The organism is Methanosphaera sp. BMS (assembly GCF_003268005.1).
Lineage (GTDB): Archaea > Methanobacteriota > Methanobacteria > Methanobacteriales > Methanobacteriaceae > Methanosphaera.
Window position 1 is genome coordinate 1,787,809 of record NZ_CP014213.1, and the last position, 115,343, is coordinate 1,903,151.

A 115,343-nucleotide genomic window follows, 5' to 3' on the forward strand; every position below is an offset into this window, starting at 1 on the left:
TATTCCGATTACTGCTACTGTTGATCCTAATTTTATGTTTGCATTTTCTGATCCCATCATTCCTGTTGAAAACATATCTGATAGCATTACTGCTGTTTCCGGTTTTACATTTTCAGGTAATTTTGCTAGGTTTGCATCTGCCAAGTTTACGTGGAATACTTCTCCAAATACTCCGTCTTTGAAGTTTGAAAATTTCCATCCACCCAATGCTCCTGTTGTTTGTGAAGGGAATCCTCTTTGTGCTGCTTCATCTTCCCAATCAGGTGTGATTGCTGGTACGATTACTTCATCCCCAACTTTAAAATCTTTTACATCTTCACCTACTTCTTCTACAATTCCTACTGCTTCATGCCCAAGAATCATATCTTTTCTATCTCCTATTGCTCCTTCCCATACTGTGTGTATGTCAGAAGTACATGGAGATAATGCTAATGGTTTGATTATTGCATCACGTCTACCACATTCTGGTTTTTCTTTTTCTACCCATCCAACTTCATTAAGTTTTTTCATTGCAAATCCTGTAAATTTTGCCATAATTTTCATCTCGATTATTTTTAAAACTAAATATGTACAATATTTAATTAATATGATGATAATTGTATTATATTTAGTCTAATATATATTATAATTAGGATAGTATATAAATGTATCGCTAATTTATAATGATTAATCATTAGTATTTTATCAAAAGATAATAATAAATTAACAACAACCCCCGCCATTATGAACATGCAAATCAGAAACAAGCATTCTGGGAACACCCAACTGCTTCAACTTATCAAACAACAAAGCAAGACAAATTTCAACATTAAAATAGTTAAAAAATACATTAGAACCATAATACTTATCATAATAATTTTCATCATCAAAAGAATCATCATCAGTTAAAAACCATTCAACATCACCCTCAACAAGACGAATTAAATCCTCTTTATAATGTAACAAACTATGTTCCATTTCATGAGCCCTATCCCTAATTCCAATAAAATTATCCTTATCTTCATCAGTTAACTCATACAATTCCTCATAGGTAATTAAATCATTATATTTTAAAAGAGAACGATACATTCCTTCACATTCAACAAGTAAATTATTAATCTTATTTTGAACATTATCCAATTCATATTCTTTCTGTTTATTAGCTTCATCAAACAACATAATATCATTCCTTACTAAATAATGTTTTGTATATTCATCATATAAATAATATAACAGGTATTGAAACAAGATTTATCTCCAAAAAAATCAATATTTTATAAATAATTAAAATATAACTTAAAAATACAATAATAAAAAAAATGATTAGAAAAATAGAGAAACCACATATTGTTAACAAAACGATATAAGCAAAAAAATTAAATAGGATAAAGGATTATAATATATATTATTGGAAATTTTATAAAAATTAAAGAGGTGAAATATATGGAACCCGGCATAGTAGCAGCTATTATTTCATTTGTTTTCCCAGGTATAGGACAAGCAATTACAACTCCTGAAGCAAGAATGAAATGGATCGCAGTATTTGTAATTTATTCAATAATCTTTTTTGTCCTTTACATGATTACAGGAAGAAATTTCATTGTATCAATATTAAGTTTAATTGTAAAACTTGCCGCAGCATACGATGCATATGATAATAAAATAGACATCAATTCCGTATTTTAATGGAATTTATCATATAATACAAGAATAATTATTCATATTTAGTTCGTTAAATTTGGAATTGACTATTTTTAATGAACTGAATATTAATATTAAAATGTGCAACAATCCATTTATGGTCATTTAGCATGTTTTTATTAATAATATCCCCCCAATATCATAATTTATGTCATTATTTTTTTAGAAGATACAGTTAAAACAGGCACAATTCACATAGAAATTATCACAGCTCCAATAAACTAAAAAAAAGAGAAAAATATAGATTAAAAAAAATTCACAAAAAAATAAGCAATAATCAAAGTCTTAGTATCCACAAACTTATCATAACCACTAACTATATAATATATGATATATAAGTATGCAGATATAACAACTAGCAATAAACACAGCAGTTAAATTATAACTACCAACCTTGTATGATTCAGGAAGTGTGAGTTTTAAAGTATTTATAATTTCTATGATTACATTCAATAGATATAAATAATGTATTAATTATAAAATTTATAGAAAGTATATTTTCTGTTTTAATATAAGTTAGTTCAAGAGGAGGTATTTGAAAATAGGATACACATATTAATGAATATATTTTTATATTATGATTATTAATAATATATAATAGAAGTAGTTACACTTGCAATGTACCTCTGAAAATCAAATTATTTAATTGTTAGTGTATATGTCATTGGTGATAAATGAATCTAAAAGACCCCTGATTTTAATGAAATTTTTGATCCATAGAAAAATTTGAAATTTTACTTCGTTATATCTATGTATAACGAAATAAACAAGATAAAAAGTAATACTTTTTTAGTGATTTTACTTAAAAAAGTAATACAAAAAAATGCTAACCGCCAGAAAGACAAAAAGGAATAAACTCTTTTTTTATAAAATATCGAAAAAAATCAAAAACTGACAAAAATAGTAAAAATCAACCACTACATATATATGAACTAACATCAAAATGACAAAGTAATGAAAAAATCAAAAACAAGGAGAAATAATAGAATAAGTATACCAAGTATAAATAATAGAAAAAATAAAGTTAAAAAGTATAAACTGTAAATAATAATAAAAAGGAGAAAGGATATATTGAAAACAATAAAAGTAACACAAGAAGTACATGACATGTTATCAGAAATAGGGAGCAAAAAAGACACTTACAATGATATTATTTTCAAATTAATAAAGGAACATAATGAACCATATTCTGAAGAATTTGAAGATGATCAAGCAGATTACTACAATAGATGCATTGAAAAAATAGAAAACGAAGATTATAGTGACATAATAGAAGTAGATTTTGATAATATTGATGAAGAATTAGAAAGATTAGAATCTGAAGGCATAATATGAAATATTCTAAAAAACCAACAAAATTATTCTTAAAAAAACTATCAAAATACTCAAAAACAGATAAAAAACTTATAAAGAGATTATTGATAGTTTAGATATAATAACAAAAAATCCATTCGATTCAACAAATAAACAATTAAAAAGCAAAAAATGCCCTAAATGCAAAAGATATCGAGTTGGAAACTACAGAATAGTTTACTACCTAAATACTGAAAAAAGATTTGTAGAATTTATAGATATAGATGATAGACAAGTACATACAGAAAATATTAAAAAAGTAAGATATAATTAAATATCCTCCTTTTTAATCTTATTTGATTTAAATAAAGACAAAATCCTATCAATATATTCATCATCCACTTCTTTATCATTATCTTCAAAGTCAGGATCATAACCATATTCATCTATAATTTCTTTATATTTCTGTATGTTTACTTGAAATTCAATAACCGCCCCACCTGCATCATGATTAACTGATGATACTTCATTACCCACACCAATAATACAAATATCATCCGAATAATTATTATTAAAAGATATTAAATCTTTAAGAGCATATACCTGACCTAATTTAGTTATCATAGTGATTGTAGCTTTTTTAGAATCATAAGTAACATAGTCCATTTCATTGAGAAAATCAGTTAACGGTGCCAATATTTCAGAAAACTCTTTTTCAGGCTCATAATGTAAATATCTTCCCGTAGAGTTATTCTCTTTAAAATAATTAAACATATTTATTAAGAATATTTCAGATTCGTTAGACATTTTTTAGCCCCCATAATACCTGATAATTATCTAAACAAACTCCATGTCATTCTTTTTTAAATTTATCATCAAATTTTTCCAAGAAATAATCAAAATCGGATTTATACATTTTATCCTGTATAGGATTATATTTTTCATATTCTTGAACAGCCTTTTGTTTAGCTAAATCCATCCTAATTTTACCTTTATGCGTTAAAACATCATATTCGTTAAATTCTAAAAACAAATCTAAACGTTCTGCCCAATCTTCCATGGACATCAACCTATGTTTAGCTGCTTGATTTTCTGCATAATCCAAATACATAGAAACTATTCTATTTAATTCAGACAATTCTTCTTGAGTTAAATAATTCTTTGCAATTGTTACATCAGATTTTCTTATTTTACCTTTTGGACCATCCTTCCAAGAGGTTAATCCCATGAATTCTTTTTCATGATTTACACGTTTATCAATTAATTCAGCGGCTGTATCACAGTTATGGCAAAATGCAGTTTATTTTGTACCTTTGAATAAAAATTTTTAGTTATTTCTGAATTTGGAGCATAATCATAACTACATTCAGCAAATATATCTGTTATTTTCTGATAGAATCTTCTTTCACTAGTACGAATATCCCTAATCTTTTCAAGTAACTCATCAAAGTAATCCTTACCGAATCTTGTACCATTTTTAAGTAGCTCATCATCCAATACAAAACCTTTAACAATATACTCTTTTAAGGTTTTAGTTGCCCATATCCTAAATTGTGTAGCATTTTTAGAATTAATCCTGTATCCTACAGAAATTATTACATCCAGATTATAAAATTTTGTAGTATATTTTTTATTATCTGGGGCAGTTGTCAAAATTTCTTTGACAACTGAATTTTCATCAAGTTCACCCATCAGAAAAATATCTTTCAAATGGTACGAAATATTCTGTTTTGACACTTTAAACAGGCCAGCAATCGTTTTTTGTGTTGCCCACATAGTTTCGTTTTTTTTATCGATTATTACTTCAATAGAGACCGTACCTTCGTCCCCACAATATAATAATGTATTTGTAGTATTATTTTCACCATATAATTTTTCTAATCTATTTTGATTTAACCAATCAATAAATTCATCCTTATTTTTAGATTTGATTTATTTAATAAAGAAATTAAATTATTAGTAGAAGCAACATCAGTTAAACGTGATTTACCATCAATAGAATGCATTTTTAACTTTACGATATTTTCGTAAGGTTGATAAGAATCTTCAGTTAAACTACGTTTTAAATCACTCCACTATCTATTCGGATTTTTACTTTCAGTCAAGACTGCTATAACATCTATTATAGAATACCAATAGTCTTCTAATTCTTCATCCCATTTTGTTCTTATTTTTTTATCATTGAATATTTTTATGGAGTTTTCTTTTTCCATTTTCTTCAAAACCTTTTTTTAAGTATGTTATTATTAAGTAATGTTAAAAGTATTACTATTTATTAGTATATTTGTACAATATATATAATATTTATCCTAGCGTCTGATAAGTAATAATTATATAGTTTTGGACATAGAAAATGATCATTAGTTCGTCAAATATGGACTTGACTAAAATTAAAAAACTTAAATGTTGGTTCGTCAAATTTGGACTTGGATATTTTTAACGAACTTAAAATATGGTTCGTTAATTTTATAAAAGTTAGTATTATTTATTCAACTCCAAAATTAAAAAACTTATTAATAGTCAAATTTAGAAATTATAAATAGAAAGGAGAGAATAATATGACAGCACTTCCAGTATTTATTCCAAAAGATTTTGACAGATATTTTTTTTAATAGAAAAAAAGATATGGAACAGATAAATGCTAACTTATCATTACTAGAAAAAGATGTTGCAAATCAAATATTAATAACAGGATATAGAGATGTAGGCAAAACATTTTTACTCAAAAAACTTCTAAAAGAACAACCGGATAAATATTTAACATGTTATATTGATTTATCTAAGACTTATGGAGGCCAACAAGGAAGATTAACTGAAGAAGAAGTTATGAAAGAGTTTTTAAATAAAATTAACGAAAGTATTAGCAAACAGAATAACAATTACTCTAAAGTTGAAAGAAGAATATCCAATTTTCTAAAACAACTTAAATTAAAAGAATATGATTTTAGTAACATAAACATATTAGACATTCAATTACTCGACATTAAAAATAATTATCTTAAATTCAGTAAGTTTGTAATGGAATTACCTCAAGTAATTGTTGATACATACGAAGATATTAAAGGATTTATCATTGTAGTTGATGAATTTCAATTATTAAGATCCTTAAAAAAACCTGAAGCATTCTTCTGGTTAATACGTAGTTATACTCAAGAACAATATAATGTAAGCTACATATTTACTGGTTCTGTTTCTCAAACAAGTGAAATAATAAATCATTTAACCTTTAAAAAAATAGATAGAGATGGATAATTAAATCCATCCAATTAATTTTACTTTTTTTGATATTGAATTTTTATTATTTTAGTAAATTTTAATAATCTATTGTGTAATCTTTAATTATTTAATTGTATTATTATTTTTTATTAGTTTATTTAGATAGTTATTTGCATATATTATTGTTATTAATCCCCCTATAGTGTATCCCATGAGTATTCCAAACCATACACTGTTTATTCTCATCCAAGTATTATTCCGAAGAGTACTGCAGATACTGTGAATATAACTCTTACTATTACTGATACCATTAATGATAATATGACCGAATGTACTGCAGATTTATCAGCCATTTTATTATCCTTTTGTCCAATACATCTTGATTAATGATGTAATACCTGCACCCATTGAAGTTCCTATACTGATAATTAAAAATTCAAGTGATATTACAAATCCCACTGATGCCCCTTCATCCGCACCTAATCCTGCAATATAAAAATTAAATCAATGATATTATACAAGAATATTAGCATCATAGACCGCGTTAGAGGTAATGCTAATATTAGTACAGCTTCTTTTGGATTTCCTCTTAATAAATTTACAAAATTATATTCTAATTAAAGAAGCAAATACCGCTACTGATATACACATATTTCTCAATTTCCCAAACTTATTATATTACTGTTTATAAAATAACATATATACCTTATAACAAGTAAGGAGAATAATAAAATGGACAGATATCCTAAAAAAGAGTTAGATATTAAAGTAGATGAACTTCCATTCCAGGATTTTCTCACATCCCGATATTCCATGACTGTTAGAGTCAATGCTCAAAATACATATGACTACTCCAAAGAAAATAATATACCCTTCTTTAACATGACCGCAGCATGTATATTAACGGCAATAAATGAGATACCTGAGTTTAAAAGAAGAATAATCGATGACAAGGTCTATGAATATGAAAAAATAAATGCTGTAAGTCCAATAATGCAGGATGATTACTCTATAAGAGAAATAGAAATACCACCCTTATCAGAACATGAATCATTAGAAGAATATAATAGTTATATAGAAAATAAAAAGGAAAATATTGGGGATAATCAGTTTCTTGTAGAACCATCCTTAAGGGATATGTTACCAATCTGTAACCTATCATGCATTCCCTGGATTAACTTTGATTCCATGACAAATATCATAGCAAGCTCCGATCAATTGATGCCCGTTATTAGTTGGGGAAAACTAGTTGACGGAAAAATACCCATTTCATTAACAGCAAGCCATGTATTTATCTTCGGATATCATTTCAAATTATTCTATGAGAATTTAGAAAAATACCTGGATAATCCTGAATTAATAATTAACAGATAAATTTTCATAGACAATTACATAAAAAATTATCGCATGACCCCCTATTTTACATTTATTGAACTTATATTACTAATTTTAGTTTATGCCCCATGAAAGACCGAAAATAATTATTGTTATCAGGTTAGCCATTGAAAGAAAGTATATATCTATAACTATAAATATATTATATAACAATAGGTTATGTGATTATATGGAAAAAGAAGTTGTTCTGATTTCAAATTTTTTAAGAAATGAAGGCATGCAAGTCAGTATAAGAAGTACTGAACTAGCATATACTGTTCTTATGAATTTGAAAGATTCCTTAAGTGAAGATGAGCTCTATACTTGTCTTAAAGCAATATATGTGAAGGATATTGCGGATAATGATAAGTTTAAAAGGGCATTCAACAAGGTATTTAAAAAATTAGACCTTAAAAAAGAAAACAAAAAACAAGGACAACAACCCCAACAAGATATGGTTGAAGGTGGAGAAGACTTATCACAGCCAAAATTCAATCCAAATGATAACCTGGAACAGCTTCAGGAATTATATGACCAAATGATTGAAGATAAGAAAAACAACAGGGAAAAGGATGGCAAACTTGTAGACGTAAGTATGGTCCTGCTGGACACATATGACCCGAGAGTATTCGAGTTATGTAAAAAGCTTGGTAAAAAAATAGCCAATCAACGTTCACAAAGGCTTAAAATGAAAAAGTCACACCATATCGATATGCCAAAAACCATCAGAAGCAACCTTAAAAATGGTGGACACTGCATCAAGTTAATTCACTCCAAGCCACCGATGAAAAAGAACAAACACATATTCCTATGTGACGTTAGCGGTTCATGTGAATGGATTACATCATGGTTTTTCCTATTGTTATATGGATGTAAACAAACCTTCAACAAAGTTAAAATATATGACTTTGACAATAAGTTAACCGATGTGACTGATGTATTGGGCACTGAATCATTCAGCAATATAGGTCAAGTAAATATTGCTCAAAGAGAAAAAGGAATACACTGTTATGGACAATCAGATATGGCCAAAGCATTTAAGGAATTTTTAAAGACTGCTGAAATCAATCATAGAACAGATATAATAATATTAACCGATTGCAGGGATTGGAAGGGTGAACGTAAAAATGGTGTTCTTGAAAGTGCATCTCTCATTAAAGAAATGCTTAAAAGAGCACATCGGGTGATAATTTTAAATCCTGAAAAGAAAATTAGATGGACTATGGCTACAAGCTGTGTTAAGGATTATGAGGATGCCGGTGCAGAGGTATTTGAAACATCTGATTTAAATATGTTTGAAAAGGTTATCAGTGAATTATAAATTAAAGAATATAACCCCCCACTTCATCCTATTTTTTAAAAATCAACTTTTAATAGCCACCCCATAAAAAAAATAATCTTTGTTAATTAATATTTAACACTGTTTTGAATAGATTATCTATATATTCCTTGGTTTCTTCATCATAAAACTTGTTGTCCAAATCATTTACTAAAGTAAAACTAGCCAGTTCATATATTACTTTGTTTAATGATAATCCTTTATCCGTTAGTATATATTCGATATTAGTAGACTCGTCATCAATCATCTTTTTTATATAATATATGGTAATCCATTTTTAATTAGCCAAGAAAATTGTCTTCATTGCGGTATTTGTTTTGAAAGTTGTCCCGTTGATGCTGTTGAAAAATTACCGTGAATTAATGCTTTTTAAAATTAGTTAAAAAGAATAAAAATATAGTTTCTTACCTAAAGTTTATACCATAAAATACTCTGAAAGCCAGTTTTCATAGAATGTCGTATTATCCACTATTTCATAAAATAACCTTTTAAATATGTCAATCAATTCATCCAATGTTTTATAATTGGAATTATATATTTTTCTTTTTATTGTTCTCCATACATCTTCTATAGGATTTAAATCAGGACAATAGGGTTCTAAAAAGATTAATTTGAGGTTTAATATGTCACATACCTTTTCTATAATTTTTGCATGATGTATTTTTGCATTGTCAAGTATTAGGTAAATAGGTTTTTCTTTAGACAATAAATCCTTTATTTCAGTGTTTTGTAAGTTATTTACTATTATTTCTCGTTGTAAATTAGCAATTTTTCGGGTGTTGTGTATATCCTCTTTTTTACAGATCTTTTGTATTTTTTCTATTGATTTTTGTTTTGAATTTTCATTATATAATTCATCATTTATTTTATTTATTAAATCCTTAGTTGATAACTGGTTTTGATGTAAAATTGATTGTATATTTTCTATTTTTAAATTAGGGTTTGTTATTGCTTGTTTAATTTGTTTTATAACTTGTTTGTTGTTTGTATTCAGTGCTCTAAAGTTACAAAGTGTTTTTAAAAATGTATATGCATTATTTTTTGTATTTTCTTCCATGTATGAATTACAATTAATTCCTTGAAAGCCTACAATGTTTATTCCAAATTTTACAGGAGGTTTAATTATAATATTTTTTGTTCCTGGTTTATATAATACTCTTGATGTATTTGGTACATTTTGTGATCTTGTTTCGTCTAATATTGCGATTTTGTCTGTTTTTGCATTAATGAACTTTGTTTTTTTTAAGTTTTTCTTCTGCATTTTTTGGTCTTGTTGAATATTTTAACATTGGTTTTCCATAATTAAGGTTTAATTTTTCTCTTGTTATGACCCAAACTTGTTTATCACTGTATTCTATATCAAATTCATCTTTAATTAATTTTTTTACTCTTTTTAAGTCATAATTTTCTTCATTTCCTGTAATTTTATCATATAAAAATTGTTTTTGTTCATTAGACAATAATGATTTTCTTCCACAATTAGAATATTTTGAAGTTAATCCATCAAAACCTGATTCATTATAGTCTTTTATCCATCTTTCACCGGTTTTACGAGATATATTTAAATTATCAGAAGCTTTAGATATGGTTTCGCCTTTGTAAACCATTCTAATTAATAATAAATGTCTGTATATTTCATAGGAGTCTCTATACTCTTTTAATAAGTCATTCATTTCATTTAATGATAAATGATTTTTGACTTTTTTATTTTCAGTTTTCATAGAAATATATATGTTCATAAAATGGTATATACTTTTGGTAAAAAACTATATAATAAAGAAAATACAATAAAACTCATATTATGAGTTTATTATTAGGGAGTTTTATTTTCTTTTTATAGTTTTTACAAGTTATATTATGTTTTTAATAAGGAGTGGTGAGTTTATATTAGACAATTGTAGAATTTCTTTTTTATAATAGGTGATTTAATAATTTAACTATCTTATTGTAGGAGTAATAGTTTTTTAGATTTTCTTTTTTGTCTATGATTTAACTCAAATAACTGATATAGATTTAGGTATTCCTAAACTTATCAGTTAATAATATGTTGTACTCTATAGTATATAAAGGTTTTGGTATACCTAAAAATTTGAAAAGAATTATAAAGTGTCTAATTTATCAAATAATAACTCTTCACCAATAATTATTAAATTAGAATTTTTTTCAATTAGTTTTTTAGCTTCAAATATTTTTTCACCCATTTTCCCTTTTTCCCAGGAAGGATTTCCGATATTTCCTACAAATAAATAATTCACATCATATGATAATGAATTTTTTCTAACCAGACCGTAGCCATCCAACACATATTCGATATCGTCCTTTGTTCCATGCTCAAACTCCCCCGTTAAGCAATAGGTTTTATTTTCAAAGTCAAAATCCCCATCTCTATTTGAATTGATAATTAGAAAATTGTCAAATAACTCAAATAATTCGTTTTGAGGATTATAGTCAACGGCATCCCCATCCAATGATGATTTGATTATTTGCAGAATATTATCATAAATGTAATTTCCTTTTAGAATATTGCTTTCAAGCAACCAGTCATACAATATGTTTAAAGTATATTCATCCACATAATTATCAGACATGATGACTTCAACCATACCACGTAAAATCTGTAGATGTAACGTTTTTGCAGAATAGATGGTTGAAGTAAGTACAGGTGGGGTTCTGGTAAGTAAAAACTTGATATCCATAGGAGTGATACTTTTTTTATGGAATATATCCTCAAACATCTTATTTAAATTATTAAAGACTGTCGTGTCATCATAACTTTTATTTTCCTCATGCCACTTTTTTAGTAATTCAATCTGAGATGGACTGATACTTTTATAATATCTTAAAAGATAGAGCATACCATATAACTCATTTAGATTTGTTGCCAAGTATTCGTCATAAGTTTTTTCAAATTTTAATCTATAATGATAATGTCGACAGTCATTTGAATCTATTTCATTTTCCTTATTGATATATTCCAATATTTCATAAGAAGCCTTGGCATCTTCAATAGCTATGTGGGGATTATAATCGAATTTGATGTGTTTGGAAACATTTGTCAGCTTATATGAATTTAAGTTAAAATGTTTTCTTGATAAAAATAAGGTACAGCAATAGTCAAATTCTGGAATTTCCATATCATAATGATTCAATACCCTTGAAACGGTACGCAGATCAAATTGTACATTATGCCCTACAACCATATTGGACGTTAGATAATCGCTGATTTTTGGCCAATATTCTTCAAATGTAGGGGCATTTTCCACATCTTCTGGAGTGATACCCGTTAGATTAATATTAAACTGTTCAAAATAGCTCTCCGGATTTATAAGTTGAGAAATACTTTTTACGACTTTGTTGTTTTTAACTATCAATAATGCAACAGAACTTATGGAATTGTTTGTCCTGTTGGGAGTTTCTAAATCAAATACCACGTAATTTTTCATCAAGAGACCTCGTTAGATATTTAATAATCGTTTTAAAAATTAGTGTTAAAAAGGAGGGAGTTTAAATAAAAAAATTAAAAACCGATTATATGTCCAAGTTATGTAAAGATGATTTAGACATATTCTTTGACAATTGATATAACTCTTCTGCTTCTTCTTCTTTAGAATAGTAAATTTTGTCGTTTTGTGGATTATAGTATGGGTATTTTTCACGTACATATACTGTTATACCCTTATATGTTTCTTCAATATAATCTCCGGCTTCATCGGCCTGATAAACCTTATGTGTTTTACCTGAATTTTCATCAGAAGCCATGTTATGAACTGAAGAAGTGTTATTTAATGTATTATTGAAGTTTTGAATAATATCATTAAGTATTGTTTTCATTTGTATTACTCTCCGAATATGTTTTGTAATTTTTGAGCAGATACTTAAAGTGAGTATACTTAATTATTTGTCATGAATAATATATAAATAATTGTATTGTTAATAAAAATAATAAAAAAATTAATATGGATTCAATCTTCTAAAAACCGGACAATCGGCAGAGAAGAATCGCTTTGCTTATCATTAGATGAATCAGATTTATTGAGCTCATCCTCATATAAGTACTGTGCAATATATTCACTGTTACTGAAATTATAATTAAAACTATCACGATTATGAACATCCTCCATCATACCTACCTCAAAAACTATTCTATATTTTTCGGCAGTCCTGAAATATGAATACACAAGATATAATATATTTACCAATCCAAATGACCACCAAATAGTAAATATGAACAATAAGAGATGATTTTTGAAAGAGCCATAATCATTTTTTTTAAGATAGACCGATTTTTCATCATAAGAGACTAAAGCAAATCCCTTAGCCAAATAATCATGAATAATATCATTATAATCTGTAAAATTATCCACGATAACACTAATATATTCCATAATAACACATAACTTAATTATTAAAAGCAGATATATCAATCATACTATAAATATTTTTCACAAAAAAATTAAATGGTTAAATATTAAATTAAACAAATCATAATATAGGTAAATGAGGAATTAATATGATAGAAACTTACGATTATATACTTAGCGATATTAATAACGACAACAACAGTATCCAATGTAAAATAGAATATGATACTGAAAATACCTATAACAAAACATTTTACTTTTATGACGGAAAAAACTGGCAAAAAGACTTTATAGACTTAAACAAATTATCTCCAGAAAACAAAGAAGACAAAAACGAATTCGATGACTTCGTAACAAAAGTACATGACTTTATGGTTCATGGTAATCTATGGGAACAATTAGAAGCAATGGATGATGGAGAAACTATCACGAAAAAACAATATGAATTAGAAATTACCGCAAACAAAATATAAGGGAGAATACTGTTAAATATGAAAACAATCATAGATGCAATTATTTTAGATGGAAAATATGAAACTGATGATTATAAGCTTAACGTAAAACTAGTCATTGACAAACTCAATCAATTGAAAATGTATGTATGGGATGGCTTGGAATGGAGTGACAAAAAGGGCCTTAATCGAGTTTATACTGATGAGACAAGCCAAATACAATATGATGACTTCGTTGATCGTTTAGTTGAGATTGAAAAAAACAGATTGTTATATGAAATTGCAAAAAGTATAGATGTGGATCAAAGTTATTATTTTGAAAAAGAAAGATTATATTTGTACATTGAAAATAAGACTACTGAATAAATAACCCCCATTTTCTTTTTAAAATCTTTAAGAATACTTATTTAAAAAAATAGTAAAAAAGAGTTAACTCTATCTAAGGAGTTAATCGTCTTCTGTCTCTAGGGAATAAAACCGTTTCCCTGATATTTTTAGCACCAGTGATGACCATTGTAAGTCTATCTACTCCTACTCCCCAACCGGAGTGTGGTGGCATACCATACTGGAATGCCTGTAGATATTTTGTAAATGAATCCGGATTTAAATCCTTTTTCTCAAATTGTTCTAACAGTAAATCATAACTGTGTATACGTTGTGATCCACTGGATAATTCCAAGTCACGATACATTAAATCGAATGCCGTACTTTTTTCTGGATTGTCACATAATGGCATTACATAGAACGGCTTGATTGCGGTAGGCCATTCGGTAATGAAGTAGTAACTACCCATGGTATCTCCCAATACTTTTTCAGCAGCTCTGTTTAAGTCTTCACCATATTCCATTTCAACATCATGACTGTTTACTATATCAACTACTTCATCATATGTTACTTTAGGGAATGCTTCTTTTGGAATGTCAAGTTCATGATTTAAGTCTTCCAATTCACTTTGGCAATTGGCCTGTACATTAGCCAAGATGTTTTGAATCAAATCCTCGAGTAAATCCATCATGTCGTCATGACTTCTGAAGGACATTTCAGCATCCATGGATAATGCTTCATTTAAGTGTCTTAGTGTATCATGTTCTTCTGCCCTGAATATTTGACCTATTTCAAATACGCTGTCAAGACCTGTTGCCATCATCATTTGTTTGTATAGTTGAGGGCTTTGTCCCAGGAATGCTTCTTTTTCAAAGTAGGTTATTGGGAATAATTCTGTTCCACCTTCGGTAGCTGATGCTACTAATTTAGGGGTGTTTATTTCTGTGAAATCATGGTCGTAGAAGTAATTACGTGCTGTGTGTAATATTTCATTTTTGATTTTGAAAATTGCACTTACATCATGTTTTCTTATATCCATGAAACGAGCATCCAGTCTTGTATCCATTTCCGCATCCACTTTTTCTGTAGGATCTAACGGTAATGGTAACTTGGATACGTTTATAACATCAATGTTTGATGGTATGATTTCAACACCGTTTGGTGCTTTTGCTGATTCCTGTACTGTACCTGTTAGTGTGATTATGGTTTCTTTTCTAGCTGCACGTACGTCAGCCATCATTTCTTCGGATAATTTTTTACTTGGTGCTGTTAGTTGGGTAATTCCGTTTTTGTCTCTTATTAATACAAATACTATTCCACCAAGGTCACGAATTTCATGTACCCATCCGGTTATTTTAACTGTTTGACCTGCTAATTCGGGACCAATTTCATTGGAATAATGTGTTCTTTTTGATTTTTCAAATATGTCTGTCAAGTTTTCACCTATGTTATTTTTAAATTGAATGATTAAAATAAATTAATAATATATTAATATATATTTATGTTTCTTCTAATTGTTATATTTAATTAAAAAACAATTAAAAAATAAAAAAAGAATAAGATGGTTAATTCAAGTATACTGATTATATATCCTCTAATCTTTTTTTAACTGAAAATGCATGGGCACATAAACCCTCAGCTTCTGCTAAGTTAATAACCATGTCTTTTATATTCATTAAACCTTCTTTGTTTAATTCCTGTATTGTTGGCTTTTTAATAAATGATTCTGTTGATAGGCCGGAGTACATTCTTGCACCGCCACTTGTTGGTAAAACATGGTTTGTTCCGGATCCATAATCTCCGCCAGCTACTGGGGTAAGATTGCCCAAGAATATTGAACCTGCATTATTTATTGATTCAAGTGTTTTATAATAATCTTTAGTTACAATCACCAGGTGTTCCGGTGCATATGCATTGGTAAATTCAATAGCCTCATCAATATTATCTGCTACAAGTATATGACAATACTTACTTAATGACTCTTCAATAATCTCTTTTCTTTCCTGCATTTTGAGGTAATTTAAAACGTGGTCGACACATTCCTGTGCAATTTTTTTGGATGTTGACACAAGAATAGTAGCGGCATTCGGATCATGTTCTGCCTGTGATAAAATTTCAGTAGCTATGTATTTGGGATTAGCACTTTCATCGATTAATGCCAACATTTCTGAAGGACCTGCCGGAAACTCAATATCCACATCACCATATACCAGCTTTTTAGCGGTAGCCACGAATATATTTCCCGGACCCACAATTTTATCAACGGATGGTATTGATTCTGTTGAATATGCCATGGCAGCTATAGCCTGTGCTCCACCGACCTTATAAATATCGGTCGCACCTGCAATGTATGCTGCAGCCAATATTTCATCACGGATATTGCCTTCCTTATCCGGAGGAGTACAGCAGATAATCTTTTTAACACCCGCAATCTTAGCAGGTATAACTGTCATCAAAATAGATGATGGATATGCTGCACGACCACCCGGGATATAACAGCCGACCTTTTCCAGCGGACGTATAATTTGACCTGCCTTAACTCCATCTTTAACTGTCATTGTCCAATCGGATGGAATTTGAGCCTTGTGAAATGCGGCAATGTTTTCTGAAGCGTCAATTAAGGCCTGTTTTAATTTGGAATCAATATTGTTAATACTGTTTTCTATTTCTTCCTGTGAAACTTTAAACTCCTTAATGTCTGCCTTATCAAATTTCAAGGTGTAATCATGTAATGCCTTATCTTTATTTGTTCTTACATTATTTATGATATCCTGAACAGGTACCAATACATCACTTGAATTCATCTCTATTCTTTTAGTGTATTTTGAAAATTCTTCTTTCTTTAAAGTTTTTACTTCGAGCAAACTAATCCCTCAGATATAATAATATATTATAATTAGATATTTATTGTTTTTCAATAATAAATTTTGCTTTAATTAACGAGATAATTCTAAAAAATATGTTAAAAATAGATAATCAAAGAAGATTAAAATAAATAAGATAAATGAATTATCTTATTTATAGGTAAGGATTTGGAGTTCCAGGCATATCTCCACCGACAGGAGTTTCTGGTTTGGATGCTAGAACTTCATCAATACGGAGTATTTCAAGTGCGATTTCTGTAGCAGAATCCACTATTAATGCTTTGTTAGCTTCTGAATCAAGGATATTTTCCTCTTTCATATCAGAAACTTCTCCTGTGAGTACATTAATACCCATATTTGTTGATTTTTCCTGTGCTGCTAATAAATCAGTTAATACATCAATTGTATCCAATCCTGCATTTTTAGCTAATGCTATTGGTAATTCCTCTAATGCATCAGCATATGCCAGGATAGCTAACTGTCTTTTATCTGTGAATTTGTTAGCATATGATCTTAAAGCTTTTGAAGCTGCAACATCAGATGCTCCACCACCAGGAAGTGCTTTGGAATTTTTTCTAGTAGCGATAACTGCACCGATTGCATCATTTACTGCTTGTTCTAATTCATCAGTAATGTGTTTAGTACTTCCTCTGACGATTATGTTTAATACTCCAGGATTTTTACATTCTTCTACGAAGATGTATTCCCTGTCTTCATAAACTTCACGTTCATATACGTGACCAGCTTCACCTAAGTCATCACTGGTTAATTCACGTATATTGTTTACTATATTTGCACCGGTTGCTTTAGCTAATCTTTCTAAATCCCCAGCTTTAACTCTTTTTGCAGCCATTATTCCGGCTTTTGTTAGATAGTGTTGACCTAGGTCGCTGATTTTTTTATTGTTGAATAAAACATTAGCTCCAGCATCAACAAGAGTTTGAACTTCTTCTTCTAACATTTGAGCTTCTTTATCAAGATAGTATTGATATTCACCAGGAGTAGTTAATTTGATTTTTGCTTCATTCTGTAATTCTCTTGCATCTATAGGATATTGTAATAATGCTATTTTAGCATTTTTGATATCGCGAGGCATTTCAGATTCTAAAACATTTTTATCTACTGTTACTCCTTGTGTAATTTCAGTATCTTCTGTAGCTTCACCGTGGATTTTTCTGATTTTTATCATATCCATGTCAATTTCGCCTTCTTCTTCGATGTCTAGTAATGCATCTACGATTTTGGTTGCCATTGAACGGATATTACCAAATGATCCTTTTCCGGACATTGATGTTTCTGCAACATCAATTAATTCTTCCCTATCAGCGGTTATTGCAATTTCATCCAATACTTCAAGTGTTTTCTTTTTAGCTTCTTCAAAACCTCTTGCTATTAGAATAGGTGCAACACCCTGATCAAATAATTTTTCAGCTTGTTTTAATAATTCTCCAACCAATACTACTGCTGTTGTTGTACCGTCTACATTTTCTTCTTCCTGAACTTTTGCTAAATCTACTATCATTTTAGCTCCTGGGTGATCAGGTTCGGTTTCTTTTAAGACGGTGTAACCATCATTGGTTATTTTAACATCACCAATAGTGTTTATCAACATTTTGTCCATTCCACGTGGACCTAATGTTGTTTTTAATATGTTGGATAATATTTTTGCTGCCATTATATTGTTTCTTGTTGCCTGTGAACCAACGGTTCTTGTTGATCCGTCACCAAGAATTATTAATGGTTGTTGGTTATTCTGTACCATATTAATTATCCTCCAATTTTTAGATTATTTTTTAATTTTCTTGTTTAGACTGATTTGATTTAATATTAAAGAATAATAATCTAAAACCGTGTTTCATAGACTGATATAAATTGATAATTAATAAAAGTTTAATAAATATAATAATTTTTTTAAAATTATTTTTTCCAACTATATTATAATATATCAATAGTATATTATATACTTATGCTTTGAAGGGGTGCAAGAAGTTATATAAATACTTTGTGGTTTAATATAAAAAAAATAAAAAAAAGGTTTAAGAGTTAAAATCCTCCACAGCCTCATGAACCAAATCCATTATAGCTTTATCCAAGTCATAATCATCATTTACAGCTATAGGTATATTGTCACAGTATACAACTTCCAAGTTTTTATCCAATGCATCCTTGGTTGCCACGTCAATGGCTGCTGCCTTGATTTCAGTCAGCATGACATCAACATTGTCGATATTTCTCTCAATATCCTCCTGCAATAGTGGCCTATTGGATAAATGGGATGATATATCCACGACGGTACACTTGAAGTTTTCCTCCAGATAATCCTTAAGCAAGTGCTGCACATTCTCAGGTGCCGTAGTTGCAAACAATACACGTTTACCCTCGATTGATTCAACAGGATATGGGCGGAAGATTGTTGGAATTATCTGAGCATCAGGATTTATTTGATGTATCTGTTTAATCAACATGTCAAGCTTTTCTTTAGGACAAATCTGTTCATCACACATTGTAATGATAATCAAATCTGCCAGTTTAATTCTGAATGGACCAAAATACTCAGTTAATGTTTCAATAGGTTGATTTGCACCAACCAGTACTATCTGTTTATTCGTTTTGATTGGTGGGATTGCAGATCCACTGCCTTCTATTGCAATTAGATTTGTATCGAGTTCATTAGTTTTTTTAGCTCCTTCAATCATGTTCGTAATGTATACCTGACCTGCCATTCCACCGGCACATCTTCTGCAGCCGACTGTCAAAACCCTGCTTAAAAGAGCGTCTTCCCAGTGATCGGAAGCGGCATGTTTTCCAAGATTTGATTGTTCCATCAGATATTGCGGCGTTAACTTTATCTTATCTCCACGGACAACCTCAGGTATTTCAGGTCCTCCCCTTCCCATGGCAACTATACATGGATCGTATTTGTCCTCTTTGTTAATAAGACGAGCTGTATAAGCAGATACAGCGGTTTTTCCTATTCTTTTACCTGTACCGAGTATTTTATATGACGGATTTTCCAGGACATCATATTCTTTTAAGGCCTTGAATTCAAAGTCAGGTCCACGATAGTTGACGCCCTGCTGAAGTACAACTGTTGCAATTTTAAATCTTTTCTCATAATTAACTACCGGCTCATCGGATAAATCCATAACAACATCCACATCATATTCATTAATGAACTTTTCTATCAAGTCATAGGGGATTTTTGAATGATCCTCTCCGAATATGACCTTTTTATTAAAGAATTCTTCTATTTCATCGAGGTTCGTATTTCTTAATTTCTCTGTTCCACCTATAAATAGCAATAACCTTACGTCATATCCCTTACTTTCAACCTTGTCAATGGCCGACTTAGTCACCGGGAAATAATGTTCTCCATCAACTAAACATAGCACCTTATTAGATTTTTCATTACTCATATTTTAACCTTAAATTTTTTTATTGGTTAATTATATCTTTTTTAGTATAATTTAAAAAACTTATCTAAATATGTTGTTTATATCACATGAAGCATCGTGTAAAATCACATTTTCTGGATATATTCAGATAAAGTATGTGAACTTCAACATAATAATAAAATATATATTATTGTTTTTAGATATATTTATATATAATATTTCATGGATAGCTTAATTAGTTAAGTTTAGGATTTATATATTTTTTTAGCATAAAAAGATAAAAAGCTAAAAAGGATTATTACAATAGTATAGGAGGGAAATTACATGGCAAAAGTCAAAGGAACAAACAGAAGAACCAGACCTAAATCTGGATACAAAAAACAAGGAAATAAAAAAGGAAGAGGAGTAAGAGAAAAAAGATACAGAGGATAATCTCTTTAAACTCTTTAACCCTTTTTTATTATTTACCAAAAAACTATTTTTACATTACTGCCTTTTTAAGATTACACTATATAATCACCAATTTATTATCCGCATAAAATATAATGCTTCAAAAACTATTTATTATAGCTGTATTAAATTATCCAGTCCATCCCAATGCCATTTTCCATCACGGGACCATCCGGTAGCCACATTCTGTATTTTAATATTGTCCTGGAAGTCACCCTTATATCCATCTTTCATACTGCTTAAGCCAACGAGAATCAATAGCCTTTTTGCACGCGTATAACTGACGAAGTAACGCCTTATCATGTCATTGAACGCTTCATCCCTGCCGGAAAGCTTGCTTGTGTAGGATAAGTCCATTGTATTGTTGATGTATTTTTCAAGATTATATGCCATTCCACCATCCTTTGGAAATCTTTTAAATGCAGAGCTTGATTGGTTGTTGTATATGTCGGAACCGACATCAACTATAACCACGTCAAATTCGAGTCCCTTGGATTGATGTATGGACATGATATTGACGTTGTCCTCCAGACTAAAATCAAAGAGGTCATCGTCGACTTGTATTGCACCGGTAGCTATTGGAACCAGTATATGCCAGAATATCTGGTCAGTTGTAATATATCCATCAGTGTTTATGGCGGCATTGGTTTGTATAATCGTATCCCTTATTATGTCATGATAAATCATGTTTTCATTGGATTGTTCCGTTAAAAATGATACTTCCTCACTTACCATGTTTAATAACTCAACAAGGTTTATTTTATCATCATTTGTAGTTATTACTTCCGATTGGCTTTCCTCCATATATTCCATTGTATGTTTACGCCATGATCTTAATATTTTCTTGGTGTGGGGAGGGATGTTGTCTAATGATTCTTCTATCAAAGAGTTTGAATCTATATTTACAAGTAATAACCCACAAAACAATGACACTATCTCCGTGGATTCAATGTTTTGTCCTCTTGGATTGAATACAACCAAATTTTCATCCTTATATTGAAGACTTTCACGTATATAAAAGGGTAGTCTTTTTTTGTTGAATGAATTTATTTCCTTCGGTGAATTAGCAAGTAGAGCTAATGAGGGATTTTGACCTAAATTGATTACATATTCATTTCCATTTCTTTGCAGATATATTGTTTTATCCGTTTTGAGTTCATAAATCAGGTTAGACAAGTCAGTTGATAGCTCTTCGATGTTATTTCTAAACATGCCGAATACGGGCAATTTCTCAGAGCTTTCTATATTTACCGTTATCGGTGGCTTATCTGCAGTACGTGATTTTTGATATATGTTATCCAAGGATATGAATTCATTTACAAAATCAATTATATTGGATGTGGACCTATAATTCTTTTGTAGGAAGATGGTTTTCGGTACAATGCTTAATGACTTTTCAATTCTATCTGCATATGAAGTGAATAAATCTATATTTGCACCACGAAATCTATATAAAGCCTGATCATCATCGCCAACTACGGTGATATTTCCTCCGTTACGTGTAGCACGACCTGCCAATTTAAAATAAATCTGCTCCTGTAAGTAATTAGTATCCTGATATTCATCTATTAAAACCACTTCTACATCATTCAATAATTCAGTTTGACTATTAGTTAACAAATCATAGAAGGTTCTTTCCAATAATGAGTAGTCAAGCATGTTTCTATCAGACAACTGACTATAATAATCCGAGATGATTTCATAGATAATGGCTTCTTTAGTAGCATGTTTTTGAAATTCAGTATAATCAATCATGTCATACATCAGTCTTTCCTTAAGATTCTGTATCTGACTGTTTAACTCGGATGTTGAAATTCCACCCTGATGATTTTTCATCATTTTAAAGAACTGCTTTAGTTTTCTGTCATTATTACGCTGATTTGTAAGCAATGTCTGCATCATAATGGCACTGGACGTGAATTTATCAATTACTTCAACATCCATATGCCTTGATACATACTCCTCGGCAATACTATCCAAAGTCCCTATGATAAGATCATTTAAATTAAACTTATAATCCAAATTCAAATAACCTATAATGGATTCTGCCCATTTAACCGTCCTGTTTCTTAATTCGTTGGCGGCCTTGTTGGTAAAGGTAGTGACTACTATTTTTGAGGGTTCAACTTCATCAACAAAGATATATTTCAATACCTTCAAAACTATTACGGTTGTCTTTCCACTTCCGGGTCCGGCAACCAAATACTGACTTTCATCAACGGGTGCCAATATAGCTTCCTTCTGATTCAAGTTATCCTCAATATTTCGATTCAATACATCAACAATCAAATTGCCAAACTCTTTCTTATCAATCATAAAACAACTACCTAAACCATATAAACATTACTATGCTTCATTCAAAAGCCTTAATTCATCGTCGAATTCCTTAAATTGACTAGCCAATCCTCTGAAGTATGGGATAAATACTCCATGAATAAGTAATCTATCAGGATTGATTCCATCTTCTTTTAAATGTCTTTTCATTACCAGAACATTCTCCCTTATCTCATTATGTCTTGCATTATCAGGATATTCACCTAAAAATACTCCATCGGCCCCATGAGTCAATGCATATTTTACATGACGATATTTGACCCTATTGATAAATGGAACGTTTATTATTCTCACACTGGATGGGCATTCCACACGATTTATTCCCATGTTATTGGCTGAAACATTACCTATATCATCCAGGAATGCTATGATTATCTGTTCACCCGGATTCTTATTTTTAAGCATTCCTTTAATGCTAGCCTCCAACTTCTCATCACTTTGACCCAGTATACTTATGGCTTCCTGCGGACATGTTACAATACAATCACCACAGCCCGTACATGCTATTGGACCAACACGGATTGATTGGTTATGCATACTAAGAGCCTGATACCTACAGTTATCAATACATTTACCACATAACACACATTTTTTAACATTAACCGATGCAATAAATGGTTCAACCTCAAGACCACCATTTACAAGCTCCGATATTTTTGTTGAAGCCGTATTTGCCTGAATTATACTTTCAGTAATATCCTTTGGTCCCTGAGCGGTTCCACATACAAATATACCTTCGATATCTGTTGATACCGGCTGCATCTTAGGATGTTTTTCCTTGATAAACTTATCCTCCGTAAGTGGAATGCCAAGTACCTTCGCTGCCTCCATAGTACCCTCTGATGCCTCCAACGCTGCAGATAAAACTACCAAATCCGTGTGAATTTCCTTTTTGGTCTTTGTTAACGTATCTTCAAGGCGTACAACCATGTGATCATCTACCCTGGCAACCTCACCGGGTCTGCCCCTTATATATTTGACACCGTTTTCCTGGACATACTTGTAGTATTTCTCGTATTCACCGGGAGTTCTGATATCCGTATAACATATTATTACCTCAGTATCCGGGTAATGTGAATGAATCAAGTTAGCATTCTTTGTAGCAATCATACAACATACCTTTGAACAGTACTTATGTCCGTCGGGCATTTGATCTCTTGAACCGACACATTGAATCATTACAACCCGTCTTGGAACCTTACCAGTTGATGGAACCACTAGATGACCGTTGGTAGGACCATTTACCCCCATCAGTCTGGCAAGCTGCATCTGACTCAATACATCCTCATAGAATGGGTGTCCATATTCAGGTCTTTTTGCGGTGTCATATCTTTGATGACCTGTTGCCACGACAACCGATCCTACGGTTAATGATATGATTTCATCGATGGCATCTAAGTTAATTGCCTTTGTAGGACAGACATCTATACATTTGCCACATCTTATGCAGGACTCATCATCAAGGGTATATTGACTTGGCACTGCCTGTGGAAATGGTTTATAGATTGCTTTTCTATCAGTTAATCCTTCATTCCATTCATCAGGAGCATAAGTTGGACATACCTCAGTACACTTACCACAGCTGGTACATTTCTCAGGATTGATATAATCCGGTTTTTTACGTAATATTACGTCAAAGTTTCCGGAGTTTCTGGTTGAACTTTCAAGTACTGTATTGGTAAGGAGCGTTATCTTTTCATTACGAACCATTTCATCTATAACCGGATTAAGCAGACATGCCGCACAGTCTTCTGATAACTTACCGGGAGTGAATACTTTTCCCACCTGAATCATAGCCCCACCGACAGCGGGCCTTTTTTCGATTAACGTAACTTCCATACCCTGTTTTGCAAGGGAATTGGCCACTGTTATACCACTTATTCCTGCTCCGACTACAAGAACACTATTTTTGACCTTCGTTGGAATCTTTTTTAATGGCTCATTGTGTTTGACTGATTCGACACTGGAATTAATCAGGGATAATGCCTTGACTGTTGATTCATCCCTGTTTTCTGTTACCCATGAGCATTGCTCACGTATGTTTGGCATTTCAAACAGGTATGGATTTAATGGTTGTATATAATTTTGAAATGTATTTCCATGAGTTATCTTAGAACATGCTGCGATAACCACCTTATCCAATTTTTCACGAAGAATTTGGTCTTTGATGATGTTTTTTCCCTCTAGTGAACATAGGTTTTCATGATGTCTTACTACACATACATCATCCCCCTTTAACAGTTCACTTTCAACATAGTCCAAGTCAACGTTATCGGATATATTTCCGCCACAGTGACATAAGAATACTCCTATTTTCTCATCAGACATGTAATTTATCCCCCTTATCATCATATTCAATGTTTAACTTATCAAGCAGAGGCTCTACGCGTACAGTATGTGTTTGAATACCTAAAACATTGTAAACATCAGCACCCATATATAACGCCAGTAACTGTGCAATGTTCATAACGGCAAAATAATGTTTACTTCCCGTTTTATCTTCCAGTACCTGTTCATATCTGTCAAACTGCAGTTGACAATTCGGACACATTACAAGCAGCACATCCACATTTTCCTTATGCAGGCTTTCAAATTTATCTACTGTCGCATCCAATGACAATTCCCTGTTTGCATATCTTTGTCTGAATCCACCACCACAGTGTCGTGGCTTCTGATCATACCATTTGAGAGCTTTTGTTCCCATCGCTTCACATATCTTGTCTATTATCTCGGGATTTCTATAACCACAGAGCGTATCGTTATAGTGTACCTTGCAGTAGTGACATCCGTGATGAGTCGCTATGGTTATGCCGGACAGGTCCCTTTTTTTATGTTTTGGAATTTCATCCTTCAGGTAGTACAACACGTCAACTACGTGGGTTATGTCATCACGCGGATTGATATCATCCTTGGTATACTGCAAATCATCCAGCCCGTTTTCCCTGAAGGATTTGTTGATTTTCTCTCTTACCTCATCGTTTTCATTCAATAGCTTTGCAGAAGTTTTAAGTATGGCATAACATGTAGCACACATTGGAACGTATTGTTTATGCTTGTTTTTTATAGCCAAACTAAAGTTTCTAGCCGCCAGTGCCGCCGTTGATAATTCATCGAAGATATCATAGTAATGACCCAAACCGGTACAGCATGACTGATTTCTATCTATCACATATTCTATACCCAGCTTATCGAAGACATATTTTGTGGAAGATTCAACTCCAGGGTATTCTGTTGTAACCAGACAACTTCTAAATAAGGTAATGTTACTTGTGGGAATAAACTTATCAATATCTGCCATCTTATCACCTGTTTCTTACATCCTTTATTTCTTGAACTCTTTTTTTAAATCCTATTGCATCCAATGTCTTGTCAATGGATTTTTTTGCCTCGGGCAGTAGATACATGCTATCCAAACCCAACTGTTCTCGGACTTCCTCCAGATTTTCCTGAAGATTTTCCCAGTGCTGACCGTAATCAATTTTTAACTGACCGTGATATTCCCTTGGAATGCTTCCCAATCCTTCCTTAATATAATTATCTGCAAAGCTAATGAAAGATTCTATTTTTTGTTTTCCAACATCTTCATCTATAGCCATCTGTCTTAATATTTGAGTTACCTGACATACACTATTGCCTACCGGACAAACGCTTTGACAGGTATAGCAATAGAAACAATTCCATATGATTTCATCCTGGATTATTGATTCATCACCATCAAGAACTCTTTTAATGATTTCTCTTGCATCATAATCGGAATGTTTGCTGGCAGGACACATGGAGGTACATAATCCACATTGAACACACCTTAACAATCCCAAATCTGATGAAGCTTTAATATCATTTAAAACTCTATGAGCCAAATCATCTCCCTGATTATCACTCATTTCCTGTTTTTTACTGGATTTCAAAACAAACACGTCCCTATTAAATTTAGATTATAACTCTAATTATTATATGTTTTTAATATATATATAACTTGTATTACCTAGTAGATAACTATAGTTATATTTAATCTTATTATTATATTAAGTCTATGGACAAAAGAGTAATTGAAAAATTAAATTAAGACTAAAAATAGAAAAAAAGAAAATTATTGAAGATAAACCTATTTATCTTCCAGTGAAATATCCAATTGTGATAAGTCATCACGTATTTTATCTGCTAAGTCCCAATCTTTTTTGGCACGTAGCTTTTCTCTTACATCAGTCAATATGCTTAATATATCATTTGACAAGTCAGAGCCCACTGAATCTTCAACAAGAATGTCAATTCCCAATATATTTTCAATGGTTTTTAATGTGTCTATTATTTCAAGGGTTGTATCTTTGGATATTATACATGAAGCTATGGACTTATTTAATTTATGAGTATAATCAAATAAGCTGCTTAATGCTATAGGAGTATTAAAGTCATTGTCCATAGCACTGAAGAATTCATCTTTGAAATTATTTAAATCTTCAACAACCGTTTCTTCATTGGAATCCGCTATATCTTCAGAATTATAATAATCAAGCAATAATTTACCGGTGTTTCTTATTCTGTTTAAACTGTTTTCTGCTTGTTTCAATATTTCATCACTAAAGTCGATAGGACTTCTGTAATGTGTTGACAATACAAAGAATCTGTATGTTTCTGGAGAGTAATCTTTTAACAGTTCCTTGATTGTAATGAAGTTACCTAATGATTTACTCATTTTTTCTCCGCGAACATTTAAAAATCCTGTATGCATCCAGTACTCCACTAACGGTTCTTTACCACTTGCAGCTTCCATTTGTGCTATTTCTGCATCATGATGAGGGAATATTAAGTCCAATCCACCGCCATGTATGTTGTATTGTGGTCCGAAGTATGTTTCTGTAATTGCAGTATCTTCAATATGCCATCCAGGTCTTCCTTTACCCCATGGTGAATCCCAGTAAGGTTCTTCATCCTGTTTTTTCCATAATGCAAAATCTTTAGGATCTTTTTTGGTTGAATCAACAGATATTCTTACATTTTGTAAATCATCAAGTTTTCTGTTGGAAAGCTTTGCAAAGCCTTCAAATTTAGATACGTCAAAGTATACTCCAGTTGGTGTATCATATGCATAGCCTTTATCCATTAAAGTCTGTATTTGATTAATTATTGCCTGCATATGTTCGGTTGCCCTTGCATAGAAGTTTACATTTGTAACATTAAGTAGTTGCATGTCCTTCAGGTATTCTTCTTCAAATTTATGAGATAATTCCAGTGGATCCACGTTTCTTTCTTTGGCCCTGTTGATAATCTTATCATCGATGTCGGTTATATTTTGTAGATAAAATACAGAATATCCCTTATGTTTTAAGTATCTTACAATCACATCAAAGGAAATGTAAGTTCTTGCATGACCTATATGAGAGTAGTCATATACTGTTGGTCCACAAACAAATAGTTTAATTACATTATTATCAATGACTAATTCTTCCTTTTCTCTAGACATTGTATTATAAACATTAATCATATAATTTTTACTCCTAATTATTAAAAAATACTGATTACTATTATATTCTTTAAGTTATTTATTATTTGTTAAAACAAAATTACTAATTTTATTAAAATAAATGATATAAATAGTTATTATTATTAAAAATAAGCCAAGAAAGGGATTTGAACCCCTGTGATATGGTCTGCAGCCACACACCTCGCCTCTCGGTCATCTTGGCAATTGAAAAATAGATTTTTACATTGAGTAATATTATATATCTCTTAGAAAATATATATACTTTATGGATTTGAGGTTCAATTAAAAAATAGTTTGATTAAAGAATAGTTAAAAACAGGAAGTTATGTATTTCATATTATATATTAACATATGTTTTTGGGTACATATGATTGACATAATTAATTCAAAGAGAAAAAAAGAATTCAGTGCATAAGTTAATCCATTTTTAAAATTTAATCAGGGAGTTTCATCCAAAAAAATAAAATTTAAAAAAATTAAAATTAAAAACCATTTTAATTTTTACGGGCTAATGCTATATCGGATGCTTTAACTGTTTTTCTACCAGCGTGTTTTGCTAATTTAACAGCATCTGCAGCGATGTCCATACCAATTTCTTCAAGAACATTTGCCAATTCCACTTTAGCATCATCACTTATTCTGGTAGCACCAGCATTTTTTAATAGTCTTCCTACAGTAGCAAGTGGTAACTCAGTCATATTTTCACCTCCATCAATAATATATAATGATTATAATATTATTTAAAGCTATTGTAAAAAATATGCCATTTTTATTGAAAAAATGATGCAACGTTAACGCTTTATCATTGAAAAATAATATGAAAATTAATTAAAAAACGATAACAATTAATAAGAAGATATGAATCAAAAAATTATTGTTGAAAAAATAAGTTAAAAAAAGGGAGTTTAAAAAATAGGATTTTTAACCCGGGCAATTCTAAATGAATTTAAAATTACCGCTAACGTTAATCCCATATCTCCTATACCTACAGACATCATTAAAGTGATTAAACCAAGTATTGCCAGTATTACAAAGAGTACTTTAACAACTATTGAAGTTATGATATTTTGTCGGATAATATCCATAGTCTTGGTACTTAATTTAAACAGATATGGTAATTTGGACAAGTCATCCTGCATCAATGCAATATCGGCTGTTTCAATAGCCACATCAGAACCAACCGCCCCCATTGCTATTCCAACATTTGCCCTTGCAAGTGCCGGTGCATCATTTATACCATCACCCACCATTGCGGTATCACCGAATTTGTTTCGGATGGTATCGAGAATGTTTAACTTATCTTCAGGCATTAAGTCAGAGAATACATATTGCACTCCCACTTTCTGTGCAACTGCATTTGCGGATACCTTATTATCCCCAGTCAACATTATAGTGGTTACTCCATGGTCATTTAAGCTTTTCATAACTCCTGCAGCTTCATCCCTTAACTTATCTACAACAGTTATTAATCCAATTACGCCATCTTTATTTCCCACGAATATTACTGTTTTTCCATTTTCAGAATAACGTTTTACATCAGCATAACTAATATTAGATGTATTTTCCCCAATTAGGGATTCATTTGCGGCGAAATACTCCATATCATCAATTACAGCAGTTATTCCTTTTCCGGGAACATTTTTGAAATTACTGACTTCAATCAGATCAATGCCTGATTCATTGGCCTTGTTTACTATTGCTTTGGCTATCGGATGGCTAGAGTTTGATTCCAAAGATGCTGCAATTCTTAAGACTTCATCCTGGGAATAATTATCGTCCAATACATTTAGATCTGCCATTTCCAATTTACCTTCGGTAAGGGTACCTGTTTTATCAAATATTACTGCTTTGATGTTACGCATCTCTTCGACATGGGTACTACCTTTGATAAGTACACCCTGTCTTGTAGCAGAGGTAATTGAGGACACCATACCTATAGGCGTTGATATAAGGAATGCACACGGACATGATATTACCATGATAGATAATGCCCTATATACCCATTCCACAAGGTTTTGTCCAAACAATGGTGGGATAAATGCCACACAAGCCGTGATTATTATTATCAGTGGAGTATAATATTTGGCTATTTTTTCCACGTATGTTTCAGTATGTGAACGGTTTAACTGTGAACTTTTTACCAATGTCACAATCTTTGAGATTACACTGTTTTTTGAATTTTGACTTACTTCTATTTCCAGATATCCGTCCTCATTTACAGTACCCGAAAATACCTTATCACCGATATTTTTCAGTACAGGAACACTTTCACCTGTAATAGATGCCTGATTTACTGATGAGGAACCTTTTATGACTTTTCCATCCAATGGGATTTTATCCCCCGGTTTAACTATTGCCACTTGTCCAACTTCAACATCATCAACATTGAATGTTTCTACATTATCCCCTACTTTTATTTGGGCAGTTTCTGGAGCTATTTCCACTAGTGATTTGATTGAACGTTTTGCTCTCTGTTCTGCGTAATCCTCCAAGAATTCTGCTATATAGTATAAGAATGTAACGGCCGCACCCTCTTCGGGATGTCCTATTAAAAATGATGATACACATGCAATACACATTAATAATGCGGGACTGATTGTGTGTCTTTTAAACAATGATTTATATGCCATTATCGCTATTTCATAACCTGCTATTACGGCACCTACCATGAATACTATTTCTGCTGCTAATCCGTTGTATACATTGAAGTGTTCAAGGATATGACCTAATACAAATAGGATTCCACTTGATACTATTATTTGAACTGATCTATTTGCCAGAAGTGGTTTTCCTTCTGCTATTACATCTTCTTCCCCTTCATCGTCATCTGTACAATCATCACAACTACATATTTTTATATCCACATCATCATGATTGTGACTTGAGCAGCTTTCATCATGACAACCACAGGAATCCTCTTCATGTGAATGATGATGTCCTTCATGTGAATGATGATGTCCTTCATGTGAATGATGATGTCCATGATGATGCTCCTCATGACACTCGCAGGAATCCTCACCATTATCCCCCTTATGTTCATGAGAATGACATTCACATGATTCATCTTCACATGATTCTTCTTTTTCATCTGTACAATCCGCACAGCTACATATTTTAATGTCTACATCCTTATCATAGTCAATTTCTTGTCTATGATCGAATTGTGAAAAATCTGCGTGTTCCTGATACTCCGTGAGTAATTGTTTATTGTAGTGTTTATGATTTTCACAATGCTTATCTTGACAAGATGGATCCAGACATATGAAATTATAATGATCCGGGTTGAAACATTTTTTCATGTCACACTCGGAATCATAACATTCATTTAAATTATTATTATCTTCTACCATTTTATCACTGATTATACTGTTTATCTTATTCTAAAACATGTTCAATCCCAATTTTAAGAATTTCTACAACATGTCTGTCAGATAATGAATATCTTGCTTGTTTTCCTTCTTTTTTGAATTTTACTAAGTTTTGTCCACGTAATGTTCTTAATTGATGGGATACCGCAGATTGACTCATTGAAAGTGCTTCTGAGATATCACATACACATAAATCCTCTACTGCCAATAATGACATTATTTTCAATCGAGTTGGATTTCCAAAGATTCTGAATGTATCAGATAAGTCAGTATAAACATCTTCCGTAAGCAATGCTTTTTTTGCATTTTTTACTGATTTTTCATGTACTAAATTTATACTGCAAACGTCTTCCCCAACATTGAAAATATCTTTTTGGTTATCCATTTTAATCACTTCGATATATGATAATTTGTTCATATGTACATATAAATGTTATGTATATTTTCCTAAAAAATTAATAAAAAATAAATATGAAAAATATCGTGCAAAAAATAAAAAAAGAAAAAAATAGTTTAATCCACTTCACTGACGTTACCATTACCAGGTATTGTTGGATTGGTTATGTTAGATTCGTTATTGACAGTTGAATCATTTGTAGATGATGAATTATTCGATACCGCATTTGATGATTGTGGATTGCTGTCGGAATTATCCTGAACATTGAATGCGAAATTATCGATAGCCGATATTATTTCATTAACCTCATTAGATACACCATTTGAGAAGAATTCATCAGTAACATACACAATTGAAGGAATATTGCTTTCAAGTATAGGCAGTGATACTGATTCAGTATAGGTAGCTGTCTCCGGCGTATATATACCAACACTTGTCGTATTGGCTATTTGATCGATTAAATTTTTAGAGGTGACTGTATTATCCGAAGCCACAAATACATATGAATTTGAATCATTTGTACTATGGATATCTACACAACAATCATACTTCTTGTTAATGATATCTGGGGTAGCAAATTCTTTAGCTAATAGCTGAGACTTATCATTTACTGACATATTACTTGAAGTATTCACATTGTTATTATTTACTTCATCATTTGAAGCATTGACCATGTATATGTCATATGAATATTTTAATTCATTTTGACTTTCCATACTTGGGATGATGGAATTGTTAGATAAATCCTTTTGATTGACACCTACAACAAATGCAATTTTAGTATCCGAGGAAGTGTTACCATAAGGCCCCATCTTAGTGACGGTACCCCAACTAGTGTTACCTAAAAGGGTAGAGTTTACAGTACTGACATTAGCCGTAGCCGTCTCGTTTTCAACAACATCCTCTGTAGTATTATTTTCAATCTCTGTAGAAGTTCCTCCATTTAGCAGAATAGTTCCTCCAATAACCAGAATCAGTGCAACCAACAAAATGATTAATAATCTCTTAGGATCAGAAGAACCTCCCGAATCGTTATACATTTTATCACCATCAAATATTTCATTATAATGTAACATTAAACATTATCCGAAATAGAAACATCCAGATAAATATTAAATATTATTTTTATTAATTAATAATATATTATTTGGAATATTTAACATATACTATAAATTTGCCATGGTAGAATATTTCAAGACATATATCCTACAAACTAACATATAGAAAAAAATTCGACTAAAAAAATCTGAAAAATAATAGCTAAATATATTAATTTGAATAGACTAAGAATTAAATAATATAGATTGTTTAAAAAAATAATCTTTAAAAAAAATAATTTAATTATTGATAACATGACAATATCTGTAAAAACAGATAAGAAAAATCATTTTTAAAACATAAGGGTGATAAAATGACAGGAATTGTTGGATATGGAGCTCATATTCCTTCTTACAGAATAAAAGTAGAAGAAATAGCTAAAGTTTGGGGAGATGATCCTAAAGCTATTTCAAAAGGATTAGTTATTAATGAAAAATCAGTGCCAGGTCCGGATGAAGATACTGTGACAATTTCAGTAGAAGCCGCGAGACGAGCACTTAAAAGAGCAGAAATTGACCCACAAAAAATTGGAGCAATTTATGTAGGTTCAGAATCACACCCATATGCAGTTAAACCAACAGCTACAATAGTAGCAGATGCAATCAGAGCATCACCTGATTTAACAGCAGCAGATTTAGAATTCGCATGTAAAGCAGGAACTGCAGGTATTCAAGCAGCATACGGTTTAGTAAAATCAGGAACCATAGAATACGGGTTAGCAATAGGAGCAGATACATCACAAGGAGCACCAGGAGATGCACTTGAATATACCGCATCAGCCGGAGGAGCAGCATACATAATCGGAGAAAAAAACACCATAGCAGATATTGAAGAAACATGCAGTTTCACAACAGATACACCTGATTTCTATAGAAGAGAAGGTCAAGCATACCCATCACACGGAGGAAGATTCACTGGAGAACCAGCATACTTCAAACATGTACTCGGTGCAGCACAAAGAATGCTCGATAAAACCGGTACTACAGCTGAAGACTATGATTACGCAGTATTCCACCAGCCAAATGGTAAATTTTACATCAGAGCTGCTAGAAAATTAGGTTTTACTGAAGAACAATACAAACAAGGATTATTAACACCATTTATAGGAAACACATACTCTGGAGCAACACCACTGGGACTATCATCAGTACTTGATATAGCAGAACCAGGAGACAAAATATTCGCAGTATCCTATGGTTCAGGTGCAGGTAGTGATGCATTTACAATCAAAGTAAATAAAAGAATCAAAGAAGTACAATCCAAAGCCAAAACTATCGAAGAACTTCAGAATAACCTTACATATGTGGATTACGCAACCTATGCAAAATTCAAAGGAAAAATTAAAATGGATTAAAATCTAGGAGGAGTAATAATGAGAGACGTTGCAATAGTAGGAGCATTCCAAACAAAATTTGGAGAACTATGGGACAAATCATTTAGAGATTTAGTAGTTGAAGCAGGAGTAGGTGCAATAAATGATGCTAACATGGCCGGAGAAGACATAGATGCAATGTACATCGGAAACATGTCCGGAGGATTATTCGTAGGACAGGAACATATTAGTGCACTGATTGCAGAACATTCAGGATTGGCACCAATACCATCCACAAGAGTTGAAGCTGCATGTGCATCAGGTGGATTAGCTCTAAGACAAGCGATAATGGCAGTAGCTTCAGGATACTATGATCGTGTTATGGCTGCCGGAGTAGAAAAAATGACTGATGTTGTAGACGCTACACCAGCAATTGCAGCAGCTTCAGACCAGGAATGGGAAGCCCAACAAGGAGTAACCTTCCCATCATTATATGCCATGATGGCAAGAAGACACATGTATGAATATGGTACCACACGTGAACAAATAGCAGGATTTGCAGTAGTAGGCCATAAAAATGGGGCATTAAATCCAAAAGCACAATTCCAAAGAGAAATATCTGTAGATGCTGTATTAAACTCTACAAAAGTAGCTTCCCCATTAAACATACTGGATTGTTCACCTGTATCAGATGGTGCATCAGCCGTTATAGTATGTCCGGCAGAAGATGCTAAAAAATACACGGATACTCCAGTATACGTTAAAGCATCAACTCAGGCATCAGATACTATAGCCTTACACAACAGAAAAAGTTTAACAACCCTTGAATCAACAGTACTTGCTTCACGTAAAGCATACGACATTGCAGGAATAACACCAAAAGATGTGCAAGTAGCAGAAGTTCATGACTGTTTTAGTATAAATGGATTGTTAGCTATTGAAGACTTAGGATTCTTTGAAAAAGGAAAAGGTGGACAAGCAATCGAAGATGGAGAAATAGATTTAAATTCAACAGTATCTGTAAACCCATCTGGTGGACTTAAAGCCAGAGGTCATCCTCTTGGAGCAACAGGTATAGCACAAGCAACCGAAGTTACATTACAACTACGTCAAGATGCGGATAAAAGACAAGTATCAGATGCTGAAATCGGTGTAACCCATAATGTAGGTGGTACCGGAGGAACAGTTGCAGTTCATGTATTATCAAGAGATTTATAGTTAATCTTTCTTGTCACCACCCTTAAATCCTTTTTTTCATTTAAAAAAAAATTTTTATAAATTACTCGTGTAATTTAATGAAGTAATCCTTATGTTCATCAAACTTAATGAAATACTTGTCTAATTCCTTATCGTATTCATCAAGTACATGTTGGGGAGCTTCTATTTCCAAATTACATCCGTCAAACAATAGCAACTTAACCTCCAACAATGTGAAAAAATCTGAAAACAATGTGATAGCGAAATTGAGATATTCATCCGAATCAAATATTGGATCAGTGAGTAGTATTTCAATCATTTCCTTTGTTTCGACAAAAATTGGAAATTCATGTGCAATTAATTTATTGGTGTATAAATTTTCAGATATCCTTTCCATGGAATCCAATATTATCTCCATTATATCCATAGTTACAATTGTTGAAAGCCCTTTTGGAGTGTCTTCGGTTATACTCCATAAAGTTGTAGCTGAAACTACTTTTAAAGATTCGAGAAGGCCTATTATTAACTTTTTATACTCTTCCAAATCACCAAAAAATAATTCATTAAAATCTAATATTTTATCCATAAATAATCCCTAAACTAATTAGTATAATATATTTCTATTGAAAATAAGATATAATTTTTACTCTTGAAAAATAATTAATGAATGAAGATTAAAAATAATAAAAAAAAGAAAATAATAATCCCCTTTGAGGGATTTCCTTATTTTTAAATAACTAAAATTTATTGTAAGTAATTTAAAATGTGTAAAAAAGATAATGAAGATGAGTTTAACTCATACTTACATTGGAGGCATTCCGCCCATATCTCCACCAGCTGCTGCAGCTGCTGCTACGTCACCTTGGCTGGATGAAGAAATAACATCGTCAATTCTTAAAATCATTTCAGCTGCTTCTGCTGCTGATTGAATAGCTTGTTTTTTAACTCTTTGTGGTTCGATTACTCCAGCTTCTTTCATGTCAGCTACTCCACCTTCAAATACGTTTAATCCCATGTATATTGAATCTTCGTGTGCAGCTCTGAGGTCTACTAATGAATCGATACTGTCAAGTCCAGCGTTTTCTGCGAGTGTTTTTGGAACAATTTCTAATGCTTGTGCAAATGCGGATACAGCTAATTGTTCTCTTCCACTTATGGTTTCAGCGTAGTCTTTTAATCCTTTTGCAATAGCTATTTCAGGTGCTCCTCCACCAACAACAACTTTTCCATCTTCTACGGTTGAAGCTACTACTCCTATTGCATCTTCTACTGCTCTTTCAATTTCATCTACTACGTGGCTGGTTGAACCTCTGAGTAATAATGTTACTGCTTTTGGATCTTTACATTCTTGTACAAAGATCATGTCGTCACCGGATACTTTTTCTTGTTTTACTGATCCAGCATCTCCAAGGTCTGCTTCAGTTAAGTCTTCGATGTTTGTGACGATTTTACCATCGGTTGCTTTTGCTAATTTTTCCATGTCTGATTTTTTAACCCTTCTTGCTGCGATTATGCCAGCTTTTGAGAGGTAGTGTTGTGCTAAGTCATCAATACCTTTTTGACAGAATAATACGTTTGCACCTGCATCTACAAGTTTGTCAATCATTTCTTTGATCATTTTTTCTTCTTGTTCAATGAATGCTTGCATTTGTGCTGGGTCGGTAATTCTTATTTCTGCATCTACTTCTGTTTCTTTAACTTCTATTGCACTGTTTACTAATGCGATTTTAGCATCTTCGATAGTGTTAGGCATACCTGGGTGTACTTTTTCTTTGTCGATGATTACACCTGATACTAATTTTGATTCTTCGATTGAAGCTCCGTCTTTAGATTCAATTTTTATTTGTTCGGTGTCTACTTTTCCATCTTCTACTACTTGTTGTACAGCTCCAACGATGAGTTCTGCTAATGGTTCTCTTGCTTTTTCTGAACCTTTACCTGTCATAGCAGTCATTGCTACTTTCATTAATGTATCTTTATCGGATATGTCTATGGATAATCCTTCTAAGATTTCTTGTGCTTTTTCTGCAGCTTGTCTATAACCTAATGCGATGATTGTTGGGTGGATGTCTTGATCTAATAATTCTTCTGATCTTTTGAGTAATTCACCAGCGATGATAACTGCTGTTGTTGTTCCGTCTCCAACTTCATCTTCTTGGGTTTTTGCTACTTCAACTAACATTTTAGCTGCTGGGTGTTCAATGTCCATTTCTTTTAATATGGTTACACCGTCGTTTGTAACTACTACATCTCCAAGTCCGTCTACAAGCATTTTATCCATACCTTTTGGACCTAGTGTGGTTCTAACGGTTTCTGCTAATACTTTTCCAGCTAATATGTTATTTCTTTGTGCATCTCTTCCTAAAGCTCTTGTTGTTCCTTCAGGTAAGATGATTAATGGTTGTTGTTGTTGTGCCATATATATTACCTCTATAATTTTATCGTATTTTAATAATAGAAAAGATTTTTTATCTTTTCATAAATATTTTTTAGTTTGAATTATTTTTCATTAATATCATTTTATAATCAGTCTATATTCATTAATGGGTTTAATCTTATATAAATACTTTGTGGTTATTTTAGTGTATTAAATACAGAAAAAGATGAAAGTAATTAAATTAAATTTAAGAATTAAAAATAAGAAGTTATTTAACAAAAATAAGAATATAAAAAAAGTTAAATTAAGAATAAAAGATTATTCTTTAATTTTTACCCAAATAATACGGTCTCCTTCTCTTGCACGTTGATAATATCCACGTTTTTCAAGAGCCTTGAGGGTCTTAGCGAAATTCTCTTTTTCAAGTTCCGTAAATCCTAACTCAATCAAGTAGTCATAAAGTTCACTTGCCGTCTTAGCATCAGGCAACAATTCAAATATCTGAGATTGGAAACTGGTTAATCCAGGTCTAGGTTTGTTAAGCATAGCCAAGAATAAATCCTTATATTTCAATGCATTTTCAACCTGAATATCCTTATCCTCTATTATCTCACCTAAATTCTCCATTTCCTTGTTTGTTTTTTCAAGATCTTCTTCGGCTTTTTGGATATCGGCTTTGAGAGAATTAATCTCTTTTTCATATTCAGTTTTTTGATCGGCTTTTTCTAATTCCAAGTCACGGATACGTGGCTGAAGATTCTTAAGTTGCTCCAATTGTTCATTCTTATCATCAAGCAACTTTTTATGATTATCAATATCCTGATTTTTACGTTCGAGAAGTTCTTTCAGTTCTTCTACACGAACCTTGCTTAAATTAGCAGCTTTTGACTTTTCTTCCAATTCTTTCTCTTTAGATTCCAATTCAACTGTTGTTTCATTAAGTAAAACATCCTGTTTACTTAATTTATTTTTATATTCATCCAAATCTTTAAGTTTTGAATTGGATTCATACAGTTCTGATTTTAATGACTCAATTGTATCATCTTTTTCAGCTATTGAATTATTCAATTCTTCAATATCATCATCTTTTAATCGGAGTTTGTTTTCAAATCTTTCTATTTGAGTATCCTTATCCTCGATCAATTCATCTTTCTTGATTATGGTATCCTCTTTGGATTGAGCAATTTCCTGTAATTCATCATATTGATCCATTTGATTTTTATAATCCGCCTTAAGATTATTCATTTCACTATTCAATGATTCAATATTTTCCGTCAATTCTTCAATCTTGTATTTTCTCTGGTTAAGCAGTGAAGTTAATCTTTCAATCTCCTGTTCATTAACCTTTTGGACATTGCTTGCATTTTCCTTAAGTTTGAATATTTCATCATCCTTGGATTTGAGTTTATCATCAACAAATGATGAATTTTCAGACAGATTATCCTCTAGTTGTTTGATTTTTTCTTGAGATACCTGTAAATTATTTCTTAAATCCTTAATTTCATCTGTTTTAGATAAGGATTCCTCTTCACGAGATTTCAACAGCTTATTTAATTGGGAAATTTCAATATCCTTTAATTCAAGTTTTTGTGGTAATGAGGACAGCTTATCAGCTTTTTCTTGAACATCTTTTTTAAGTGTATTGATTTTTTCAGCACTATCCTGTTTAATATCAAGACAGTCCTGTCTTAATTTTTCATAATCGGAATCCATCTCTTTGATTTCATTTTTAAGTGAATCGTTTTCTTGTTCTAATTTGCTTAATTTGGTATTTGTTTCACTTAATGTACTGTTGAGATAATCATTTTCCTTAGTTAACTTCTCGTTATTATTGGTAAATTCCAATAATCCCTCATTCAAGTCATCTATCTGAATTTTTGTAGATTTTTTAAGTTGATTATATTCGAGTTTTAATTTGTCAAACTCCGCATCCTTATCATATAATTGTTTTTTAGTATCTTTAAGTTCATTTTTCAAATCATCTGCATCAGCATCACTGTTTGATGATTCGAAGTTAACTGAATCCAATTGTACTTTTAAGTCAGCAATTTCTTCATCTTTTGAATCTATTACATTTTCTAATTCGGAAATCTTATCTTCAAATATGTTATTGTCAGAAGTTAATGAATTTAATGATACCTTCTGTTTGTTGTTTTCTTCTTTTTGTAATGACAATTCTTCTGAAATATCGTTGTTTTCTTTGAGAAGTTTATCATATTCTTCCTGTAATGAATCATAGTTTTCTGTGAGAGTATTTAATTCTTCCTGTAATGAATTATCTTCCTCATCATCACTACTTGTACTATTTTCCTGTAAGGATTCTAATTGATCTTTAACTTCTGCTAATTCTTCATCTTTAGCTATTAAATCTTGTTTTAGAGTTTCGTTTTCATTGATTAATTCTTCATTGTTATCTGAAGATCCTTCACCATCCACTAAAGAATCTTTTAATTTGGCGTTTTCATTTTCTAATTCTTTTAATTTATATTCATTGATTTTAGAAGAATCTAACAATAATTGATATTCAGATTTAATTTTTACTAACTCTTCAGATTTTTTACTAAAGTCCTCCAATAATGAATTAAATGTAACATCATCAGAAGTTGATACTACCTCTTTATTGGTTTTTAATTCACTATTTTCCTGTTCCATTTGTGAAATTTTCTCATTTAATTGCTCATTTTCTTCTTTTAAGTCTGCAACCTCTTTACTGAGTTCGTTAATTTCATCTTCAGTTCCAGTAGACAATAATTTTTGAGATAAAATATCCAATTCTTCCTTCAAATGAGTATTATTAGTGTTAAGTTCAGATACCTGACCTTTAGCTTCCTCCAATTGATTTTCAGCATCCTGAAGTTTTTCTTTATATTCATCTAAAGATTCCTGCTGTGTAATTTGTTCTTTTAGGGAATTGATTTCTTCATTACACTTCTTAATCTCTTGATCTTTTTCACCGATTTCCCTAGTCAACTGATTTTTTAGATCAGGGATTTGTTTTAATTCCTCAGTTTGTCTGTCAATTACAGCTTTTAATTGGGTAACCTGAGTATCTGAAGAACCTGCCTTAAATGCATTGTTTTCTTCTTTTAATCTTTCGATTTCCAATTTTAACTCTCTGTTTTCATCATCAATGCCTTCTTTTATAGAGGATTTGAACTCTTCATTTGCTGTTTTAAGTTCATTAAGCTCATTATCCTGAGTTTTAACCTTAGCTCTTAATTGAATGACTTCCTCTTTGTATTCATCGATTAATTTTTGAGTTTCTTCTGAGTTAACATTACTGGTATTTGCCAGTGTTTTAATTTCTTTAATTTCCAAATCTTTTTCTTTGATTTTTGTATCTTTTTCCTGTAATTGTAAATCTTTTTCTCTAAGTTTAGTCTCTTGTTTGTTTATTTTGTCATTTAGTTCATCAATTTTTGCATGTAAATTAGTATTTTGATTTTCATTTTGTATCAGAACATTTTTGACAGCTTTATCGGATCTAATGTCTTTGTTTTCTTCTTCAAGTTGTTCTTTAAGACTGTTTATTTCCTTAAAACAAGATTTTACTAGTTCTCTTAAATCTTCTGATTCAACATCCTTTAAAAACGCCATAGTGATCACTATTTATATATATAAAATTTAATCTTTTAAAGTTTTTCTAATTTTTTCAAATAATATTTTATCAAATATTTTTTCAGATAATATTACAATAAAAATTCCCAATATAAATCCACATATTATATCTGATGGATAATGTACTCCTATATAAATTCTAGATAATCCCACAAATAATGGAATTAACATGAAAATTTTCTTATTATATTCTTTCGTTAATGTATACGCCAATACAGTAGAATTTACCGTGTGACCTGATGGAAACGAAGGATCCAACTCCACGGCCAACAATATCGCATTATCTATTAATGTATAAGGTCTTGGTCTGAGTACCGTATACTTAAATAAAAAAGTTAGACAGACCGACAGTATTACTCCAATAATTAATAATGATGCTACTCTTTTTCCCTTCTTTTTATCAAAATAGGCTATTAAAATTGCTATTATAAGTATTGTAGTTATAACACCCAAATAACAAATCAGTAATGATAAATTATCTAAAAAAGGATTATGATAAGACAAATTTATGAATTGATAAATTTGACTATCCAATGACAATAAAAATGAATTCATCAAATCACTCTTTTAAAAAAGGAAAAAAAGAGGTTATAGATATAATTTTGAGATTAGTTGAGCATTCAGTATGGAAGCTCCTGCAGCCCCACGAATAGTATTATGTCCTACCAAAGTATATTTGAAACTGTTTTCAAATACGTCTTCACGGACACGTCCTACACTAACACTCATACCATGACCTGAGTCACGATCCATACGAGGTTGTGGTCTATCCTCTTCTTCACGAACAATAACCGGTTTTTCAGGTGCAAAAGATAATTTTTCCTTCTGAGGCAAACCAACAAAATCATTCATTGTGGACTTAATGTCATCTACTGTTATGTCATCTTCTTCAAATTCAATAGCTACACTTTCGGTGTGTCCATCTACTACTCCAACACGATTACATGAAGCACTTAATGGGAAATTTGCCTTATCTACAAGTCCACCATTTACCTTTCCAAGCAAGTGTAATGTCTCTGATTGCATTTTTTCCTCTTCACCACCGATGTATGGAATTATATTATCTAAAATTCCCATGGATGGAACACCGTTATAACCTGCTCCACTGACTGCCTGCATAGTGGTTACTGATACTCTTCTAAAAGTGTATTTGTCAAATAAAGGTTTGAGTGTTAATGTTAAAGCTATTGTTGAACAGTTTGGATTTGTAACTATGCATCCTTCCCATCCGTTTACATCCTTTTGTGTTTCCATCATCTCTAAATGTTCCGGGTTAACTTCAGGTATGACCAGTGGAATGTTTTCTTTCATACGGTTAACACTTGCATTACTTGCAACTATGAACTTTTCTGCAAATGCTGCTTCAACAGGTTCGGCAAGTCCTGCCGGAAGGGATGCGAATACAAAGTCCACATCATCACTAACTTCATTCGGATCGGTATTTACTATTTTCATATCCTTTATTTCATCCGGAATAGGTGTTGTTTGATGCCAATTTACTGCATCAGCATATCTTTTTCCAGCTGATTTTTCACTAGCTGCTATGTCAACAATGTTAAAATCCGGAATCTGACTTAACAGTTGGATAAATCTTTGTCCTACCATACCGGTAGCACCGAGTACACATACATTTCTTACCATAACTAATCACCATTTATAAACCTAATACGTCAAACATATCTGCAATGTTTTTATCTTGTTTGTCGTGTTGATAATTTATTGCTCTTATTACTCCATTGACAAATGCCTGTCTGGTTGATGCCCTGTGAATAACTTCTATTCTTTCACCGTCACCACAGAACATTACTGTATGATCACCGACAATGTCCCCACCACGAACAGCATGAATACCTATTTCATTTTCGCCTCTTTCTCCTACCATACCTTCTCTGCCGTAACAAGCCTTTTCTTTTAAATCCAAGTCAAGGTTTTCTGCTACTATTTGAGCGGCCCTTACTGCTGTTCCGGATGGTGCATCCTTTTTATGATGATGATGAGCTTCTATAATTTCAACATCATATTCATGTCCCAATATCTTAGCTACTTGACCTACAATTTCAAAGAATACATTTACACCAGTAGCCATGTTAGGTGATATGACCGCTTTTATATCATTGTCTTTTATTGCCGTGTGAATTACATCCAACTGTTCATCAGTTAGTCCGGTTGTACCAACCACTACATTTACTCCGCATTCTGCACAAATTTTAACTGTTTCTACTGCTGCAGATGCGATTGTGAAATCCACCAATACATCAGGTTTTATTTCAAGTAATGTTTCTTTTAAATCATTTGATGCTATTATTGGAACGTTCATTGTTCCAATACCGATTTGTTCACCCAAATCTTCACCTGCTAATGGGCTGTTAGGCATTTCTATACCAAGTACTACTTTCATATTTTCTTGCTCGGTGATGGTTCTTATAATTCTTGAACCCATATTTCCGACACAGCCTGTAACTGCTACTTTAATCATTATTTCACATCCCTATATTAATTCATATTTTTTGAGAACTTTCTGTAATATTTCATCGTTTTTATCACTGATAGGATTAATTGGCATTCTTAATCCGCCAACATCCATACCCATCAAGTTTAACGCTCTTTTTGTAGGTGCAGGACTAGCTTCTATGAATAGGACATCCATCAGTTCAAACAGATAATTTGACAGTTCACGTGATTTTTCATATTCTCCTTCCAATGCAAAATTAACCATCTGGGACATTTTATCAGGAAGAACATTAGCCGCTACACTTATTACCCCTCGAGCTCCCTGAGCTATCATAGGTAATGTTAATGAATCATTACCTGACAATACTATAAAATCATTTAAATCATTATTATTTAATTGATTGAATAATGATGCTAATTTATTCAAATCAGGATTTGCCTCTTTGATTGCTACTATATTATCCAACTTAGCTACATCAACGATTGTATCTACTGCCAAATCCACACCTGTTCTTGAAGGAACATTATATGCGACTATTGGTATGTTATGGGAATCATTCAATAACTTGAAATGATCATATAATCCGCTTTGTTGAGGTTTATTGTAGTATGGAGTGATAACCAATGCTGCATCTGCTCCGGCATCCTCTGCATATTTTACAAGGTTTTGTGCTTCAACAGTTGCATTGCTTCCGGCTCCTGCTATTGTTGTTACACGACCGTTAACTTGGTCAATCATTATGTCAATGACCTTTTGTTGTTCTTCATGTGTTATTGTAGCTGATTCTCCAGTTGTACCTGCTGCTACTACTCCATCAACATTATTTTCAATTAAGAAATCAATTAAATTTCGATATTTTTCTTCATCAATATTTCCATCTTTATCAAATGGTGTAATCATTGCAACATGTGTTCCATTTAAATTCATTGTAACGTCTCCTTAATTAATTCATATGCTTTTTCACCATCATCCCATTCAACAAATACTACAACAGCAGTTTGGCTTGATGAGACTTCAACTATATTTATATCATTATCATGTAATGGATTGGTAATATTAGCAATTATACCAGGTGTGTCTATAAATTCGTGGCTAACAACTGAAATCATTGCTATTTCTTGACCTAAAGATAAAGAACTTAATTCATCCCCTTGAATTACCAAGTCATGTAACACTTCATGGGCTTTATCAGCATCTTCTTTTTTAAAGAATAATGTTATTGAACTTTCACCTGTTGAAATGCCATATAAACTTATATCATTATCGGATACCTTTGAGGTGATATCCGCAATGATTCCCTTCTTTGACATTAAGTTTTCGCCAACCACTGCAATAACAGATAGTTTATCAGGCAACATGGATATTGTTACCACATTATCATCAGGATTTGCCGGTCCAATAATATCAGTTCCTTTTACGCGTAAATCACCATATTCAAAACTTATTATCTTAGCCTTTATATCAGGATCTTTATATCTTAGTGCATTAGGATGCAATACCTGTGCTCCATAATTAGCCAAGTCAATCATTTCTTCAACGGTAATCTTATCCAATTTACGAGCTGTATTCAATTTTCTAGGGTCTGTTGACATTACCCCTTTAACGTCGGTAACTATTATTACTTCATCAGCATTTAAACAATGCCCTATTAAAAATGCTGAAACATCACTACCCCCTCTTCCAAGTGTGGTTACACAGTTATGTGAATCTCTTCCCAAGAATCCGCATATTACCGGTATAACACCTTGATCAAGAAGTGGCATGATATGTTCCTGTACTCGTTTTTTGGTTTCATCCTTATCGATTTTAGCTTCCAAATAATTACTGTCAGTAATTACTGGCCATTTTTCACTAAATGGATCGATATACTCTGATTTTACTCCGAGTGATTCTATTGTTGCAGACAGTATTCTTACACTTTGCATTTCACCCATTGATAAAATACCGGCCAATTGTTTTTCAGTAACACTATCGCCAATAGACTCTTTAACTAGTTTTATTGATTCATCGGTAGTTTTGTTGATTGCTGATACAACCACTACAACTTTATTTCCTTTCATGTATTCATTAACAACAGAGTTTGCTGCTTTATGAATTCTTTCGCCCATACCTACTGAGGTACCTCCGAATTTAGCCACGACTATTCCCATAACTTCACCTTTTAATTATTTATAAGTATAACAATATAGAATATAGTTATTCATAATTAAATATATGATTAATATACTATTAAAATTTTTAGTTGGAAATAATTTATCAGGAAAATATATTTTCATGATATTGAATTATCAAATACATATATTTGAAGAAAATCATGCAAAAAACTCATATAAGTTCATTAGTTAGATACAAAGCCCCACTTTATTTAAGGGTCATATTCTTTTTGAGATAGTCTTTGCTGTAAGTTGATATTAAGAAAAATGTCAACAAGATTGTATTCCCTTAATTATTGAAAAAAAAAGATAATTACTATTATCCTATATTGGATTATACTATCATATCACACTGAATTTCATCAGTTAGTATTATGGTTTCTTATTTTCCATAAGTTTTCTTAAACTTTAATAGACTTTTTGTTTAGTTATCCGGTCTATGTTTGATGGGACATTATCTATTATTAATATCCAGGATTCTTTAACATATGCTCTTGTCAAAAGAATTAATTAACGTTCTCCCTGATTGAGATGGTTATTTTCATCAGATATTATTGTATCATGCTGTTCTGGTAGTTTCATTATGAATTCATGACTTCCCCCTTCTTTTGCTGCTTTAACTATATCTTCATGACTAATATTATCTGTTAAATAAACAATGTTGTCTTCGACACTTGCATTATACAATTGATTATTCTCGGAATGATGGTACATGAATCCATGATATTCTTTTGGGGCATCATGTTTATATTCTTTCCATCCACCAGTATTTCTCCGGAATCAATTTCATGGAACTTTGTTAATAGATTTATTAATGTTGATTTTCCGCTTGCTCTTTAGCTTTAACTAATAATTTTGCTTTTGTCATATTTTAAAGTTTAAATTTATTTGCAAATGATAATGTCCAAATTGAAAAAATAGAAAGTTATGGAGAATTTAAAAACTTTTTAACATCTAGCGTTAATGGAGTTAAAGGAGATAAAATCAATGTAATTTTTTCAGTCCTCGGATTAATTTTTTATGAGTAATCAGTAAATGTAATACCAAAAAGATTAGACTGATTATTGAAGAGGACTTATGGATATCTGACATTTTATTATTTCCAATTTTTATGTTTTTTAATGATTTTTGGCTGATAAAAATTCCTGTAAGGATAGTTATTAATAGTGAAATCAGTAATCCTATGTTTATAATGAGATTTATTGTTCTTTTGAGGGTATATTTTCCCTTGGTTATTGCTTTAAAATACTTTTCATTTAGTTTTAAATGTGCTAATATCAAAAATAATAATCCTATACCCACCAGTTCATGTATTAAAATTGGAAGACTAATAAATTCCAACATAATTGCAACAATCATTAATAGGTCTACACTTATTCTTTTTTTAATCTTATTTTCCATATTAATACTATGAACATTAATTAATTTATATTTTGCTTCTGGTTAAAGACATGTTCTTCATTGCCTAGTAAAAGAGTTAAATCTGCTTTCTTAATTTTTTAGGCCCTGTAGAAAACCCCTATTATTTTTTCATTTTTTGAAAAAAATACTAATTAAAATGTAATTTTTTAAAAAATAGGGCAATAGTTCAAAAAAATATAATTCATACAATAATTAAAGTGTAAAAAAAAGTTAATGGAAAATAATTTTCATCAAAAAGTCCATACAAGACAAATACCAACAGTTTCTAAAGGATAATAATATTACCATTTAACTTTATCAAATACGTATTCAATATTGTTGAAATCCAATACTTCACTGACTTTAACGTTCTTTGATGAAAATGTTTTTTCAATATCGGCCATTACTTCCCTTTTTCCTTCATCTTTCATGTTAACGACTATCCTGTCATCATAATCAATGAGCAATACCTCTATTGATATATTATCATCGTTTGATTCAAAAATGAAGTTAATTATCTTTTTTAAAGTTTCACAATATGCCTCATCAACGTTCAAACTTTTCAGATGATTGAACATTTCATTTTTCACATCGTCATTTTTATCCTGGATAGTATAATTTCTAGATTTTTCAATCAATCCCTTTTTAACGAAAAAGAGTCCCGAATATTCTTTCTCTTTTCTTTCAACAAATTTTACATAAATTGCAACAGCCACAATTGATAAAGTAAATCCCAATAGGAAGGATATCCAAACACTGGTAATACCTATAAATGGATATAATGCGAATGTAAATATTAACGGTCCTCCCAACTCTGAAATGAATGTAATAATTCCTGATTCAACAGTCCTTTCAATTCCTTCATAATAAAATATCAATGTGGTTGAAATTGCCATAGGAATAAATGCTAATGAATATAATCTAAGAGCATTTTCCACCATCGTATCGTTAGGCATATGGGCAAGGTTAAAAAACATCAACATTCCATCAGGATAGATTAATAGGAATGCGGTGAATGCTATTGAACATATTAACGACAATACAAGCGATTTTCTTACAATATACTGTATATTATAAAAATCATTTTGCGAGTAAAATATAGGTACAATAGACGATAATGTTTCCGAAAATCCTACCAGAAAGATACTTATGACCAGTAATGCATTCATACATACATTAAATATATCCAAACCAAATTCACCCAAAGATGCACTGAGGATTAAATTAAGCACATAAATCAATATTATATTGAAAACACCCATACTTGCACTTGGAAGGCCTATTTTGATTATTTCCATTGCTGAAGTAATCCCTGTTTTGAGTTTAACTTTGGACCAGACAAATTTGAAAGTCCTTTTTGAATCGAAGATATATTTAAAAGCACAGATGAATCCAATTACATATCCTATAAGCATTGCAAGTGATGCCCCTTCAATTCCCGTGTGAAAAACGGCCAGGAATAAATAATCCAAGACTATATTGATGATGTTTACAAGAACAATTAATGCTGATGCAAAGTTTGGCTGTCCATCCACACGAATGAATTGGGTTAACACTCCCAATAGGGTCACTATTGGGAAACATATAAATAAATATGTTCCATATGCTTTTACATACCCAATTGAACCAGGTGTCGGATGTAATATGGCAATCAATGTATCTTCAAATAAAAAACATGCCAAAAATATCAAAATCGACAAAATTATTGTTGAAAGCATTGCTACTGTGAAGTAAAAATTGCTTCCATCCTCATCAAATTCTGCCTTCTTATTTAATGACAATATTTGGCCGCCTAAACCAAATAACCACTCAAATATTGTAACCAAGAATATCAATGGTGATAAAGTCTGCAGTGCAGCCTGCCCATTATATCCAATGAATGTTGCAATAAAACTTGAATCGACAATTGAAGTAATGTTTAAAGCCATTGCTATTAGTAATGATGGCAACAGCAATTGTTTAAATTTATGATATATTATTTTATTTGACATGTTACACCTCTATTCAAAGTAATTTAATTTATTTAAGTAATCTATTAATCGTTTAAGATAGTTTTCATCTGGTACAGGCCAGTCAAATCCTAAGGAATGAAGAATTTCAGTGGTCTGATCCAATTTAATATTTTCCTCGAAGTCATCTTCTTCATCAAGCTCATCGACTGTAATATCTGCAGTGATTATGCCCCGAATATTTTCGTTCATGTTTTGTTCATAAATTTCCTTAAATTCAGACCCGTCAACCTCCTCAATTCCATTGCCGTATGTATTCAACACGTCAACTATGTTCCTAATAGGAATGTAGCGGTTATTCATACAATGGAATACTCTGCATTTTTCCGGAGTCTTAGACAGTTCAAGAATTCCTTTTGCAACACAATCTATCTGGCTCATATCTGTCTGTGAATCGGCCATGACATTATTGATGGCTTTCAGTTTATTAATGGCTTTTAGGTTGTTCAGGAATGCATTGGTATCATAGTTTTTCTGGAATACTCCATCTGAATAACGACCCATCAGGTTTCCAAGCCTCATAATTTTCACTGAAAGACCCTTGGTTGCAGCCTCCAGCACCATTCTTTCAGCCAAAAATTTACTGCATATGTATTTATTTTCCATGGACTGTTCATAGTATAATGTCCGTTCATCATATCCAGGATTTGGATATTCATCCTCATTTAAGGAGTATGATGAAAGAACACTTATTGTGGATGTCTGTATGTATCTGATATTATTTCTTGTCTGGGCAAATTTGAGTCCATTAATTACCCCGTCGACATTAACCTTAAATATATAATCATCAGCAGTGTAATGTTTTACAATAGCTGCCGAATTAATTATTGTATCAATCGGTTCCCCTTCAAGTTTTTTAAAGTCATCAACTTCTGTAATGTCTCCTTCACTTAGAATAATGCGTGAACCAATCAGTCCTGTCAGGTCTTCATCGAAGTAATACTCCATTAAATCGATTAAACGTTCTTCACAGGAATCAAATTCACCTTTTCTCAACATACAATAGATTTTTCCATCTTCATTCTTGAGGAATTCATATAGTATATGTATTCCTAAAAATCCGGTAACTCCCGTCAAGAGAACGTTACCCAGTTCAAGTTTTTCACCCTCCATGAAGCTTTCTATAGTATTTTCTTCGAGAAGCTCATTGATTTGGTCATAGTTGTAGTTTTTGACAATGTCCTCTTCAACGTTCAACTCGACTTCAGAATCTGCTTCACCAGATAATACTTTTGCCAGTGCTCTAGGAGTCTTTTTCATGAAAATATCATCATATCTTACAGTATATCCCTGTTTAAGCAATTCAATAATTAATTTTGAAGCAATAAGAGATGTTCCCCCGATTTCAAAGAAATTATCTTCTGCACCAACGCTTTCCACATTCAATATGCTTGAATATATTGCACAGATTTCCTGTTCTAGTTTTGTTTTTGGAGCCACATAATTCATTTCCAGCCTTGGCTCAGGAAGTTTTTTAGTATCTGTTTTACCGTTAGGAGTTTGTGGCATTTCATCCATCTGTATAAATACTGTTGGAATCATATAATTGGTAAGATGGTCTTTTAAGAACTCTTTTAAATCACCAGAGTCAATTGCCTCATCGGCAACATAGTATGCACATAAATGGTCAACGTTGTTAATCTTTCTAATTACTACAGCCGCCTGTTTTATATTCGGATATTTACCTATGTTAGTTTCGATTTCTCCAATTTCAATTCTTAATCCCCTTAACTTGATTTGATTGTCAATTCTTCCCTTAATGTCAATTTCACCATTTGGAAGCTTAATGGCATAGTCACCACTTCTATAATATGGAATGCCATTGATAGTCAGGAAGACCTCTTCAGTTTTTTCAGGCATATTATAATATCCTTTTCCTACACCAGTTCCCCCAATATACAGTTCGCCCATGATACCTTCAGGCAATAATTTGCCGTCAATATCGCGAACTTCAGTAACATAGTTAGCTAAAGGAGGCCCTACAGTCAGGTCATTTACATCGGTTACTTCCTTGTTATTTGAAGTGATTGTTGTTTCGGTTGGACCATAACTGTTATAGACAATTGCATCGCTGTATTTTCTTAAATTCTCATAAACTTTTGCTGAAAACTGTTCTCCTCCAAGGAAAATACATTTCAAGCAGGATATTACGTCACAGAACTCATCCAGCTCAGTATAGGATGCAAGTCTTGAAGGAGTAATCTCCAATACTTCAGGCTTATTCTCATCAATCAACTTGATAAGCTCCGGAACATTTCTTATTTGAACATCATCAGCCAGTACTAACTTCAATCCATTTGAAAGTGATGTTAGAATATCATCGACAGACACGTCAAAAGAGATTGTTGTAATACAAAGCAAGCTTTCGTAAGTTGATTTAGGGTTTTGAGCCTGATTACAAATGTTTTTATGTGATATCATCACTCCCTTAGGTTTGCCTGTAGATCCTGAAGTGTAAATCATATATGCAAGGTCATCAGGAAGAACATTGACATTAGGATTAGTAACGTTTTGTTCTTCAAGAAGTTCTTCAACGTTAAGCAAATTACTTGAAGTTTCATTGCTTATTATGTAATCTGCCTGACTGTTTTCATATATGTAATTGATTCTTTCCTGAGGATATTCCGGATCAATAGGAATATATGCACATCCTGCCTTTAGAACTCCCAGTATGGAAGCTATCAAATTACTGTTTCTGTTAAGCATTATAAGAACATTACTTTTTGGCTTAACGCCCCGACGGATTAATGCGTTTGCTATCCTGTTACTTTTCTCGTTAAGTTGCTGGTAAGTTAGTGTAGCGTCACAGGCAACCAATGCCACATTATTGGCTTTTTTAATGGCCTGTTTTTCAAAGCGTTTGTGTAGAATTGGAGTGTCAAGTTCTTCAAATACAGGAGTTTCACCTTCTTCCAATTCAATATCCTTAATTCTTAATTTATCCATATCATTTACAAAGAACTGGAATAAAATGTATTTGACGGAATAGAGGAACTTTTTAATATAATCTTCAGTATAAAGCTGGTCGTTATATTCAATATATAAATTGATTATTTCTCCATCATCATAAATGTCAATGTTTATCTTATAATCTGTTGAAACTGTACCGTCAAGGTCAATAGTTTTATATTTGGTACCGTCAAGATCCATCTCATTAACTAATGCTTCATGATATGAATAGAAGAATTCCGGTTTTAACTGATAGTCCTGTGAAAGTTTTGTATAAGGATAATTACTGTGAGTCAATGCATCTTTCCATGATTTGTCGACTATTTTTATGTAATCTTCAACCATCATCTCACGATTTTCAGCATTTACAATAATAGGCAATGTTTTTACCAGCATTCCCTGTGTATTGGAATAACTGGAGTTTGCCCTACCGTTAAAGATTGTTGTAATTAATGATTTGTCACTGAATGTGAATTTATTAAGGCCTATGAGTATAGCCGTCATGAATAAAACGTTTGGACTTATTGAATGATCCTGACAGAAGCTTCTGACAAAACTTGAAGTCAATTCGTCGGAAACAAGTTTTATATTTCCAATATCCGGATTACCATTTATATTTGGAGTTAAAACAGTTGATTCGATTCCTTTGGAGAATTGATTTTTAAAGAATTTTTCGGAAACTTCATTAATGGCTGTTTTTTCTTCAATTAGGCTGTATGCGTATCCGTCAATTCTTTCAGGTTCTATTTCCTGACCTTCATAGGCTTTGACCACATCTTTAAAGAAATTGTCCAGTGATACACCATCGGTAATAATATGGTGGAAATCACTGAATAACACGGTTTGTGATGGTGTCTTGTAGATTTTAAATCTGAATAACTGATTATCATCCAAAGGAATAGGTTTTATGTCTCTTTTCATTAGTTCCTTGTTGCTGATGGAAGCTATTTCTTCTATTTCTATGTCTTCAATTTCTACATCATCACATCTTTTTTGCAATATTTCTCCATCATCCCTATTGATAATTCTTGTTTTAAGATATGGATGTGCCTCAATTGTTTTAATAAGCGATTTTTTGAGCTTATAAGAATCAACAGTGTTGTCAAATCGTATTCCCATAGGCATTGTATATTTGATTTTTTCTGTTTGCATACATTCATAGTAAATTCCCAATTGATTTGGAGTCAATGGGAAATATTCCATATCTTTTGCAGTTTCAATGATTTCATCAATATCTATATCTGTTTCAATATGATTGTCAATCTTATCTGCAAGGGATTTGATTGTCGGATTTGTGAATAATGAAGTAATGTCTATATTTACATTGGTTTCATTGAAAATCATAGAGTTTAGTTTCATCAGTGATAATGAAGTGAATCCAAGTTCATATAAATTGTCAGTTATTCCGAATCTGCTTGTATCTGCAATGGATGATACAAATTCCACCAATTTTTTCTCGGTTTCATTTTCAGCTTCAACATAATCAAAGTTTAATTTAGGTTTTGGAAGTCTTTTGACCTCTGTTTTACCATTTGGAGATATTGGCATTTCATCCAATTGCATAAAGACTGTTGGAACCATATATTCTGTCAGTTTATTACCCAAATACCTTTTCAGAAGATTCATGTCTATCTCTTCATCAGCCGTGAAGTAAGCACATAAATGTTCAACATCATTGATTTTCTTAATTACAACAACAGTCTGTCTGATATGTGGGAATCTGGCTATGCTTGATTCGATTTCTTCAATTTCGATTCTCAATCCTCTTAACTTGATTTGATTGTCAATTCTTCCCTTAATTACAAGATTACCATTTGGAAGTTCAATTGCATAATCCCCACTTCTATAATAGGGAATGTCATTGATACTTAGGAAGACCTCCTTGGTTTTTTCTTCCAGATTGTAATATCCTCTGGATACACCATTTCCTCCAATATACAGTTCCCCCATAACTCCGGTAGGCAGTAATTTTCCATCAATATCCCTTACTTCAGTTATGCAGTTGTGCAATGCTTTTCCAATAGTAACCTCTTCCCCTTTAAGCATTTTATGAGCATTACTTAAAACGGTTGTTTCGGTCGGACCATAACCGTTATATATCTCCAATTCAGGATATTTATGGAGTTTGGAAATCAGATCCTGTGGCACCATTTCCCCACCAATTGCAATATACCTGAGATTAGGAATTTGTTCGGCAAATTCTTCATGTTCCATATATTGCTTGAATCTTGATGGTACGGTGAACGTAAGGGATTCCGGTTTTTCACGTTTAATTAATTCCGTTAATTCCTCAATGTTTTTAATTTCAGTGTCATTGGCTAATACCATTTCCAAACCGTAGGTCAATGTCATGAAATCAAGTAAAAATGCATCAAATGATACTGTTGAAATTGCAAGTGTCCTCGTCATATTTGAGTATGCCTGATAAATTATGCTGTCTTCACTTTGAGAAAATAGGTTAGTAATGTTTTTATGGCTGGTCATTACTCCCTTAGGATTTCCGGTGGAACCTGAAGTATAAATCATATATGCCACATCATCAGGACTGATTTCAACACATGGATTATCAATATTTTCCTCTTCAAGCAACTTTTTAACGTCAATTGAATTTTCATTGGCTTCATCTGCAATAATATAGTCTGCATTACTGTTTTCAAAAATATATTCAATCCTACCTTTAGGATAATTTATATCCATAGGTATGAATGCACAACCCGCTTTCAGTACACCCAGTATTGTCGCAATAAGATTACTGGTTCTTGAAAGCATTACCAGAACATTGCTGTTAGGTTTAATTCCCCTATTTATAAGGGCATTGGCTATACGATTAGCCTTTTTATTGAGTTGGCCATATGTTAATCTGGCATCGGATGCAATCAAAGCAATATGATCCGGATTTTCATCCACCTGCTTTTCAAAGCGTTTGTGGATAAATGGAATTTTCACTTCAGTGAATTCATGCATTTCATCATCATCTTTAAGTCTTACATCACAGATTCTGTATGTGTCAACATCATTTTCAGTTATTTGAGCTAAAATATCTTTCAATGATTTTATGAATGTTTTGATGTAATCTTCACTATATAATTCATCATTATATGCCAATTCAATTCCGAACTCATCTCCATTATCATAAATGGATAACATGATTTTGGAATCAACTGCAACCTGTTCGGCACCGGCCAATTCCTCTGGAATGTAAGATTTGTTGTTTATTTTCAACTCATCGGATTCTAAAAATTCATGATAAGCATAGAAAAATTCCGGCTTTAACTGATATTTCTCAGCTATTTTAGTGAATGGATAAACACTGTTTTTTAAGGTGTCCTTCCATCTTTGATCAACGGATTTGATGAAATTTCTGATTGAAGATTGTCTATCTTCATTATTGATTACAAATGGAATGGTTTTAACAAGGAACCCCTGGGTATTGAAATAATTCGGTGAAGTCCTACCGTTGAATATGGTTGTCATAAGTGTCTTATCGGAGAATGTGAACTTATTTAACCCCAATATTGTACTTGAAATAAATAAAGTATTCTTACTCAGTGAATTATCATTACAGAACTCATTAATTAACTGTGAATCCATACTTTCAGTATAATATTTTATTTCACCGTCTTCAGGATTTCCATTGAGATTTGGTGTTAAAACAGTAGATTCAAATCCTTGAGTTAACTTATCGTCAAAGAATTCTTTTGCGGACTGATATCTTTGGCTACCTTCCATGTCTTTTTCAAGAATGCTGTAAGTGTAACCGTCTATTATCTCATCTTCAAGGTCCCTGTTTTCATAGACATTTGCAATATCCCTGAAAAGATTATTCTGTGAAACTCCATCGGTAATTATATGGTGGAAGTTGGAGAAGAGCACAACTTCATCAGGTGTTTCATATATCTTAAATTTAAATAATTGACCGTCCTCTAATGAAATTGGTGCAACATCGTTTTTAATTATCTCTTCATCGCTTATGGATTCAACCTTAACTATTTCAATATCGTCAATTTCCGCATCATCACATCGTTTCTGCATCAATTCTCCACCATAAGTTACAATCCTTGTTTTAAGATATGGGTGAGATTCGATTGTTTGGACAACCGCATCCTTAAGCTTAGATGCATCTACATCCGCTTCGAATCTTACGGTTGTAGGCATTACATATTTGACTACGTCAGGATTTTGCACACATTCATAATAAACACCCAACTGATTTTCTGTTAAAGGATAATATTCCCTGTCTTTTGCAGATTCAATAAGTTCGTCAAGACCGAATCCTTTTTTAGTCGAATTGTCCATTTCAATTGCAAAGTTTCTGATTGTTGGTTCATTAAATAATATGGAGATGTCCAATGTACATCCAAGCTCTTCATAGATTATTGAATTTAATTTCATTAATGTCAGTGAAGTAAATCCGAGAGCATACAAATCATCTGTTACACCAAATTCTTCAATATTTGTTAGAGATGAAACAATTTCATACAATTTCTCTTCGGTATCTGTATCAGGCATTACCAATTCCAATTTGAGATGAGGTTCAGGCAACTGCTTTAAGTCCGTTTTACCGTTTGGAGTGTGAGGCATCTTATCTAACTGCATGAATACAGTTGGAACCATATACCTTGTAAGGCGATCTTTTAAAAACTCTTTCAAGTCATCACTGTCAATTGTCTCATCGGCAACATAATATGCACATAAATAGTCATTGTTGTTGATTTCTTTGATAACAACAACCGCCTGTTTTACGGATGGATATCTGCTGATGTTGGATTCTATTTCACCAATTTCTATACGTAGTCCCCTGAGTTTTATCTGGTTATCTATTCTTCCTTTGATGTCTATTTCACCATTTGGTTTTTTAATAGCATAGTCTCCACTTCTGTAATATGGAATACCATTTATTGTCAGGAATACTTCTCTTGTCTTCTCAGGCATATTGTAGTAACCCTTACCTACACCCACTCCACCGATGTATAACTCACCCATTACTCCTTGAGGAACTAATTTACCGTCAATATCACGTACATCAGTAACATAATTGTATAACGGATATCCTACAGTAATGTCGTTGACATCCGTTACCTTTTTGTTGTTGGATGTGATTGTTGTTTCTGTTGGTCCGTAACTGTTGTATACTATTGCATCGGAGTATTCTCTGAAGTTTTCATAAACTTTTGTTGAAAACTGTTCCCCTCCAAGAAATAAACATTTAAGACATTTAATTGCCTTGCAGAATTCTGATACCTCAAGGTGTGATGCCAGTCTGGATGGAGTGAAATCAGCTATTTCCGGTTGATGTTCCTTAATCAATTCCGTTAGTTCAGGAATATTTTTAATTTGGGTATCATCAGCAAATATCAGTTTCATTCCATTTGTAAGTGATGTGAAAATATCATCCATAGCTACATCAAATGAAATTGTTGTAATACATAAGAGGCTTTCATATTGTGATTTTGGATTTTGTACTTCGTTACATAAGTTTTCGTGTGAAATCATTACACCCTTAGGATTTCCGGTGGAACCTGAAGTGTAAATCATGTAAGCCAAATCATCCGGACTAATTTCAACATCAGGATTTGAGGAATCTATTTCTTTGAGCAATTCTTTGACATTCAATGAATTATCCTTGTCTTCATCTGAAATGATATAATCTGCTTGACTGTTATCATAGATGTAGTCAATTCTCTCCTGAGGATATTCAAGATCTATAGGAATATATGTACATCCCGCTTTAAGAATACCCAATATTGACGCGATTAGGTCACTGTTTCTATGAAGCATTACCAGGACATTACTTTTAGCTTTGATTCCTTTTCTGATTAATGCGTTTGCAATTTTATTTGCTTTTTTGTTTAGTTCATCTGCAGTAAATATTGCATCGCCGGCAACAAGAGCAATTTTTTCCGGATTTGCTTCCACCTGTTTTTCAAAACGTTTGTGGATAAATGGATTTTCCACAGGGGTAAATTCCGGCAATTCATTTTCATTTTCTAGTTTTATATCCTTTATCATTATTTCGTTTATGTCACTTTCAATGAATTGATTTATGACTAGATTAAGTGAATCCAGGAATTTTTGTATATACTCTTCACTATACAATTGGTCATTATAATCCAGTATGTATCTAATATTGTCTTCATAAATGAAAATATCAAAGTTAATTTTATATGCCGTTGTAGATAGATTATCAGAACTTAAATCATACTCTTCATAAACCTTGTCGTTAATTGTTATTTCTTCTGATTTATAGAATTCCTGATATGAGAAGAAAAATTCAGGTTTTAACTGATAAGATTCTGCAATATGAGTATATGGATATTCACTATGATTTATTGTATTTTTCCATACTTCATCAATGCCATTAATAAAATCTTTAATTGTTATTTTCCTGTTTTCGTTATTGAATACTAATGGAAGTGTTTTTACCAGGAATCCTTGAGTATTATAGTAATATGGATTGGATCTTCCATTGAATATGGTTGTTATCAATGTCTTGTCGCTGAATGTATATTTATTCAATGTCAATGTGAGAGCGGACATAAACAATGCATTTTGACTCAATGAATAATCATTACAGAACTCCCTGATTTTATCCGGACTGATTTCCTGAACGATAGTTTTCAAACTACCTTCATCAGGGTTACCGTTGAGATTTGGTGTAAGAACTGTTGATTCAATTTCCTGTGAAAGTACTTCATCAAAGAACTGCTTGGATTTTTCATATCTTTCACCATCTTTAGCATCTTCTTCAATAAGGCTATAGGTATATCCGTCTACAATTTCCTCTGACAACTCTTTATCTTCATAGGCGTTTGCTATGTCTGTTAGGATGTTGATTTGTGATACCCCATCAGAAATGATATGATGGATATCACTGAATAATACTGTTTCATCCGGTGTTTTGTAGATTTTAAATCTGAACAACTGTTGGCTTCCGAAGGTATATGCTTTCACATCATTTCTTATTATCTCGTCATCACTTATTGAATCAACTTCAACTATTTCAATTTCATCTATATCGGCATCATCATTTCTTTTTTGTTTTAATGAACCGTCATCTGCAGTTATGATTCTGGTTTTAATGTATGGATGTGCTTCCACTGTTTTTATAATTGATTGTCTTAATTTTTCCGCATCCACATCACTGTCAAATCTTAAAACTACAGGCAGGGTATATCTTATTTCATCCGGACTTTGCATACACTCATAGTATACACCTAACTGGTTTTCGGTTAATGGGAAATAGTTGAGGTTATCTGCCAATTTATTAAATTCTTCCAAATCGGATTTTTCATCACCATATTCTATTTGTGATGCAATTTTTCTGATTGTTGGATTATTGAATAATAGTGAAATATCCAGGTTAGCTCCTGTTTTTGCATAGATTAATGAGTTGAATTTCATTAATATCAGTGATGTAAATCCTATTGCGTATAAATCATCGGTTACACCGAATTTTTCAGTGTTTACGAGTTCTGCTGCTATTTCAAAGAGTTTTTCCTCTGTTTCATTTTCGGATTTGATGTTTTCCAGGTCAAGTTTGGGTTGAGGCAATGCCTTCAGGTCTGTTTTACCGTTTGGTGTTTGTGGCATCACGTCAAGCTGCATATACGCAGTTGGAATCATATACTTGGTTAACTTGTCTTTCAGGAAGTCTTTCAAACTATCTTTATCAATTTCATCATCTGCAGTATAGTATGTACAGAGATGGTCGTTGTTGTTGATTTCTTTGATAACAACAACCGCCTGTTTTACGGATGGATATCTGCTGATGTTGGATTCTATTTCACCAATTTCTATACGTAGTCCCCTGAGTTTTATCTGGTTGTCAATTCTTCCCAAGATTTCTATATCCCCGTCCGGTCTTGAGATTGCATAGTCTCCACTACGATAATATGGAACATCATTTATAGTTAAGAATACTTCTTCAGTTTTATCAGGCATGTTGTAGTAACCCTTACCTACACCTACTCCACCGATGTATAACTCACCCATTACTCCGTAAGGCAAGATTTTACCGTCAATATCACGTACATCAGTAACATAATTGTATAACGGATATCCTACAGTAATGTCGTTGACATCCGTTACCATTTTGTTGTTGGATGTGATTGTTGTTTCTGTTGGTCCGTAACTGTTGTATACTATTGCATCGGAGTATTCTCTGAAGTTTTCATAAACTTTTGTTGAAAACTGTTCCCCTCCAAGATATAAACATTTAAGACATTTAATTGCCTTGCAGAATTCCGGTAGTTCAAGGTGTGATGCCAGTCTGGATGGGGTGAAATCGGCCATTTCCGGTTGATGTTTCTTAATCAGTTCCGTTAGTTCAGGAATATTTTTGATTTGACTGTCGTCGGCAAATATCAGTTTCATTCCATTTGTAAGTGACGTGAATATATCATCCATAGCTACATCAAATGAAATTGTTGTAATACATAAGAGGCTTTCATATTGTGATTTTGGATTTTGTACTTCGTTACATAAGTTTTCGTGTGAAATCATTACACCCTTAGGATTTCCGGTAGAACCAGATGTGTAAATCATGTAAACCAAATCGTCAGCGTCAACATCAACATCCGGATTTTCTTTGTTGTTTCCTTCAAGCAAGTCGTTAATGTTTAACGTGTTTTCTTTAGATTCTTCACAGATAATATATTCCGCCTGACTGTTTTCATAAATATAGTTTATCCTTTCTGTTGGATAATCAGGATCAATCGGAATGAATGCACAGCCTGCTTTCAGAATTCCTAAAATAGCTGCAATCAAATTGCTGTTTCTTGAAAGCATTACCAAAACATTGCTTTTAGGTTTGATTCCTTTTTCTATTAATGAATTTGCAATGATGTTTGCCTTTTCATTTAATTGACTGTAAGACAAATTGGCATCACATGCAACAAGGGCTGTTTCATCCCCATTTTCAATTACATGTCTTTCAAAACGCTTATGGATATATGGAAGCTCCACTTCACTGAAAGTGAATTCCTTTTCATTTATAAGAGCAATATCACAGATGTTTGATGCGTCAATATCTGCATTAATCGTCAAATCTATGATTTTTTCAAGGCTTGATAGGAATAAATCAATATACTCCTTTGTATATAATTCATCATTATAAAATAAGGATAGTGAAAGTGTTTCATCATTTTCAACAATGCTTAAATAATTGGAATATTCAACAGTTGACTGCAAATCTTCATCAAAAGCATAGTAGAATTCAGGTTTTAAAGGAAAATCCCCACTATCATAATATTCATCAAATTCCAAGGTAATCTTATAATTCTCATGAATTTGTTCTAAAAATGTCCTGAGGGATAGGTTTCTTTTTTCAAATTTGGTGGCGAATGGAACATTATTCTGATTGAATATTAATGTTTCATCTGAAAAATTAAATTTGTTGAGTGTTAAAGTTAAACCTGCCAATAAAAGAGCATTGATAGAAATTGAATTGGATTTAGCGAATTCTGTTAGTTTTTCTTTTTTAATTTCGTATTTTGCTTTCTGAGTTATGCCTTTTTCTTTTTCACCATTTAGATTTTGGGAAATTAATGTTGATTCATCAAAATTAAGCCATAACGTTGAGCAATATTCATTGAAAGAAGTATTTGTATTATCGTCCATCATATCAAACCTTATATTTATTTATTCTAATGATATATTACACGCATATACGATAAATATTTTTAGGATTCAAGAATATTAATTTTTTAAAAGCCTTTATAATCATATTTTGTATTAACACATGTATTTATGAGTATATCCGATAATAATACAATCAGTGAGCTAATTTATTGTATTGAATCACAGATATATTTATGCAGACGTTTAAAACATTCACCCCTCTGTTTAATAACTGTTCAGATGATAATAAAAATAAACCATATGTTCAAAAATAAGTTATTTTTCTATAAACTTGAAAATATTAAAGAAAGATAATCTGTTGGCGATGTTCAAAAATAGAAAGTAAAATATTAACTTTGTTTAAAATAAATATTTTTATAAAAAAAGAGTTAAAAATAAGAAATTATTAAATCTATTGATCTAATAAATGAGTTGCATAACCTGCAATTTGATTTCTTAAGTGTTTTGTTGAAACAGATGAGTATTCAGCAACAACTTGTTTGTTGTTTTCAAAGTCGTTGTTAAATTTATCTCCGTGTAATTCAATTAATTCTTTTGCTGTTCTTTTTACAAATGTTGTTCTTATATTTCCCATAATCAATCCTCCGATTTTTAAATAAATTATATAATCATTATAAATATTTTTTTTGTTCTTCTTTGCTCATTGCAAATAATATATTGAATATCTCAAACACGTGCTCCTTATTAATATCTTTATTTTCTATTAATTTAGAGATTCTTTCGTGAATAATACTTTCTCTTTCAGGGTCTGACAAATCCTTATTTAGAACTTTTTTTGAACTTGCTATATCACCTGCAAGTGATGTTCGTTCCACTATCAGATTTACCATTTTTTCATCAATAATATCTAATTTTTCCCTTGAGTTGTTCAATAAATTTTCAGCTTCAATTTTATCCATATTATCACATATTACCTTAAAACTACAGATCCTTCATTATCAGGACTTGTTTCAATCAACCTACCCTGATAATCAGATAAGGATGATTTAATCATGTCTATATCACTATCATCATCCAATAAAATAGTAAATGCAGACCCAGTGCCTGACAACCCTGCAGCCTTAGCCCCTAATTTTAATGCATCGATAGCAATTTTAGGATTTATATCTAATGCGGCACAGTATAAGAAGCCATTTAAGGTTAGAGCTTTTTCAATATTCTTTTTTAAAGCATTTTCAAATGCAATTTCCACAAGTGGTGCCAAAGTTTTCATAGCCTTGACATCTGACTGTGCAGTATATAAAGATTTGTTTGGTATATATATTAATACTTTCTGATAATCAACAGTAAAATCCTTCAAAATTTTTCTATCATAATTATCGGTTATCTTCCAACCTCCATAAAATGATGCTGATGCATCATCATAAGCACCTGTAGCAGTAACCCCCACCTCCAAGGATGCATCAATTGCCATGTTTACAATATCCTCATCAGAAAAATCAATATCTTCACGCGTCAATCCAGCCTCTTCAAGCAGAGCAAGAAGAGTTGCATATACTACCGAATTTGAAGCAGCACTGCTGCTTGACAAACCTGAACCCGGCGGTATATCCGATTTTGTCTTAACACTTACAACAATGTTCTTCAAGTTGAAGTCATCATAGCCTGAAAGCTTTTTGTAGACCATCCGTACACATAAGTCCATCAAAGATGTGTCCATGTCAGGTTTATCTAAGCTTTCGGATATGACCTTTATATCATCATCTGTTTTTTCATTTAATACATTGACATCAGCGGTTATATATAATCCAATACCAAAAGCAGAACCCTTACCCATACTTATAGCATTTATTACAGTTGCTGATGCTGGAGAACGTACCTTTACCATAACATCACATTTATTAAAAATTATTTTATAATATTATATATTATGAGAATTAATAATTATACTATAAGAAAAAAATATAAAATTCATATAAATATTTAAATTATTAAATATTAATTATATAATTTAGAAAATTAAATGGAGAGATTTAGCATGAGCGTAAAAGTAGAAGTATTCACATCCAAAACTTGCCCACATTGTCCTGGTGCAATCGCAGTAGCACAAAAAGTTAAGGAACAATTTGGTGATGAAATGGAGTTTGAACAGTTAGACGTTGATGAAAACATAGACAAAGTCCGTGAATATGGATTAATGTCTGTTCCAACAGTAGTTGTTGACGGTAAAGTTGAATTTATCGGAGCCCCTACAGAAGATGAATTAACAAGGAAAGTTAAAAAACGAATATTATTAAACTCCCATTAATCCCCCCATTTTTTTAAAAAAAGTATGAATTCAAATCCAATACCCGATAAGATAAGGAATGACTATTTTTTAATTAAAAATAATACTTAAAACCAATCAATATTTTAGCAAATATCACCTGAATAGTATTGTTTATTTAGCTAAAAAAGTTATAACATAGCTTTGATAATTTTAAAAAGAGTTATGAAATAAAAGTAGGCAATTTCTAAAAACAACACCCCTATAATAATAGATGTTTCATATAGCTAATTTTAGAAAAAAAAGTCCCTTTGACTCCCATAATTGGGAGAAAAAGAGAAAAATACAAGGGGCAATTTAATTTTTCATTTTATAATAGTATCCAATACCTATACAAGCAAGGACGAAAAGAAGAATTAAAAGATGTTCCTTCAAATCATTCATGAATGTACTGATCTCGGATAATTCATATGCTTTATTAACTGTTTCTTCAGCAGAGTCACTAACGACACTATCCACAACAGCATGATTGACAACATCTGCAAATGAAGACACCATAAAAGATGAAACAGTATCACCAGTTAACACACTAGCGTCAGCACGAGTTTGAGAATCATCATTTGACTGACTATCTTCAACATTCTGACCATCATCAGAATTCGAGTTGACACCGGCAGAATCGCCATTATCTGTGGAATTGCCCGTGTTATTTTCAACTATGGCAACATTCTCCGTATCATCATTATTATCAACTGTGTCATTGACTGCAACATCATCACTATTATTTTCAACAACAGTATTGTTTTTATCATCCGTAGTTTCATTTATTGCTTGATTAACATCAGTTTGATTAACATCAGTTGAATTAGAATCAATATTTTGAGTATCATTGATGACTGTTTTGTTATCATTAACAGCATCATTCACGTCAGTATCATTAACGGATGATGTGGTGTTGTTAATATGGGTGTTGTTCTGATTTATTGAGGAATTTGTAATGTTTGTTGTTATGTTTGAATCTTCTATAGTGACATTGTCAACATTTACTGTAATGTTAGTTGCATTGGTTGTTATGTTGGAGTTTGTTATATTACCGTTGGTAGTGTTTTCTATTGTACCGTTACTATTACTGGTCACGTTAGAACCTTCAACACTAGAACCATCAGTACCATTAACAACAACATCACTACCATTACCAGTCACATTAGAACCCTCAACACTAGAACCATCAGTACCGTCAACAACAACATCACTACCATTACCAGTTATATTACTATTGTTAATATTGGTATTATTGGAATTAATATCTGTGTCGGTTACATTTCCAGTACTGTTTATATTGTCCTGTGTAGAGTTTGTAATGTTACTTGTTGTATTTGTAACGTTGCCTTCTGTATTTGTATTGTTTATTGTTGAATTTGTTTCAGTGGCATTTGTATTTGAAATATCTGATGAGATGTTACTGTTTTCTATCGTGTCATTTGTAGCGTTGATATTTACGTTAGTTTCAGGATTGGTTGTGTTTGTTGAAGGAGTATCCCCCCCGGACTGATTACCGCCGGCAGGAGTATCATTCCCCGTACCATTACTGCTATGATTGTTATCTTCAGGATTATCTTGATTTTCAAAGACTACTTCAAAGTTTGTTTGTACATCTGTTGATGGATTATATTTATTATCTCCATTGAATGTAGCCGTGACACTTTTTATTCCTTCACTATCCGTTTTGTAATCATATTGATATGATCCATCTTCCCTGGTGGATATGTCATGAGTCATGCCATCTATTTCCAAGTTGATATGAGCCGACATTACCGGATTTGATAGTTCATCTGTTAATGTTCCTGATATCGTTGTTTGAGCAGTTGTCTGAGAGTAGCTAACCGGCGTATGAACTACGGTAAGTGTTGTGTTGTATTTGCTTACATTGAACGTGCCTTCTATTGTGGAGTCATTATAGAATTCATCATCATGTAAGTCTATCAATACATCATGTAAGCCCGCTATGATTGGTTCATACATGTAAGTGTAATATCCATTTTCATCTGTTTTGGTAGAGAATATCTCCCCATTAACCAATAGGTCTAGTTGAAGGTTAGAAATTGCCTTATTGTTTTCATCAGTTGCCATACCGGTTATTTCTTCGCTTTCATTGATTTTTATTGGTTTTGTTGTTAGTGTTATGTTTGTTTGATGTTTAAAGACGTGGAAGTTAGCTGTTGAATTTGAAGTATTGTATTGCGTCGTTGAATCATATGTGGCTGTGATGTTATTTAATCCTGGACTTGTTGATTGATAATATATCACCGCACATCCTTCGCCGTTGGTCTTTGTAGTATCTGTTTGATTGTTGATTATAACCGTTACAAATTGATTAGACAGCTTGTTTGAATTTTCATCAAGCAACGTTATTGTTATTGTAGCGTTTTGACCTACGGTAACATTTGTTGAATTGATGTCTATTTCAGTATTTAATGCACGTACAGTGAATGTTAGATTCTTACTGCCCTCATAGTAGTAATAACTTTCAGGAAGTGTAACTGTAACATTGTTAGTTCCTACACTTTCCACTTTGTATGTAAGCAGATATTCTGCATTTTCATCACTTGCTACTTCAAATCTTTGATTATCCAATTCTATAATAAATGGATAGTTGTTTAATTTATTTCCTTTTTCATCTTCAAGACTTACTTTTATTGTGACGTTTGAGAATACTGCTACATCATCATCCAATACACTTGCATTTATAACTACGGGCATTTTTTCAACTGTTATTGTAGTTGAATTTGCCGAATAAGTGTAGTTTTCATTATCCTTTGTATAAGCGGTTATATTATATCTTCCTGCAGGTATTTGTGTAAATATCAAGTGATATGAATTTTCATCACGCATTACGTCATATGCGAATAATTCATCATCCACATCTTCACTTGTTATGTTAAATAGGATGATATCTGAAGCGTAATCATAATTATCGGCAGATAACTGTGCTATCATTTCCACCGAATCAACTATCTTGAAGTCTCTTATACCGGATAATGTTTTATCATCAAGTAATATGCTTGTTTTGATTTTTTCTGTTATGAATGTTGAATTAACAATATTTGACTGCAGATATTTGTCACTTGGACTGGTATATACACTCACGTGGTGTTGACCAACAGTTGATTCATAAGTATAACTGTAATTTGTCTGATTGGAAACTGTTAATGAATGATTTTTGGCATCAATGATAAGGTTGACTTCAAGAGTATCATTACCTGATATGTTCAATAATTTTCCTCCAATTACAGTGGGACTGCCCAGTGTAACTGATTTGATTTCATCGAGTGTAATTACCGGAGTTCTTTTGAGCACTTCAATATTTAATGTATTGTTGGATGACTTAACAGTATTGTTTCCGGCATACCTGAAGTTTATGGTATGCTTACCGGCAATTGCAGTGAAGTTTGTAATACTTACCATTCCATTTTGATTCGTTTTAACCCCATAGTTATTTGAAGCGTAACGAACATTTATTGTTGCATCAGGGATTGCCTTTTTAGTTTCCAAATCCCTTAAGGTCAGGTTAATTATTACATTATCCCCTACATATATGTCCTCTTCGAAGTCTTCGGAATTATCTATAATCAGTTCACTCTCATGTGCCTTGACAATATAGTTCCATGACTTGCTTGTTGCATTGAAGTATTCATTACCTTCAAATATCAGGGATATCCTATTTGTTCCCATGACTTTAGGCATGTAGTTATATGATATTATACCGTTTTTTACAGGAATGTTGATTATCTCGTCATTTACGTTAAGTTTGACATTTACATTATCCTCAAAATCTTCAAAACCCATAATTGGATTATCATATTGAAGTTTTGAATCAATTACAATATCTTCATCCACATATCCACTTGTCTTTTCATTCAAGTTGATTATCTGTGTATTGAAGCGATGATAAGTAAATGATACGCTTCCCTGACCATAAAATGGATTGACACTTGTATCAGTAACTACTGCTTTGATAGTATGTATTCCTTCAGTTGTAGGTGTGTAATTGAAAGTGTTTGTTCCATTTCCTTTAATTACAAAGGAATAATTATCATCGATAGTTATATTAATGTTTCCCTTATAATCCTTATCGCCATGTGTACCGGGAGTATACTTTGCAGTAAACATCACATTCAATGGGCGATCAAAGGGATATTTCTCCTCACCCTCCTCAGGATCAAAAAAGAATATTAAAACTTCTTTATCACCCTGTGGATCATAACTAGGATAACGGGAATCTGATTTGATTTGCTTTGTTGTCTTTGTATAATTACTGTGATTAATTGCGTCATTGTTTATTGTGTTAGTATTGCTAGATTGATTTACCTTTGAATCCATACCTACATTTTTTTCCATAGGTATGGAAGTAGAAACATTTGCATCATTATCATCAGTTGTGTCGTTTGTAGCCGATGCAGACATGACCATCACCAATGATATGAATAATGCGATTAATAAAAACATTTTTTTAACATTTTTATTTTTCATTCTACCATTTGTTCGTGTTTTTTTCTTAATTAATGCAATAGGGATTACTTCATGAAAAAATGAAGTTTTCCAAATATGATTAATTAATGATAATTATTTTATAAGTTATTAGTATTAAACTTTTAAATATTAATGAATCAAATGAAAAAATAGTTTAGTTAAAAGATTAATAAAAAGAATTTGAAAAGGAAGGATTAATCAACCCTCAACCATAATCAACTTACCTGAATCAGGGTCACGATAAACACTGCCCACCTTACTATATCCAGAACCTGTTTGTTCGGCTTGCTGGATAGTGTTAGGAACTTCTTTTCCTTGAGAAACGTTTATGGCATCCTGTAATGGCATTGAAGAATTTTGACTATCGGGGTTATAGCTGATCTGATCAATGCCGACGGATGTTATTGCAAGAATCAGAAAACCGACGGCCAATACCAGCATGATATCAACCATGTTTACAATACTGGTCATTGGATCAGCATCTTCTCCATCAGAAAAACTTGGTTTACCACTCTTTTTTATCATAATTTCTTCTCCGCGATTGCCTCTGCTATAACATAAACAGTAGCCATATCCTCATCATACCATGACCTGCGAATTTTACCCATTATGTATGCAATCAGTGATGAGGCCAGACCCACCGTCGTAGTGTTAAAAGCTATAATCAACTGAGCAGACAATGTTGCAATATCACCGCTACCGAGTGATGCAAGTCCCGGACCCAGAGGAATTAAAGTTCCCAATAGACCACATCCAGAACCTATCCTTGAAATGATATCGGTTCTTGCCAGAGTACGACCCAATGCAAACTCCTCTGAGTCAATAGCCTTACGTGAGTATGCCTCCATTGTATTGTCACTGAATCTATGACCGCTTAAAACCTTAAGCAGTACATCAATATACTCCTTATTTAAGTTTGAGCCTCTTATAACCTCTTCAATTTGATTAGTAGTTTCTGCATTGGAAATAGCATCCACGATTTTATCTAACTGTTCATCAGTAAGCTTATTTCTTTTTGAATATTCCGCAATGAGAATCCCTATTTCAACCAAAGTCCATATGACTATTATTACAAGAACAATAAGTACCGGTATTAGTAAACTGGTAGCAATGGTATTGATAAAATTCGTCAGTATTTCACCAGTAAAAAATGCCAAGTATAATCTCCTCCATTAAAAATTTCTTAAGATAATCACCCATAGAACTAAAGTATACAATAAATATTGAATAACTTTAATCTTTTACTTATATTTCCTATTTTTGAATATTTTTAGTATATATACTTATTGACAAATGTATTTTTGAAATTTTAAAGACTGAAATGATATTCATAATGGATAAACAATACGTTGATTGTGAATAATAAGTAATTTATCACCCAAGAGGGATTATACAATAGTTCAGCAAAATCATTACCAATTATCTGCTAGCACCATACCCGATAAGAAAAAAAATATTTAAAAAAAAGTATAATGTTAAATAAACTGGTTTTTTGAATAATGAAGACTATTTTCCTGCAACGATGACAAGAAGATAATCCTCTTTCCGATTAAATACGTCTACTTTTTTAAAACCTACATCTTTGAGTATTTTTACGAGTTCATCTTTCGAATAGACCCTGACATCATCAAGTATATCAATCCACTTTTGATCATTTGGATTGTTGCCGTCTGTATCGCAGGCTATTAGAAAACGGCCGTCATCATTCAATATCCTGTAAACCTCACCGAAAGCCTTATTCAAATTTTTCCAGAAGTAAATTGTTTCAAATGCGGATGCCAAGTCATATATCCCATCATCCAATGGAATATCAAGTACGTTAGCCTCATATACATGGCAACGTCCGCTGTCAACGGCTTCCTGATTACGCTTGATGGACTCGGATACCGACAGTTGTGAATAGTCCAATCCGTCAACAATTCCCTTCGGACATCTTTTTAGGAATTTTTCAATGTTTACTCCACCGCCACATCCTATATCAATAACCTTGGAATCCTCAGCCAATTCAATGGATTCCATAGCATAATTAGATATGACTTCATGATGACTATTCATGTCACCGATTATTTCCAGCCCATATTCTCCATGGGGTTTTTGACATTGCTCCAATCTTTCTTTCATCATTTTAATAAACTCCTCCCGTTAATTAATCCAATTATAAATATTTTTTAATCTTAGGCCATGACAATGATACTGCTACAGATAATACACATCCGACAAATATTGCCGGAGGATAGAACAGATAACCTATGACAAATCCCACTACCTGCAATAAAAATCCTATTATTGTAATCTTTTTCCTATCCTTTAAAGCCAACCTTAAAGCTATATTGGCCTTGTCGAATCTGATTAATAATAAATCTGCCACGTAAAAGTTTATGTTTGTTAACAGAAATACCAATCCAAACATTGCCTGAGCAGTAAAGGAATAGAAATCTGTTGAAATCATCGTCGTTACATGAGGAAGCAGACCCACTATCATAATAGCAATTGAACCAGTCCATGTGATTGAACTGTTTAACTTATTTACTATGCTAAATAGATTGTGATGATAATTCCATACATTAAAGCATATGACAAAACTTAGTGCATATGATAAAAACTGTGGACTCAACTCCAGTAGTGAAGACAAGGTAGTAGTCTCGGGTAGCGGTATTTCCATAACAATAATTGTTATGATAATTGCCAGAATTGCATCTATCAATGCCTCAAAACGTTCAGTTTCCATCATCATCACCCAATACGTATGTTTTTTGAATATATGGTATAGTGTTCCAGGTAATTACCGTAAGTAAACAGAGAATCATCATACAAATAGGATAACCCATCAGCGATACCACACAGCCTATTAGGAATATCGCACAATTTAACAATAAAACCTCTTTATAGCTGATACCGTTTATCTCATGATTATGCACATCATGCTTTATGGCTACCTTGGTAGATAACACGAACAATACGTTGACCAAAACGAATATCAAACCATACATTAACTCGGGCAACAAATCATAAGGGTTATGTGCCACCCATGCCGTAAAGTATGGAACCAATGTAACAATGAAAATCAATACAGAATACATCCAGATAACATTATTGTTAATATCCTCAAGAAAATTGAATAACTTCCGATGATGGTCCCATATGCTAAAGAGTATTATGAAACTTAGAAAATATGCAAAAAACATTACATGCAGATCCCATATCCCCCTCATGGTCATAGTTGTCGGTTGGGGAATCTTAAGTACCATAACAGTCATCATGATTGCAAGAATTGCATCAATAAATGTTTCAAAACGACCAGAATCCATTATAAACCTCCATAAATAATTATTGTCACATTATGAAAATAAACAATAATCAAAATAATAATAACAAACAATATGATTTAATAATAATTTTGAGATTATTCCTATTTAAATTAGTAACATGAATACAAAATAGTGATAAACAGTGAAGAATTTAACCAAAAGATACCATGCTGAGAGAAAACACCGATCAAATCCTGCTGAGGCTTTTTATAATGATTAACCAAGAAACACTTTTAAAAACGCTTGAACAAAAGAATATAGTATAATGATACATAATTAGAGTTCAACAATAGCTATTATCAATCACGTCAGTCTTAAAATTGTTTTTAGATGATTATAAGCAATAACTGTAAGGCAATGCTTATGATTGAATTACTGCCAGGTTGATATATTTTTAAGCAGATTTAAGTAAATATTATTGAATTAAAAAAGATATATAATATACATATAATAAATTATTCAATCAGTACAAGATGTAATGTATTAAGGAATGTATAACTATGGAACATCATAAAAATTCGGAAGAGAAGTCAGGAATTACAACCGGAAGCTGTGCCACTGCGGCAAGTGTTGCGGCATTGCTGACAATACTCGACAAGTCACCTGCTGTAGTTAACATAATTGCACCGAATAGCCAGTTAACTGCAGAAATATATGATACGAAGAAGCTTTCAGATACACAGGCAGAAGCTATCGTTGAAAAGCCAACATATAACGATCCGGATGTTACCCGTGGAATTAAAATTGTATCACAGGTTTGTTTGACGGATAATATAGGAGAAGTTGAAATAACGGCGGGTGAAGGTGTTGGAGTTGTTACAAAACCGGGTCTTCAAATACCTGTGGGTGAATATGCCATCAATCCCGTTCCAAGAAAGATGATTAAGGAAAATATTAAAAGGTTCTTACCTGATAACAAGGGTGCGATTGTTAAAATCATAATTCCGGAGGGCAAAGAGATAGCACCAAAAACTATGAACAGCCGTTTAGGAATAATTGATGGAATATCCATACTTGGAACTACCGGTATAGCCAGACCAATGTCCAATAAGGCATATACAGATTCACTCAGAGTACAGTTGGATGTGGCAAGTGCCAATGGATATGAGGAGCTGTTATTTGTACCCGGCAATATCGGTACAAGAATTGCCAATGAAAGACTCGTTATAGATGAGGATGCCATAATCGAGATGAGTAACTTTGTAGGTTATATGCTTGATGAGGCAGACAAGATGGACGCGTTTAAATCAATAACAATCTTTGGTCATGCGGGCAAACTAATTAAGATTGCCGCAGGAATATTCAATACCAAGCAGAGTGTGGCCGATGCCAGACGTGAGATTATGACTGCCTACAGCGGATTATGCGGTGCAGATACAAATACCCTGCAGAGGATATTTGATTGTATCACCACGGAGGACGTCATTAAGATATTGGATGAAAACAATCTTACCACCGATGTATTCGAGTTGATTGGTGATAAGATAGAAGAGTTATGTGAGCTTAAGTACAACATCAAGTTTCATGCCATTATCGTGAAGATGAATGGCGAAATATTAAATCCATCCAAAACAGATACAATCCCATTTGAATGGAAATAATCCCATTAAAATAATTGAACGGTTAAATTATAAAGAAAACTCAAAGAGAAGTGTTTTACCATGAATATTTGTATTGTTGGTCAGTATCCCCCACAATTAGGTGGCATATCCACATACACATCCAACGTTAAAAATCAACTTGAAAGACTGGGCCATAATGTATATGTACTAACATATCCCAGCAATGCTACCAGAGAGGATAATGTATTTGAAGCCAGTACCGTTAATGTTCCAGTACTTCGTGGCTTGAGCTTTATAATTTCAAGTTACAGATTACTCATGAGGATTGTTGAAAAATATGATATTGACTTGATACATGCAAACTATATCCTTCCACCGGCACTGGTGGCGGTATTGACAAAAAGAAAGAAAGGCATAAGAATTGTTACAAGTGTCCATGGATCTGACATAAATATACTAGCCAATAACATCCTGCTTAAAGGGATAATAAAATACACATTAAAAAAGAGTGATGATATATATTTCGTTAGCAAAGAATTATACAATAAAGCGTTGAAATTGAATATCGAGGGCCTGGAGGAAAAATCAAGCATAACACCAAACACAGTTGATATAGAAAAGTTCAATGAAGACACGTCCGGCAAAAGTCCACTTAAACAAGAGTATAAAAAGCCGCTGGTGATATTCATAGGAAATCTTGTAAAACAGAAGGGATTGGAATACCTGCTTGAAGCAAAGGCCATCTCCAAAACAGATTATGTACTGTTAATCTATGGGGATGGAGCTGAACATGACAACCTTAAGGACATTATAGAAAAAAATAACATTAAAGACACTTATCTGATGGGAAAAACATATAACCCCGAAAAGATAATACCACAGGCCGATGTGATGGTACTGCCATCAGTATCAGAGGGGGCAAGCATAGTGGCACTTGAATCCATGGCCTGTAAAAAGGCATTCATATCAACAGATACCGGAAATATAAAAGATGTGATTACAAATAATGAAAATGGAATAATAGTAGCACCAAGAGACAGTAAAGCATTATCACATGAAATTGACAGACTCATAATTGATGAGAAATTAAGAGAAAAATTAGCAGACAACGCTAGAAAAACCATAATTGATAAATATTCAAAAATAAACATCCCATACCTGGAAAGGGAATAATGAAAAGAGGATATCCATAACAATAATTAAAAAAAATAGAGCATATAGGGGGAAAAGCCATGGCCAATATAGATTCGAATATTGAAGAGATAATGAATAAAGCATACCCGTTTATCGAAGAATATAATCCTGCACAGCAAGCCGTGATAGACTCAGGATACCTGGAAAACAATGACAATTATATAATATCCATACCTACAGCCAGCGGTAAGACTGTACTGGGAGTGCTTGCAATGCTCAAGGTACTTCTTCAAGGGGGAAAGGTGGTATATGCAGTGCCGCTTATTTCACTGCAAAACGAGAAATACAAGGAATTCAAGGTATTCGAACAATTCGGATATAAGGTGGGAAAGCACCCTCGAAACAGTGACATATCCGTAATGGTATTTGAATCATTTGATGCACTTACAAGATTTTCCATGAACGTCCTGCATGAGTTGGACCTGCTTATCATAGATGAGTTTCACATGATAGGCGAATACAGCCGTGGACCTACAATAGAATGTGCAATAACCAGGATAAAGGAAAACAACAAGTCCATCAGAATCATAGCATTATCAGCCACACTCCAGAACATGGATGAGATGGCCCATTGGCTTGAAGCCGAAGTGGTAACACATGACTATAGACCGGTACCGCTACACAAGGAAGTGCTATGTGCAGAGGAATTCGGTACAAAGGACAAGAACAACATAATATACAAGCTATTGAATGATAGCTTAGATGATTCCTCACAGATGCTGGTATTTGTATCAACAAGGCGATTTACAGAATCATTGGCCGCCAACATGGCAGATAAGATTTCAAGATACATACCCGACAGTCAAAGGGAGATATTTAACAACATTGCCGAGGAAATACTTGAAGTTCCACGAAAAAGTAACTCCCAACCGACGGAGGTATGTAAGAAGCTGGCCGAATGCATGAGATGCGGAGTGGCCTTCCATCATGCAGGGCTGTTTGACAGACAAAAGGAGATAATAGAGGATGAATTTATAAATGGAAATCTTCTTATGATAACGGCAACGCCCAGTTTAATGTATGGGGTAAACCTTCCATCAAAAAGGGTTGTTATACGTGACTACAACCGCTGGACAGATCAGGGACAAACCACCATTCCAGTATTTGACTATGAACAGATGTCCGGTAGAGCAGGCAGACCCGGATTTGATACGGAAGGATATTCATACCTTCTTGCAAAGACATATGATGAGGCATTTGACCTTGATGATCATTATGTTCATGGAGAAATTGAGGTAACAAATTCAAAGTTAATAGACAATGAAGATGCCGTGTTAAAACAGATAATCACACAGATATCCACGGGATTTGCAAAGGACTTGGATGATTTGATAGAATTCTTCAACAAAACATTCTATGGATTTCAAATAGCACATACCTACAGTACAATGAGCTTTGGATTTAGTGATGAATCCATAAAATATGAAATATCCTCTGCACTTGAATATCTTATCCAGAATCAGATTATCAGGGTTTCCCCTTCAGGACTTCAGACAACACCTCTGGGAACATTGATATCCAAAAACAACTATGCCGTTAAGACCGCCGTAAAACTTAAGGATTACTCTACAATGCATACAAATACATTTAATCCCGCCGAGATAATCTATGAAATATCCAAGACAAAGGATATGCCTCAAATCAACACGAAGTTCAAAGCAAATAAGGATAATATCAGAGAGGTATTAAGCAATAAGGGAGTATTCGTAAGCTTTGTACAGAACAATGAGTCAACCGCTGCAAGTCTACTGGAATGGATTAACGAACGAAAAGAGTTTGAAATAGAAAACTATCTTAAGGTATATGCGGCTTCAACCAGACGTGCAAGCTATGAAGCGGCAAACCTTGTCAAATACTATCAGGATATCTGTAATGTCCTGGGTAACTACAAATACCTGACAGAGATTGACAAGTTAAGCTCAAGGCTATATTATGGCGTGAAGGAAGATATTCTTCCATTGGTTATTGGAATAAAACGCTTAGGTCGTCAAAGAGCAAGACTGGTTACCAACGTATTCGGCAAAAACCTTGCATATGTTGACATTAATGAATTAACCAAGATTGACGGGATCGGTCCAAAGACTGCCGAGAAAATAATCGAATTCTACGAACACAACAAAGAAATAATGTGAAGTGCTGGAAATGCTGACTGAGGGCAATTTAACATATGACCAACTGAAAGAGATACTTCAAGAAAAGGCTGATGAGATTAAACTGGATGATTTGTATGAATTGTCATACCTTTTTAATGATGACGTGAAATATCTGCCGGACAAATATGGAGAGGATTATAGAAAGTCAATAGTCCAGTTGATGATAAAAAGGTACAACCTATTGAAAAACGATAAGAAATCATATCCCGGATTAGTGGATAAGGACGAAATAGCTAAAATCAATGAACTGTTGAATAGGGAATTTGAGGATAAAATATTAAATAAGTTTAACATAATTATTATATATACAGGATACTTTTTAAAAGAACCAATACATCCAAGCAGCAGCGTATTTGCTGGATTAAAAAGTATCAGCTATGATGGTGAAAATTATTATTGTCCCATAAAGAAGCATCACGTTGAAAACGAGAACGCCATATGCAAGTATTGCATTGCAAAGGAGGTCTGAGAAAATGGTAGATTATGAAGAAATATTAGAACGTCTTGAAAATAATAAAAAGCTACATGAAAAAATGGTTAAGGAAGGCGTGGAGAACATAAATAAAAAACTTAAAAGCGATAAATATACCGTAGACAGCCTAGTAGCAGACAGTGACCTGGGCCATAAGTATCATGACTTGATTGACCAAAAGGACATGATTAATTCAAAGTTAAAGATGGATGTTAATAAGCGTCTTCATCAGATAGATGTTGAGTTATATCATTTAAACAATTCATTGGACAATCAAAGCAAAATGATTAACTACAAATTTGAAAGCAAGAAGGAAGAACTGTTATCCAATCTCAAATATAAAGTCAACTCCTAGAAATATACAAATAAGACAAATAATGTCATTATGATGGTGACTTTCAGTTAGATGGTGGAAGCCTAGTTAAAACATGAAAAATGTTATTGTTAGAATCAGTAATAGATTCTTCCAACATAACATTTATGAACTAATTTTAGATATTTATCCAATTTTACCAATCTTGATTCTTAAACTTATATGAGCAATACTTTTTTTGTTTAAAAATACTTTTTGCCAAGTCTTATTAAGGTGTAAAAAAAATGTTTTTATATGATTCTTTGAATAGATTCATTTAAAAATAACATTTTTAGATATACTGCTTTTTTTTAATAATTTGTATGGTATTTCTATTTTTTCTTACTTATTATATTTGTTCACATATTATGATAATAAACAACACCACATTAAATAAAAGTTATATATTTAATGGAAAAGTCACCATGTTCAAATTCTTCTTAATCAAAAACATCCTTTATAAGATCCAAATTCATATCTTTCATAATTTTGGATAACAATTTTTTGGGATGGAATTTATGTTATTTTTCTATGATATGTTATTTTATGTTGTATATTATATAAATTATCTAAAATAATTAATTATATATATTATACTACACAACTATTATCTGGGATTTATATCTTATAATACATAAAAATGATAAAAAATTAAATTTTATTTCTTTTACTATATAAGATTATTATAATTACATTATCTGGAAGTGAAAATTCATGCTAAAACGTCAATTTACCTGGATAAAATTAAAAGGCTTATGGATACGAATGAAATAAAACTTATAACTGGTGTTCGTCGTTCAGGAAAGACCTATTTTTTAAAATCAATAATGGAAGAGTTAAAAGATAGGCAGATACATGACGATAATATTATTTTTATATCATTTGAATCAGGACAATACCGTAAAATTAGAATAGATACCCAATTGGATGAAATACTCAAATCATCAATACCACAAAACAATAAAAAAGTATACTTACTTTTTGATGAAATTCAACGAGTATCCGGATGGGAAGAAAGTATAACCTCCTATCTTGTTGACTATAACTGTGATATTTATATTACAGGTTCAAATTCTAAAATGTTATCTGGAGAATTAGCAACAAATTTAAGTGGAAGATATGTGACACTAGAATTGTTCCCATTTTCATTCAATGAAATTATGGAATACAATGAAAAAATATTGGAAAAAAAGGTTACATTAGAATTAGAAAACAAATTATTTGAGGAATATCTGGAATATGGTGGATTTCCGGGATTATTACAGTATAATGAAAATGAATCCAAACAAAATTATTTAAAATCCACTTATGATTCAATAGTACTACATGATATACTTGAAAAAAGCAATATAAGAGATTTTGATTTATTGGAAAGATTATTAGATTTCCTTATAAGTAATACAGGACAAATGTATTCGGCTAATTCAATTTCAAAATATCTTAAGGAAGACAATAAGTACATTAAACGTGAATCTAGTGATATATCTGTAAAAACTTTAATAAATTATAATGATAATATACAAAAATCTATGATTATATCAAAATGTAAACGAGAGGATATTATCGGAAAGAAAAAACTGAAATTTTTAGAAAAATATTATGTTGTAGACTTAGGCTTTTACACATTACTTAATGAAAATAAACGTAACTATGGTCAAATACTGGAAACAATTGTATATAATGAATTAAGAAGACGTGGCTATGCCGTAACTGTAGGTGAAGTAAATAATTTAGAAGTGGATTTTATTGCACGAAAATTTAAGAAAAAAATATACGTACAAGTATCAACAAGCCTTCAAGATGACAAAACACGTGAGAGAGAATTTAAACCATTGAAGAAAATCAAAGATAATTTCCCAAAATATATTATTTCAAATGATACATTTGATTTTTCAGAAGATGGTATCATACATTTAAACATAAAAGAATTTCTTAAAAAGGAGACTTTTTAATATCTGCCCTACTTTAATACCTGATACAACCAGCATATAAATAATATTTAGGGTTCTAGAAATATTTACTTTCAGAAAGCTTTTGGAAGTCTACTTTTGTATTGACACACAGTTGTATGATTATGCCTGACAATAGTACAATCAATGAAGTGGCTTATACATTGAATCGAATGTATATTTGTGTAAATGCTTAAATCCCAATTCCTCTTTTATAAATTTAAAATAATCTTCAATAAAAACTACATTGATATTAATAACTTATGTGTTAAGAAAGTTTGACCATTAATTCATTAACTAACATTTTATATTCTCTTTTTAAACATTTAGTACCTTTTTATTAAAGAAATAGTCTAATGGATAACTAAAAATTGAATTAATTCTTTTTCTATTAAGTTCACCTTTTACAAGAATTAATGGAATAACTTTATACATTTTTAAAGCAATTTTATAATTGTGATAGGAGTAATAACCTCTATCAAATAGTAATTTATCTCCAGTTCTAATTATTTTTCTTTTTTTAGTTCTTTCAAAATAATTGGAACCATTTTTGTATCATGAGGTGAACCAGTGCTTAACAAGAACAACACAGGCATTTTCGTGTGATAATCAAGAACCAATGTTATTTTAAAGCCCAAATAATTTCCAAGTGCAGTTCCCCAAGATTATTTATTGTCTTTTCCTTCAAGTGATTTCTTAGTAACTTTTTTAAATCTAAAATTAATTCCACATCAGCAGGCGTACCATCAACGATTAAAGTTCTATTAGAAGATTTACATTGAATGGGGAATAAATGATGATGGTACTCCTAGAAACAATTTTAGAAAAAAAGTAACAGTCAATGATGTATTAGGTATGATAGAAGATGATAGTACTGATAGTTCTGTAGAACTTAAAAAAAGCATATACAAATGAGCAAACTATCATTAGCTGCATCATTCATTGTGGATATTTTCAAAAAAGTAATTTAGGCGGAATTATCCTCCACCAACGGCGTGTCCGCTCATTTCAGAACTGACTTTCTTGTTGACCTGTTTTTTAATATCTTCCATTGTAATTTCTTTAGGTTCACTGCTTGTATCCTTATAGTATTTCTTATCGGTCACTTCAATATTTCTAGTGTTATACCATAGTTTAGTCAAATCATCATATTGGATTAATACCCATGAACCATCCTTATTGGTTTTGGTATCTATCACTTCACCAACAGTTCCTATTCTGGTATATATTACATATGATCCTACTTCAATATCTCGTCCATGTTTATCTACAACTGACATAATAATGCACGTCCTTTATTAACTATTTAATCATCATAGTATAAATTCATTTTTAATATCTTGTTAATTTTATCTTCATCACACATTCCCTTACGTACAATAACGGGTTTATCTCCGGTTAAGTCTATGATAGTGGAATATGTATTGTCCTTGATAACTCCATTATCGATATATATTGATATGTCATCCCCGAGTTGCTTGATTATATCGGGTATATTGTTTGGAGTCATGCTATTTGATATGTTGGCACTTGTGGTTGTTATCGGAAAATTCTTGGTTAACAAGTATGATATCCTATTGTCAGGTATTCTAACACCGATTATATCTGAATTGGATGTCAATAATTGTGAGACATTTTCTTTCTTTCTAAATAGCAGGGTATAGAATCCCGGCAGTAATGATTTGGCAATTTTTCTTTGAATGTGATTTATATCCGCGACAAGCTCCAATTGTTTAAAGTCATGCACACATACTGATAATGGTTTTTCATGACTTCTGTTTTTTACATCAAATACCTTGTTGATGGCATTTGAACTATGTATGTTGGATGCTATGCCATAAATGGTGTCTGTTGGATATACAACCAGATTATCATTGGACAATTCGTTTATGATTGATTTTATATCATCACTTGTAGGATTTTTAATTATTTTCATCATATCAAGTCAAATTTTTGGATTGTAAAGAAATGTTATAATAATTATTATATAGCTTTAGTTATAAATAGAATATTATGCTGAATGATAAATTAAGACCAAAAACTAATAAAATTACTGGTGAAATTGGCCAGAAAATAGACATCGATCCAAACATCGTAACGATTATAGGATTACTTATCAGTATATTTGCTGGTGTATTATATGCATCAGGTAATTTAGGGGCAGGGGCTTTATTTATAATCATTAGTGGATTTTGTGATGTTATTGATGGAGCTATAGCTCGTTCACACAATCGTAGGACAAAGTTCGGTGGATTTTTAGATTCAGTATGTGATCGTTTTGCCGATGCGGCAATAATAATAGGTATCATCTACAGTGGATATGTGGATCCGGTCTTAGGTGCACTTGCAATACATGCATCATTGACCGTTAGTTATATCCGTTCACGTGCCGAAAGTGAGGGATTAAACTGTACTGTAGGTATAGCTGAAAGAGCTGAAAGATTACTTATTATAATCGTAGGTTCATTTATAGCTGCAATACTTGGCGGATCACATAATGTTATGGCAATAACCATTGGACTATTAACTGTATTAAGTTACATAACTGTATTCCAAAGAGTTAATTATGTATGGAACGAGTTAAACTAGCTATTCATCAATTTAATTTTTTTGAACTTTGCTAATAACATAAATAATCACGATAAAAAGATTTTTTTATCATTAACCCCCTAATTTTTTTAATTCAATTATTTTTACATCATATATTCTTTCAAGGAAATTCATATTTAATATTTATAAACAATTTTAAGTATTTTATTGATAAATAAGTAATATAACAAGAAGCATATTTTGAAAGTGGAAAGTATGAAGTTATATAATACCGTTATTGTTGGAGGAGGTGCCAGTGGCATTCTGGCCGCCATTTATTTAAATGATTCAAATAGCATTCTCCTGGAAAAAAACAATATTCTAGCTAAAAAGATGTTAATTACCGGTGGTGGTCGTTGTAATATAACAAATAATGCCTCATTTAATGAGTACATGAAATGTTATTATAATTCTGGTAATTATTACAGGCAAGCATTTACAAACTTCTTTAACAAGGATATCATCCGTTTACTTGAAGAAAACAATTGTAAGACAAAGGTTGAAGAGGATAACAAGGTATTTCCTGTTAGCGATAGTTCCAAGACTGTAGTAAATACCCTGATTGACGTACTTAAAAAGTCAAATACAAAGTTCCAAGTAAATTGCAGGGTAACGGAGATTAATAAAATAGATGAACATTTTATCATAAATTATAACGGCAAGAAAATTAAGTCAAGAAACGTCATATTATCAACCGGAAGCAGCAGCTTTCCAAGTACCGGCTCAAACGGTGACGGATACCTGTTTGCAGAGAAATTGGGTCATGATATTCCTGACACCATGGGTGGATTATGTCCAATTGAAATAGAAGAAAAATGGATTAATAAACTTCAAGGGATCACAGTGGATGTTGATATTGAGATAAAGGCCGACAATAAACGCATAGTAAAGGATCATGCTTCATTGTTATTTACACATAAAGGACTTAGCGGCCATACGATACTTGACAACAGTATGAAGATTGAAAGCAGCCTCAGAAAGAATAAGAAGTTAATGATATTCATAGATTTGGCTAAGGACTACAGCTATGAACAGCTCGACAAGACACTGCAGGATGACTTTAAAAACAATCCTAAGAAGCATTTGAAGGGTTATTTGCATAAATATCTTCCAAAGAACATGACCAGCGTATTCATGGATGCCATTAATATTGAGGACAAGACACTGAATCAAACTACAAAACAGGACCGGATAGTTTTACGGGACAATCTCAAGAAGTTAAAGTTAAACATCAAAAGAGTGTGTTCGGATGAGGCCATTGTGGAAAACAGTGGCATCAGACAAAAAGAAGTTGATCCCAATACATGTGAATCAAAAATCGTGCCTGGATTGTATATTACAGGAGAATTGATTGAAGGATGTGGAATATGTGGGGGATTCAATCTTCAGAAAGCATTTTCAACAGGTGTATTGGCGGCTTGCAGTATTAATGGGAGATATTTAGATGATTAGTATAAGTTACGATAGAAGACAGTACCAGGAGGATATGATTGACAACATTGAAAGCTTTGACAATGTGGTCGAACTGGGTTGTCATGTAGGTACATCCACCAAGATAATATCCAGATTATGTCAGGATGCGACTGTATACGCCTTTGACAACAGCCCGGAAAGTGTGGATGCCATGAATAATCTTGGAATTGAATATAAAAATATCATATTTGAATGTATGGATGTTAGGGATAAAGATGTTTTGTACGACTTTGCTAAATCACATACTGATATTGACGTATTATGTATTGATTTAGGCGGAGGTTATCATCCTGATACTGTTTTTAAGGTATTTTATTTATGGTCTTCATTTTTAAAGCCAAAAGTTACATTGATTAGAAATAGAGGATTGGCTGATTTTGTAAATTCATCAAAAAGCATTGAAAAGATTTTCTCTAGTGATGGATATCTATCTTCATGTGCATATGATGTCATACCGGATGAACTTAAATAATACAAAAATAGAATTATAAGCGTTTTGATTATAAATTTTTTAAAAAAAATAAATTTAAATGTACATCTTCAAAATAACAACGTTATAATAATCATTTTATAATACAAAATACAAAGATAAGAGTAAGATAAATAATTATTCAAAAAAATAATGAAGGGATAATATGATTGGAAAAAAAATAAGAATTGAAAGAATAATAAACAGAAAAACAGGAAAATGCGTAATAGCACCAATGGATCATGGAATAAGTGGTGGACCAATACCAGGAATCATCAACATGACAGAAACAATCGACTCCGTGGCAAGCGGAGGAGCAAATGCAGTACTAATGCATAAAGGTATGGTAATTAACGGCCACCATGGCTACGGTACAGACATCGGATTAATAATACACCTATCAGCAAGTACCGACTTAAGTGTCGACCCATTCCACAAAGTACAAGTAACAAGTGTGGAAAAAGCATTGAAACTCGGGGCAGACGCCGTAAGTGTACATGTAAACATTGGAAGCGAAAAAGAACCGGAAATGTTACACAACACGGGTAAAATAGCAGAAACATGTGCAGAATGGGGAATGCCCCTATTAGCAATGATGTACCCACGTGGACCAAAAATCGATAACGAACACGACCCTGAAGTCGTAAAACTGGCAGCACGTGTAGGAGCAGAACTAGGTGCAGACATTGTAAAGACCAACTATACCGGAGATCCTGATTCATTCAAAGAAGTAGTGGACGGTTGTCCAGTACCGGTCATAATAGCAGGCGGACCAAAAATAGAAACCGAAAGACAACTGTTTGAAATGGTATACGATGCAATAAACGTTGGAGGAGCAGGAGTAGCATTCGGAAGAAACATATTCCAGGCAAAAGATCCTGCAAAAATGACACGTGCACTGGTAGGAGTTGTACATGAAAAAATGACTCCTGATGAAGCATTGGAAATCCTAAAAGAATAACAAGGGTGTAATCATGAAATTTGCATGGGTAAGACCAAACGGTACCTGGAATGAACGTAAAGAAGCCATTGTAAGCGCACTTGAATCAGGCTTTGACCATATACTGGACTTTGATAATGCAGAAACAATCAAGGAACTGGGCGATATCAAAATAGTATCAAATAATGAAGATTCCGACATATTACTATTAGGCTTTGAAGAAAAAATCACAGTAGATGACGTTAAAAAGGCAATAGACAAAGATAAAAAAGTAGCGGCCTATATTGAAATCAACAACAAAGAAGACGAACTCCTGGTTTCCCAGTTAGGTACAATAGCAGATTATGTTATACTAAAAGGTAAAAACTGGAAAGTGATACCACTAGAAAACATCATAGCAAGCTTGCAGAAACGCACATCAAAGATAATGGTAGACGTTACCACATATGAAGAAGCAAAACTGGCACTTGAGACAATGGAACATGGATCAGATGGTGTTTTAATCTCATCAAACGATGGAAATGCCATAAGAAAACTAGGTCAACTGATAGAAAAGTCATCAACTGAAAACTATGAACTGAAAGAGGCCACAGTTACAGAGGTAAAATCCCTTGGATTGGGAGACCGTGTATGTGTAGATACATGTTCCATGATGGAAGTGGGTGAAGGAATGCTAATCGGTTCATTCTCAACCGGATTATTCCTGGTACACAGCGAATCATTAGAAAGTGAATATGTGGCAAGCCGCCCATTTAGAGTCAACGCCGGACCGGTACACGCATACATTATGACTCCGGGAAACAAGACAAGATACTTGTCTGAAATTCAGGCAGGAGATGAAGTATTAACGGTAAACAGTGAAGGCGACACTAAAACCGCAATAGTGGGCAGAGTAAAGATTGAAAGAAGACCACTCATATTAATCGAAGCGGAATATGAAGGTCAAAAAATAAGAACACTTCTACAGAATGCAGAGACAATCAGACTAGTAAGCGATAAAAAAGAAGCCGTATCCGTTGTCGACATCAAAGTTGGAGACAAGATACTGGCATACTTCACTACAGGTGCAAGACACTTTGGTATGGCCATCGAGGAACAGATTATTGAAAAATAATATTTTCAATTCCCTTCATTAAACAGTTAACCTCCCCGTTATAAATTTTTTTTAAATATAAACATGTAGCAATTCCGTTTCATGCTTTTTAAACGTTAATTTACTAATACTGCATTTTTACTTTTATCTAAAATATGCAGTTAATACTATACACTCCACATAGCAATTTAATTGTCACACGTCCTCCTTAAAAATAAAAAAAATAGTCTCAAGGAAGGTTGTGTCATATCATCATAATTGTTGTACACTCCCCGAATATTATGAGAACATATATCATAAATAAGTATTATAACTTACTAAAAGATATATAGAATAATTGAAAAGACATTTATAGAATAAATGGTTATGTGTGAATTATTATGATGATTACTGCTGATGAAATGAAAAAGACCATGGAAGAAATCTATGAAAGACTTGATAAGGTTTCACCGGTAGACTTTGACTGTGGAAATCTATGTGGAGAAATATGCTGCGTCTATGACAAGAATCAGGATGCAACGGAAGAATTAATGTTATATCTCATGCCAGGGGAAGAGTTGATGTATGAGGATAGTGACTACTTTGAACTATATACCATAGGTGCAAATGCCTCCGATTACCCGGACAACTGGGAGGATACCCTATTTATAGTAAAATGTACCGATCCGCCAAGGTGTGACCGTAAAATTAGGCCGATTCAATGCAGGACATTTCCACTGATACCCCACATATCCAGTGAGGATAAATTTCACCTGGTATTTGATGAAAGCGAGTATCCGTACGTATGCCCACTGGTAGAAAAGAAGATAAAACTAAATGACGACTTTGTAAACGAGACATACTCTGTGTGGAAGATGCTTCTTAATAATCCAGTAGTATATGATCTTGTGAAGATGGATTCACGGCGTAGAAACGAGAAAAAGGTAGAATATGAAATTGTAAAATAGGTAAAAAGTATAAATATAAAAAATCATCAATAATCATATGAATAAGCAATTGGGGAAATAATTATGGTAAATTTAACTAAAAAGATAACATGTCTTATGATAATACTTATATCATTCATGTTTATATCTGCCACTTCGGCATATACAGGTACGGGTTTTAGTCATGACATACCTGATAATTACTACGGTTCATTTTCCACGGAGGACATATTGAACAAATACAACAACACATACCTGACAAGTGAAAAAAGAAGTGTATGTACACAGGTAGTCGATGGAGACACGATATACTTGGCAAATGGAGAAAAGGTGAGACTTGTTGGTGTAAACACCCCTGAAAGAGGAGTTAAGGGTTATCAGGCCTCCAAGAATTTTGTTTCAAAGTTATGCTTGAACAAGGAGGTAGGCATAAACGTTGACGACAGAAAATACCGGGACAAGTATGGCAGGACATTGGCCGTGGTAATAGTTGACGGTAAAAACCTTAATGAAATGCTTTTAAAGGAGCATCTGGCTGAAGTGATGTATATACCTCCAAGTGAGTTTACACCACAGAAATGGACTGATGGCGGTACTCAAACAGCCCAGATTACTGCTACAACACAGCCATCCCAACAATCAAACAATAATATACAATCAACTGCAAAAAAGCAGTCAACCTCAAGTGACACCTCATCATATATCGGAAATTCCAATTCATACAAGTTTCATAAAGCAGACTGTGAGGCTGTCTCAAAGATGAGCGAGAAAAACAAGGTCATCCTCAACTCAAGGGATGATGCGATAAACAGCGGTTACAAGCCATGTAAGATTTGTAACCCATAATTACCACTTTTTTTAAGATTTGAGAATAGAAAAAATTCATTTTTTGGGATAACCTCCCATGAATTTACAATGCAATGTGAGATAAAATTAGTCAGTTGTCTGTCCACAAAGCATGATTGGTTGAATAATATGAATAGGATATTTAGTTTGTTTTAAATCCCTGATTATCCCAATATAACTCAGAAGAAAAAAAGGAATAATTGAAATTTGTTAATTTCAATGTTCTATTGCTTTTAATACATCAACAGGTCAAAATCCTTAATTACTTTCCATTTTATTATTTTCCTTAATGTTTTCTAAATTTGTTTTTAATATCTTGTAGATGTTTTCTGCACCCACAATTTCCTCATCAGGAACTATCCAATCTGAAGGATATAATATGAATGGTTCTGATTGGCTTCCTCCAACTCCTCCATGGCTTCCAACCAATTCTTCAAATGCACAAACCTCATCCTTTTCGGCATCATAAAAACTGTTGACTAAAATGTCTGGCGTGTATTTAAAGCGACTGCTTCTTTTTAAATGTTGAACTATGTTCTTTCCAAAGCCTTCAAGAGGATTTTCTCCTTCTATCTCATCGGTATCCAAGTAATATGTTCCGTTTTTAGCTATTGCCATGTCACCTTTTTCAGATGATTTGACTAAAATAAAGCCTATGTATTCATTATTGACGATTTCATGAATAAATTCTGGAAACATTCTGTTTATTTCTTCATATGTTAGTCTATGACTCCATTGGGTTAGATAAATCATTGCAAGATTTCCTGATGCCAGAACAATGAGTTCTGATTCTGATAGTTCCTTTTTTTCATCTTCCTTGCTTCTGTTTTTAATTTTTTCAATCTGATCCGAAAATGGAACGTAAACTTCGGCAAAATGGTCTTCATTTGAAGACATCTTTGCATAGAGACTAATGTCTTGAGGAAGAAGGGATTTGACAAAGTCCTCAAAGGATTGTCCATATCTTTGTTTGAATGTTGCACCATTTGTTTGACCATGATCAGATTGAATTACGAATTGATAATCCCTTGGAGAATAGTTGTTTCCATCCAATAAACGTTTTATCTGCCTATCCATTCCTTTAAGAGCATAGAATGCATCCTCATCTCTTACCCCTGAATGGTGGGCAATTTCATCATAACCCAAATAAGTGGAATATGCCACGTCAATATCTCCAACCAGTATGTCTCCAATAAGTGTTTTAGTGTTGATTTCCCTCATAAATACGTTGGTTCCGGCTCTTGTTGGAATGTAAGTGATTCCACGTGAAATTCTTGGTTGGATGTTTAATATCTTATGTTTAAGTTGGGAGTATATTTCATGAATCATATCTTCAATGACCAAGACAACTATACGTGCGAAATCGCTTGGATTTGAAAAAATTGAAAACCATGCCCCGTTATATAGTTTTCTCAAATCCGTTATTTTACTGAAAGTGAAAATCACATTGTCTGTATCACCTGAAAATAGATTGGATCTACTTGCTCCATTATCAACAAGCAATCCATTTCCATCCGATATCCTATCTTCGAGTATTTTGACTTTTGTAACTCCTGAACATTGCATCATTTGATTGTCATTTTCTTTTTCAATCCATCTGAAAGCTGTGATGTCCTCATTATTTCCATGAAGAATACCTGCTTGGCTGGCTCCTGTCTGTGAAGACAAATCCGTTTCCCATTTTTTAAGTGAATGACTTTTATTGTCTATCATGGATTTAATGGTTGGCATATATCCATTGTCGATAGCCTCACATAAGACATCATATGCAAGACCATCTATTTCTACAATTATCACTCCGGGATATTTTTTAACATCTTCCCCCCTTATTATTTGAGCTTCTCTTAATACTGCCTGGTAATATGCCCCATCATCATCCATCATCAATATGGTTGATAAGATTACCGTTATTAGTGCTACAGTTAATGGTGCAAGAATTATTCCCCATCCAGTAATCTTCAAGCCAAAAAATGGTCCGAAAAAGGCAAATATCCCCCCATTTAAAATTAGAGACCCAATTCCAAAGGTCCAAACTAGAAATGGCATAAATACCTTTGTTATAATAGGCCATAATGCAGCGTTGAAGACACTTATGAAAAATATGAACAATACCACATTAAAAAGATTGCTGATGGTAAAATCCAACCCAAAACTAATTATATACAATCCGATTAAATTTGCAATAAAAAGTATCAGATATCTTTTGAGTGATAGTCCCGGTGTTTTTTTAAGTTCTTCAATATTTCTCCTATTCATTAACCTATCCCCTGCTTTTATAAACTTGGATATTTTCCAAAATATTCATCCACAATTTCCTTTTTATCATGATATATATTAGAATACATCGAAATAATACACAATCTTCCATGATTGAGTTTTTGATTTTAAAGGAGGTATTTTTAAGTGTTTTTATAAATTATTTGGTTTTTTTTTTATTCTATTGTTAATTCGATAATGTCGACCATCGCCGAATGAATAATTTATGGAAAAAATTATAATTTAACAATATATATTATAATTTACAAATTATTTAAAAATTTTTAGGGATAAAAAAGAAACACGGCAAAAAATAGGATTGATTTTGATTTTTTTATGGAGTTTATTTTTTGAGATTGTGGGGATAAAAGAGTTATGAAGCAAATCAGAAATAAGAATCATAAAAGAATATGAAAATGAATTAGCAAAAAATCATAGAAAAAAATGGAAACCCAAAGTACAAGAAGAATACAAAAAAGATCACCTATAGAACCATCATTTATGTTTGCCATTCTTATTTATTGTGCTTTACGTCATGTTGATGGAACTGATAAATTTACTGAAATGGTGGAGCATCATCAGAATTCTCTTGTGTTATATGCTATTTGAAAAATATTTATTACAGGACATTCTTAAAACTTATTTCATGAATATAATACGTATGTATCCTCATGTTTTTAAATACAAAAAATGGCATTAATTTATGAAAATAGAGTTAATTTTAAGTCTGAATTATAATACTGCATTTTACATAATTTTATTGTCATCCAAATAAAACCTAATATAAATTTAGATAAAAATAATGGAGAAATCTAAAATTATCAAACAAATAAAAGTGTTACAATAATAGAAAAAAGAGAACTTATGCCAACACTCAATCCATCAAAAAATTATTTTTGTAACTTTCCACATATATTATTATATTGGAGATTATATTATGCGTGCATTTCTAGCTATTGAGATTGAAGATTACATTAAGGATAACATTGACAGGACCCAGAAAATAATTAAGGAAAGTGATAGTGCAAGAATCAACTATGTCAAGAGTCAAAACATACACCTGACCCTTAAATTCTTTGGGGATATAGATGAAGATAAGAAAAAGGAGATATGTGATGTTGTTAATAAGGTTACAAGTCAGTATAATGAGTATAAATTGAAGCTGGTTAATGTTGGAGCATTTAGAAATATTAACAATCCACGCGTCATATGGATAGGAATAAAGGATAAGACAACTGTTGATTTAATAAGGGAATTGGACTCTGAATTTGAAAGGATTGGCTTTGAAAAGGAAAGAAGTTACACGCCACATATAACAATTGGAAGAGTAAAAAACATCAATGATAAAGCCAAGTTAAAGGATACTTTGAAATCACTACAGAAGGAATATTACGGTAAGATGGAAGTAAAGGAAATTCATTTGAAGTCAAGTACCCTGACACCTTCAGGGCCAATATATAAGACGGAAGAAACATTTAAGTTAGGAAAATAGATATCAAAAGGGGGATTAGAATAACAATGAGAGTAGTTGTTGCAATTACTGGTGCCAGTGGTGTTATCTATGCCATCAGGTTACTTGAACAATTAAATAAGATAGATGCCGAGTGTCATCTTGTAATCAGTCAGATAGCAAGGGATATCATCTGTCATGAAACAGAATACAGTGTTGATGATGTTATAGGATTGGCCGATTATTATTATGAAGAAAAGGACTTGACGGCTAAAATCAACAGCGGATCATTCTATTTCGATACGTGCATCATTATTCCATGCAGTATGAAGACATTATCTGCCATCAGTACAGGTTATGCGGACAACACAATTACACGTGTAGCGGATGTGACCCTTAAGGAAAGAAGGAAGTTGATAATTGTTCCACGCGAAACACCACTTAGAACTGTTCATCTTGAAAACATGGCCAAGATAAGTAGAGAAGGAGCAATAGTACTTCCTGCTATGCCCGGATTTTATCATAACCCCAAAACAATTGATAATCAGATAGATTTCATTGTTGGAAAGATTTTTGATATTCTTAAAATTAATAATAAATTATTTACTAAATGGAAACAATAGAATATATTAAGTAAGAATATATATTTTTTTGGAGGGATAACAAAATGATGTTTTTTGACATTACACCAGATGATGAGTTTTATAAATGTGAAAATGTTCCTGGTCCAACAAAAGAGGAAATACGGGCATTAGTAATTAGTAAGGTATGTTTAACTGATGAGGATGTTGTTGTTGATGTTGGATGTGGAACCGGTGGTTTAACATTGGAATTTGCTAAAAGAGCTAGAAAAGTATACAGTATCGACATAAATAGTGATGCAATAAAAACAACCAGAAAAAACTTGGAAAAATTCGGATTAGAAAATAAGGTAGAAATACTGGAAGAGGAAGGATTATCTGCAATTGACCGCATTGAAGACTTTACGAAATTAATGATTGGTGGAAGTGGCGGTAATCTTAAAAATATTATAGAGACAGGTTATCTTAAGTTACCTGTCGGTGGAAAGATAATTATTACCTCCATCGTTCTTGAAACAGCTACTGAAAGTGTTGAAATGTTAAAAGAATTAGGAGCCAACCCTGAAGTTGTAAATATAAACGTTTCAAGAGGTACCATCCTAGATCGTGGAGTGATGATGAAAGCATTAAATCCTATAACCATTGTCAGTGCAAGAAAAGAATAAAATCATTTCCACTTCTATATTTTTTTTATACAAATCCTATTTTTTTAAACGAATTTTATTATTGGATTTGAATGAATCCATATTGGATTGAATAAAGCAAATACCCTTTTAACAAGGTGATTATTATATATGATGAAATATTAGCCGACATTAAGCCTACTATTGAACAAAGAAAGAGAATCCTAAAGTTTAGTGATAATCTGATGAATATCATACTAGAATATGCCAAAGAATTAAATCTTGACGTTGAATGCAGGCTTGTCGGGTCAATGGCCAAAAAAACCTCACTCAAATCAAAGGCGGACATAGACATATTCATGACATTTCCACTGGAGTACAGCGAAGAAAAGCTGAAGGAATACGGTTTGCTGTTAGGTGAATATTGTATAGATAAAGCAGGCGGCAAAGCTGAAAAAAGATATGCATCACACCCCTATATGACCGGCCTTATAGAAGAATTTGAAATAGACTTTGTGCCGTGCTATAGAATCAGTGATTCAAGCCAGCTTAAGTCGGCGGTTGACAGGACGATACTGCATACCGATTACATTCAGTCACATATGAGCGACGGGCAAGCGGATGAAGTGCTGCTTCTCAAAAAGTTCATGAGTGCAATAAACACCTACGGCGCCAATTACAAGGTAAGCGGTTTTTCAGGATACCTGTGCGAACTGCTGATACTGGAATATGACAGCTTTGAAAACGTGCTGAAGAATGCATCCGAGTGGAGGTTGCATCAAGAGATTGACCTGGAAAACTACGGCACATGCAAAAACTTCAAGGACGCATTAATAGCAATAGATCCTACAGACAAAAACAGGAATGTGGCGGCTGCGTTGACCATGCAGAAATTCTCGGAATTTATCGTCGCTTCAAGAAACTACCTTAAAAATCCATCACCGGAATACTTCAAGGACAGAAAGGTCAAAACAGACAGGATTGAACTGATAAATGAATTCAATGATAGAAATACCACCTGTCTAATGCTGTCATTCAATATGCCCCAGCTACCGACAGACGTAATATATCCGCAGGTCAACAAGACATGCAATTCACTGGAGAAAATATCAAACAGCCATGACTTTAAGGTATTGAAGGCAAAATACTACATCGACGACAATAATAGAGCCCATATCCTGATTGAATATGAAGTTGCGACATTATCCAAGCTGAAACTGCATTATGGTCCTTTGGTGACGGATGTCAAAAACACCGAAAACTTCATAGCCAGACATCCCGATTGCTATGTTAAAGACAAGAAATGGGTCGTATTGAAAAATAGAAAGTATACCCACAGCATAGAACTGTTGGAAGACATGCTAAAAGAAGAAAATATGCACATGCTGAAGCTTGGAAAAAATGCAAAAGAAGAGCTGTTGAAAGAATATGAACTGGAATATATCAACGACTACATAAATGATATGGATGAAAGCGAATTTATGGATATTTATACCTTTTTACATCCAAATTACAGGTTAATCAGATAATCCCCCATTTCAACCCTTTTTGTGCAACAAGCAATTGTCTTTAATTTTGATCACACATTATATTCTTTCTTTATTTGGATTTTTGTTAGTCTGACATCAATTTGAACGGATACAATTAACCTTGTTGAATGGGTTATTCACCCTTGAAACTGCGTTACTGGTAACAGCAGCAGGTTGCATGATAGGTAAAGCCTAATCTTACTCCCAACATCCATGAAGTGGTAGGCAAGAAAAAGACCAATATTGACTAATGTTAAATGAGGATAGAATGTGAGAGCAACCTTTCTAACTTATCCGACCATATAACCATATCCTCCCCCACATAAAGGACTATTAATAATAGCTAAATTTATATGCCATTCAATATTTTCTCCCATCACTTCGCTATATTTTCATATAATGAAAAAACATAGCCACTTAAAACACGTTTTTAATCCAACATACCTCACTTTTACAACATCATTTCATTATAAAAATAATTTCACGAACAAATACTAAACCAGGCAAAAAAGAAGTTACTAGCAAAAAAAATATATGGATATTATATGAATATAAAGGTTACCTAATAATTTGCCCCTTATTTCATTTTTAACCTAATAAAATCCACTATAATAAAATATACCATATCTTTTCCTTCAAATCCAAATATAAAACCTAATAAAAAAATATACAAAACAAGCAAAATAATCAATTCTAAAAATAATAACGAGTAATACTTCAATTAAATCAATAAAATTGTATAAATTAATAAGCATATAACTCTATAAAAGCATACATTTAATATATCAAATTATAAAAAATATACATGATAATAAAGTACACTTGAACATACATAAAATTTTACAAAGTATACTATAATACATGGATTGATAAAAATAATGCATTAATAAATCTACTAATAAACTAGTACTACAATAATTCAATACAAATCCAATCCTCATTAATTTCAAAGATAGATTCATTTTAAACTTTATTATCAAAAAGAAATTGATTTATAAAATAGGAGGAAAAATTATGAACAATAATGTAAAAATATTGTTTTCTGTACTTGCACTATTAATGATAGTATTTGCTGTATCAAGTGTTAGTGCAGTTGAAGATAATGACTGCACTATAGAAAAAAGTAGTGATAATCAGAATATAGAAATTGAAAAAAGTAATCAGAATATGAAAACTGATAAAGAAGTTAAAACTTCTTCTAAAACAATAGTTCTTAACAGTACTAATTTCAATAATTACGTTACTGATAAGCAGTTTAATGAAAATGTATCCGATGGAGATACCATAGATATTCAAGGAAAATTAGATGGCTCTAAGTTTTCTTTAGACATTGCAAAACCAGTGAACATTATCTCTTCCAATAATGCATACATCAATCTTCATACAGGAGAATATCTTAATTATGGTGAAAGTGAAAGAGGTATACTTAGAATATTATCAACGGGTGCTGGTACAAACATCACAGGAATACAATTACACAACACACGATTATCCATAGAAAATACACGTGATGTTACAATCAACAACATTTCATGTATTGATGAAAATGCAGCCATAGGACAAAATGTAGGAGCAGTAAGCATACGTGAAGGATCAGAAAACATCACCATAACTAACAGTTACTTCAAAACTCTAGATAATGGCGGACACAGCAATGTAGTATTTGCAGTAGCATACAACTGTCTATTTGAAAACAATACTATTGAAGGTTATTGTAATGGGCATACAATTGGTATTGGAAACTTATTATATTTAACAACATTTAATGTAGATACAACAAATATTATACCACACAATGTGAATATAACAATCAGAAACAATATTATCAAGTCATATAATGTGTCAACAGATTTAAATATTTGTTGGGCGTTAGTACTTGAAGGATATGGACACGTTATAGAAAATAATATAATTAATCATTCCAATGTGGCAGTTACAGGTCAATATAGTGACCCAGAATATGGATCAGAAACAGAACTGGGTGAAATGAGATTTACCAACAATACAATCTATGGTGGAACATCTGGTCTAGCTTTCCCAGGAATTGTTGCAAACAATACATTTTATGATACAGCAGGAATATCCAAAGCTGAATGTTCAAATAATAGATTCACCGATGTTAATATAGGTAGCAATATATATTTCCATGATAATACTGCAAACCATCTTAAAATAATCGAAGATAACAATACCGTTGACAATAATACATTCTTCACAGACAAGGAATATGCAATCACAATACTAGGAGAAAACAATACGGTATCAAATAATTCAATTGGAAGTATTAATGGAAGAGGAGAAGCCGCAATAAACAATACAACCAATTATATAAATATCAACAATGATAAACCAGCAATATTCGTTATTACGGGTGAAAATAAAGACGCATATGTTGAACCTATCACAAACCCTAGGGGAATAATTACAGGTTATTCATTAAAAGATAATAAATTTATCGATAACGACTCATTAATATTAAATGTTACTGTTGCTGATATATCTCCAAATCGAATTTCAGACCCTTACAATTATTATGGAGATATTACATTAAATCTATTAAATTCAAGCGGTATCGTATTTAATGTGACAAATACAAGGGTAATCAATTCACAAGTAGCTGCATATGTAAATATTGAAGCATACAATTCTTTTATTAGTGGTTGTGGGAATGTAATTTATAGTGAAAATTCATATATATATGATAAAGGGATATGTCCTAATGAAAATCAAGTTTTATTATATAATAAAAACATAAGAACGCTTGCTAATGAAAATATTCAAGAAAATCAGGAATTAATAATAATCAAACAGTATAATACTCCTCTCAATATAACAATACCAGTAAACATCACAGGAAAATATCAAGAAACAAACATCAGTACTTTTACTAATAATGTGACTTTTAATGAAGGCTCTCAAAATACCAATGTTACAAATTGTTCTTTCGCACCTGCAAAAAGTATCAGAACAATTAAAATAAATACAGATGAGCTTTCATTTAGCAATTGTTTATTTTTAAATTCAACAGTAATAATTAACGGAAATAATATTAACTTCACAAACTGTACATTTGACAAAGAATTAACATTAAACGACACTAGTTCAATCAACATCATAAACTGTACATTCAATACTCAAAACACACCAATTACCGTTTACAACTCAGCAAGAATAACCATAGAAAACAACACTATCAACACAACATCCCCCAATACAATAATCTTCGATGAAGACTCCGATAAAAACACAAATAGTGTAAAAAACAATACACTTATAACCTCATCATATTTAGGTAATGATAATGTTGTTGCACAGACTAAAATAAAAGTTCAGGACAACATACCACGATACCCTACCGAAATACAAGTAGAATATCCTCAAATAATGTTCAAGGATGAAACAGCAACAATAAATGTGTCAGTATACAATACATTCAACAACACACTTGTCGATAGTGGTTTCATAGAAGCATACATTGACGGAATGTACTTAATAAACAACACACTAACAAACGGAATAACCTCATTTAACCTTTCATATCCAATAAACAACAAAACACTACCATTAAAAATATGGTACTATGACACCAACAACAAATACGAAGACAATGTACAACGAGTTAACATAACATTTACCAAAACAAATGTAACAATAGAAGTAGAAGATTTCACCGCAAAACTGAATGAATATGCCACGATAACAGCAACATTCAAAGATGAAAGAAACAACCCCCTACAAGAGGGCAATGCAACATTCACAATATCCAACCTCAAATACAAAACAGAAATAACAAATGGAATAGCCACAATAACAGAAAAAGTAACAGAAGAATGGTTAGACAAAAACACCTTCACAATAACAGTAACCGAAACAGATTATAACCTACAAACACAAACAAAATTCCCACTCAACACACAAAAGGGTGATGTGATAATAAACAAAACAGCATTAACAAACAATGAAACAATAACACTAAACTTAAGCATTAAAAATGTTCTGGATGAAAACATAAATGAAGGAACAATAACAATTACAGACGAAAACAACAACCCACTAAACCAAACAAATGTAGAAAATGGAATCGTGTCAATCAAGTTCCAACTACCAGAAAATTCAAATAGAAACATAAACATCAACTATGATAATGCAGAATACTACTCAACCACTACAAAAGAATTATACATACCTCAACAAACACAACTAACAATAACAGCAACTGAAAAAGTGCTTGTAAACAAAACAACACCAATAACAATCACATTAACGGATGAAAACAACCAACCAATAGCAAACCAAGAAATAACTGTGACAATAAACGACGAAAACCAAACAGTCAACACCAATGAAAATGGCGAATATAACTATATTTTCTCATCAAACCAAACCGGTGATACAACAATCACGGCAAAATACGATGAAACAGAACAATACTTTGAATCAGAAGATAGTATAACAATAAAAGTCATAGAAATAAAACTAATAATAGATCCTATAAATTCACAAGCAGAAGAAACAATCAACATAACCGCAAGAATCCTAGCAAACGATGAAACATACACATCCATCAATTCAGGAAAAGTAACATTCAAAGTCAACGGTAAAACACTAAAAGACACAAACGGCAAAGTAATCTACGCTAAAGTAGTAGGCGGAGTAGCAACAATAGAAAACTACATAGTACCAGCCGACTGGACTAAAAATGGCACAACAATAGAAGCAATATACACAGGATCCACACAATACGACAAACTAACAAGCGAAAAAACAGAGATAACAGTTACACCAAAAGAACTAACACTCACCACAGAAAATGTAACCACAACCTCTGGTAACACAACCACACTCACAGCAACATTCAACGACAACACAATAAACACAGGTAAAGTAATATTCAAAGTAAACGGTAAAACACTTAAAGACACAAACGGTAAAGTCATATATGCCAAAGTAGTTAACGGTCAGGTAACTGTAAATTACACCATACCTGAAAGCATGAAGGTAGGTAACTACACAATAACTGCAGTTTACACTTCACCTAACAGTGAAAAAGTAACTTCAGAGGCAACAATGACCGTTGTAAAAGCTTAATAATTAATAAATTACAAGTAAAACAATTAATTAAACCTTAAAAAAATAGGATGGAAGTTTTCATAACTATTCCATCACTATTTTATTCTCTCTTTTTATATAACAATATCATCTCCTAACACAAATATTAAAAGTAACTAAATTTTATACCATTAAATATTTTTCACCACTCCCTATACTTTCATATAATGAAAAAACATAGCCACTTAAAACACATTTTAATCCAATATATCAGTTTTTACAACAGACATCCACTTACCAAAAAAAATACAATGCTGTCAACTTAGTGAGTTATTAATTTTTTAGTCTATTTTTATTTTAAATTATTATTTTATTTTTATTTTTGTTATTTTTATTATTTTTTCTTTATTTTAAATAATTAGTGCTTTGTTTATTTTAATAGTATTTATTGTAACTGTTTATTATTTTAATCTTATTTTTAATTATTAATTATGGTTATATTTATATATTAGTAGTTATATATTTATTATTAGTGAATATGATTTCTATATTTTTTTAATTTAAGTTGTAGTTTTATCATGTTCATTTTTATTTGAATTTATAGTATTTATGGTGTTTGTTTATGAATTTCATGGTTGAGGTTGAGAATTCTATTTGTAGGATTGAGGATTATAATGATTATAAGTATTGGTATGGGCGTAAAACTTTTACTCGGGTTCGTAAATGGAGTTTTATGGATTATGTGATTTTTATTTTAGTTAATAAAGGTCGTAGTAGTGTTATTGAGATTGAAGAGTATGTTGAAGAACGTTGGGGTGATGCATCTAAAATTATTTCTAAGCAGGCTTTATCAAAGCAACGACTCTTAATTAAACCTAAAATCTTTAAGGATATGAATATTGACTTTATTAAGGATGTATTTAATAGTTCTGAATTTGAGCATGATTTTGAAGAGTATCTGTATTATTAGTTGATGGTTCTGATTTTCAATTACCTAATATTAAAATTACTAAAGAAGAATTTAATGTTGCACCTGATACTATTGTTTATCCCAATCACCGAGTGTTAAAGCTTCTATGTTAATAGATGCTAAATATAACCTTGTAGTTGATGTAATTTTAGGTGATTATAAATCTAATGAACGAGAATTAGTTAAACAACATATATACAATATTGAAGAAAAAATTAACTTAGAAAAAACATTAGTAATCTTTGATAGAGGTTATATATCACTTGAATTAATGTTATTCCTTGAAAACAAAGGTATTAAATATTTATTCAGATCCAATGGAAGATACTATCAAAATGAAATATTAGCTATGAAATCTCGTGATGAAACAGTACAATTAGAAATTAATTCTAATAGAACTCAAAATATCAAAGATAAAAACATTAAAAAACAAGCATTAAATATGGAATATTATCAAACAAGAATAAGTAAACCTATATTAGACAATGGAGTTACAGAAATACTATTTACTAACCTATCTGAAGCAGAAGCTGACATTCACAAACTCAAAGAATTATACAAAATGAGGTGGGAAATCGAATTAAATTATGAAAAAATCAAAAATAAATTACGAATAGAAAATTTTTCTGGAAAAAGAAGAACTATAATTGAACAAGACTTCTATTCACAAATATATCTCTTTAATTTACAAATGGCAATACAGAACAAAGCACAAAAAGAACTAGAACAAGAAAATAAAGAATTACGAGAAAAATCAGATAAAGAAAAACGATCAAACACCAATTTGGGAATTGGACGTCTCAAAAATAATTTAATCAAGATGGTATTAAAGCCATTAACAGAAATTAAAATAAGATTGAAGAATTTAATAGGTAAAGCAGTGAAATTCACCACGGATCATAAATTCAACAGACCTTCAACAAACAGAAAAATCAAACGACGAGTAAAATACCCTTATAATCTAAGAAGAAGCTTTTAATCAAAAAAAAATTTTCTAGAAAAAATAATATCAAACAACACGAATCAAAAATTAAGTTGACAGCATTGAAAAAAAATATGAAAAAAATTAAAAAGTGGATAAAATTCACTGTATATGAAGTTAACCCAATAATTCCTCTTTATATTATTTTAACCTAATAAAATCCAACCTAATAAAAAATACTCGCCTTCCTTTTAACCCAATTAAGAACCCCAATACAAATAATATATAAAAAAAATCGATTAAAACAAATATAAAAGATAAATCATATTCCAACCAAATGAAAACTAAAAATTAATGGTTTATAATAAGATTTAAGATAGTAAGAATAAGAGGGGTTCATTAAAAAACATTTTAGAACCAGAAGAAACTATCCCTAAATTATTCACATAAATATTATGGACAGAAAAAAAATATTCCATGTCCTTTAATTCAGAGTACTACCGCATATCTTTTTGTAATCATCATCCTGCCCATTTATCAATAATGATACTACATATCCTAAATGATATGTTTTTAATAATATAAAATAAATCTTATTAATCAATATAATTTTTAATATAATGAAGTAAATATTAATATAACTGATAGACATAATATTAATTACCTTAATAAATTACAAAAAAAATTAACTTGACCATAAAAAATAAACAGTTTAGTAATAAATAAAGAATATAAATTTTATTTATTGAGACAATTTAAAATTCAGTAAACCCATTGAAACGGATTTTTGTAGTTGATTAAGATTAATGGTTAAATGACATTATATGAAACAATTTATACTTTTGAATAAAATGATTGTTTTTTTTATGGAGGTTGATATTTATGAAAAATATCAATAAACTTTTCCTATTATCAATAATTTTCTTCCTAGCAGTAGGGGCAGTTTCAGCTACCGAAGTGGATGATACAACTGTTGATGTTTCAGATATAGAATCTGTTGATACACCTCAAATAATTGAAACTACAAATACTGTTTCAAACGTTGATAATACTGAATTAAATGAATTAAATACGGAAGAAGAAACACAAAGTTGTACAGGAAGAACATACAGCAATCCAATATCCATTACTCCAAACAATTACCAGAACGATATTGGTAATATTTATGATTATGACGCTGTAGAATTTTCTGGAACATTTACCAGTACATTAACAGGTGGTAGTATAAGTATAACATCACCTATAGTCTTTACATCAATCTCAGGAGCAACATTTGAAGATACTCAATTTGTCATAAACTCAGATGATGTAACTATAAAAAACTTAATAATTGAAAATGATAATAATGCATATGGTGCAGCAATAACTGCAACAGGTTATGATAATGTTGAAGTAATAAACAATACTATTACAGTAACAAAAACTACCACACAAGAAACATTTGGAATAAAAATATCAAATTCCAATAATACGACAGTATGTAAAAATATAGTAAATGTTTCAGCAGTACCACAATCCATGGGATGGGATAATTCAACAGGTGAATGGCTTGGAGCAGTACAAGTTAGTGGAATATTATACAGTAATGTTAACAATAGTAGAATAAACTGTAATACTGTAACGGTGAATGATTCATCGAGTTTCACTCCTTTTGCATGGTCAACAGCTGATGGAATAACTGTAAAAGGCGGTTCTGAAAATACAACTGTAAAAAATAACAATGTGAACGTTACGGGATCTGAATACAATTATGGTATATCATTAAGTGAATTTGTAAAAAATATAACTGTATATAATAACACTATCACTATGGAAACTATCAATCAACTATGTGGTATACAATTATCCGCAGGAACAGATTCAACAATTAAAGGAAATAAAATATATGGAAACTGTACAACGATAACTAATACAACAGCAAGTTATGAAGCCTTTTCCTATGGAATAGTAGTTTCAACTGCAACATATGGAGCAAGTAGTAGTGAATCTTATAATATATACATTGAAGATAATGAAATAACATTAAACTCAACTATTGCATATGGTATTGAATTAAATAATGTGGAAGAGACTTACGTAACCAATAACACTGTAAATGTAACAGGCAATGTAGTCATGGCTCTTGGAATATACAATTCATCTGACATTAGTATAACTGATAACACATTTTATTCAACTGGTGATACAATAACATTAAGTGATTATATATACGATGCAATATATCCTGAAACAACAGGAATAAAAATCAATGAAACATCAGAGAATATATTAATCTATGGAAATTATATCGATGTTACAGAAAACAATAATAGTATAATATCATATGCAGTAATATTAGATGATTGTAATAATTCTGATATTACTTACAATACTTTATATGTTAATGGAGATACAACTACACCATTCTACTATGATGATTTTGTATTAGATAATGGAACTGGAAATACTATATTTAATCCGTGATTAAAATGAAATTAAAAAATATTTTCTTTTTCTTTTTTATTTTTTGTTTAATTATTTCTTTAACTTCCATAAATGCTATGGAAGAAAACAACATTATTGAAAAATCAAGCGATACACAAATAAATGTTGAAAAAGATACACAAATAATAACAACTAATAAAGAAGTCAAAAATTCCCCAAAAACTATAGTTCTAAACAGTGGTAATTTTAAAGAATATGTAACTGACAATAAATTTAATGATAATGTATCTAATGGAGATACTATTGATATTGATGGTAAACTAGATAGTTATAAGTTCAATTTAACTATTGATAAAGCTGTGAACTTAATTTCTTCAAAAAATAATTCATATATTAATTTATATTCATCTTCCAATCCTGGAGAACATAATGGTGCTTTGAAAATTATTAAAGAAGGTTCAGGAACTAACATTACAGGATTATATTTTTATAATACACATATTAGACTTGAAAATACTACTAATGTACAAATAGATAATATTACATTTATTAATGAAAATCAAAGTATCGGTTATGGAGTTGGTGCTGTTTCTGTCCGCGATGGATCAGAAAATATCACTATAACTAATAGTTATTTTAAAACTTCATTTAATGGTGGTCATAGTAATGTAGTGTTTGCGGTTGCATATAATTGTCTCTTCGAAAATAACACTATTGAAGGATATGGTAATTCTATTGGAAATTTATTATACTTAACAACATATAATGTTGATGAAACTATTACTCCATATACTAACATTAATATCACAATTCGAAATAATAATATAAGAACTATCAATACATCTAAAGATACAGCTATATGTGTAGGGATGGTATTAGAAGGTAGAGGACACGTTATTGAAAACAACATTATTAATCGTACAGGTACAGCAGTAATGTCACAATACAGTGATCCTGATTACGGAACAGTTACTGAAGTTGATGAAATAACATTTATTAATAATACCATTTATGGAGGTACATCTAGCCTAGGATTCCCTGGTATTGTAGCAAACAATTCTTTTGATTCACTTGTAGGATTATCAAAAGTGGAATGTTCAAATAATATTTTTACAAATGTTCGTATTGACCATGATGTAAACTTCCATGACAATATCGCCAATATACTACAAATTGTAGGTAATAATAGTACTATCGACAATAATACAGTCTTCACAGATAAAGAATACGCAATCACTATAACAGGAGAAAACAATACAATATCAAATAATTCAATTGGAAGTTTAAATGGAAAAGGAGTTAATGCTATAAATAATTCCACAATTTATACAAATATAAATAATGATAAACCAGCAATCTTTGTTTTAACAAGCGAAAATAAAGATACATATCTTGATCAGGTTTTAAATCCTAGAGGTATGTTGATAGGATACTCTTTTAAAGATAATTTATTTAATGAGAATGATATGATAATATTTAATGTTACCCTTTCTGATATAAAAAATAATAAAATTTCAGATATAAATAATTATTATGATAATCTTACATTAACTTTATTAAATTCTTCTAATTTAGCATTTAATGTAACAAGTTTAAGAGTTATAAATTGTATATATGTAGGTAATACTAAGAATATTGAAACATACAATTCAATTGTTAATGGTGGAAATGTAACCTATTATGAAAATTCATATATTACTCATGAAAATATTGGTATTAAACCTAACCAACTTATATTAGCTGGTAAAAATATACAAACATTAATAAATGAACAGATTACTGAAGAAACAGAAGTAATAATGATTTCACATAATCAAATTCTCAATGTTACAATACCTGTAAACATCACTGGAATCTACAAAAGATTGGAATCTTTAGGTGTATCTACTTTTGCTAGAAATGTATCATTTAATGAAGGTTCAGAATATACAAATGTAACAAATTGTTCATTTGTAGACAATGGTAGAATTCATCCAAGTGTTAACATTAACACAAATGATATTACTTTTAAAGATTGTTTATTTAATGCAACAGTAAAAATTAATGCAAGTAATATTAACATCATAAACTGTACTTTTTACCAAGAATTAACAATAAACGATACAAGTTCAATCAACATCATAAACTGTACATTCAATACTCAAAACACACCAATAACTATTTACAACTCTGCGAGAATAACCATAGAAAACAACACTATCAACACAACATCCCCCAATACAATAATCTTCGATGAAGACTCTGACAAAACCACAAATAGTGTAAAAAACAATCAATTAATCACAACATCCTACTTAGGTAATGATAATGTCATTGCCCCAACAAAAGTTAAAGTTGAAGATAACATACCATTATATCCTATCGAAATACAGGTAGAATATCCTGAGAAAATGTTTAAAGATGAGCTTGTAACAATAAATGTTTCAGTTAATAACCTAATTAATGATACACCAGTAAATAGTGGTTTTATAGAAGCATATTTTGATGGAATATATTTAACAAATAATACATTAACAAGTGGAATGACATCATTTAGCTTCTCATATACAGAAAACAACGAAACAATTCCATTAAGAATATGGTATTATGATGCAAACAATAAATATGAAGAAAACAACACAAAATTAAACATTAATTTCGTAAAAACAAATGTAACAATAGAAGTAGAAGATTTCACCGCAAAACTGAATGAATATGCCACGATAACAGCAACATTCAAAGATGAAAGAAACAACCCCCTACAAGAGGGCAATGCAACATTCACAATATCCAACCTCAAATACAAAACAGAAATAATAAACGGAATAGCCACAATAACAGAAAAAGTAACAGAAGAATGGTTAGACAAAAACACCTTCACAATAACAGTAACCGAAACAGATTATAACCTACAAACACAAACAAAATTCCCACTCAACACACAAAAGGGTGATGTGATAATAAACAAAACAGCATTAACAAACAATGAAACAATAACACTAAACTTAAGCATTAAAAATGTTCTGGATGAAAACATAAATGAAGGAACAATAACAATTACAGACGAAAACAACAACCCACTAAACCAAACAAATGTAGAAAATGGAATCGTGTCAATCAAGTTCCAACTACCAGAAAATTCAAATAGAAACATAAACATCAACTATGATAATGCAGAATACTACTCAACCACTACAAAAGAATTATACATACCTCAACAAACACAACTAACAATAACAGCAACTGAAAAAGTGCTTGTAAACAAAACAACACCAATAACAATCACATTAACGGATGAAAACAACCAACCAATAGCAAACCAAGAAATAACTGTGACAATAAACGACGAAAACCAAACAGTCAACACCAATGAAAATGGCGAATATAACTATATTTTCTCATCAAACCAAACCGGTGATACAACAATCACGGCAAAATACGATGAAACAGAACAATACTTTGAATCAGAAGATAGTATAACAATAAAAGTCATAGAAATAAAACTAATAATAGATCCTATAAATTCACAAGCAGAAGAAACAATCAACATAACCGCAAGAATCCTAGCAAACGATGAAACATACACATCCATCAATTCAGGAAAAGTAACATTCAAAGTCAACGGTAAAACACTAAAAGACACAAACGGCAAAGTAATCTACGCTAAAGTAGTAGGCGGAGTAGCAACAATAGAAAACTACATAGTACCAGCCGACTGGACTAAAAATGGCACAACAATAGAAGCAATATACACAGGATCCACACAATACGACAAACTAACAAGCGAAAAAACAGAGATAACAGTTACACCAAAAGAACTAACACTCACCACAGAAAATGTAACCACAACCTCTGGTAACACAACCACACTCACAGCAACATTCAACGACAACACAATAAACACAGGTAAAGTAATATTCAAAGTAAACGGTAAAACACTTAAAGACACAAACGGTAAAGTCATATATGCCAAAGTAGTTAACGGTCAGGTAACTGTAAATTACACCATACCTGAAAGCATGAAGGTAGGTAACTACACAATAACTGCAGTTTACACTTCACCTAACAGTGAAAAAGTAACTTCAGAGGCAACAATGACCGTTGTAAAAGCTTAATAATTAATAAATTACAAGTAAAACAATTAATTAAACCTTAAAAAAATAGGATGGAAGTTTTCATAACTATTCCATCACTTTTTACTCTTTTTGTGCAACAAGCAATTGTCTTTAATTTTGATCACAGCTTAGATTCTTTCTTTATTTGGATTTTTGTTAGTCTGACATCAATTTGAACGGATACAATTAACCTTGTTGAATGGGTTATTCACCCTTGAAACTGAGTTACTGGTAACAGCAGCAGGTTGCATGATAGGTAAAGCCTAATCTTACTCCCAACATCCATGAAGTGGTAGGCAAGAAAAAGACCAATATTGGCCCAGGTTAAATGAGGATAGAATGTGAGAGCAACCTTTCTAACTTATCAGACCTATTATTAATTAATTCGTCGACAACCATTGAATTACATTAACAGCATCAGCGTTTATTTTCTTTCATATACAAACTTTGGAACGGCATCGTCAAATGGATCGAATTTTTCAATATTCTTTATCAGCGTCGACTTCATGCTGACCTTGGAATGAAGTGTGGATGGAAGCCTTAATATACGCTTTAAGTCAATTGAAACCTTAGTATCAGTAATGTCCATATTAACCCTGCTTACCGCCTTGATAAGTTTATTATATCTTATTGGACCAATATTTGCCCTGAATAACCCCCATTGATTCTCATCCAACAAATGCCTATTCTTAATTGTATCATTAAGCAATTTCTTGTTTACATCATTCAACTGGTTATTTTTAGTTAAGTGATTGATGGTGTACTTTGACCATTTGGTGAAGTTTCTTGGATAGCCGTATGGTATGATGAAGTGCTGAAGATTCTTATAGTCCATTGGATTTAATAATTCGAACGTCTTGGCACCTACAACATATTGCACTACCTGTCCCCTGATTTCACTGGAGGAATCCATAACCTCCTCATCAAGTACCCTTACGTGATAGCCCCTACCTGAATAGACCAGGTTAATGTCCTTTAATCCCAAATCACCCTTCAGTACATCCCTTATCATGAGCACTATTTCTTTTGCCTGATTTAAGCATTTGTCACATACCTGTCCTTCCTCACAGTCACATGTACGTATCGGTATATCCTTCGCATCCACATCAAATACCAATTCCGATTTTTTCCATCCCTGCCTTTTTTCAGGTTTTTCATAAAAGGCTACCGATACGTATGCTGCAAATGGATTTTTAAGTTTCATGAAACGTTTTAGTCTAGCCCTATCAATGAATGTTTTATAACGATCATTTGGTCCCTGTCCGTAATGATCAAAACCAAATTCCCTGCTAGGCAAGGAATCCATTATAAATGAGGGTACATCATCAATGTTCCATTCTTCCTTATAGAATAGTTTACGTTCATAGTTTGATGCAGGTTTTAACTCAATTTCCATAATTATTCACATCACTTTACATAATTTAAGCATGTTCTCATAGTTTAATAGTTTGACTATAACTATTCATTAGACGTGCTTTCTTTATTATTATCCTCATTTACGACATTATTGTTTTCTCTTGCAAGCAATCTTCTCTTACGATTATAGTATGTTAACGGATTTCCTATTTTTTTACAGTCCTTATTTGGCACACATAAGTGGGACAGGTGAAGTTTTGTTTTTTCACAACTCATAGGCGTGTACCATTGAGTTTCACCCTCATGATCCAGTTTAAGTTCTGTATGCATACCGAATCCCAGTTTTGAATTGATATTTATCTTTTCTTGTGGCTGGTCACTAAACAGTGGAGGACTGCATGCATTTGCAGCCTCATATATCAATGGTATTACTTCATTGTGGGTAATGTCCAATGATGAATCCACCATGGATATCTTCATTCTCTCATCGATTGAAAATATTCCCGGACACAGTCTTGCATATGCTATAAATGGTGTTAAAAACAATACTATTGCATCATTACGTCCACCGCTTTTTATTCCCTTCATGCACTTTCTGACACATGGTGGAAATGCATCCATGTTAAATTCTGTAGGCTGCGTGTCATTCTTATAATTTCCACTACCTGAGCCTGATGAAAAACGCAATTCCTGGATTTTATCTTCAAGCAAACGAATATCCTCTGCCAAATTTACAAGTAACGGATTTGGTTCCACCATCTTCTTGGATTTTTCATAAACCGTTTTAATGTATTCCCTTGTTTTAATCATGATTAAACTTCTAAGCAGGATATTTTTTAGTTTAAATCCACATGTCACCTGATACATCATCTGTGGATCACGATACTCTATCAAATCACCAAATTCTTCTATAAAATCCTCATATTCCACTATTACCTTACCGTCAGATAGCAGTAAGTTATCCAGGTCAAGTTCGCCCAATTCCAGCACTTCCTTTATGTCTGTCCATTTGATGTTGTTTGTATCTATCAATTGATTTAGGGTTGTTCTTAAGAAATCCGTTTGATATTCGTATGATTCCCTTTGAATCCTGCCCAGTCTGATTGATATCAATTCTTTTTCTGATTCCAAAAATTGCTTTGCTTCATGACTATCCGGCCCATATCCTATGGCAATGGCCTGACATAACAGATAGAATGCCACGACATCGTATTCATATATGTCGGGATTGAAGAGATATTCATAATTTTTCTCATCATATTTATCGGTTTTCTTATATAAAAACCATTCAAAACGTTTATATGCTAATTTTTGTAGTGTGTCAGGTATTTGTGCATCTCTACTAACATATTGTGAGTGAGTATGGATTATAATGTTAAATAATTCCTCATTTCGATTATTTAATGAGTCCATATCACCCAATTGACGAACAATCTTTTGAGCATCATTACTGAATGGGTTAATAAAGGAAGTTTTTATCATAGTGATATATCTATTTAAGAAAATAGATAATACTTTACATTGAAAATGAAATTTTATTACAAAATTTGAAAAAGGAGTGTTTTCAAGGGAATTTAAAAAAAGTCTTTGTGCTTTTAATCAAAGCAATCTTTTTTTGTTCATAGATTATGATTTAGTTTTGATTTTAATTAATATTTAGTTCTGGAAAATTACATTTGGGTTAATAAGAATATTTAGTCAAAAAACTTTTTTTTGACATTTTTTTGTTTGTGTTGAATATAAATATAGGGTACTTGAATTAAGACCAATCAAATAATGTTTTTTGTTTGGTTTTTTGGTAATCTAAGAGTGTTTTTTGATTGGTTGTTTCAGGTACAGAAGAATTATTTCTTTTATCAGTTTCTTCGGTTTTCTTTTTTCTTCTGTGTTTTATAGGTGGTCTTCCTTCTATGTTTCCTTCTGATAATTGTTGCATTTTTGTTTTTGTCATGAATCCTTGTTGTATGCAGAGTGTTGTTAATAATATGCATAAATATATGCTTTTACTTACTGATTTTGTTGTATATTTATGGAATTTTCCCAATCCAAAGGCATCTTTGGCTACTTTAAAGAAATCTTCTATTAATCCTCTTATTGGTTTTAAATCTTCCCAATTTTCGATTTGTTTTATTAATATTGTTTTTAATGTTTTATATTCTTTTTTTGAGTTCTCATTATTATTTGAATTAAATACTTCGAGTGGATATGAAAGATTGTCTTTGATTTTTTGGATGGTGTTATCATATTTTGGGGCTATTATTGGAACTATTTTATAGCGGTTGATTCCTATTTTATAATTTTCTAATGAGTAATATCATCTATCAAGATATAATAATGTTCGTTTAGTAAATAATCTTCTTCTTTTTAATTCTTTTAATACTTTTTTGTATATTACAGTGTCGTGTGGTGCTCCAGAGTGTATGAGAATGGATACAGGTGATAAAGTATCTTTATCTAGTACTACTGTTACTTTAAATCCAATATAATGTAGTTTTGTCTTTGAAAATCCCCATTTAAGGTTTAATTTCTCTAATTCCTCTTTTGTAATGTATTTTTTTATGGTATTTATATCTACATCTACAGGTGTTGCATCAATCAAATAGTGGCTTATAACTTTTTTATTAGGTTTATAAATTCTTGAACATATGCTATTTGTTAAATTATTGAATATTTCCGGCCATATTTGCTAAAATATTCATAAAATTGTTGTTCATTAAAATTAGTGCTTATGTTAAAATGAGTTTTTAATTTTTCATTTCGATTGATTTCACGGATCATGTCGGAAATTGTATAATCAAAGTACATAGTCATTAGTATTATTTTTATACAATCTATCATCTTATTGATATTATGTACATCATTTCTTGCTAATGATTGTTTAACATATTTTTCATCGAAATGTTTAAGTATTTTGTCTAACAAACATATTTTTGGGTCTTTTTTATCTAAATTTATACTAGGTTTCATCTGATCACAATATAATATATGTAAATCATAGTATTTATAATTTAGGGTTAAAATTGACCCTATTTTTATAATTTAATAGTTAATTTTTTGTACCTAAAGTAATGACAACATATATATGTTGTAATTTATAAAAATAAGCTTAAAGAGTACTGTTTTAAAAATTATTTTTCAAGTACCCTATTTTGGATATCCCCTTTAAAATGATAAATAAAATTGATACATTGAAAAAAATAGAACTTTTTTCTAGTTAAAATAGTTGACGTGTTTGATTTTATCTTCCAAATGTTTTTAGCAATTTTGTGTTTTTAATTATATTCTATTGAAAAACTTATTTCAAGCAATAAAATAGATAAATGATAAATTACATATAAATATATTAATAATCTATGACGAGAATAAAATTAATATTTTTTTTATATTTGAATAATATTAATAAACAAAGTTTATGGGGGAGAAAATTATGGATAAGTTATTTATTTCATGTGCATTGCCTTATGCCAATGGGCCATGCCACTTGGGACACTTGCGTTCCACATATATTCCTGCAGACATTTATGCCAGATTTAATCGTATGAATAATGTGGACACTCTAATGGTTTGTGCTACCGATGAGCATGGAACGCCTATAGCAGTTAGGGCAGAACAGGAAAATAAAAGTCCGAAGGATATTACAGATGTTTATCATGAACTTATTGGAAATGATTTGAAGGCATGCAACATATCACTGGACAGCTTTAGAAGAACCACCGATAAAAGACATTATGAAATGGCACAGGAATTCTTCTTAACATTAAACGAAAAAGGATATATCTATCAACAGGAAATTGAACAGCTATACTGTGACAATTGTCAAAGAAGCCTACCTGACAGATATGTTGAAGGAATCTGTCCTTACTGTGACAGTGAAGCAAGAGGAGACCAATGCGAAGTATGCGGACACCACCTCGATCCGATACAACTGAAGGAACCTCACTGTCTAATCTGTGAAGGAACACCACATCCTCAAAAATCAAATCAGTACTACTTTAAACTTGAAGAATTTGAGGATGAACTTAAAGATTGGATAAACAACAACGAACATTTGCCTAAAAACGTTAAAAACTTCGCAGCCGAATGGGTAAATGAAGGACTTAAAAATTGGATTATGAGTCGTGACATGAAATGGGGTATTCCCATACCACTGGATGACGCAGAAGGAAAGGTACTATACGTATGGGGAGAAGCATTTATAGGATACCAATCATCCGCCAGCCAATGGGCAGATGAACATGATCTAAACTGGTTGGACTACTGGAATGACAAGACCGTTCATTTTATTGGTAAGGATATCATATATCACCATACAATATTCTGGCCAAGCATGCTTATGGGTAAAAATATGAAACTGCCATACAGCGTGATTGGTGGAGGATACCTCTCCCTTGAAGGACGTAAAATGTCCACAAGTAAAGGATGGGTCATATGGGTAAAGGATTTCCTTGACAAGTTTGACAGTGACTTATTACGTTATTATATGGTCATCAATGCCCCACTGGACAAGGATACGGACTTTTCATGGGATGACTTCCAGAGAAGAATCAACAATGAACTAACAGACAGTCTTGGTAACTTCGTTCATAGAACATTTACATTCACCCATAAGTTCTTTGACGGCAAAGTGCCGGAAAAAGGAAGCTTTGATGAGTTGGATGAGGAATTTTTATCAATGATAGAACAATTGCCGGATAAGGTAGCAGATGAGATTGATACGTTCAACTTCCGTGACGGACTACAGGAAATCATGACCACCTGTAAATTTGCAAACAAATACTTCAATGACAAAAAACCATGGAAGGCCGTGAAGGAGGATATTGAAAGTGCAAAAACATGTCTGTATCTGTCCAACCAACTGGTTCATACATTAGCTGTTGTACTAAATCCATACTTACCTGAAACCGCACAGAAAATACGCGGCATACTTAACATGCCTACTGAAGATGTTGAAGGATTTATGAAATTTGAAAACAGGACTCCACTGGTTTGTTGGGATGAGGCCAAGGAATTTCTAGATGAAGGTTATGAAATTAACAAGGCAAAACCATTATTTAAGAAGATAGAAGATGACGTTATTAATGAAGAAAAAGAAAAATTATACAATACATTAGATGAACAAGAGGATGATAATATGAGTAACACAATTAGTATAGATGAATTTGGAAAAGTTGAATTGATAGTAGGTCAAATTAAAGAAGCAGAAAAAATAGAAAAAGCAGACAAATTACTTAAGGTTCAAGTGGACTTAGGCGATGAAGTAAGACAAGTGGTTGCCGGTATTGCAAAAAGATACTCACCTGAAGAATTAATCGACAGAAAGGTTATTGTAGTGGCAAACCTGGAACCTGCCAAATTATTTGGTGTAGAATCAAATGGTATGCTTCTTGCTACAGACAGTATGGAATTGCTTACAACCGAAGGTAAAGTAGGTGAACATATCAGATAAGAAATTGCACAATTAAAATAATTATCATTATAAACTTAGATACCATA

The 115,343-nt window shown here is 32.0% G+C and carries 83 protein-coding genes, 1 tRNA gene and 3 pseudogenes (1 of these 87 running past the window's edge); 34 read left to right on the plus strand and 53 right to left on the minus strand.

Features of this window, described 5'->3' with window-relative positions; translation table 11 throughout:
- Window positions 1-534, minus strand: partial view of an NAD(P)-dependent alcohol dehydrogenase gene (locus AW729_RS06455; RefSeq protein WP_112124340.1) — the start only. It extends 534 nt beyond the left edge of the window; only the first 534 of its 1,068 coding nucleotides appear in the window; its start codon is at window positions 532-534; its stop codon lies beyond the left edge, outside the window.
- A gap of 168 nt (window positions 535-702) precedes the next feature.
- Entirely contained in the window at window positions 703-1,158 is a 456-nt protein-coding gene (locus tag AW729_RS06460) for a hypothetical protein (RefSeq protein ID WP_162685826.1), read from the minus strand.
- A gap of 264 nt (window positions 1,159-1,422) precedes the next feature.
- Between AW729_RS06460 and AW729_RS06465 the strand changes: the two genes are divergently transcribed.
- Together AW729_RS06465 and AW729_RS06470 are read left to right on the plus strand one after the other, a co-directional pair.
- Entirely contained in the window at window positions 1,423-1,665 is a 243-nt protein-coding gene (locus AW729_RS06465; RefSeq protein ID WP_112124342.1) for a DUF6609 family protein, read from the plus strand.
- 1,086 nt (window positions 1,666-2,751) lie between these two features.
- The gene (locus AW729_RS06470; RefSeq protein WP_112124343.1) at window positions 2,752-3,015 is read left to right on the plus strand and encodes a hypothetical protein; all 264 of its coding nucleotides are present in this window, start codon (window positions 2,752-2,754) and stop codon (window positions 3,013-3,015) included.
- A 288-nt stretch (window positions 3,016-3,303) separates the two neighbouring features.
- Here the strand turns inward: AW729_RS06470 and AW729_RS06475 are convergent, their stop codons facing one another.
- From AW729_RS06475 to AW729_RS11535, 3 genes and pseudogenes are all read right to left on the minus strand, one after another.
- Window positions 3,304-3,780 carry a hypothetical protein gene (locus tag AW729_RS06475; protein ID WP_112124344.1) on the minus strand — a complete coding sequence of 159 codons (477 nt, stop codon included), beginning with the start codon at window positions 3,778-3,780 and terminating at the stop codon, window positions 3,304-3,306.
- A gap of 46 nt (window positions 3,781-3,826) precedes the next feature.
- Window positions 3,827-4,749 (minus strand): annotated as a pseudogene (locus AW729_RS11760) (virulence RhuM family protein).
- A 299-nt stretch (window positions 4,750-5,048) separates the two neighbouring features.
- Window positions 5,049-5,186: a hypothetical protein gene (locus tag AW729_RS11535; RefSeq protein ID WP_236951205.1), complete on the minus strand. Its 138-nt coding sequence runs from the start codon at window positions 5,184-5,186 to the stop codon at window positions 5,049-5,051.
- Window positions 5,187-5,598: 412 nt separating this feature from the next.
- Between AW729_RS11535 and AW729_RS06490 the strand changes: the two genes are divergently transcribed.
- The 3 genes from AW729_RS06490 to AW729_RS06500 all read left to right on the plus strand — a co-directional run bounded on the left by AW729_RS06490 (window position 5,599) and on the right by AW729_RS06500 (window position 8,884).
- Window positions 5,599-6,225, plus strand: a complete 627-nt coding sequence (locus AW729_RS06490; protein WP_112124345.1) for a hypothetical protein — start codon at window positions 5,599-5,601, stop codon at window positions 6,223-6,225.
- 696 nt (window positions 6,226-6,921) lie between these two features.
- The gene (locus AW729_RS06495) at window positions 6,922-7,563 is read left to right on the plus strand and encodes a CatA-like O-acetyltransferase (RefSeq protein WP_112124346.1); all 642 of its coding nucleotides are present in this window, start codon (window positions 6,922-6,924) and stop codon (window positions 7,561-7,563) included.
- Window positions 7,564-7,753: 190 nt separating this feature from the next.
- Window positions 7,754-8,884 carry a VWA domain-containing protein gene (locus AW729_RS06500; RefSeq protein WP_112124347.1) on the plus strand — a complete coding sequence of 377 codons (1,131 nt, stop codon included), beginning with the start codon at window positions 7,754-7,756 and terminating at the stop codon, window positions 8,882-8,884.
- Window positions 8,885-8,966: 82 nt separating this feature from the next.
- Here AW729_RS06500 and AW729_RS06505 read toward each other — a convergent pair whose 3' ends face one another.
- Entirely contained in the window at window positions 8,967-9,149 is a 183-nt protein-coding gene (locus AW729_RS06505; protein ID WP_112124348.1) for a hypothetical protein, read from the minus strand.
- Window positions 9,150-9,161: 12 nt separating this feature from the next.
- On the opposite strand from AW729_RS06505, the gene AW729_RS11765 reads away from it, so the two are divergent.
- Complete coding sequence (locus AW729_RS11765; RefSeq protein WP_394339567.1) at window positions 9,162-9,260, plus strand: 4Fe-4S binding protein; 99 nt, start codon at window positions 9,162-9,164, stop codon at window positions 9,258-9,260.
- Between the two features lie 57 nt (window positions 9,261-9,317).
- Here AW729_RS11765 and AW729_RS06515 read toward each other — a convergent pair whose 3' ends face one another.
- The 5 genes from AW729_RS06515 to AW729_RS06535 all read right to left on the minus strand — a co-directional run bounded on the left by AW729_RS06515 (window position 9,318) and on the right by AW729_RS06535 (window position 13,287).
- Window positions 9,318-10,163: a transposase gene (locus AW729_RS06515; RefSeq protein ID WP_236951206.1), complete on the minus strand. Its 846-nt coding sequence runs from the start codon at window positions 10,161-10,163 to the stop codon at window positions 9,318-9,320.
- Entirely contained in the window at window positions 10,126-10,623 is a 498-nt protein-coding gene (locus tag AW729_RS06520; protein ID WP_236951207.1) for a helix-turn-helix domain-containing protein, read from the minus strand. Before AW729_RS06520 ends, AW729_RS06515 begins: the two co-directional genes overlap by 38 nt.
- Before the next feature lie 378 nt (window positions 10,624-11,001).
- Window positions 11,002-12,345, minus strand: coding sequence for an exonuclease domain-containing protein (locus AW729_RS06525; RefSeq protein WP_112124349.1), 1,344 nt, complete (start codon window positions 12,343-12,345; stop codon window positions 11,002-11,004).
- An 85-nt stretch (window positions 12,346-12,430) separates the two neighbouring features.
- Window positions 12,431-12,733 carry a hypothetical protein gene (locus AW729_RS06530; protein ID WP_112124350.1) on the minus strand — a complete coding sequence of 101 codons (303 nt, stop codon included), beginning with the start codon at window positions 12,731-12,733 and terminating at the stop codon, window positions 12,431-12,433.
- A 131-nt stretch (window positions 12,734-12,864) separates the two neighbouring features.
- Complete coding sequence (locus AW729_RS06535) at window positions 12,865-13,287, minus strand: hypothetical protein (RefSeq protein WP_112124351.1); 423 nt, start codon at window positions 13,285-13,287, stop codon at window positions 12,865-12,867.
- Between the two features lie 125 nt (window positions 13,288-13,412).
- Here AW729_RS06535 and AW729_RS06540 point away from each other — a divergent pair, with 125 nt between their 5' ends.
- Both AW729_RS06540 and AW729_RS06545 read left to right on the plus strand, forming a co-directional pair.
- Window positions 13,413-13,736, plus strand: a complete 324-nt coding sequence (locus AW729_RS06540) for a hypothetical protein (protein ID WP_112124352.1) — start codon at window positions 13,413-13,415, stop codon at window positions 13,734-13,736.
- Between the two features lie 18 nt (window positions 13,737-13,754).
- Window positions 13,755-14,081, plus strand: coding sequence for a hypothetical protein (locus tag AW729_RS06545; RefSeq protein WP_112124353.1), 327 nt, complete (start codon window positions 13,755-13,757; stop codon window positions 14,079-14,081).
- A 73-nt stretch (window positions 14,082-14,154) separates the two neighbouring features.
- On the opposite strand, the gene aspS is transcribed toward AW729_RS06545, so the two are convergent.
- From aspS to AW729_RS06615, 14 genes are all read right to left on the minus strand, one after another.
- The gene (gene aspS / locus AW729_RS06550; protein ID WP_112124354.1) at window positions 14,155-15,474 is read right to left on the minus strand and encodes an aspartate--tRNA(Asn) ligase; all 1,320 of its coding nucleotides are present in this window, start codon (window positions 15,472-15,474) and stop codon (window positions 14,155-14,157) included.
- A 148-nt stretch (window positions 15,475-15,622) separates the two neighbouring features.
- Entirely contained in the window at window positions 15,623-16,843 is a 1,221-nt protein-coding gene (gene hisD, locus AW729_RS06555; protein ID WP_112125249.1) for a histidinol dehydrogenase, read from the minus strand.
- A gap of 214 nt (window positions 16,844-17,057) precedes the next feature.
- The gene (thsA, locus tag AW729_RS06560) at window positions 17,058-18,665 is read right to left on the minus strand and encodes a thermosome subunit alpha (RefSeq protein WP_112124355.1); all 1,608 of its coding nucleotides are present in this window, start codon (window positions 18,663-18,665) and stop codon (window positions 17,058-17,060) included.
- 274 nt (window positions 18,666-18,939) lie between these two features.
- Window positions 18,940-20,319 (minus strand): 2,3-diphosphoglycerate synthetase, encoded by a 1,380-nt coding sequence (locus tag AW729_RS06565; RefSeq protein ID WP_112124356.1) that lies wholly within the window; start codon window positions 20,317-20,319, stop codon window positions 18,940-18,942.
- 543 nt (window positions 20,320-20,862) lie between these two features.
- Entirely contained in the window at window positions 20,863-23,064 is a 2,202-nt protein-coding gene (locus AW729_RS06570; protein WP_112124357.1) for a UvrD-helicase domain-containing protein, read from the minus strand.
- Window positions 23,065-23,094: 30 nt separating this feature from the next.
- Window positions 23,095-25,410: an FAD-dependent oxidoreductase gene (locus AW729_RS06575; RefSeq protein ID WP_112124358.1), complete on the minus strand. Its 2,316-nt coding sequence runs from the start codon at window positions 25,408-25,410 to the stop codon at window positions 23,095-23,097.
- Window positions 25,403-26,380 carry a ferredoxin:CoB-CoM heterodisulfide reductase subunit HdrB gene (gene hdrB, locus AW729_RS06580; RefSeq protein ID WP_394339556.1) on the minus strand — a complete coding sequence of 326 codons (978 nt, stop codon included), beginning with the start codon at window positions 26,378-26,380 and terminating at the stop codon, window positions 25,403-25,405. The genes AW729_RS06575 and hdrB overlap by 8 nt, the downstream gene beginning before the upstream one ends.
- Before the next feature lie 4 nt (window positions 26,381-26,384).
- Entirely contained in the window at window positions 26,385-26,990 is a 606-nt protein-coding gene (locus AW729_RS06585; RefSeq protein WP_236951208.1) for a 4Fe-4S dicluster domain-containing protein, read from the minus strand.
- Between the two features lie 197 nt (window positions 26,991-27,187).
- On the minus strand, window positions 27,188-28,564 hold the full coding sequence (gene cysS / locus AW729_RS06590) for a cysteine--tRNA ligase (RefSeq protein ID WP_112124359.1): 1,377 nt from the start codon (window positions 28,562-28,564) through the stop codon (window positions 27,188-27,190).
- Window positions 28,565-28,695: 131 nt separating this feature from the next.
- Window positions 28,696-28,766, minus strand: a tRNA-Cys gene (locus AW729_RS06595).
- Window positions 28,767-29,058: 292 nt separating this feature from the next.
- A complete protein-coding gene (locus tag AW729_RS06600) occupies window positions 29,059-29,262 on the minus strand; it encodes a histone family protein (protein ID WP_112124360.1) in 204 nt (67 codons plus the stop codon).
- 207 nt (window positions 29,263-29,469) lie between these two features.
- Window positions 29,470-31,914: a cation-translocating P-type ATPase gene (locus AW729_RS06605; protein WP_112124361.1), complete on the minus strand. Its 2,445-nt coding sequence runs from the start codon at window positions 31,912-31,914 to the stop codon at window positions 29,470-29,472.
- Between the two features lie 25 nt (window positions 31,915-31,939).
- Window positions 31,940-32,317 carry a metalloregulator ArsR/SmtB family transcription factor gene (locus AW729_RS06610; protein WP_236951209.1) on the minus strand — a complete coding sequence of 126 codons (378 nt, stop codon included), beginning with the start codon at window positions 32,315-32,317 and terminating at the stop codon, window positions 31,940-31,942.
- A gap of 128 nt (window positions 32,318-32,445) precedes the next feature.
- Window positions 32,446-33,369 carry a hypothetical protein gene (locus AW729_RS06615; RefSeq protein WP_162685827.1) on the minus strand — a complete coding sequence of 308 codons (924 nt, stop codon included), beginning with the start codon at window positions 33,367-33,369 and terminating at the stop codon, window positions 32,446-32,448.
- Window positions 33,370-33,740: 371 nt separating this feature from the next.
- Between AW729_RS06615 and AW729_RS06620 the strand changes: the two genes are divergently transcribed.
- A complete protein-coding gene (locus AW729_RS06620) occupies window positions 33,741-34,781 on the plus strand; it encodes a hydroxymethylglutaryl-CoA synthase (protein WP_112124363.1) in 1,041 nt (346 codons plus the stop codon).
- Window positions 34,782-34,799: 18 nt separating this feature from the next.
- Window positions 34,800-35,957, plus strand: a complete 1,158-nt coding sequence (locus tag AW729_RS06625; RefSeq protein WP_112124364.1) for a thiolase domain-containing protein — start codon at window positions 34,800-34,802, stop codon at window positions 35,955-35,957.
- 61 nt (window positions 35,958-36,018) lie between these two features.
- Here the strand turns inward: AW729_RS06625 and AW729_RS06630 are convergent, their stop codons facing one another.
- The 16 genes from AW729_RS06630 to AW729_RS06700 all read right to left on the minus strand — a co-directional run bounded on the left by AW729_RS06630 (window position 36,019) and on the right by AW729_RS06700 (window position 64,362).
- A complete protein-coding gene (locus tag AW729_RS06630) occupies window positions 36,019-36,522 on the minus strand; it encodes a hypothetical protein (protein ID WP_112124365.1) in 504 nt (167 codons plus the stop codon).
- Between the two features lie 216 nt (window positions 36,523-36,738).
- Window positions 36,739-38,355 carry a thermosome subunit alpha gene (gene thsA, locus AW729_RS06635; protein WP_112124366.1) on the minus strand — a complete coding sequence of 539 codons (1,617 nt, stop codon included), beginning with the start codon at window positions 38,353-38,355 and terminating at the stop codon, window positions 36,739-36,741.
- 276 nt (window positions 38,356-38,631) lie between these two features.
- Window positions 38,632-41,910 carry a hypothetical protein gene (locus AW729_RS06640; protein ID WP_112124367.1) on the minus strand — a complete coding sequence of 1,093 codons (3,279 nt, stop codon included), beginning with the start codon at window positions 41,908-41,910 and terminating at the stop codon, window positions 38,632-38,634.
- A gap of 27 nt (window positions 41,911-41,937) precedes the next feature.
- Window positions 41,938-42,486 (minus strand): phosphatase PAP2 family protein, encoded by a 549-nt coding sequence (locus AW729_RS06645; RefSeq protein WP_112124368.1) that lies wholly within the window; start codon window positions 42,484-42,486, stop codon window positions 41,938-41,940.
- A 33-nt stretch (window positions 42,487-42,519) separates the two neighbouring features.
- Window positions 42,520-43,572 carry an aspartate-semialdehyde dehydrogenase gene (asd, locus tag AW729_RS06650; RefSeq protein WP_112124369.1) on the minus strand — a complete coding sequence of 351 codons (1,053 nt, stop codon included), beginning with the start codon at window positions 43,570-43,572 and terminating at the stop codon, window positions 42,520-42,522.
- 13 nt (window positions 43,573-43,585) lie between these two features.
- On the minus strand, window positions 43,586-44,407 hold the full coding sequence (dapB, locus tag AW729_RS06655; protein WP_112124370.1) for a 4-hydroxy-tetrahydrodipicolinate reductase: 822 nt from the start codon (window positions 44,405-44,407) through the stop codon (window positions 43,586-43,588).
- A gap of 12 nt (window positions 44,408-44,419) precedes the next feature.
- A complete protein-coding gene (gene dapA, locus AW729_RS06660) occupies window positions 44,420-45,310 on the minus strand; it encodes a 4-hydroxy-tetrahydrodipicolinate synthase (protein WP_112124371.1) in 891 nt (296 codons plus the stop codon).
- Window positions 45,307-46,533, minus strand: coding sequence for an aspartate kinase (locus AW729_RS06665; RefSeq protein WP_112124372.1), 1,227 nt, complete (start codon window positions 46,531-46,533; stop codon window positions 45,307-45,309). Before AW729_RS06665 ends, dapA begins: the two co-directional genes overlap by 4 nt.
- A 513-nt stretch (window positions 46,534-47,046) precedes the next feature.
- Window positions 47,047-47,223: a hypothetical protein gene (locus AW729_RS11275; RefSeq protein ID WP_162685828.1), complete on the minus strand. Its 177-nt coding sequence runs from the start codon at window positions 47,221-47,223 to the stop codon at window positions 47,047-47,049.
- The gene (locus AW729_RS11770) at window positions 47,184-47,348 is read right to left on the minus strand and encodes a hypothetical protein (protein ID WP_112124373.1); all 165 of its coding nucleotides are present in this window, start codon (window positions 47,346-47,348) and stop codon (window positions 47,184-47,186) included. Before AW729_RS11770 ends, AW729_RS11275 begins: the two co-directional genes overlap by 40 nt.
- Before the next feature lie 172 nt (window positions 47,349-47,520).
- Window positions 47,521-47,937 carry a DUF4405 domain-containing protein gene (locus AW729_RS06675; RefSeq protein ID WP_112124374.1) on the minus strand — a complete coding sequence of 139 codons (417 nt, stop codon included), beginning with the start codon at window positions 47,935-47,937 and terminating at the stop codon, window positions 47,521-47,523.
- Between the two features lie 302 nt (window positions 47,938-48,239).
- The gene (locus AW729_RS06680) at window positions 48,240-49,928 is read right to left on the minus strand and encodes an MATE family efflux transporter (RefSeq protein ID WP_112124375.1); all 1,689 of its coding nucleotides are present in this window, start codon (window positions 49,926-49,928) and stop codon (window positions 48,240-48,242) included.
- Window positions 49,929-49,937: 9 nt separating this feature from the next.
- Window positions 49,938-62,513, minus strand: coding sequence for a non-ribosomal peptide synthetase (locus AW729_RS06685; RefSeq protein WP_162685829.1), 12,576 nt, complete (start codon window positions 62,511-62,513; stop codon window positions 49,938-49,940).
- Window positions 62,514-62,925: 412 nt separating this feature from the next.
- Window positions 62,926-63,108 (minus strand): 30S ribosomal protein S17e, encoded by a 183-nt coding sequence (locus AW729_RS06690; protein WP_112124377.1) that lies wholly within the window; start codon window positions 63,106-63,108, stop codon window positions 62,926-62,928.
- 37 nt (window positions 63,109-63,145) lie between these two features.
- On the minus strand, window positions 63,146-63,433 hold the full coding sequence (locus AW729_RS06695) for a chorismate mutase (protein ID WP_112124378.1): 288 nt from the start codon (window positions 63,431-63,433) through the stop codon (window positions 63,146-63,148).
- 11 nt (window positions 63,434-63,444) lie between these two features.
- Entirely contained in the window at window positions 63,445-64,362 is a 918-nt protein-coding gene (locus tag AW729_RS06700) for a shikimate kinase (protein ID WP_112124379.1), read from the minus strand.
- A 150-nt stretch (window positions 64,363-64,512) separates the two neighbouring features.
- Here AW729_RS06700 and AW729_RS06705 point away from each other — a divergent pair, with 150 nt between their 5' ends.
- Window positions 64,513-64,782: an MJ0307 family thioredoxin gene (locus AW729_RS06705; RefSeq protein ID WP_112124380.1), complete on the plus strand. Its 270-nt coding sequence runs from the start codon at window positions 64,513-64,515 to the stop codon at window positions 64,780-64,782.
- A 315-nt stretch (window positions 64,783-65,097) separates the two neighbouring features.
- Here the strand turns inward: AW729_RS06705 and AW729_RS06710 are convergent, their stop codons facing one another.
- The 6 genes from AW729_RS06710 to AW729_RS06735 all read right to left on the minus strand — a co-directional run bounded on the left by AW729_RS06710 (window position 65,098) and on the right by AW729_RS06735 (window position 72,578).
- Window positions 65,098-69,270, minus strand: coding sequence for a hypothetical protein (locus AW729_RS06710; protein ID WP_162685830.1), 4,173 nt, complete (start codon window positions 69,268-69,270; stop codon window positions 65,098-65,100).
- Between the two features lie 198 nt (window positions 69,271-69,468).
- On the minus strand, window positions 69,469-69,795 hold the full coding sequence (locus AW729_RS06715) for a DUF2149 domain-containing protein (RefSeq protein ID WP_112124382.1): 327 nt from the start codon (window positions 69,793-69,795) through the stop codon (window positions 69,469-69,471).
- Window positions 69,792-70,427: a MotA/TolQ/ExbB proton channel family protein gene (locus AW729_RS06720; RefSeq protein WP_112124383.1), complete on the minus strand. Its 636-nt coding sequence runs from the start codon at window positions 70,425-70,427 to the stop codon at window positions 69,792-69,794. The genes AW729_RS06715 and AW729_RS06720 overlap by 4 nt, the downstream gene beginning before the upstream one ends.
- A gap of 349 nt (window positions 70,428-70,776) precedes the next feature.
- Window positions 70,777-71,394 carry a class I SAM-dependent methyltransferase gene (locus tag AW729_RS06725; RefSeq protein ID WP_112124384.1) on the minus strand — a complete coding sequence of 206 codons (618 nt, stop codon included), beginning with the start codon at window positions 71,392-71,394 and terminating at the stop codon, window positions 70,777-70,779.
- A gap of 31 nt (window positions 71,395-71,425) precedes the next feature.
- Window positions 71,426-71,998: a TMEM175 family protein gene (locus AW729_RS06730; RefSeq protein WP_162685831.1), complete on the minus strand. Its 573-nt coding sequence runs from the start codon at window positions 71,996-71,998 to the stop codon at window positions 71,426-71,428.
- Window positions 71,988-72,578 (minus strand): TMEM175 family protein, encoded by a 591-nt coding sequence (locus AW729_RS06735; protein WP_112124386.1) that lies wholly within the window; start codon window positions 72,576-72,578, stop codon window positions 71,988-71,990. The genes AW729_RS06730 and AW729_RS06735 overlap by 11 nt, the downstream gene beginning before the upstream one ends.
- A 500-nt stretch (window positions 72,579-73,078) precedes the next feature.
- Between AW729_RS06735 and cbiD the strand changes: the two genes are divergently transcribed.
- The 6 genes from cbiD (at window position 73,079) to AW729_RS06765 (ending at window position 80,263) form a co-directional block, all read left to right on the plus strand.
- On the plus strand, window positions 73,079-74,179 hold the full coding sequence (gene cbiD / locus AW729_RS06740; RefSeq protein WP_112124387.1) for a cobalt-precorrin-5B (C(1))-methyltransferase CbiD: 1,101 nt from the start codon (window positions 73,079-73,081) through the stop codon (window positions 74,177-74,179).
- Between the two features lie 60 nt (window positions 74,180-74,239).
- The gene (locus AW729_RS06745; protein ID WP_112124388.1) at window positions 74,240-75,313 is read left to right on the plus strand and encodes a glycosyltransferase family 4 protein; all 1,074 of its coding nucleotides are present in this window, start codon (window positions 74,240-74,242) and stop codon (window positions 75,311-75,313) included.
- A gap of 59 nt (window positions 75,314-75,372) precedes the next feature.
- Window positions 75,373-77,466, plus strand: a complete 2,094-nt coding sequence (locus tag AW729_RS06750) for a DEAD/DEAH box helicase (protein WP_112124389.1) — start codon at window positions 75,373-75,375, stop codon at window positions 77,464-77,466.
- A gap of 10 nt (window positions 77,467-77,476) precedes the next feature.
- Window positions 77,477-77,956 carry a DUF2115 family protein gene (locus AW729_RS06755; protein ID WP_112124390.1) on the plus strand — a complete coding sequence of 160 codons (480 nt, stop codon included), beginning with the start codon at window positions 77,477-77,479 and terminating at the stop codon, window positions 77,954-77,956.
- Window positions 77,957-77,960: 4 nt separating this feature from the next.
- A complete protein-coding gene (locus tag AW729_RS06760) occupies window positions 77,961-78,314 on the plus strand; it encodes a hypothetical protein (RefSeq protein WP_112124391.1) in 354 nt (117 codons plus the stop codon).
- A gap of 752 nt (window positions 78,315-79,066) precedes the next feature.
- On the plus strand, window positions 79,067-80,263 hold the full coding sequence (locus tag AW729_RS06765; protein WP_112124392.1) for an ATP-binding protein: 1,197 nt from the start codon (window positions 79,067-79,069) through the stop codon (window positions 80,261-80,263).
- Between the two features lie 974 nt (window positions 80,264-81,237).
- Here the strand turns inward: AW729_RS06765 and AW729_RS06770 are convergent.
- Together AW729_RS06770 and AW729_RS06775 are read right to left on the minus strand one after the other, a co-directional pair.
- Window positions 81,238-81,540, minus strand: a complete 303-nt coding sequence (locus AW729_RS06770; RefSeq protein WP_112124393.1) for a DUF2098 family protein — start codon at window positions 81,538-81,540, stop codon at window positions 81,238-81,240.
- A gap of 26 nt (window positions 81,541-81,566) precedes the next feature.
- Window positions 81,567-82,196: an L-threonylcarbamoyladenylate synthase gene (locus tag AW729_RS06775; protein WP_236951210.1), complete on the minus strand. Its 630-nt coding sequence runs from the start codon at window positions 82,194-82,196 to the stop codon at window positions 81,567-81,569.
- An 80-nt stretch (window positions 82,197-82,276) separates the two neighbouring features.
- On the opposite strand from AW729_RS06775, the gene pgsA reads away from it, so the two are divergent.
- The 7 genes from pgsA to AW729_RS11280 all read left to right on the plus strand — a co-directional run bounded on the left by pgsA (window position 82,277) and on the right by AW729_RS11280 (window position 88,596).
- Window positions 82,277-82,849 (plus strand): CDP-alcohol phosphatidyltransferase family protein, encoded by a 573-nt coding sequence (gene pgsA / locus AW729_RS06780; RefSeq protein ID WP_394339568.1) that lies wholly within the window; start codon window positions 82,277-82,279, stop codon window positions 82,847-82,849.
- 216 nt (window positions 82,850-83,065) lie between these two features.
- The gene (locus tag AW729_RS06785; protein ID WP_112124396.1) at window positions 83,066-84,301 is read left to right on the plus strand and encodes an aminoacetone oxidase family FAD-binding enzyme; all 1,236 of its coding nucleotides are present in this window, start codon (window positions 83,066-83,068) and stop codon (window positions 84,299-84,301) included.
- Window positions 84,294-84,794, plus strand: coding sequence for a class I SAM-dependent methyltransferase (locus tag AW729_RS06790; protein ID WP_236951211.1), 501 nt, complete (start codon window positions 84,294-84,296; stop codon window positions 84,792-84,794). The genes AW729_RS06785 and AW729_RS06790 overlap by 8 nt, the downstream gene beginning before the upstream one ends.
- 163 nt (window positions 84,795-84,957) lie before the next feature.
- Entirely contained in the window at window positions 84,958-85,752 is a 795-nt protein-coding gene (locus tag AW729_RS06795) for a 2-amino-3,7-dideoxy-D-threo-hept-6-ulosonate synthase (protein ID WP_112124397.1), read from the plus strand.
- Window positions 85,753-85,765: 13 nt separating this feature from the next.
- A complete protein-coding gene (locus AW729_RS06800) occupies window positions 85,766-86,845 on the plus strand; it encodes a 3-dehydroquinate synthase II (RefSeq protein WP_112124398.1) in 1,080 nt (359 codons plus the stop codon).
- 359 nt (window positions 86,846-87,204) lie between these two features.
- The gene (locus AW729_RS06805; RefSeq protein WP_112124399.1) at window positions 87,205-87,771 is read left to right on the plus strand and encodes a hypothetical protein; all 567 of its coding nucleotides are present in this window, start codon (window positions 87,205-87,207) and stop codon (window positions 87,769-87,771) included.
- A 63-nt stretch (window positions 87,772-87,834) separates the two neighbouring features.
- The gene (locus AW729_RS11280) at window positions 87,835-88,596 is read left to right on the plus strand and encodes a thermonuclease family protein (protein WP_162685832.1); all 762 of its coding nucleotides are present in this window, start codon (window positions 87,835-87,837) and stop codon (window positions 88,594-88,596) included.
- Between the two features lie 258 nt (window positions 88,597-88,854).
- On the opposite strand, the gene AW729_RS06815 is transcribed toward AW729_RS11280, so the two are convergent.
- Window positions 88,855-90,852, minus strand: a complete 1,998-nt coding sequence (locus tag AW729_RS06815; protein ID WP_112124400.1) for a phage holin family protein — start codon at window positions 90,850-90,852, stop codon at window positions 88,855-88,857.
- Between the two features lie 937 nt (window positions 90,853-91,789).
- Here AW729_RS06815 and thpR point away from each other — a divergent pair.
- The 9 genes and pseudogenes from thpR (at window position 91,790) to AW729_RS06860 (ending at window position 108,494) form a co-directional block, all read left to right on the plus strand.
- Window positions 91,790-92,344 carry an RNA 2',3'-cyclic phosphodiesterase gene (thpR, locus tag AW729_RS06820; protein WP_112124401.1) on the plus strand — a complete coding sequence of 185 codons (555 nt, stop codon included), beginning with the start codon at window positions 91,790-91,792 and terminating at the stop codon, window positions 92,342-92,344.
- Between the two features lie 26 nt (window positions 92,345-92,370).
- Window positions 92,371-92,925: a UbiX family flavin prenyltransferase gene (locus tag AW729_RS06825; RefSeq protein WP_112124402.1), complete on the plus strand. Its 555-nt coding sequence runs from the start codon at window positions 92,371-92,373 to the stop codon at window positions 92,923-92,925.
- Window positions 92,926-92,969: 44 nt separating this feature from the next.
- A complete protein-coding gene (gene cbiT / locus AW729_RS06830) occupies window positions 92,970-93,548 on the plus strand; it encodes a precorrin-6Y C5,15-methyltransferase (decarboxylating) subunit CbiT (RefSeq protein ID WP_335645346.1) in 579 nt (192 codons plus the stop codon).
- 116 nt (window positions 93,549-93,664) lie between these two features.
- Window positions 93,665-95,035, plus strand: coding sequence for a CCA tRNA nucleotidyltransferase (gene cca / locus AW729_RS06835; RefSeq protein ID WP_112124403.1), 1,371 nt, complete (start codon window positions 93,665-93,667; stop codon window positions 95,033-95,035).
- A gap of 1,014 nt (window positions 95,036-96,049) precedes the next feature.
- Window positions 96,050-100,123, plus strand: a complete 4,074-nt coding sequence (locus AW729_RS06840; protein WP_112124404.1) for an Ig-like domain-containing protein — start codon at window positions 96,050-96,052, stop codon at window positions 100,121-100,123.
- A 583-nt stretch (window positions 100,124-100,706) separates the two neighbouring features.
- Window positions 100,707-101,054, plus strand: a complete 348-nt coding sequence (locus AW729_RS06845; RefSeq protein ID WP_112124405.1) for a hypothetical protein — start codon at window positions 100,707-100,709, stop codon at window positions 101,052-101,054.
- A gap of 100 nt (window positions 101,055-101,154) precedes the next feature.
- Window positions 101,155-102,033 (plus strand): annotated as a pseudogene (locus AW729_RS06850) (transposase); the annotation flags it as partial.
- Between the two features lie 825 nt (window positions 102,034-102,858).
- On the plus strand, window positions 102,859-104,439 hold the full coding sequence (locus tag AW729_RS06855; protein WP_112124407.1) for a right-handed parallel beta-helix repeat-containing protein: 1,581 nt from the start codon (window positions 102,859-102,861) through the stop codon (window positions 104,437-104,439).
- 77 nt (window positions 104,440-104,516) lie between these two features.
- Window positions 104,517-108,494, plus strand: a complete 3,978-nt coding sequence (locus AW729_RS06860; RefSeq protein ID WP_112124408.1) for an Ig-like domain-containing protein — start codon at window positions 104,517-104,519, stop codon at window positions 108,492-108,494.
- A 424-nt stretch (window positions 108,495-108,918) separates the two neighbouring features.
- On the opposite strand, the gene priS is transcribed toward AW729_RS06860, so the two are convergent.
- The 3 genes and pseudogenes from priS to AW729_RS11720 all read right to left on the minus strand — a co-directional run bounded on the left by priS (window position 108,919) and on the right by AW729_RS11720 (window position 112,449).
- The gene (priS, locus tag AW729_RS06865) at window positions 108,919-109,890 is read right to left on the minus strand and encodes a DNA primase catalytic subunit PriS (protein ID WP_112124409.1); all 972 of its coding nucleotides are present in this window, start codon (window positions 109,888-109,890) and stop codon (window positions 108,919-108,921) included.
- A gap of 62 nt (window positions 109,891-109,952) precedes the next feature.
- Window positions 109,953-111,332, minus strand: a complete 1,380-nt coding sequence (locus tag AW729_RS06870) for a DNA primase (protein WP_112124410.1) — start codon at window positions 111,330-111,332, stop codon at window positions 109,953-109,955.
- Window positions 111,333-111,609: 277 nt separating this feature from the next.
- Window positions 111,610-112,449: pseudogene (locus tag AW729_RS11720) on the minus strand (transposase).
- A gap of 828 nt (window positions 112,450-113,277) precedes the next feature.
- On the opposite strand from AW729_RS11720, the gene metG reads away from it, so the two are divergent.
- On the plus strand, window positions 113,278-115,296 hold the full coding sequence (gene metG, locus AW729_RS06890; RefSeq protein ID WP_112124414.1) for a methionine--tRNA ligase: 2,019 nt from the start codon (window positions 113,278-113,280) through the stop codon (window positions 115,294-115,296).
- Window positions 115,297-115,343: the final 47 nt, after the last annotated feature.

What these genes read in the sequence shown, in the direction of transcription:
- AW729_RS06800 (WP_112124398.1), top strand. Translation starts at nt 85,766, where the DNA reads ATGAAATTTGCATGGGTAAGACCAAACGGTACCTGGAATGAACGTAAA.
- AW729_RS06645 (WP_112124368.1), bottom strand. Translation starts at nt 42,486, where the DNA reads ATGAATTCATTTTTATTGTCATTGGATAGTCAAATTTATCAATTCATA.
- AW729_RS06760 (WP_112124391.1), top strand. Translation starts at nt 77,961, where the DNA reads ATGGTAGATTATGAAGAAATATTAGAACGTCTTGAAAATAATAAAAAG.
- hisD (WP_112125249.1), bottom strand. Translation starts at nt 16,843, where the DNA reads ATGAATTCAAGTGATGTATTGGTACCTGTTCAGGATATCATAAATAAT.
- AW729_RS06870 (WP_112124410.1), bottom strand. Translation starts at nt 111,332, where the DNA reads ATGATAAAAACTTCCTTTATTAACCCATTCAGTAATGATGCTCAAAAG.
- AW729_RS06730 (WP_162685831.1), bottom strand. Translation starts at nt 71,998, where the DNA reads ATGGAAACTGAACGTTTTGAGGCATTGATAGATGCAATTCTGGCAATT.
- thsA (WP_112124366.1), bottom strand. Translation starts at nt 38,355, where the DNA reads ATGGCACAACAACAACAACCATTAATCATCTTACCTGAAGGAACAACA.
- AW729_RS06785 (WP_112124396.1), top strand. Translation starts at nt 83,066, where the DNA reads ATGAAGTTATATAATACCGTTATTGTTGGAGGAGGTGCCAGTGGCATT.
- AW729_RS06600 (WP_112124360.1), bottom strand. Translation starts at nt 29,262, where the DNA reads ATGACTGAGTTACCACTTGCTACTGTAGGAAGACTATTAAAAAATGCT.
- AW729_RS06735 (WP_112124386.1), bottom strand. Translation starts at nt 72,578, where the DNA reads ATGGATTCTGGTCGTTTTGAAACATTTATTGATGCAATTCTTGCAATC.
- AW729_RS06465 (WP_112124342.1), top strand. Translation starts at nt 1,423, where the DNA reads ATGGAACCCGGCATAGTAGCAGCTATTATTTCATTTGTTTTCCCAGGT.
- AW729_RS06535 (WP_112124351.1), bottom strand. Translation starts at nt 13,287, where the DNA reads ATGGAATATATTAGTGTTATCGTGGATAATTTTACAGATTATAATGAT.
- AW729_RS06675 (WP_112124374.1), bottom strand. Translation starts at nt 47,937, where the DNA reads ATGGAAAATAAGATTAAAAAAAGAATAAGTGTAGACCTATTAATGATT.
- AW729_RS06665 (WP_112124372.1), bottom strand. Translation starts at nt 46,533, where the DNA reads ATGGGAATAGTCGTGGCTAAATTCGGAGGTACCTCAGTAGGTATGGGC.
- AW729_RS06575 (WP_112124358.1), bottom strand. Translation starts at nt 25,410, where the DNA reads ATGTCTGATGAGAAAATAGGAGTATTCTTATGTCACTGTGGCGGAAAT.
- AW729_RS06845 (WP_112124405.1), top strand. Translation starts at nt 100,707, where the DNA reads ATGAATTTCATGGTTGAGGTTGAGAATTCTATTTGTAGGATTGAGGAT.
- AW729_RS06790 (WP_236951211.1), top strand. Translation starts at nt 84,294, where the DNA reads ATGATTAGTATAAGTTACGATAGAAGACAGTACCAGGAGGATATGATT.
- AW729_RS06700 (WP_112124379.1), bottom strand. Translation starts at nt 64,362, where the DNA reads ATGGTAAAGGTACGTTCTCCAGCATCAGCAACTGTAATAAATGCTATA.
- AW729_RS06765 (WP_112124392.1), top strand. Translation starts at nt 79,067, where the DNA reads ATGGATACGAATGAAATAAAACTTATAACTGGTGTTCGTCGTTCAGGA.
- AW729_RS06705 (WP_112124380.1), top strand. Translation starts at nt 64,513, where the DNA reads ATGAGCGTAAAAGTAGAAGTATTCACATCCAAAACTTGCCCACATTGT.
- priS (WP_112124409.1), bottom strand. Translation starts at nt 109,890, where the DNA reads ATGGAAATTGAGTTAAAACCTGCATCAAACTATGAACGTAAACTATTC.
- AW729_RS06815 (WP_112124400.1), bottom strand. Translation starts at nt 90,852, where the DNA reads ATGAATAGGAGAAATATTGAAGAACTTAAAAAAACACCGGGACTATCA.
- AW729_RS06685 (WP_162685829.1), bottom strand. Translation starts at nt 62,513, where the DNA reads ATGGACGATAATACAAATACTTCTTTCAATGAATATTGCTCAACGTTA.
- AW729_RS06860 (WP_112124408.1), top strand. Translation starts at nt 104,517, where the DNA reads ATGGAAGAAAACAACATTATTGAAAAATCAAGCGATACACAAATAAAT.
- AW729_RS06500 (WP_112124347.1), top strand. Translation starts at nt 7,754, where the DNA reads ATGGAAAAAGAAGTTGTTCTGATTTCAAATTTTTTAAGAAATGAAGGC.
- hdrB (WP_394339556.1), bottom strand. Translation starts at nt 26,380, where the DNA reads ATGGCAGATATTGATAAGTTTATTCCCACAAGTAACATTACCTTATTT.
- thsA (WP_112124355.1), bottom strand. Translation starts at nt 18,665, where the DNA reads ATGGTACAGAATAACCAACAACCATTAATAATTCTTGGTGACGGATCA.
- AW729_RS06540 (WP_112124352.1), top strand. Translation starts at nt 13,413, where the DNA reads ATGATAGAAACTTACGATTATATACTTAGCGATATTAATAACGACAAC.
- thpR (WP_112124401.1), top strand. Translation starts at nt 91,790, where the DNA reads ATGCGTGCATTTCTAGCTATTGAGATTGAAGATTACATTAAGGATAAC.
- AW729_RS06615 (WP_162685827.1), bottom strand. Translation starts at nt 33,369, where the DNA reads ATGTATAACGATTCGGGAGGTTCTTCTGATCCTAAGAGATTATTAATC.
- AW729_RS06775 (WP_236951210.1), bottom strand. Translation starts at nt 82,196, where the DNA reads ATGAAAATAATTAAAAATCCTACAAGTGATGATATAAAATCAATCATA.
- AW729_RS06750 (WP_112124389.1), top strand. Translation starts at nt 75,373, where the DNA reads ATGGCCAATATAGATTCGAATATTGAAGAGATAATGAATAAAGCATAC.
- AW729_RS06795 (WP_112124397.1), top strand. Translation starts at nt 84,958, where the DNA reads ATGATTGGAAAAAAAATAAGAATTGAAAGAATAATAAACAGAAAAACA.
- AW729_RS06755 (WP_112124390.1), top strand. Translation starts at nt 77,477, where the DNA reads ATGCTGACTGAGGGCAATTTAACATATGACCAACTGAAAGAGATACTT.
- AW729_RS06620 (WP_112124363.1), top strand. Translation starts at nt 33,741, where the DNA reads ATGACAGGAATTGTTGGATATGGAGCTCATATTCCTTCTTACAGAATA.
- AW729_RS11535 (WP_236951205.1), bottom strand. Translation starts at nt 5,186, where the DNA reads ATGGAAAAAGAAAACTCCATAAAAATATTCAATGATAAAAAAATAAGA.
- AW729_RS06460 (WP_162685826.1), bottom strand. Translation starts at nt 1,158, where the DNA reads ATGTTGTTTGATGAAGCTAATAAACAGAAAGAATATGAATTGGATAAT.
- AW729_RS06745 (WP_112124388.1), top strand. Translation starts at nt 74,240, where the DNA reads ATGAATATTTGTATTGTTGGTCAGTATCCCCCACAATTAGGTGGCATA.
- AW729_RS06625 (WP_112124364.1), top strand. Translation starts at nt 34,800, where the DNA reads ATGAGAGACGTTGCAATAGTAGGAGCATTCCAAACAAAATTTGGAGAA.
- AW729_RS06475 (WP_112124344.1), bottom strand. Translation starts at nt 3,780, where the DNA reads ATGTCTAACGAATCTGAAATATTCTTAATAAATATGTTTAATTATTTT.
- AW729_RS11280 (WP_162685832.1), top strand. Translation starts at nt 87,835, where the DNA reads ATGGTAAATTTAACTAAAAAGATAACATGTCTTATGATAATACTTATA.
- AW729_RS06840 (WP_112124404.1), top strand. Translation starts at nt 96,050, where the DNA reads ATGAACAATAATGTAAAAATATTGTTTTCTGTACTTGCACTATTAATG.
- asd (WP_112124369.1), bottom strand. Translation starts at nt 43,572, where the DNA reads ATGGTAAGAAATGTATGTGTACTCGGTGCTACCGGTATGGTAGGACAA.
- AW729_RS06695 (WP_112124378.1), bottom strand. Translation starts at nt 63,433, where the DNA reads ATGGATAAAATTGAAGCTGAAAATTTATTGAACAACTCAAGGGAAAAA.
- AW729_RS06515 (WP_236951206.1), bottom strand. Translation starts at nt 10,163, where the DNA reads ATGCAGAAGAAAAACTTAAAAAAAACAAAGTTCATTAATGCAAAAACA.
- AW729_RS06605 (WP_112124361.1), bottom strand. Translation starts at nt 31,914, where the DNA reads ATGGTAGAAGATAATAATAATTTAAATGAATGTTATGATTCCGAGTGT.
- AW729_RS06630 (WP_112124365.1), bottom strand. Translation starts at nt 36,522, where the DNA reads ATGGATAAAATATTAGATTTTAATGAATTATTTTTTGGTGATTTGGAA.
- AW729_RS06565 (WP_112124356.1), bottom strand. Translation starts at nt 20,319, where the DNA reads ATGAGTAATGAAAAATCTAATAAGGTGCTATGTTTAGTTGATGGAGAA.
- AW729_RS06490 (WP_112124345.1), top strand. Translation starts at nt 5,599, where the DNA reads ATGGAACAGATAAATGCTAACTTATCATTACTAGAAAAAGATGTTGCA.
- dapA (WP_112124371.1), bottom strand. Translation starts at nt 45,310, where the DNA reads ATGAATTTAAATGGAACACATGTTGCAATGATTACACCATTTGATAAA.
- AW729_RS06770 (WP_112124393.1), bottom strand. Translation starts at nt 81,540, where the DNA reads ATGTCAGTTGTAGATAAACATGGACGAGATATTGAAGTAGGATCATAT.
- AW729_RS06715 (WP_112124382.1), bottom strand. Translation starts at nt 69,795, where the DNA reads ATGATAAAAAAGAGTGGTAAACCAAGTTTTTCTGATGGAGAAGATGCT.
- AW729_RS06710 (WP_162685830.1), bottom strand. Translation starts at nt 69,270, where the DNA reads ATGAAAAATAAAAATGTTAAAAAAATGTTTTTATTAATCGCATTATTC.
- cbiD (WP_112124387.1), top strand. Translation starts at nt 73,079, where the DNA reads ATGGAACATCATAAAAATTCGGAAGAGAAGTCAGGAATTACAACCGGA.
- AW729_RS06805 (WP_112124399.1), top strand. Translation starts at nt 87,205, where the DNA reads ATGATGATTACTGCTGATGAAATGAAAAAGACCATGGAAGAAATCTAT.
- AW729_RS06725 (WP_112124384.1), bottom strand. Translation starts at nt 71,394, where the DNA reads ATGATGAAAGAAAGATTGGAGCAATGTCAAAAACCCCATGGAGAATAT.
- AW729_RS06545 (WP_112124353.1), top strand. Translation starts at nt 13,755, where the DNA reads ATGAAAACAATCATAGATGCAATTATTTTAGATGGAAAATATGAAACT.
- AW729_RS06680 (WP_112124375.1), bottom strand. Translation starts at nt 49,928, where the DNA reads ATGTCAAATAAAATAATATATCATAAATTTAAACAATTGCTGTTGCCA.
- cbiT (WP_335645346.1), top strand. Translation starts at nt 92,970, where the DNA reads ATGATGTTTTTTGACATTACACCAGATGATGAGTTTTATAAATGTGAA.
- AW729_RS06495 (WP_112124346.1), top strand. Translation starts at nt 6,922, where the DNA reads ATGGACAGATATCCTAAAAAAGAGTTAGATATTAAAGTAGATGAACTT.
- AW729_RS06530 (WP_112124350.1), bottom strand. Translation starts at nt 12,733, where the DNA reads ATGAAAACAATACTTAATGATATTATTCAAAACTTCAATAATACATTA.
- AW729_RS06690 (WP_112124377.1), bottom strand. Translation starts at nt 63,108, where the DNA reads ATGGGAAATATAAGAACAACATTTGTAAAAAGAACAGCAAAAGAATTA.
- AW729_RS06610 (WP_236951209.1), bottom strand. Translation starts at nt 32,317, where the DNA reads ATGGATAACCAAAAAGATATTTTCAATGTTGGGGAAGACGTTTGCAGT.
- dapB (WP_112124370.1), bottom strand. Translation starts at nt 44,407, where the DNA reads ATGATTAAAGTAGCAGTTACAGGCTGTGTCGGAAATATGGGTTCAAGA.
- AW729_RS06570 (WP_112124357.1), bottom strand. Translation starts at nt 23,064, where the DNA reads ATGATTGATAAGAAAGAGTTTGGCAATTTGATTGTTGATGTATTGAAT.
- AW729_RS06520 (WP_236951207.1), bottom strand. Translation starts at nt 10,623, where the DNA reads ATGAAAACTGAAAATAAAAAAGTCAAAAATCATTTATCATTAAATGAA.
- cysS (WP_112124359.1), bottom strand. Translation starts at nt 28,564, where the DNA reads ATGATTAATGTTTATAATACAATGTCTAGAGAAAAGGAAGAATTAGTC.
- AW729_RS06855 (WP_112124407.1), top strand. Translation starts at nt 102,859, where the DNA reads ATGAAAAATATCAATAAACTTTTCCTATTATCAATAATTTTCTTCCTA.
- AW729_RS06505 (WP_112124348.1), bottom strand. Translation starts at nt 9,149, where the DNA reads ATGATTGATGACGAGTCTACTAATATCGAATATATACTAACGGATAAA.
- AW729_RS06640 (WP_112124367.1), bottom strand. Translation starts at nt 41,910, where the DNA reads ATGGCGTTTTTAAAGGATGTTGAATCAGAAGATTTAAGAGAACTAGTA.
- AW729_RS06525 (WP_112124349.1), bottom strand. Translation starts at nt 12,345, where the DNA reads ATGAAAAATTACGTGGTATTTGATTTAGAAACTCCCAACAGGACAAAC.
- metG (WP_112124414.1), top strand. Translation starts at nt 113,278, where the DNA reads ATGGATAAGTTATTTATTTCATGTGCATTGCCTTATGCCAATGGGCCA.
- AW729_RS06825 (WP_112124402.1), top strand. Translation starts at nt 92,371, where the DNA reads ATGAGAGTAGTTGTTGCAATTACTGGTGCCAGTGGTGTTATCTATGCC.